This is a genomic window from Gardnerella swidsinskii (genome assembly GCF_003397705.1).
GTDB classification, from domain to species: Bacteria; Actinomycetota; Actinomycetes; order Actinomycetales; family Bifidobacteriaceae; genus Bifidobacterium; species Bifidobacterium swidsinskii.
The window spans coordinates 57,672-149,792 of record NZ_QJVB01000004.1; the positions used below are offsets into that span (position 1 = coordinate 57,672).

General features: G+C 44.4%; 41 protein-coding genes, 2 tRNA genes and 1 riboswitch (1 of these 44 cut by a window edge). Of the genes, 35 read left to right on the forward strand and 8 right to left on the reverse strand.

The window, feature by feature from the left end; translation table 11 throughout:
- Positions 1-8,301, forward strand: partial view of a type I polyketide synthase gene (locus D0T18_RS05775; RefSeq protein WP_116440666.1) — the 3' portion only. 1,278 nt of this gene lie to the left of the window's left edge; only the last 8,301 of its 9,579 coding nucleotides appear in the window; its start codon lies off the left edge, out of view; its stop codon occupies positions 8,299-8,301.
- Between the two features lie 520 nt (positions 8,302-8,821).
- On the opposite strand, the gene D0T18_RS05780 is transcribed toward D0T18_RS05775, so the two are convergent.
- Positions 8,822-17,983 carry a Rib/alpha-like domain-containing protein gene (locus D0T18_RS05780; protein ID WP_116440667.1) on the reverse strand — a complete coding sequence of 3,054 codons (9,162 nt, stop codon included), beginning with the start codon at positions 17,981-17,983 and terminating at the stop codon, positions 8,822-8,824.
- Positions 17,984-18,555: 572 nt separating this feature from the next.
- Between D0T18_RS05780 and D0T18_RS05785 the strand changes: the two genes are divergently transcribed.
- From D0T18_RS05785 to D0T18_RS05795, 3 genes are all read left to right on the forward strand, one after another.
- A complete protein-coding gene (locus D0T18_RS05785; RefSeq protein ID WP_004109204.1) occupies positions 18,556-19,038 on the forward strand; it encodes a holo-ACP synthase in 483 nt (160 codons plus the stop codon).
- A gap of 120 nt (positions 19,039-19,158) precedes the next feature.
- Positions 19,159-19,232, forward strand: a tRNA-Gly gene (locus D0T18_RS05790).
- Between the two features lie 167 nt (positions 19,233-19,399).
- Complete coding sequence (locus D0T18_RS05795) at positions 19,400-21,076, forward strand: glycoside hydrolase family 25 protein (RefSeq protein WP_116440668.1); 1,677 nt, start codon at positions 19,400-19,402, stop codon at positions 21,074-21,076.
- Here D0T18_RS05795 and D0T18_RS05800 read toward each other — a convergent pair.
- Together D0T18_RS05800 and D0T18_RS05805 are read right to left on the reverse strand one after the other, a co-directional pair.
- Positions 21,062-23,158, reverse strand: coding sequence for a hypothetical protein (locus tag D0T18_RS05800; RefSeq protein WP_219705477.1), 2,097 nt, complete (start codon positions 23,156-23,158; stop codon positions 21,062-21,064). The genes D0T18_RS05795 and D0T18_RS05800 overlap by 15 nt on opposite strands.
- 93 nt (positions 23,159-23,251) lie before the next feature.
- Positions 23,252-24,184 (reverse strand): glycosyltransferase family 2 protein, encoded by a 933-nt coding sequence (locus D0T18_RS05805; RefSeq protein WP_012914461.1) that lies wholly within the window; start codon positions 24,182-24,184, stop codon positions 23,252-23,254.
- A gap of 405 nt (positions 24,185-24,589) precedes the next feature.
- Here D0T18_RS05805 and D0T18_RS05810 point away from each other — a divergent pair, with 405 nt between their 5' ends.
- The 11 genes from D0T18_RS05810 to D0T18_RS05860 all read left to right on the forward strand — a co-directional run bounded on the left by D0T18_RS05810 (position 24,590) and on the right by D0T18_RS05860 (position 38,961).
- Positions 24,590-26,449, forward strand: a complete 1,860-nt coding sequence (locus tag D0T18_RS05810) for a phosphotransferase (RefSeq protein WP_102155628.1) — start codon at positions 24,590-24,592, stop codon at positions 26,447-26,449.
- A 4-nt stretch (positions 26,450-26,453) separates the two neighbouring features.
- Complete coding sequence (locus tag D0T18_RS05815) at positions 26,454-27,392, forward strand: DMT family transporter (protein WP_102155630.1); 939 nt, start codon at positions 26,454-26,456, stop codon at positions 27,390-27,392.
- 100 nt (positions 27,393-27,492) lie between these two features.
- A complete protein-coding gene (locus D0T18_RS05820) occupies positions 27,493-28,647 on the forward strand; it encodes a LicD family protein (RefSeq protein ID WP_116440669.1) in 1,155 nt (384 codons plus the stop codon).
- Positions 28,648-28,731: 84 nt separating this feature from the next.
- Positions 28,732-31,035 (forward strand): hypothetical protein, encoded by a 2,304-nt coding sequence (locus D0T18_RS05825; protein WP_102155633.1) that lies wholly within the window; start codon positions 28,732-28,734, stop codon positions 31,033-31,035.
- Between the two features lie 82 nt (positions 31,036-31,117).
- Positions 31,118-32,368: an acyltransferase family protein gene (locus tag D0T18_RS05830; protein WP_116440670.1), complete on the forward strand. Its 1,251-nt coding sequence runs from the start codon at positions 31,118-31,120 to the stop codon at positions 32,366-32,368.
- 23 nt (positions 32,369-32,391) lie between these two features.
- A complete protein-coding gene (locus D0T18_RS05835) occupies positions 32,392-33,237 on the forward strand; it encodes an ABC transporter permease (protein WP_004109231.1) in 846 nt (281 codons plus the stop codon).
- Positions 33,237-34,493, forward strand: a complete 1,257-nt coding sequence (locus D0T18_RS05840; protein ID WP_102155635.1) for an ABC transporter ATP-binding protein — start codon at positions 33,237-33,239, stop codon at positions 34,491-34,493. Before D0T18_RS05835 ends, D0T18_RS05840 begins: the two co-directional genes overlap by 1 nt.
- A 57-nt stretch (positions 34,494-34,550) precedes the next feature.
- The gene (locus D0T18_RS05845; protein WP_102155637.1) at positions 34,551-36,290 is read left to right on the forward strand and encodes a glycosyltransferase; all 1,740 of its coding nucleotides are present in this window, start codon (positions 34,551-34,553) and stop codon (positions 36,288-36,290) included.
- Positions 36,290-37,258: a glycosyltransferase family 2 protein gene (locus D0T18_RS05850; RefSeq protein ID WP_064621478.1), complete on the forward strand. Its 969-nt coding sequence runs from the start codon at positions 36,290-36,292 to the stop codon at positions 37,256-37,258. Before D0T18_RS05845 ends, D0T18_RS05850 begins: the two co-directional genes overlap by 1 nt.
- Positions 37,259-37,356: 98 nt before the next feature.
- Positions 37,357-38,598: a UDP-galactopyranose/dTDP-fucopyranose mutase family protein gene (locus D0T18_RS05855; protein ID WP_004109242.1), complete on the forward strand. Its 1,242-nt coding sequence runs from the start codon at positions 37,357-37,359 to the stop codon at positions 38,596-38,598.
- Positions 38,599-38,876: 278 nt separating this feature from the next.
- Positions 38,877-38,961, forward strand: a tRNA-Ser gene (locus D0T18_RS05860).
- A 133-nt stretch (positions 38,962-39,094) separates the two neighbouring features.
- Here the strand turns inward: D0T18_RS05860 and rfbB are convergent.
- On the reverse strand, positions 39,095-40,186 hold the full coding sequence (gene rfbB, locus D0T18_RS05865) for a dTDP-glucose 4,6-dehydratase (RefSeq protein ID WP_004109244.1): 1,092 nt from the start codon (positions 40,184-40,186) through the stop codon (positions 39,095-39,097).
- A gap of 248 nt (positions 40,187-40,434) precedes the next feature.
- Here rfbB and D0T18_RS05870 point away from each other — a divergent pair, with 248 nt between their 5' ends.
- From D0T18_RS05870 to D0T18_RS05885, 4 genes are all read left to right on the forward strand, one after another.
- The gene (locus tag D0T18_RS05870) at positions 40,435-41,511 is read left to right on the forward strand and encodes a DMT family transporter (RefSeq protein WP_012914451.1); all 1,077 of its coding nucleotides are present in this window, start codon (positions 40,435-40,437) and stop codon (positions 41,509-41,511) included.
- 117 nt (positions 41,512-41,628) lie between these two features.
- Positions 41,629-42,642, forward strand: coding sequence for a ribose-phosphate diphosphokinase (locus D0T18_RS05875; RefSeq protein WP_012914450.1), 1,014 nt, complete (start codon positions 41,629-41,631; stop codon positions 42,640-42,642).
- Between the two features lie 131 nt (positions 42,643-42,773).
- The gene (locus D0T18_RS05880) at positions 42,774-43,112 is read left to right on the forward strand and encodes an ACT domain-containing protein (RefSeq protein WP_102155642.1); all 339 of its coding nucleotides are present in this window, start codon (positions 42,774-42,776) and stop codon (positions 43,110-43,112) included.
- 38 nt (positions 43,113-43,150) lie between these two features.
- A complete protein-coding gene (locus D0T18_RS05885) occupies positions 43,151-44,515 on the forward strand; it encodes a PFL family protein (RefSeq protein ID WP_103013910.1) in 1,365 nt (454 codons plus the stop codon).
- Positions 44,516-44,774: 259 nt separating this feature from the next.
- Here the strand turns inward: D0T18_RS05885 and D0T18_RS05890 are convergent, their stop codons facing one another.
- The 3 genes from D0T18_RS05890 to D0T18_RS05900 all read right to left on the reverse strand — a co-directional run bounded on the left by D0T18_RS05890 (position 44,775) and on the right by D0T18_RS05900 (position 47,417).
- A complete protein-coding gene (locus D0T18_RS05890; protein WP_219705480.1) occupies positions 44,775-45,584 on the reverse strand; it encodes a hypothetical protein in 810 nt (269 codons plus the stop codon).
- Between the two features lie 114 nt (positions 45,585-45,698).
- The gene (locus D0T18_RS05895) at positions 45,699-46,694 is read right to left on the reverse strand and encodes an HhH-GPD family protein (protein WP_103013911.1); all 996 of its coding nucleotides are present in this window, start codon (positions 46,692-46,694) and stop codon (positions 45,699-45,701) included.
- Positions 46,695-46,727: 33 nt separating this feature from the next.
- On the reverse strand, positions 46,728-47,417 hold the full coding sequence (locus tag D0T18_RS05900) for a tRNA (cytidine(34)-2'-O)-methyltransferase (protein ID WP_012914445.1): 690 nt from the start codon (positions 47,415-47,417) through the stop codon (positions 46,728-46,730).
- Between the two features lie 868 nt (positions 47,418-48,285).
- On the opposite strand from D0T18_RS05900, the gene rpoB reads away from it, so the two are divergent.
- The 9 genes from rpoB (at position 48,286) to thiD (ending at position 74,425) form a co-directional block, all read left to right on the forward strand.
- The gene (gene rpoB, locus D0T18_RS05915) at positions 48,286-51,834 is read left to right on the forward strand and encodes a DNA-directed RNA polymerase subunit beta (RefSeq protein ID WP_033888523.1); all 3,549 of its coding nucleotides are present in this window, start codon (positions 48,286-48,288) and stop codon (positions 51,832-51,834) included.
- Positions 51,835-51,904: 70 nt separating this feature from the next.
- Entirely contained in the window at positions 51,905-55,924 is a 4,020-nt protein-coding gene (locus D0T18_RS05920; protein WP_103013812.1) for a DNA-directed RNA polymerase subunit beta', read from the forward strand.
- A 668-nt stretch (positions 55,925-56,592) separates the two neighbouring features.
- Positions 56,593-57,675 (forward strand): ORF6N domain-containing protein, encoded by a 1,083-nt coding sequence (locus tag D0T18_RS05925; protein ID WP_116440671.1) that lies wholly within the window; start codon positions 56,593-56,595, stop codon positions 57,673-57,675.
- Between the two features lie 232 nt (positions 57,676-57,907).
- Positions 57,908-58,264, forward strand: a complete 357-nt coding sequence (locus D0T18_RS05930) for a type II toxin-antitoxin system RelE/ParE family toxin (protein WP_004109288.1) — start codon at positions 57,908-57,910, stop codon at positions 58,262-58,264.
- Positions 58,265-58,422: 158 nt separating this feature from the next.
- Complete coding sequence (locus tag D0T18_RS05935) at positions 58,423-58,776, forward strand: helix-turn-helix domain-containing protein (protein WP_240318297.1); 354 nt, start codon at positions 58,423-58,425, stop codon at positions 58,774-58,776.
- 832 nt (positions 58,777-59,608) lie between these two features.
- The gene (locus D0T18_RS05940) at positions 59,609-61,402 is read left to right on the forward strand and encodes a SpaH/EbpB family LPXTG-anchored major pilin (protein ID WP_116440672.1); all 1,794 of its coding nucleotides are present in this window, start codon (positions 59,609-59,611) and stop codon (positions 61,400-61,402) included.
- Positions 61,403-62,098: 696 nt separating this feature from the next.
- Positions 62,099-63,259: a class C sortase gene (locus D0T18_RS05945; RefSeq protein WP_205411955.1), complete on the forward strand. Its 1,161-nt coding sequence runs from the start codon at positions 62,099-62,101 to the stop codon at positions 63,257-63,259.
- A gap of 111 nt (positions 63,260-63,370) precedes the next feature.
- Entirely contained in the window at positions 63,371-72,985 is a 9,615-nt protein-coding gene (locus D0T18_RS05950; RefSeq protein ID WP_116440674.1) for a hypothetical protein, read from the forward strand.
- Positions 72,986-73,471: 486 nt separating this feature from the next.
- Positions 73,472-74,425, forward strand: coding sequence for a bifunctional hydroxymethylpyrimidine kinase/phosphomethylpyrimidine kinase (gene thiD / locus D0T18_RS05955; RefSeq protein ID WP_103013816.1), 954 nt, complete (start codon positions 73,472-73,474; stop codon positions 74,423-74,425).
- A 94-nt stretch (positions 74,426-74,519) separates the two neighbouring features.
- Here thiD and thiM read toward each other — a convergent pair whose 3' ends face one another.
- Positions 74,520-76,097 (reverse strand): hydroxyethylthiazole kinase, encoded by a 1,578-nt coding sequence (thiM, locus tag D0T18_RS05960; RefSeq protein WP_033888471.1) that lies wholly within the window; start codon positions 76,095-76,097, stop codon positions 74,520-74,522.
- A riboswitch (TPP riboswitch) is annotated at positions 76,087-76,196 on the reverse strand. (Overlaps the previous gene by 11 nt.)
- A 296-nt stretch (positions 76,197-76,492) precedes the next feature.
- On the opposite strand from thiM, the gene D0T18_RS05965 reads away from it, so the two are divergent.
- The 7 genes from D0T18_RS05965 to pepN all read left to right on the forward strand — a co-directional run.
- Positions 76,493-77,290, forward strand: coding sequence for a hypothetical protein (locus tag D0T18_RS05965; protein WP_102703235.1), 798 nt, complete (start codon positions 76,493-76,495; stop codon positions 77,288-77,290).
- A 43-nt stretch (positions 77,291-77,333) separates the two neighbouring features.
- Entirely contained in the window at positions 77,334-81,941 is a 4,608-nt protein-coding gene (locus D0T18_RS05970) for a PD-(D/E)XK nuclease family protein (protein WP_116440675.1), read from the forward strand.
- 2 nt (positions 81,942-81,943) lie between these two features.
- Positions 81,944-86,149, forward strand: coding sequence for an ATP-dependent DNA helicase (locus tag D0T18_RS05975; protein ID WP_116440676.1), 4,206 nt, complete (start codon positions 81,944-81,946; stop codon positions 86,147-86,149).
- A 181-nt stretch (positions 86,150-86,330) separates the two neighbouring features.
- Positions 86,331-87,017, forward strand: coding sequence for a GNAT family N-acetyltransferase (locus tag D0T18_RS05985; RefSeq protein WP_004109321.1), 687 nt, complete (start codon positions 86,331-86,333; stop codon positions 87,015-87,017).
- A gap of 61 nt (positions 87,018-87,078) precedes the next feature.
- Positions 87,079-88,473 carry an MFS transporter gene (locus tag D0T18_RS05990; protein ID WP_116440677.1) on the forward strand — a complete coding sequence of 465 codons (1,395 nt, stop codon included), beginning with the start codon at positions 87,079-87,081 and terminating at the stop codon, positions 88,471-88,473.
- 154 nt (positions 88,474-88,627) lie between these two features.
- Positions 88,628-90,655: a ribonuclease J gene (locus tag D0T18_RS05995; protein WP_116440678.1), complete on the forward strand. Its 2,028-nt coding sequence runs from the start codon at positions 88,628-88,630 to the stop codon at positions 90,653-90,655.
- A gap of 96 nt (positions 90,656-90,751) precedes the next feature.
- Positions 90,752-92,121, forward strand: a 1,370-nt coding sequence (pepN, locus tag D0T18_RS06000; RefSeq protein WP_116440679.1) for an aminopeptidase N, incomplete at its 3' end; no start/stop codon positions are given.

A 92,121-nucleotide genomic window follows, 5' to 3' on the forward strand; every position in this document is an offset into this window, starting at 1 on the left:
GCTGAGCTTGCTGGCGGTGGTCAAGTAACTGCAGAAGTTTTCGATCGTCATATGAAGTCGCTTGAAAATCAGCTTCGCGAAGGCGCAACTATTGAATTTAACGCCATGTTTATGGATCGCTACCTGTGGAATTTGCAATTTGGTTCGAAGCGAATCGTGCCAAAAAAGAGGCAGTCGGGAGCTCCTATTGATGGTGTAGTTATTTCTGCAGGCATTCCAGAACTTGACGAAGCCAAGGAATTAGTAGCATCTTTGCAAGCTGATGGATTCCCTTACGTAACGTTTAAGCCTGGAACAGTTGACCAAATTCGTCAAGTTGTGCGAATTGCTAAGGCTGTTGCTCCAGCCACGATTATTGTACAGGTTGAGGGCGGTGCTGCAGGTGGTCACCATTCGTGGGAATCTCTTGACGATTTGCTTATGACAACTTACGCGCAAGTGCGCGAGTGCGAAAATTTGGTGCTTGTTGCAGGCGGTGGTATTGGCACTCCTGAGCGTGCTGCAGACTACATTTCTGGCGAATGGGCGAATGAATACGGTTTGCCAAATATGCCAGTTGATGCTGTAATGATTGGCACAGCTGCAATGACAGCTAAGGAAGCACATACAAGTCCTGAAGTAAAGCGTATGCTTGTGGAAACTCCGGGTATTGCGATGCCGAAATCTTCTAGCATTGAAGGTTTTGATGAGGATCCGTTCGCACCTTTGGGTGAGCGTTGGGTGCCTTCTGGCAAAGTGATTGGCGGTGTGACGAGTGGTTTAAGCCATTTGCACGCAGATATTTACGAGTTAGAAAACGCTTCTGCTCGCTGCGGTCGATTGCTCGTTCATATGATGAAACATCCTGAAGAGCTTGAAGTGCGTCGCGATGAAGTAATCGAAGCACTTAACTCTACTGCAAAACCATATTTTGGTGACGTAGAAAGCATGACTTACGCACAATTTGCTCAACGTTTCCTAGATTTGGCATACCCTTGGGTGGATCCGACTTACGTAGATCGCTACATGCATTTGTTGCAGCGTATTGAAGCGCGTTTAATTAATCAAGATTCAGGCGAATTTACTTCTATTCTGCCTTCTATCGAAGAAGTTTCTAAGCACCCTCAAGCTGCTTTATATACGCTGATTGACGTGTTGCCTCAAGCTCGCGAGATGAACGTTGTGCCAATGGATGCCGCTTGGTTCCCAACTTTGGTGCGCGAATATCCTAAGCCAATGCCATTCGTGCCAGTTATTGACAACGATTTGTTGCGTTGGTGGGGTCAAGATCAGCTTTGGCAGTCGGAAGATTCGCGTTACTCAGCAGACGCTGTGCGCGTAATTCCAGGACCGATTTCCGTGGCTGGAATTACGACTATGGATGAGCCGATTGCCGATATTCTGGGACGTTTTGAAGCAGCTATGCTCAATCGTGCAGAATTTGGCTCGGAAACTGGAGTAGAAGCAGAAAATAAGGAAAATGCTGCAAGCAAGTCTTCAAAATCTGCTTTTAGTCAGATTGCTGATGCTAAAAACGTTGAAGCTTACGTGCGCGCATGCCCGAATATTTCTTGGGTTGGTCATGTAACTGCAAACCCTGCTTACGGAACGTCTTTAGGAGACGAAAATTACGTAATTACAGTAACTTCTAGTAATAATGACGTAATTTCGCTTGATTTAGATATTAAGCTAGATACATTCTGGGATAATCAAGAAAATCAGGAAGCACAGAATGCTGCTAAACACTCTACAAAAAACGCTGCAAACTCGCTAAAACGCAAGCACGCGGTACGAGATATTGTAATTCCGCTAACTGTTGATGCAAGTCAAGCTGGAATCATACCAGTAGTTGACCGCGAACGTTTGCCAAAGCACGTGTACGAAATGCTTGCAGCAACCGCAGGTATTGGAAATACTGCGATTACTGGCGATGTGCTTGATGCTATGCCTAAGGTTGAAACAGTAAAAGAAGATGGCAGTTTGGCAAAATTGCCGGAAGATTTGCTTGCAGAAGGTTATAGAGATTTCCCGTTTGGATTGGTTCATTCTTCCTATACTTTCTCAAGAAATCTTGGAATTGACCACGAGTCTGCTACTGCTGGAAGACTTCCAGATGGATTGCTTGCTTCTCGCATTGTGCCAGACGCGTTAGTAGGTCCTGCTTGGCCAACTATTTACTCAGCTTTGGGTTCCGTAATGGTTGATGGCTACCCGATTATTGAGGGTCTGCTTAACGCTGTTCACCTAGATCATTTAGTAGAGCTTGACGTCGATGCTGAAGATTTTAAAAAGTACGTCGACAAGCGAATTAATTTGCTCGGCTGGGCTGAGCCGTATGCAGAATCTGCTTCCGGACGCGTGGTAACTATTCACGTTGTGCACACTGCAGCTGACGGCACGCGACTTGCGCACGAAACTGAGCGTTTCGCTATTCGTGGACGAAGCTTCAGCAACGCGCTTCCTGCTCCAGCTGCGCAATATGGCGAAGCTGCAGGATTGCATGGATATGAAATTGAAGACACGCCTCGCAGAGCTTTGCGCAGAGTAGTAGTTCGCGCTCCTCACGATATGACCGCTTTTGCGCGTACTTCTGGAGATTTCAACCCAATCCACACTTCTAAGCGAGGTGCTGCAATTTCCGGTCTTTCTGCTCCTTTGGTACACGGTATGTGGCTTTCTGCAACAGCTCAACATGTGGCTCAAGCAGTTGATGAAAAAGGTGCTCGCTACGAGCTCATTGGCTGGTCCTACAACATGTACGGCATGGTTCAGCTTGATGACGAAGTAGAAATCACAGTTGAGCGCGTTGGAAAAGTTCGTCGCGGCGGACTTGCTTTGGAAGTTACGTGCAGAGTTGATGGGCAAATCGTGTCTAAAGCAAGCGCGCTTACACGCGCTCCACGTGCAGCATTCGTATACCCAGGTCAGGGTATCCAAAAGCAAGGAATGTCGCTGGATGAGCGCGCAAAGTCGCCTGCTGTGCGCGATACTTGGGAGCGAGCAGACAAGCTTACTCGCGAAAAGCTTGGATTCTCAATCCTCGCAGTCGTGCGCGATAATCCAAAGGAGCTTACTGCTCACGGCGTAACTTATCACCATCCTGAAGGATTGCTTAACTTAACACAATTTACGCAAGTTGCGCTCGCAACAGTTGCCTTTGCGCAAACCGCGCGTTTGCGTGAAGCAGGATGCGATATTTGGCCTGCTTACTTTGCAGGACACTCGCTTGGCGAATACAATGCTTTGAGCTCCTTCGCGCAAATTATTCCACTCGAAACTGTGCTTGAATTGGTGTTCCACCGCGGATCTACAATGCATCACTTGATTGAGCGCGATGCACAAGGTCGCTCGAACTACCGCATGGGTGCGCTTCGACCAAACCAGTTTGGAGTGTCAGACGAAGGCGTGAATGCTTACGTTGAGGGCATTTCCAAGGCTACTGGCGAATTCTTGCAAATTGTAAACTACAACTTGGCAGGTCAGCAGTACGCAATTGCTGGAACTATTAAAGGTTTGAAGGCATTGGCTGCAGACGCTTCTAAGCGCGCTAAGGAGTATGGCGGCAAGCCTCCATTCATGTTTGTTCCAGGAATTGACGTGCCGTTCCACTCTCGAATTCTTCGAAAGGGAGTGCCGGAATTCCGCGACAAGCTCGATTCGCTGCTGCCGAAGCATATTGATTACTCTGTGCTTATAGACCGTTACATTCCAAACCTCGTGGCTTGCCCGTTTGAGCTTACGCGAGAATTTGCGCAAAAGATTTTGGATGTTGTGCCATCTGAGCGCATTGAAGCAGCTTTGGAAGATGAAACTACATGGAAATCTTATGCAGAGGATGAGCAGAAGCTCGGTAGATTGCTTCTTACGGAGCTTCTTTCATGGCAATTTGCTTCTCCAGTTCGCTGGATTGAAACGCAGGCTCTTATGTTTGCCGATCGCGCTCGCGGCGGTCTTGGCGTTGAAGAGTACGTTGAAGTTGGTTTAGGAAACGCGCCAACTTTGGCAAATCTTGGCGCTAAAACTCTTGCTTTGCCGGAGTTTAGTGGCGAAAAAGTGACTGTTTACAACGTTGGTCGTGACGAAGGTCGCGTTTATATGACTGACACGGATTCGCTTGTGCCTGAAGTGTTTACTGAGGAAGATAGTCAAGAAGCAAGTAGCACTGCTGATGCGACTGCTGATCCTGCAGCTCCTGCAGCAAATGTTGTTTCTGCTGCTCCTGCGGCTGCTCCTTCTGCTCAAGTTGCTAACGCAGCAGCAAGCGGACCTGTAGCAGACTTGCCGTTCAAAGCATCCGACGCAATCTCAATGCTGATTGCGTATAGTGCAAAAATCCGTCTTGACCAAATCGGCGACACTGACACAACTGATACGCTTACAAACGGCGTATCTTCGCGCAGAAATCAGCTTCTTATGGATATTAGTTCCGAGCTTGGCGTGGCTAGCGTGGACGGTGCTGCAGAAGCTCCAATGAGTGCGCTTAAAAAGTTAGTTGATTCGGTTGCTCCACGCTACAAGGCTTTTGGTGCAGTGCTTTCCGATATTGTGCGCGAACGTTTGCGTGCACTTTTCGGTGCAGCCGGTGTGAAACCAGCGCAAATTGACAAGCGTATTTCGGAAGTCTGGCAGCTTGGCGAAGGCTGGCGTGCGCACGTGCTTGCGGCTTTGGTTTTGCAAACGCGTGAAGGTGCTAGCGTGCGCGGTGAAAATCTTGCGCAACTTTCAACTGATCCTGCAAAGAATACTGCTGCAGCTGACGCTTTAATCGACGCAGCAATTCAGCAAGTTGCACAAGCTCACGGCGTTAGCGTTTCTCAGCCTGGTGCTGCTGGCGCAGCCGGTGGTGCTGTTGTTGATTCTGCAGCTCTTGACGCTTTTGCGCAGCAAGTTGTTGGCGCAGACGGCGTACTTGCTGCAACTGCTAAGTTTGTGCTAGCAAAGCTTGGTGTTGAAGCTCCTAAAGCAGAAACTGAAAGTGACGAAAATGCTGCTGTTGTAGCTGCTGTTGAAGCAGAATTAGGTGCGGATTGGCCAAAGCAAGTGGCTCCTCGATTTGATGAGCGAAAAGCGATTCTTTTCGACGACCGCTGGGCTTCGGCTCGCGAAGACGTTGCTCGCTTGTACTACAAGTATGCCGGAAAGAATGTTGATATTCAGGTAAATGAAGTTTCTGAAATCTTAAATGATTTTGGTAGTTTCCTCGGTGCCGGGGAAGCAGTAGCTTCGGAAGCTGAGTGGTTTGCAAGTCTTTCTAAATCTCGCGAATTAAACAATCTTGCAACAATATTTAATGGTATTGCTCGCGATTCTCGCACTAAACTTGCACAAAACAACGCCGATACTGCTCAAGCAACTCGTTTTGCAGGAGAAGTTGCAGTAGTTACAGGCGTTGCTCCTAACTCGATTGCTGCTCGCGTAGTAACGGGTTTGCTTAAGGGTGGAGCTACGGTTATTGCAACTTCGCACAGTTTCAAGCCGAGCGTTAAGTCTTGGGCGAAGAAAGCGTATCGCGAAAACGCTCAAATGGGCGCAAAGTTGTGGCTTGTGCCAGCAAACTTGTCTAGTTATCGCGATGTCGATGCGCTTGTAAAGTGGGTTGGCACGGTTTCAAAGAAAGTAAGTGGCGCAACTACTACTATTTTGAAGCCTGCTTATGAGCCGAGCATGTTCTTCCCGTTTGCAGCTCCTCCAGTTCACGGTACTTTGTCTGATTCTGGTTCGCTTTTTGAATCGCAATCGCGCTTAATGCTGTGGGGAGTGGAGCGTGCAATCGCTGGATTTGCGCAGATTGGAGCAGATACAGATGTACAACATCGTATGCACGTTGTGTTACCTGGCTCTCCAAACCGCGGTATGTTCGGCGGCGACGGTGCTTACGGCGAAGTCAAGAGTGCTTTCGACGCGATTGTGAACCGTGCGCATGCGGAAAGCGTGTGGTCGGATCGCGTGACTTTCGCGCATCCTAAGATTGGATGGGTGCGTGGAACCGGCTTAATGGGCGGAAATGATCCGCTTGTGGCTGTAGTTGAGCGTCACGGATTAACTACCTACTCTACGCAAGAAATGGCAGATCGTTTGCTCGATTTGTGCACGAAGGAAGCGCGAGAGCAGGCAGCAATTGCGCCTTTGGATGTTGATTTTACGGGCGGATTAGGCAAGGAGCCTCTTGATTTGAACGCGCTTCGTGCAGAAGCGTTGGAAGATCAGAAGCGTGCTGAAGTTGCGGAAGAAGCGGTGGAAGCTGTAGAAGAAGCTGCAGAATCTTCTGCTAAATCAACCAACAAAGCACTTCCAACTCCTTACGTGCCAACTCAGCCGCGAGTCAACTTGGCTGATTGGAAGAACGTAACAGCGCGTCCAGAAGACGAAATTGTGATCGTCTCCGTTGGCGAGCTTGGACCATGGGGTTCCGGACGTACTCGTTTCGAAGCAGAACTTGGAATTCGCGAAGACGGTTCCGTGGAGCTTTCTGCAGGAGCAGTACTGGAATTGGCTTGGAATATGGGCTTGCTTACTTGGCAGGATTCGCCAAAGCCAGGCTGGTATGATGCGGACGGCACGCTTGTTCCAGAAGAAGATATTGCAGAGAAATATCGCGATGAAGTAGTAGCACGTTCCGGTATTCGACCATTCGAAACCGGTATGGGCGGCGATTACAAGGATGGAGCAAACGAAGAAGAAGCAGAAATCTTCCTCGATCACGACGTGAGTTTCAGCGTTCCAACAGAAACAATTGCGCGCGAATACGTGGCACTTGACGAATCGCACACTGAGATTGCTCGCGATGCAGAATCTGGCGAATGGACTGTTACGCGCAAGGCAGGTTCTATGATTCGCGTGCCGCGTAGGGCTGCAATGACCAGAACCGTCGGTGGACAATTCCCTAAGGGCTTCGATCCGCTGAAGTGGGGTATTCCAGCTTCAATGGTTGGAAGTGTTGACACGATTGCGCTGTGGAATATTGTCACAACTGTAGACGCTTATATTTCTGCTGGTTTCACGCCTTCGGAGATTTTGCAATCTGTGCATCCGTCGATGGTTGCTTCCACGCAAGGAACCGGTTTCGGCGGCATGAGTTCAATGCGAAAACTGTATTTGGATCGCTTCCTTAACCACGAAATTCCTACGGACGTATTGCAAGAGGCGCTTCCAAACGTTGTTGCAGCTCACGTAATGCAAACCTATATCGGCGGCTACGGAAATATGGTTCAGCCGGTGTCGGCATGCGCAACTGCGGCGGTTTCGCTCGAAGAAGGCGTCGACAAGATTGCTCTCGGCAAAGCTGATTTCGTAGTAACTGGCGCAATTGACGATATCGGCGTGGAATCTGTAGTTGGCTTCGGCAATATGAACGCAACTGCCAATAGCGAAGAAATGTATGCGAAGGGCATCAATCCACGATTCTTCTCTCGCGCAAACGATCGCAGACGTGGAGGCTTCCTTGAAGCACAAGGCGGCGGTACGATTTTGGTTACGCGCGGCGATATTGCTTTGAAGCTTGGCTTGCCTGTTGCTGGTGTGGTTGGTTTCATTCACTCCTACGCTGATGGCATTCACACTTCTATTCCTGCTCCGGGCTTGGGTGCTTTGGCTGCGGGCATGGGTGGAGCTAAGTCTAAGCTCGTGCGTGATTTGGCAGCTCTCGGCGTTACTCCGGACGATATTGCTGTGGTTTCTAAGCATGATACGTCTACGAATGCAAACGATCCGAACGAATCTGAGCTGCACAATACTCTTGCGCACGCAATCGGACGCACGGACGGAAATCCGCTGTTCGTAATCAGCCAAAAGACGCTGACTGGACATGCAAAGGGCGGCGCGTGCATCTTCCAAATCAACGGTTTGACTCAACTGTTTAGAAGTGGCGTAATCCCTGGAAACGCATCACTTGACTGCGTGGATCCTAAGCTTGCGCGCGACGACCACATGGTTTGGTTGCGTGAGCCGATGCGCATTGGCGATGGTGCAGGTTCTTGTGCAGTGAAGGCTGCTCTCGCAACTTCGCTCGGCTTCGGTCATGTTAGCGGATTTGTGGCATTGGTTCATCCTGGTGCTTTTGAAGCTGCTGTAGCTGCTAGCGCAGGTGTTAATGTGCTTAAGAATTGGCGTACCAAGGCGAATGCGCGTTTGGCTGCGGGCCAGAGGCGATTTGAGGAAGGCATGATGGGTCGATCTGTACTGTTCGAGCCTGTTGAGAATCGTCACTTGCTGAAGGATGGCACGCGCCTTCCGGATGGCACTCGCTACGATGGTCACGAAGCAGAAAAGGCGATGTTACTTAATCCTGAAGCTCGCCTTAATGCGAACGGATACTACTGCTGAGTCGCTGCTTTAGCTGCTAATGTATCGATGCTTAATTGCGGATGTATTGACGCATTGAAATAAGTGCGAAACCAGAGCGGAAACATTTGCTGTGAATATTCCCGGCATTTGTTTTCGCTCTGGCTTTATTTGACCACATTTGCAGGAAAAATGTAAGGCGATTGGAGTTGCGTTAACAATCACGTAAGTAGCTCTGTAGTTCAGTATGCCATATTTAGTACGTGTAGCATTGCGTATGTCGCCTGATATTACTTAATGTCAAGTACGCTGTCATTATCGCAGTGGTGTGCTATCTCGCTACCAGTACCCAGATCATTTAATGGCATCTATGTATCGCACCTATACCTCTGTAGTCTATGTCTCTATAGTCTATGCCTCTATGGCCTATAGCTCTACAGATTTACTACAGATATAACAATGCTCCGTGGTTGAAGGGTTGTCGTAAATTTCGCGAACCCTTTTATCACGGAGCATATGTATATTATTTATTCAATTTTAATATTTGTTGCAACACCAACGTTTAGTCGCGCTTCTTCCTGCGAATAATGACTGCGAGTGCAGCACCTATTGCGGCTGCGAGTGCAGCAACAGCACCTGCTGCAGCAATTGCAGAGCCTGTGTTGGTTAACTTTGATTGCGCAACCTGGCCGGAGGAGTGACGTGCAGGAGACTTAGGAGCTTGTAACTGAGTGTTATTGCTCTTATTCCTGTTGTTTTCACTGTTGCCAGTGTGTTCATCAGAATCATGAGAACCAGATTCATGTTCTGGGGTTGGAGCAGGGGTCGGTGCAGGTGTTGGTTCTGGTTTCTTGGTTGGGTTGTTTCCGACTTTACCGTTTGCCGTGTTGGATGGTTGACCATTCTTCTTGGCTTGCGCGGTAATCGTACTACCATCCTTGATTTGGGTTGCAGGGATGGTGACTTTACCAGTCTTAGGATCAACAGTCACGCCGGTTGGAGTGTTACCGTTAATAGTCCAGTTACCATTCTTATCTTTCTTCACGGTAATTGTTACAGGAGTCGTTGTATCGCCTTCTGGAGTATACGTGATTTCGAGAGTATCAGCGTCTGCTGGTGGGGTAACAGTTGCGGAACCTTGCTCAACACCATCTTGTGGCGTGAGTATAGTCGGCTCACCCGCAGGCGTTGGTGTTGGTTCTGGTGCAGGCTTCTCCTCTTCGCCAACTTTAGCAGTTACCACTTCTGACTTGCTCTTGCCAGTCTTATCGCTACTGTCTTCTGATTGCGCAGTAATAGTGCTACCGTGCTTAATCTTGTCTGCTGGAATCGTAACAACGCCAGTTTGCGGATCAACGGTTACGCCTTCTGGAGCGTCTCCGTCAATCTTCCACTCATGCTTGTCGCCTTCAGCAACAACAGTAATCGTTGCGGTTGTTTCACTGCCTTCTGGAGTGTAAGTAACTACAACCTTGTTCACGCGCGTATCCGTGAGATCAGGCGTCACGCTAGCGCCACCCTCGGCTGGAGTGTCAATCTTTGGCTTAGTTATATTTCCGCTGACAGTAATATTTACGCTATCGCCTGTCTTTGCACCATCACCCTTACCGTTGGTTGGTGTGAGGGTGACGATGGCACCAGGCTTTTGCTTGTCGATAGTAATAGTGAAGTCGCCATGAGCATCTGCAGTACCAGTTCCGATTTGCTTTCCATCTTTGTCGGTAACAGTTACTGTTGCGCCCGGAAGAGTCTTTCCAGTGATGATTTGTTTAGTAGAATCATCTGGATTGTCTTTTAGCGTTTGCTCACTAATCTGTGGAGTCTTAAAGCCAGTTACAGCAGTAGCAGGATCAGATGGTTTGTCCGTCTTGTTCTTAGATACTGCAGTAATAGTGCTGCCGTCTTCCAAATTCTTTGTTGGAATAGTAACAACGCCAGTATCTGGATTAACGATTACGCCTTCTGGAGCGTCTCCGTCAATCTTCCACTTACCATCGTTATCCTTCTTAGCAATAATTGTGCGAACTGGCTGTTCTGGACCATTGATTGAATTTGGCTTAGCATTGATTTCAATTTTCACAACCGTTGTGTCATCAGTTGGCGGAGTTACAGTTACGTTTCCGTCGTTCTTCTGGTTGTCGGTTGGTACCGTAATCGTTGGCTTTTGTGGCTTAGCTGTGACGGTTACAGTAGTTGCGTCACCATCAACTCCACCCTTGTTTGGAACAAGTTTGAGTGTTGTTCCAGGGGTCTGATGAGGAACATCAACGGTAAAGCTGCCATCTTTATCTACAGTGACAGTTATTTCTTTATCGCCATCCGTCAATGCGGTGCCATTACTGTTTTGAACCTTGATAGTGGCTTCAGGAGTTCCCTTACCAGTAATAGTTGTCTTGCCATTATCTGCAGAACCTTTATCGCCAGGCTTGTTTTCGGCTTTACCATCGTTGATAACTGGCTTGTTCTGTGCCACAACGTTTACTGTTACTGGTACGTTCACAGGATTTGTGATACCCGGAATAGTTACCACGACAGTGCCGCTCTTATTGTTTCCAGCTGTCTTGGTATCTGGAGTACCGTTAGTTGCCCAAGCAAACTTGGTTCCGTTAGGTAACTCATCCTTATTGGCAATGCTGTTTTCTGCGCTTGGAGAATCACCAACATGTACGCTCACCGTTTTACCGGCTGGATTTGGCACAACGAGCACGTTGACTGGAATGTCAACATCTGGCTCGCCTGGCACCTTAACGGTCACAACGCCTGGTTGGTTGCCAGTCTTTGAGGTATCAGGCTTCTTCTTCCAAGAAATACTAGCATCCTTAGGTAGATCCTTATGATTCTTAATAACATCCTCTGGCTTAGGAGTAGTGTCAGTTGTGTCACCATTCTTCTTTTGCAACACAGTTACGTCGTTTGCAACAGGTGCTGGTGTCACAGTAATTGTTACTGGCACTTCTTGAGGTGCTTGCCCTGGAATCTTGACAATCACTGTGCCACTAGCAGTGCCTGGCTTGTCGGTCTTTGGAGCAGCATCCTTCTTCCACTCGAATGTGGTTCCCTTAGGGAGCTTGTTGTTGTTATCAATGCTGTTCTTAGGATCAGGATTGCTGTTCTGTGCAACGGTGGTTTCCTTCGCGATAGGCGCAGGATTTACGTTCACAGTAACTATGACTTCCGCTGGATCTTTCACACCTGGAATATGAACGAGCACAGTGCCGTTAGTGGTGCCTGGCTTGTCGGTCTTTGGAGCAGCATCTTTCTTCCACTCAAAGGTGGTTCCCTCAGGGAACTTATCTTTATTAGCGATACCCTTCGATGCGTCTGGAAGGTTGTCGCCAACCTTCACGTTAACAACATTCGCTTCTGGCTTTGGCAAGACGTTCACTGTTACAGGCACCTCTACAGGGGATTGACCTGGGAGGGTAACAATAATCTTGCCATTCTTTGCGCCAGGATTGTTAGTATCTGGTTTATCTTCAGGTTTCCACTCGAACTTAGTGCCATTAGGGAACTTACTCTTATCGCTAGAATCCTTAATAACATCCTTAGCTTCTGGCAAATCCTTGCCCTGTGGCACGTTGACTTCAGATGCACTTGGGTCAACAACGTTAACCGTTACTTCAACTTCTTGAGGAGTATCAGATCCAGGAATAGTAATCTTTACTTTGCCTTTTACGCTGTTACCTTCCTTAGATGTGTCTGGTTTTCCGTTGTTATCCCACTCGAACTTAGTGCCATCAGGGAACTTATCCTTATTGACAATGCTGTCCTCTGGCTTAGGCTCCACGCCCTTTGGCACAGTCACAACTTTAGCTGTAGCAGTTGGAGCCTTGATAGTTACAGGTACGTTAATAACAGTTGTTGATCCATCCGGATACGTAACTGTTACAGGCACTTCAAACTTGCCAGCCTTATCTCCATTAGGGATTTTAGACTTATCTCCCTCAGCAATAGAGTAAGTTGGCTTATTTGTTTCGTTCGTTGGCCAGGTAGGAACACTTACTTTGCCGATAATTTCGTCGTCCGAAGGCTTTTGACCATTATCTTTTTCAAGATTATCTGCCTTAGGTGGGTAAAGTTCAGACTGCTTATCGCTAATAGTTACTGGCACGTCAACAATGTCAGTCGTGCCATCTGGGTAGGTGACTTTAACCTTAACAGTAGAGTTTCCAGGAGTCTTACCATCTGGAAGCTTTGTGTTAGGCTCGTTCAACTCAATCTTTGGTTGTTCCTTTGAATCTTTTGACCAATTAGGAACAGTTACATTGCCTGTTACATCATCAGATGTAACCTGCTTGCCAAACGGCTTAACAACAGGTGTTACCTTTGGCTCGAAAGTATCCGACTGCTTGTTCTTAATAGTCACATCAACAGTAACTTCATCAGTTGTGTTATCTGGGTACGTGACCTTAACCTTAACGTGATAAGTGCCAGGCTTTGTGCCGTCTGGAATATCCTTATCGTCGCTTGTAATGGCGACTGTTGGCTTATCGCCGTCCTTCTTTGGCTTAAAATCAGGAACAGTTACAGCCTTCTTAACAGCTTCCTTGGTCTTTTCTTTACCAGTGCCATACGGCTCTTCCACAGGGTCAACTGCAGGAGTGTTCGCAGTGGCATCAGTGTCTGTAACTACTACAGGCACTTGCACAACAGTGCTGGAACCATCTGGGTATGTTACCTTAACAGGTACGTTAGTTGTGCCAGTCTTATCTGTAGTTGGTAGAGGAGTTTTTGGATCTACAAGTTCTACTTTTGTTTCCTTTGGAGCAGTCTTGTCCTTAACTGTAGAAGTCTTTACAGCCTTCTTGATTTCATCAGCATCAGGAGCTTTCTCGTTACGCTTCTTGTTGATAGCTTCTGCGCCTGGTTTGTAGGTTTCGTTATCTGGATTGCCAACTGTTACAGGAACTTCCACGTGATCCTCAGAACCGTCAGGATACTTAACAGTAACCTTAACGTTTACGGTTCCAGGAGTCTTAGTGTCGATAGGTGTTTGACCTTTATCAACCGTAATTCTTGTACCGTCTGGTTGGTTTGGAACAGTGACTTTAGTAATGATGTCACTGTCAGAAGGACCACTTTCTCCATACTTCTTAGTGATTCCGCCGTCAACCTTTGGCGTATGAGTTTCACTCTGAGGCTTTCCTACAGTAACCTTTACTGTTGCGTGATCTTTAGAACCATCCTTATATGTAATGGTTACAGGAATATCGAAAGTACCAGGCTGAGTGCCATCTGGAACAGTCTTAGCTTTGTCGTCAATAGCAATACTTGCGCCTTCTGGAAGAGAAGTAAGTTCTTTATCTCCCTGCTTTAGCTTAATGCCATTGCCGTTTCCAATTCCAGTAATCTTGTTTTCAATGGTAGTATTCGGCGTCTTATTGTAGTCAATGTTAATTGTTTGACCTTCTGGCGTATAAGTTTCGCTTTGTGGCTTCAGCACTTTAACAGTTACTGTTGCAACGTCACTAGAGCCATCCTTATACGTAACTTTAACTTGTACTTGTCTCTCGCCAGGCTTATCGGTGCTTGGAACGTCTTTCGTGTTGACGATTTCTACTGTTGGATCTTGCTTTGGAGAGTTGCCGTTCCACTTCAAGCCATTGCCACTGCCAAACGACTTAATTTTCTTAGTCAATTCTTCTGGCTTAGTGTTCCATGGAACTTCAACTGTTTGACCCTTTGGATCATAATCCTTAGCATCCTTATGAATCAACACAGGAACATTAACTATTGTAGTTGAATGATCCGGGTATGTAATTGTTACAGGAACAGTGTGAACACCATCATCTTGAGGAATATTTCCAACTGTGAAAGTCAAATCTTTCTTATCAATTGGGGTCTTCTTCGGGTCATCCTTCTTGGTAATAGTAATTGCGTTGGTAATTGCGTTTTGGTCAGGATTCTTTGGTGTAGCATTAGGAGCAGCAGTATGCTCTTCAGCATCCGTGTATACGGAAATCTGAACCTTAAGCTTAGACTCGTTGCCAGCTTCGTCTGTAACAACAAGCTCACGAGACCACTTATTGTCTGACGAATTGGTTATATTCGCATCTCGCTGAGCAGTGCCTTTAATATGAATAGTCGCAGGCTTTTCTGCAGAATTCCCGTTTTGATTGTCAATAGTGATTTTTCCGTCATGACCTGGGAATGTTGCTATTGTTGCACTCTTAATCTTTCCGCTGTTGTCATAAGCGTTGATATCAATGCTGAACGGTTTGCCATTATGTACCTTGAACTGGTAGTACTCAGGTGTTTTATCGGTATCTGCTCTCTTTGCCTTATTGGTACTAGGTGTGTTAATAACAGGCGCGATATCGTCCTTAACGGTAACGGTTGTAGTAACGTCTTTAGTTGAACCGTCCTTAAATGTTATGCGAACTTTAGCATCTTTCTGCTCGCCAGGCTTATTCCAATCTGGTTCCTTAGCCCAAGAGTAGGTAGCGTCGCTAGGTAGTTTCTTTAGATCATCTGCATTAATACCGCTCTTAGGATCTGGATGCTTTGTGCCGCTGCCCATGTTGTACGTAACAGGCCTGCCTTTAACATCACCATATTTGTCGGATTGCGGCTTAACAATAAACTTAACAGTTACTTCATTAAGATTGCCCGAAGGATCCACCGCTTTTAAGGTACGCGTATACTCGCCAGGCTTAGTGTTGAGCGGAGTAGTGCCATCAAGCGTCAAAGTCTTAGGATCTGTAGTTGTGCCAGTTCCGGTAGGAGCTTTTTCTGTTTCTCCTGGAGTTTTAGGCGTTAAAGTAAGAGTTGTAACGTTGCCACTGTTGTCTGTTGCAGTAATCTTAATATCGTTCTTATCACCGCGGTATGTAGTAATAGTTGCTGTTTTAGTAACGACTTTTTGTGAACTATCAACAGTAATCGGAACATTGTTATAGTTGCCATCATTGCCTTTTTGCTTAATCGTAACTTCAGGCTCTTTATGATCCTTAACAGTTACCTTAACGTCAACAGTTTCAACGCGCGGATTCTTTGGATCGTTAGTAGGAATAGTTACAATAACTTTTCCAGTCTTTTCCTTGCCAACAGTGGAAGTGTCTGGAGTTCCGCCAGTTTCAGTGCTCCACTTGAAGGTTGCGCCTGCTTTTTTAAGCTTTCTTCCGTTGGCAATAGCTTTTTCGGCGTCTTTTTCGGTGAGCTTGTGACCTAAGTCAACAGCAATATTCTTTGACTTAATGTCTTCTTTTTTCTCCACTTTTACAGTCACAGTTTTTTCTGTTTTGTGACCAGCAGCATCAGTTGCGGAGAACGTAAGAGTATAAGTGCCAACTTCTTCAGGCTTAAAGCCGGAGAAGCTATAAGTGAAAACCTTTTCCTTATCACTATTCTTCGTGTAATCAGTTTTTGCACGCGCTGCGACAGCCATCATCTTACTGAAATCATTTCGAGCAAAAGCCATCGTTGCTGTTGCTGTGTCAATAGACTCAATCTTTACATCATCTTTTGCAGTAAGCTGAATCTTCAGATCTTCGCCAACTTTTACGGTAATGCTATCTTTATCGGCAGTAAGCGTTGGAGCTTTGTCATCCTTAGTAGCCTTCTTAGCGTCGCTTGCGTCAGAGCTTACGGAATCTGCAGTAGTAGTTACTGCAGTAATGCTTCCTTCAGGAATGCCATTAGCAACTGTAATCGTAACTTTGCCATCGTTGCCAACTTTTCCAGTTCCAATTTGATTGCCCTTGCTATCTTTAAGCGTTACAGTGCTTCCTTCGGTGCCGGGGCCTGCATTAACTACAACTTCCTTGCCCTTTACGCCTGCAACACCAGTCAAATCAGTTTCAATTGTAGGTTTCTTAGGGCGAACTGTGAAAGTAACCTTTTCTTCTGCAGTACTGCCGTCGCTAAATGTGACTTTAGCAGTGTAAGTCTTTTTTCCCGCAACGTTTGTGGAAGGTTCGCCGTTCACCCACTCTGCGCTCTTAATTTTATCTTTAACATTCTTATCGGTTATGCCAAGATATTCCTTAGCGTCAACCTTGTTTCCTGTTTTAGTAAGAGTGTCGCCAACATTTACTTTAACTTCGTGATCTTTCAGCTCGCTTTTGTGTTGCAATGCGAGCGGCTTTCTGACAATTACAGGAATCGTAACAATATGGTACGAATTGTCTGAATATATTACTTTTGCTGATGTGGATATTGTAGCAGTGTCTTTCCCATTAAAAGCTATATCTGGTAGTTTAGTCTCTGGGAAAGTATTGAAATCTAGTTGTCCACCGCCTTCAATATTAGAAACATGTTTCTTTAATTCTTCATTAGTTGCCTTATGTCCCCAATCAACAGTAATCGGTGTAGTGGTTGGAGCCTTGTACTTCTGGTTCAGATTTTTAAGATGTACTGTAACTTTCTTTTCTACTTTGTTTCCAGAAGCGTCGGTTGCAGAGACAGTAACCGTGTAGTCAGTATTTGCTGGCGTGTTGCCGTTCTTATATTCAAACTTAACTCTATTAACAACATGGTTGTGATGCTTAGCTTCAGTTGCTTCCATGTCGTTACTGTTTTCAGTGACATCTCCATTACCGTTAGGAAGACCCTTAACTGAGAAGCTATTAACCTTTCCGCTGTCATCTGATGTGCCGAAAGTGATTGTAGGAATATCTCCCTGATATACGGTTATGCTGTTGTTGGAGTCGTCAATCTCCTTGCCGTTTAAATACAGCTTTGGAGGGATTTTATCGCTTTTTGTAGGTGGCACATTTTCGTCTTTTGTGCGACCAGAAATAAACGTGTATGCAGAATGAGTAGTTCTTCCATAAGAGCTGCTATTTGCCCAAGTAAAGGCATTTTTGATTTCTTCATCGGTTACACCTGGTCGAAGCTTTAACTCGCAATGCATTCGTACAGCGTAATCAACGTGAGTTGTTGTTATACCAATACCATAGTTGTAGCTGTTATAAGGTCTTTGGTTTGGTGGGAGAGCCTTTTTGATAGCGGAATCCAAAGCATCTGGGTTAACATGGAAGTTGTCTTTTATATCTTGAGCACCAGATCCGCCAGGGCGTACGCCTATAGAGTAATGATATGTTGAGTTATTGTGATCCTGACTATCTTTCAAGAAGTCTTGATTGAAAGATTTGCTTGCATCGTGTTCAAACAAGCCAATATCGTGTGAAAGATTTGCAGGTGTTTGAGGTGATTTGTTATTGCGCTTGTAGAAGTCAAAACTAAGATTGCGCATAGTGTCACCCTTGTAGCCGCCGTTGCTTAAATCGGCAATTGCATAAGGAATTTGCCACACGTATTGATGCTTTGTTGATGCGGAAACCATGGATTTGCCGTCATTGTTAAAGAACACGTCGAAAACCAAGTACTTGTTATTGCCTTCGCCTTGAACGTGTGCATACATGTCGGTTTTGTTGATGATTCTATCCCAGTCGCCAACTTTGTCGTCTCCAACGTAGCCAAATTCGCCTCTACTGTTTAAGTAACGGTAGCGCTGATACTCAAGAATGTTTGGTGTATGCAGCCAAGGATTAGGGTCGTTCTTACGCACTTCTTCCGCAAATGCCGCAGTAGTTGGAGGAAGAAGAATATTAGAGGATGCGAGGATCGGCTGACCGCCCAAGCAAGTGGCTGCAGTAAGAACTGTGGCAAGTGTGCTCAATGACACCTTTCGCATGGTTGCATACGCAGAAGATGAATCAACGTTTTTAAACGAGCTCTCAACTTGCTCGTGTGCGTGCTTTTTGCGAGTGTTATTTGCCATAATAATCTGTAATCCTTTATTCTTGTGCTTTTTAATTTAGCGTTCCCTAATGTGCGTCGTATATAAACGTGTGTCTAGTTCTTCTTCAAATACTAATTCTGTGTTTACATAAAGCAACGGTAGACAATAAGTACGCTTATACACATGCTGCATAATATTATATCGTATTTTTGCTATTTTGTCGTAATTTTTTTATTGTTAAGTATTCCATAACTGTAAAATTTCCTGCCGGGGGGGGGGGTGCTCTATGTATAAAATATTGTCATAACGACGAATTATTTAAAATTATCTAAAAGTTTATCGTTTTATAGTAATTTATTCGTATATGAATTAATCACGCTTGTAGCGTTTCTTGTGCACATGCTTAAGCAGGTCGTAGCGTGCGTAATTTTCTGGCGTTTGCTGTCGTTTTTGTAGTTTTGGAAAACATTTGCCGGTGATTTTTCGGCGTTTGCTACTGCAGTAAAAGCGCGTAAGTGATTGTTGATTTAAATATATTTTATATAAGATTTTATATAGTATTTTTGCGTAGAACATAAAAAAGTATGTATATGTACTAAAAGTAGGTGTGTATGATTGCAGGAATAGGGCACGACTTGGTAAACGTTGCGCAGTTTGCTGAGCAGATGCAGGATGGCAATGGTTGGCGTGCGCTGTTTTCTGTGCGAGAGCTTCGACAATGTGATCTTCGTGCGCAAGTGAAGAATGATGAGAGAGCTTTACATATTGCAGCACGCTGGGCTGGCAAAGAAGCTGTGATTAAAGCGTGGTCCGAGGCATTATGCACAATAAATAACCCTTATCCATATACTCTGGATAACATGCCATGGGCGAGTATTGAGATTCTTAACGATTCCCATGGTTGCCCACGCATTATTCTCAGCTCAGATGTGCATTCGCAACTTGTAAAATCGCTTTTCAGTGCGTCCAGCGAGTGTGTAGATAGTAGTGAGCACATAGATAATATTCGTTGGCATATTTCGCTTAGTCATGACGGATTATTAGACGATAATTCAGCTTTTGCATCAGCTGTTGTAATGCTTGAAGTCTTATAAGAAAAGCTACATTATAAGAAAAATATGTTTTGTGCACTTGTGTCGATGTCACAAGCATCTGTATACTTGAACGAGTCGATATTTGTGCGTGAATATTTCGTGCAAATATGGTGCGTAATTGCGGACGTAGCTCAATGGTAGAGTCTCAGTCTTCCAAACTGATTACGCGGGTCCGATTCCCGTCGTCCGCTCCATTTTTTATTTTTGCTTTACGTTTTGCAATTTTCTTTTTAATGGTTTATTTATTTCAGTTTTTTGTGAAAATCACATGTTTTGCATATTATTTTCACATTTTCATTGAATTTATGCTTGCTATTAGGGTGCTATTGCTATGGTAATAGCGGAGAGACACGTAAAAAACATGTCTGGAGGACTCGTGGGACAGATTATCGTACGTGTATTAGCTGGATTAGTGTCGGCTGCTACTGCTTTCACTATGAATGTCGTTGCGCCGCAAAAATCTTCATCGATTGAACATGTGCATGCAAATGTGCGTGCTAATGTGCATACCAATGTGCATACCAAAAGTGTTGTTAAGCCTATTATTCAATCACATTCTGGCACTGTGTATCAAAGCTCGTTTATTGATAATGAGTATGGTGCGCATTGGAGTGATGCTGATGGCACTACGGCTTTTATTGATGGAAATGATGATGTGTTCGTTAATAACGCTAAGGCGGTTATTGATGTTTCTGAGCATCAAAAAGAAATTGATTGGGAAGCTGTAAAATCTTCTGGCGTAGATGGTGCGATTATTCGTATTAGCTACGGTTGGGATAACGGTTACGATAAGCAAGCTCTTCGTAATATTAGCGAATGTAAGCGTCTTGGTATTCCGTTTGGTATTTACATGTACTCTTATGCTGAAAAAGCTGAAGATGGTGCCGCTGAGGGTGCCGATATTGTGAAGCTTTTGAAGGGTGCTGGAGTAAGCCCTGACGATTTAACGTATCCTGTTTATTACGATTTGGAAAAGTGGAGCTGGAGTGGTCATAAACCACCAACATCACCATACGTTTACCAGGATATTGTTGCTTCCTGGTGGAATCAGTTAGTTTCTGCAGGCTACCATAAGCTCGGCGTTTACTCTTATGCAAATTATTTGAGAGGACCATTAAATTCTCAGTATATTCACGAGCGTACAAGCTGGGTTGCTAGCTACGGTTCTCGCGTAGGCTTCCCTATTTCTACAGCATTGCGCGGATGGCAGTACACTTCCGACGGCAGCGTTGACGGAATTGATGGTCGCGTCGATTTGAACGCATTCGGCATGGCTGGTGGCGGCGAAATCAATGGTGTTTCTGAGTTTGGTAGCACTATTACTAAGCCTAATTCGTCTAAGCCTTCTGGAGAAACCCGCAACTATGGTGGCTGGACTGTAAAGAGTTCTGGTCGTCGTGAAGTATGGACTAGTGGAGACAAGAAGTTTGCGCTCCAGTATGAGCTTCGCGATTCATACTATGCTCATGGCGGTCCTGGTCGTCTTGGCGCTCCTGTTGCCGATGAGGAGAATATGGGTGCTGGCTGGTGGCGTCAGCGTTGCCAGAATGGTGATGTTTGGACGCATGGTAAGGATAAGAAGTTTGTTATCATGTTTGCTCTTCGTGATTCTTACTATAGGCATCGCGGTGCTGCTTGGCTTGGCGCTCCTGTTGCCGATGAGGAGAATATGGGTGCTGGCTGGTGGCGTCAGCGTTGCCAGAATGGTGATGTTTGGACGCATGGTAAGGATAAGAAGTTCGTTATCATGTTTGCTCTTCGTGATTCTTACTATAGGCATCGCGGTGCTGCTTGGCTTGGCGCTCCTGTTGCCGATGAGGAGAATATGGGTGCTGGCTGGTGGCGTCAGCGTTGCCAGAATGGTGATGTTTGGACGCATGGTAAGGATAAGAAGTTCGTTATCATGTTCAATCTTCGCAAGGATTATTATGCGCGCGGTGACTTTAAGAAGCTCGGCGCGCCTATTGAAGATGAACACAATGATGGCAATGGCTTATGGCATCAAAAGTGCCAGAATGTTGTGTTAGAAGCCCACTGATAGCATTTGGCTCCATGCAATAAAAGCATCTGGATTTGTGTATTGTATTTCATTCGCAGCTTCTGTGTGATTTGCAAATACAAGCAAGAATCCTAATACTATCGTTAATGTAGTGCATGCAACGATTAGAGTTTGAGTAGACATTTGGTTCCTATTCAATTCGATATTGTTGCATGCATTTTCTTTATCTAATTGCAACTGCGCATCTTGATTAGCTGAGCAATTTCTTCTAGCAAAACCAATAGATGCAATAATCATAAGAATTATTATTGAATCGCAATAATAACGGTAAAGGCTGCCGCCTAAGCAGTAGTTTACGTAGATTAACATAATCGAGAATGTTATTCCGCTTAAGCACATTATGTATTCGATTTTTTGCATGTACTTGCGTCTTATTAAGAAAATGCCCCAAATAAGTGGTATTGATAGCAGACCAAATGTCATGTGATTAAAGAAACTATTTCCATAATCCGAAATGTTTGAGCTGGTTATTGTAATATACGGGAATTCCGTATCTATGCTTGGTGGCTTTATAAAGAAGTTTATTAACAAGTCTTTGATTTTTAGAGGGTCAAATGCTATACGATTAAATCGCAAGTCAAAATTTGTTAATTGTTCTTCGTTACCAAAGTTAAAGAATGAACCAAAACGCAAGTAGTTATATACTAAGATTCCGGCAAACCCAGCTATTGCAGGAGTTAGGAAGCTTAAAGCTGCAGATACTTTATTTACTACGCTTCTGGAGTTGTTAAGCAGTAAAGCAATAAACAGTGGAGCTATAAACGCAACTGTGGAAATGCAAGAATTTGGTCTACAACCGCATTGCAAAGCTAAGCTTAATCCAGCTAAAGCAAATAATGCATACTGAGTAAATTTAGTCTTAAGCCTTACGGCTTTCAGTGATGCGTAAACAAATAATGTTCCGAAAAATATAGCGCTTACCATAGGAATGTAGTAAATCGATGCAGATGCTTGCAGATAAAAAACAAGGCATCCAAATGGTAAGGCTGCTCCTATAAGCAGCATTGAGCAGTAGTTTATTCGTATTTCAAAGAATGTTATTATTTCTTTCCACAATGCAAATAATGCTGGTATTGTAATTGCTGCAAATAATGTTGTGACCATTATTGCGCTCGGCATCCAAGCTGGGAACAAAGCGTTAAACGGCAAATAAGTTAAAATAAACGGTACTATTCCAAAGTAGCAATAATATTTGCCATTATGCAGCACAACATCCCATATTGCAGGAGTTCCCTCGCGCACTAATTGCATTCTTTTGCCAATGCTAAATGGGTTTGTTGAATGCAATAAGCCATTTGGTGGGTCTTGTAGCAAAGATAGCGATCCTTGTTTCCAGGCTTTTAACTGCTCTGTATATGGGTTTCCGTCTATAAAATCGTATTTATCGTAGGAGAGTGGAACGCGTATTCGATTATAAGTGTTTAATCGGAGCCAAATATACAGTGAGAATCCGGTTACTATTGCGCACAAAGCCCAAAAAATTATAGTTTGAACTCGATCTCCTTGAATATAGGCTATTTTGTGCCATTTTTTCTTACGTATAGTTATAATCGCGGATCCAAAAACGAATAATATAGCCCATTTCGCATAGTTTATGTGCAACTTGTATTTTGGATTAATTGTTATATTTTTAACAACGATTCCGTTTGGCGTTTCATTAAAGTGTAATTTTATTTTGTTTAGTTTTCCGTGACTTTCTAAACGTACTTTAGTTGTATTGAATTTTCCTGTTGTTATTTTAAATTGGCTAGCTAAAGCGTATCCAGGAGCTACACCAAAGTCTTCTAATTCTACGCTTCCAGTTACGTAATAAACTGGTTTTGTTTGTTGTAGCGAAATCTCTAATGTTTTGCTGTACGTGTTTAAGTTTGTGAATTCTACATCTGCGCCATTTTTAGATATATGTACGCCGTCATTTTTGTATTTTGCATATATTTCATCACGGCTTGCGTTTGTAGAGTCTTCTGCTTGTTCAGCTTTTACTTCTTTTACTGTGCTTAAATTTATGCTTTGTGTTTTAAATCCTAATTCGGATGCTTGAAATAAGTTACTAAAAAACATTAGTGTTATTAGTCCGCTTATAACAAAGCACACTATATATGGCAAATAAGTTTTTAGTTTAAGATTGTTTTTTATGACGGCTCGCACAGGTTGCTACTTTCTATTTCTTTTTATGTAATCAAAAAGGTTTACTTGTTCTATAAAACGTTTGCGCTCATTTTTGGCTAAAATCTCAAGAATAATTCCGGAAATAAAGAATAGTAATCCTGTAATAATTAGCATTACAGCACCAATTAGAGTAGGGAAGCGTGTTACTAGGTGTGTGCGCCAAAATTCTATGAATGGAAGCATGCATGCTCCTACTCCGCACAGTGTTATTATTACGCCAAGTGTTCCAAAGAAAGGCATTGGTTTGTATTCGCGAATCATGTGAAAAATGGTTGAAAGCACTCGAATACCGTCTCCAACTGTGTCTAGCTTGCTAACTGATCCTTCTGGGCGGTCACGATACTGAATTGGCATTTCGTACAGTTTTATATTGTTGTTGAGTGAATGAATAGTCATTTCTGTTTCAACTTCAAATCCGCGCGAAAGTACAGGATAAGTCTTTACGAATGAAAAAGAAAAAGCGCGATAGCCTGTCATAATATCAGTTACTTTTGCGTGGAAAAGCGTGTTGATTGCGCCTCTAACTAAACGATTTCCAAAATTGTGGAATGGTCGCTTATTCTCTTGGAAATACGTAGAACTTAGACGGTCGCCAATAACCATGTCGTAGCCTTCAATAACTTTGGCGACCATGTTTGGTGCCGCTTCAGCGGGATATGTGTCGTCGCCGTCTGCCATTACGTAAACATCTGCGTCTATGTCTTGGAACATTGCACGAATCACATTGCCTTTGCCTTGTCTAGGTTCTTTGCGAACTACAGCACCTGCTTCTTTGGCTATTTTTGCAGTATTGTCCGTTGAGTTGTTGTCGTACACGTATATTGTTGCTTCTGGAAGTGCCGCCTTAAAGTCTTTAACAACTTTTTCAATAGTGATTGCCTCGTTATAGCACGGCAGCAGCACTGCGACAGAAGTCATAATATGTCCCTTCATAATGGCGAATGGTGCGCATGGAATGAGCAGTAATGTTCTTATACTATGTGCATATCACTGTTATCTTACCTATTGTTGTGGATTGTAGTGCAACAATCTATTTGCGTTTATGTGGCAGTGTGCAGTACTGTGCGTAGTACTTGCGCATATAGTCTGCTATACTGCGTGGCAAGTGTTATGTAATTTTTTCAAGTTATGTAATGAATGTGAGTATTAAGAATAGTTATGGTGCCATGCAATACGTATAAAAGTGTATGCTGCAAACAGTGTCAAATGTTCAAAATAAACTAATAATAATTATTTTTGAACACCTTTGTGCATACTATACTAATGCAACAAAATGTATAGAGTCATCATTATGCACCTCGGCTAGTGCATGGAGACACTGTTATGGAAGCATATTCAGCATTAACTCATAACGAATTTGCTGTAATATCAGCATTGCAACGTTTGCCAGGAAGTAATCAACGTACTATAGCTGAGCATACGAAGCTTTCATTAGGCACAGTAAATAGTGCGTTACGCGATGCTATTCAGCATGGGTTTGTTGTTAATGGTGAAGTTACATCAAAAGGTCTTACCGCACTCGAACCGCATCGCGTCCACAATGCGGTGATTATGGCAGCTGGCCTTTCCTCCCGCTTTTCCCCGATTTCTTACGAATTGCCAAAAGGTTTACTCACTGTGCGCGGCGAAGTGCTTATTGAACGACAAATTCGTCAATTACAAGCGGCAGGAATTAACGATATTAGCGTAGTAGTTGGATACAAGCAGGAACGTTTCTTCTATTTGGAAGACAAGTTTACTAAAGGCGATTTTTGCGTAAAAATCGTGCCAAATAAGGAATATCGTGAGCGCAACAACAACAGTTCAATCATGGCTGTTGCTCACCTTTTAAGTAACACGTATATTTGTTCTTCTGACAATTATTTCGACGAAAATCCTTTTGAACCATACGTGTGGAAGGCTTACTATTCTGCGCAATATCAGCAGGGCCGCACTAAAGAGTGGTGTATGAGTGTAGGTGCGCACAATCGCATTACTTCGGTAACTATTGGTGGCAGTGATGCGTGGTACATGATTGGTCACGTATATTTTGACAGCGAATTTTCGGCTAAGTTTGTGCGAATTTTGCATGCTGAATATGATTGGCCGCAGACTGCTGGCAAGCTGTGGGAAGATATTTTGATTGAGCATTTAGATGAGCTTGATATGCGCATGCGCCGCTACGATCCGCCGATTATTCACGAGTTTGATTCGTTAGATGAGCTTCGCGAGTTTGATCCGCTGTTTTTGGAAAATGTTGACAGTGAAGTTTTTGACCGCATCGTTAAGGTGCTTGGTTGCAAAAAGTCGGATATTTGCGACGTTTACCCGTTGAAAAATGGTTTGACGAATCTTTCTTGCCATTTTATGGTTGGTTCTAACGAGTATGTGTACCGTCATCCGGGAGTTGGCACGGATGTGTTGGTGAATCGCCAGGCTGAGGATGAGGCTTTGCGTGCGGCGCAGCACCTTGGCTTGGACGGTACGTTGGTTGCGGATGATCCGAAGTATGGCTGGAAAATTTCGCATTTTTTGAAAGGTTGTCGTACCGCTGATTTTCACGATTCTTGCGATTTGCGCGAAGGTATGCGTCTGATTCGTAAGCTTCACAACAGTGGTGCTACGGTGAGTAGGTGCTTCGATTTTTATGAGGAATCTCAGCGTTATTTGCGCGATTTGCGCGCCCGCCGTGTTGCGTTGCCTGAGGGCGCTGACGCTTTGCTTCATAAGGTTGATTGTTTGCATGAGTGCGTGAGTAAAGATGCTTGTCAAAAAATTTGCTTGGCGCACAACGATATATTGGGTGCGAATGTGCTTGTGGATGTTGCTGGACGCTACCATCTGATTGATTGGGAGTATGCGGGGATGTCGGATTATGCGCAGGATTTGGGTACGTTGTGCGTGTCTGACGCGCTTAATGAGCAGGAATTTGACGCGGTTCTAGCGGAGTATTTTGAGCGCAATCCTACTTGTGCTGAGCGTCGTCATTGCATGGCGTACGTTGGTTTTGCGGGGTGGTGTTGGTATTTGTGGTCGTTGGTAAAAGAGGCTGAGGGGGAGCCTGTAGGTGACTGTCGTTATTTGTATTACCGTTATGCGAAACGTTATGTCGACCGCGCTTCGAGCGAATATGGTGCCGTATCCGCTGAATCCTCTGAATCTGCTGGTTGTGACGGGTCTGCAGGCTCTGTAGCAAAGGTGTGATTTTATGAAATATTCCTTAATAAGCGGCCTTTTTTGGGGAGTCGACACTGCTTTGCTTGCGGTATTGGTTGCGTTATCTGTTCATGGTTTAACACCTTCTGCAGTATGGTATGTGGGCGTTGTGGGCGCTTGCGTTCACGACGTTGTGTGCGCTGTAATATTGTGGATTTATATGGCTTGTCGTTCAAAGTTGCGCGAAACTGTTGCTCTTTGCAAACGTACGAAATTGATTGTGCCTATTGTGTTGAGTTCGCTTCTTGGAGGCCCAATTGGTATGACCGGTTACGCTATTGCGGCAAGCAATATTGGTGCCGGTTACGCTGCTGCGATTTCCGCACTGTACCCGGCCTTTGGCATAGTACTTTCTTCTATTGTGTTGCGCGAACGCTTAAGTGCGTTGAAATATTGTGCTTTTGCTGTAACGCTTATTGCGGTAGGAGTGCTTGGCTACTGTTCTTGCGTGGAATCTTCAACCGCAACTGTCTTCTCTCCGGGCAGCATAGTCTTAGGTTTGATTGCGGCTATTTTCAGTGTTATTGGTTGGGGAAGTGAAGCCGTTGCTTGCGCGTGGGCTACCAGAAAGCAAAGCGTGGACGACGAAGTAATGCTGCACGTGCGCGAAACTGTTTCCGCACTGTCGTACGCCTTACTCATTGTGCCGTTGTGTACGATACTGCCGGTTTTTAGTGTAAAGATTATGCAATCAGCCGGCTTTATTGCGTTAGCTATATTTATAGCGTTACTTGGTACTGCTTCCTACTTGTGCTACTACCGCGGTATTGCTCAGGTTGGTGCGACGCGCGCTATGGCTGGAAATATTACGTACGCGGTGTGGAGCATGATTGCAGCAGCGTTACTTTCTCAAACGATTCCGCCGCTTATTGCGTGGGTTTGTTGCGTGGTGATAATTGCGGGGACGGTAGTGGTGGCTTCCGAAAAATAATCGCAACGGAGTATGATAAACCTGTATTGCATTGTGGCAACAGTTTATAGCAGTACGCTATAGCAAGTATGTTTTTAAATAATGAGGGAGTAATGAACTTATGGTTTCGCAGTTACGTCGCATAGTGAGTTGGATAATAGGCAGACTCCCTTCGTCAAAACGCTCTATTGTGGAAGTGCGCGAGCAGCTGAGCACTATTCAAACGCAAATTTCTCGATTGCAAGAATGTGTCGACGCTCGCTGCGCTCATCTTGAGGTTGGACAGTATAACGTTGAGAAGTCGTTGCGTGCGGAGATTTTGACGAATCGTGAGCAGTCTTCGATTATGGCTTGGTCAAACTATAGGAAAGATGGCGAAAGTAGCGTGGATGCACATAAGCGTTTCTTCCTTAGTTTGCCGAAAGCTACAGGTTCTATGCGCGTTATACAACGTGGTTGCGCGTCGCTGCTGAGCGAGTTTACGCAGATTGCGCAGCAGCATAATCTTCAGTATTGGGCTGATTTTGGTACGCTGCTCGGTTGCGTGCGTCATCGTGGGTTTATTCCTTGGGATGACGATGTTGACTTGGGTATGATGCGAGAGGATATCGATAAGCTGTTAACGATGTTGCGTGAGGATGCCGCGTTGTGCGCGCGCTACCGTGCGGTGCTCGTGTACGATCCGTACGTGTGCTGCCGTCAGTTGCGGTTCCGTTACGCGAATAATAGTAATCCTTGTTTTTTGGATATTTTCTTCTACGATTACGCGCCTGATTTGACGTCTGAACAGCAGCAGAGTTTTGTGTCTTTGCGTAAGGATTTGCAGCAAGAGTTGCGTTCGCAGACTTTTTTCAACACATGGCTTGACCGCGGTTATGTTGAGCAGGGCGGCGAATACACTGCTGATATTGAACAGATTTTTCAGAGTTTCCAAAAGAAGGCTGTAAACCAGGGGCTTGTGGTGAGTAAGTCTTGCGCGCGCAACGTGGTGTACGGTTTGGATAATGTTGATGCTGAGAATTTGTATATTGCACGATGTGCCGAAATGTTTCCAGTAAAAATGGCAACTTTTGAAGATTTTTCTGTTGCTATACCGCAGTTATCGGAAGATATTTTGGAACGCGTGTATGGTGATATTTATCAGCTGCCGTCGGATATTATTACGCACTTCCGTCATGTTGACTGTGAATCCTTGCATAGCAGTCATACTGACGATGTAATCGAGCAGGATATTCGTTCAAATCCGTATGCGATCGATTGTGGCAGACTTGAGTGAGTTATGTAATGCTACAAAACGGTAACTCTACAAAACAGTAACGTTAAGAATGGCAATAGTACGAAGGAATTAACAGGTGTGCATATGGGCGATACGAGCAATAGTAACGGTAATGCGACTGCTGTAAATGATGTGGCGGCAGAAAGAAACGTAACGATGGTTGGTAGTGCAGTAAGTAGCACAATAAGTGGTGCAATAAGCAGTGCGATACAGTGCAGTCGCGATTGTGCTCGCGCTATGCGTTCTGTTTTACGACGCATATCGCTAATTATGCCGCTTATTATTGTGCTTCTGCTGGAACTTGTATGGTTCAACTTTCCGGCAATCGAATCGTCAGGATTCAATCCAACTCCTGTTCAGAGAGTTTCAACCGGTGCAGGTTTGACGCGTCACGGCGACGTGTATACAGTTACCGGCAAAAACGATCAATACATACAATTGCATTACGCTCAGCCTTCTCAAATAAATAACATTTACATCGATACGCGTTCGCCTCATACTCGCACACTCGATATTGCTGTGTATGTGTTGGATGGCGGCAATAGTACTTCCTATATTCAAGTTGCGTCTCAGCCAGTTACGTCGAATGTGAACGATACGAAGTATGTGCGCGTGCATGCGGTTGATAAAGTTGCGGGCTTGCGTTTGAGTACGAAGCTTCAGAAAGGCGATTCTTTTACAATTGCTAATTTTGCGTTGAACCAGCGTAGACCGTTACATATTTCACTTATTCGTGTCGTGATGTTGTTGCTGATTGCTTACGCGATATACGCGTTGGCTCCGCGTTCGCGCATTTATAAAGAAGCACTTGATTTGCGTGTGCGCAAGCAGCAGTTGTGGCTTGTTGCGTTAATGCTAGTGCAGTGCGCAATACTTATTGGAGTAACGAAAGTTACTGGTACTCAACACATGTTTACAGCTGGTGTGTGTAATAACGGCGGCTTTATATGTGACGCCAACCAGTACAATCACCTCGCCAACAGTCTGCTCAAAGGTCACCTGTACTTGGATCTGCCGGTTCCTGACTGGCTGCCGAATATGAGCAACCCTTACGATGCAGGCGCGCGCTACGCCATGTCGATAAAAACTGGTCAACCAACTTACTGGGATTATGCGTTCCACGGAAGCCACTACTTTACTTACTTCGGCGCACTTCCTGCACTGTTACTTTTTGTGCCGTTCAAAGTACTTACCGGCCACGATTTGCGTACAGATTACGCCGTCGCCTTCTTTGCTGTCGCTTTCGCAATTGCTTCTATCTATCTTATGGTGCAATTACTTCGACGCTTCTTCCCAAAGCGATCCTTCGGCTTCCTTGTGCTGTCGCATCTCGTTATGCTCATGTCCAGCGGAGTGCTAATTCAGGTGTATCTGCCGCAAATCTACTCGCTTCCTATGCTGTCATCATTGTGTTTCACCTGCTTAGGACTGGGATTGTGGCTACAAGCGCGAACTACTCAAGATGCTCTTTCTGAAACCCCGTACTTACGGAAGTCGCTACTCATTCTGGGAGCAGTATGTATTGCACTAAACCTATGGTGTAGACCGCAATTTATTCTGGCGTCACTGTTTGCTTTCGTAATTTTTAAGGAAGAAATCGTAAAGTACCGTCTATTTTTTGCCTTCAAACGAAGCAGCATAATCAATACTATATGCGTAATCGCACCAATGATTCTTATAGGCTTAGCTGCCTGCTGGTACAACTACGCGCGTTTCGGTTCTCCACTCGATTTTGGTGCAACCTACAATCTCACCGGTTTTGACATGGTTCACCGCTCCTACTCTTGGGCGCGAATCCCATGGGGAGTATGGATGTACTTGTTCCAGCCTATTACTATTACGCCAGTTTTTCCGTTTATGGAACAATCCGTGCTGCCGTCAATGTTCCACGGGCAAATCATTATGGAGCCATTCTTTGGCGGCCTACTCGCTTACTCTCCTGTATGCGCAGCCGTAGTACTGTACCCGGTAGTAAAGCAACAATTACGCAAAAAGCAGCTTGCTGGATTCTTTACGCTCGGCTTAACATTGTCGATACTGCTTATGGTATTAGACGCGGAAGTAGTAGGAATTTCCAGCAGGTACTTTAGTGATTTCGGCTGGCTGCTAGCGTTGTGTGCAATTATGGTGATTGCAAGTCTTGTAGACAAAGTCTCGTCTTGCGTGCACACGGTTGACGTTCCTTCTGGTTGCGTCAACGAAACAGGCGAGGAGCCGCCTTCTAAAGCCAACTTTAAGTTAATGCACAAAGTTTTGATTATTCTGGTGATTTCCAGCGTTGGCTTGTGTTCCTTAAACCTCCTTGCCAACGGACGATACTCAGACCTTCAAGGCACTAGGCCGAGTATATACAGAAGTATCGAATCCTGGTTCTCGCCACTTACGTAACAGACGAATCAGTTGCAATTTGGTTACTATTAGTAAATTACAATTCAGATAATTTGAATAAAAAAATTTTGAAGAAGAAAATATGGTAGTAGAACAGAAACAATCAGCGCAAAAAGTAGCGTCTTCTGCACAAGCTCAAGCGGTATTACAATCGACCAAAGACCTGCAAAATGGCACACAAAAAGACCTGCAAGTTGAAGTCTTGCGAATTATTGCAATGCTTATGATTGTGGCCTGCCACATGATCATACATTTGAACATTCGCGAGCACAGTTTCAATATGGAACTTTTGCCGGCTCCAGGCTTGCGTTCAGCACTTAAATTCTTAGTCGTACAATACGGTCAAGTTGGTGTCTCAACCTTCTTTATTATTTCCGGCTACTTTTTATGTCGCAAAACCTTCCGCCACCGACGCGTTTTTGCAGCGTGGGCGCAAATGTTCTTCTACTGCATTATCGTGCTGGCAGTAACCTTCGTAGCAGACTGCTTTGGCTTACTTCCGGAAAATTTGAGCAACTTACTTCACGGAAAAGAACTTGTCTACACGCTGTTGTGGAATGTGACGCCATTTACTTACCGAAGCTATTGGTTCATGAGCGCGTACTTAATCATGCTCATGTTCATGCCTTTTATCAACATTCTTATAAGTCACATGACTCAGCGCAATCATGCTATGCTGCTGGTACTTCTTGCGTCAATCTCACTTATTCCGCTATATTTTGGCAAAAATTATACTTGGAACGATATTATTTACGCAATTTTTGGATATTTAGCCGGAGCTTTTATTGCGCAGTACGGTAGCGGAATAAAAAAACTTACTACGAAGCGACTTTGTGCGTGCGTAGCAATATCTACTGTTCTTATGCTCGCTTTCGACTATGTTGCTTCGTCCGGGAATAAGTTTGTGCGAGTTCTTACGTGGGATCAGCAGGTCCACAGCGGCATTGGAATACTGCCAATGATTATTGCAATGTGTATTTTCATTCTCGTACACCGAATAAATATGCTGCGAATTAAAGGACTAGCAAGAACCGTAATTTTGCGCGTTTCCAAAGCAACTTTCGGAGTGTACCTTCTTCACGAGCACATGTTTATTTTCATAGCGTTGTGGACGTTCGTGGCGTGGATGCTTCCTACAACTTCCTCAAGCGCACTCATAGTGCTACTTTACGCAATTACTTTAATTTGTACGTACGCAGCACTTTCAGTTGTTGCAGTTGTAATAGATCTCGTTATCAAACCAATTTCCAACCGAATTGCGCTAACTTTGGAGCATGTCGCCAATTGCGTATGTTCTGTGCACAAAACGGATTCGCAATCCAAAATGGAGTAAGTAACTGGTAAACTATATATCTTGTGAAAAACATTGTAGATAAGTTGCGCGCAAGATACCACTATTCGTGGGTGGTTCTTAAAGAGCTGGTGAAAACTGATTTCAAATTGCGCTACCAAGGGTCTTTCTTGGGAGTTGCGTGGTCGGTTTTACGACCGCTTATGCTGTTTTGCGTAATGTATGCAGTGTTTGCAAAGTTTTTGCGAATGTCGGATGGCACGCCCACCTATCCAGTTGTGCTTTTGCTTGGCATTAGCGCATGGCAGTTCTTTGGCGAGGCTACTTCGATTGGTTTACGTGCGGTGGTAGACCGTGGAGATTTGCTGCGTAAAATCCATTTTCCTAACTATATTGTGGTGGTTTCGGCAACTGTTGGCGCGTTAATCAGTTTTGCAATAAATCTTGTGGTAGTAATCATTTTTGCCATCTGCTCAGGCGTGCAATTTACGTGGTGGGTGCTATTAGTTCCTTTGAATTGTATACAGTTGTACGCATTAGCATTAGGCGTAACGCTGCTGCTAGCAACTATGTACGTGTATTTTCGCGACATTGCGCACTTGTGGGACGTGGCGCAACAAGTACTGTTTTACGCAATGCCAATCATTTACCCTCTAAGCATGGTGATTGGTAATAATTCTTTAGGAAGATGGGGAACGGTTATTGCAAAAGTGCAGTTACTTAACCCTATTGCACAATGTATTCAAGATTTGCGCCACAATCTTGTAGCACCTCTTACTCAGCCTACTGTGTGGAATTTAGTAGGGTCTCCTTTGCTGATGATGGTTCCGGTAGTATTAACCGTAATCTTGTGTGTGCTCGGCGTCGCAGTGTTCCGCAAGTGCAATCGTAAGTTTGCTGAGGTGATGTAATGAGCGAGATTGAGTTGACAAATACTGAAAAAGAAGAGTTGCAACCAGTCGTACTTTCAGTAGAACACGTAGGCAAATACTTTAAGCTACCAACTGAGCAAGCAAGCGGTTTGAAACAGGCGTTTATTAATTGGACGCGTGGTATCAAAGGCTACAAAGAACAGCACGTTCTGCGTGATATCAACTTTGAAGTACGCAAAGGCGACTTCTTCGGCATCGTAGGACGCAACGGAAGCGGCAAATCAACCCTACTCAAACTCATCTCTGGAATCTACGTACCAGACTCCGGACGCATACACGTCAACGGAAAACTCGTGCCATTCATTGAGCTTGGCGTAGGCTTCAACCCAGAACTAACCGGTCGCGAAAACGTGTTTTTAAATGGAGCACTATTAGGTTTTACGCGCTCGCAAATTGAAAACATGTATGACGATATAGTGCATTTTGCAGAACTTGAAGAGTTTATGGATCAAAAACTTAAAAACTACTCTTCTGGTATGCAAGTGCGTCTTGCATTTTCAGTTGCAATTCAAGCTCAGGGAGATATTCTAGTACTTGATGAAGTTCTTGCAGTTGGAGATGAAGCTTTTCAAAGAAAATGCGATGAATATTTTGCAAAGGTTAAAAAAGACGTAAGTAAAACAGTTATTCTCGTTACGCACGATATGAACGCAGTAAAGCGTTATTGCAATAAAGCTATTCTTATTAAGAATGGCGAAGTGATTGTTAACGGAGATAAAGACGATGTTGCAAATCGTTATACTCTAGAAAATCTTTCTAGCCAAAATGGCGGAGAAAGTGAAGATAGTTATGCTGTTGGCTTGAATGAGCGAGTGCCATTTATGCGCATTGTTCCTTTGAGTAAGCAGTTGCTTAATTGTAAAGAAAAATTCCGTTTTGCTATTGAATATGAATTCAATGAGCCTGGGAAATATTTTATAGCTGTAGCAATGCACGACATAAAACGTGGAGGAATCACGTATGATTCTGGAGCAGATAAAATTGAGCTCGAAGGAACAGGAAGACAAAAAGTTGAATTTGAGGTGCCTCTTAAAATCTTAAATAATGGCGAATTTAAGCTTGTTGCCTCTCTTCGTACTAGAAGCAAAACTGATCCTGAATTAACAGATATGGTTGCGTTTACTAACGACAGTAATTCGTGCATGTTTGCTGTAAGAGATAGTCAAAACCGTGAGTATGCGCTCTTAAATGACAATGCAATGACTTTTACTTGCTTAAAGCATTATAAATGCTAGCTTTATTTATTGCTGGTTTTATATGTGCTAAAGGCTAAAAATAAGGGTGTTTTAGTAATGAATTTCTTTAATCTAGATGTTAATGCAAAAACTTATATAGACTCTTTAAGCGAGCGTCAACGCAGGCTTATTGTGGGCGCTATAAACTATCATTCATTAACTGCACCGTCTAGAACTTTGCAATATCAAGTTTACATGGGTCAAAAATGGCAGTATCCTCGTTTAGCTGATTTCTCAGTTTTTGACGGTGCTTGTACAAAAAACGAAGGATTGAAACCAATCGCAACTTTTAGTGCACAATCAACTGTTAAAACTAATAGCGAATACACAAAAGAATTTTGGAATGAAGGCAAACTGTTTAAAGATAATGGCGTTAGGTATTTGTTGCTGACACCAGATGATGCAACCGACGATGATGTGATGTCTCACTGGGCTTCTGATACGTTAAAGCAGCACATTTACAAAGAGTGTGAATTACACGCACCTTCTATGTTTGATGTTGTTAGGGAAGTAATGCGCAAAAAACGCGAGTGTGATTCGAAGAAACTTGTTGAAGCGTATTGTCCTTGGAATAAAAAGAAGTTTGATTATGTTGCAAATGCTCACCAAAGAGAAATTGCAAAACAAGAAAATTGGGATTTATCAAATATAAAAGATGCTAGATTGGACTGTGTTTCTCCTGCTAAAAGAGTTGAAGGAGCTAAAAAAGCTATTATTATAGGTTTGCATTGGCTGCAAGCTGGTGGTGCAGAAAGATGGGCTGTAGAAACAATAAAACTTGCCAAAAAAGCTGGTTTTGTGCCAATTGTTATCACAGATAGAGACGGTCACCAGCCGTGGATTACGAAAGATTTCTGTGATGATGCTCTTGTATTACCACTTACTCCACCAATTAGAGAATATTGGGCGGATGTTCCACTTTTAAGATCTTTGTTTGAGCAATTTGACATTAAAGCAATAGCAATACACCATTGCCAATGGCTTTACGACCATATTTGGTGGGCTAAACAATTCTCCCCAGAAACACATATTATTGATTCGCTGCATATTGTTGAATACATAAATTGTGGAGGATATCCGCATGAAGCTGTAACACACGATAAGTGGATTGATTTGCACCATGTTATTTCTCCACAACTTGAAAATTGGTTGCATGATGTGCATGGTATTGAATCTTCCAAGATTGTTGACGCTCCACTTATTGGTCTTACTGCTGGAATTGGAAACGATTGCGTATCGCCGAGAAAAAATAAAAATGTTCTGAATGTTGCTTTTGTTGGAAGGATTGCAAGACAAAAACGTCCAGAAGCGTTTGTTCTTGTTGCAAAAGCTTTAAACAAAAAATATCCAGGAAAATTCCACTTCATTTTGCATGGAGATGGCGAATTAGACACATATGTTTCAGAACTTATATCTAGGTATGGTCTTGAAAACGTTATTGAGCGCAGATCTATGAAAATTCCAGCTCAAAAAACGTATGATGATGCGGACGTGCTACTTATTAGCTCTGTAAACGAGGGTATTACGCTTACAACTATTGAAGCGCTTTCTAATGGAGTTCCAGTAATTTCATCGGATGTTGGATCGCAAAAAACTGTTATAGCAAAAAGTGCGTTATTGCCAAGAATGACTTCTAGTTTTGTTAAAGCGTCTGTAAAGGAATTGTTTAAGATTATGGAGAATGATTCATATCGTTCATTATTGTTAAAAGAAGAAGTTGAAAAATTGCGCAATTTTGCAAAACTCGAATCTGCAGAAACGTTATTTACTAAGTTATTTGAAGAATGGAGCAAGTAATGTCAAATGCTCAAGTAGTGGATGCTAATAAATCAAAAGATAGCGTTAATGTTGCGGCTGTTGTAGTAACTTTTAACAGGTTAGAGAAACTAAAAACCGTATTGGCTTCGTTAGAATCTCAAACGCGACTTCCAAATCAACTAATCATTGTCAACAATGCTTCAACTGATGGCACGGATAAATATTTGGAAGAGTACACTCGCGATTTTGCGAATGGTCATTTGGAGAATCGAGTAAATCTTACTGTTGTAAATTTGCCAGAAAACGTTGGCGGTGCAGGCGGTTTTAGTGCTGGTATGCGTAAAGGGTACGAGCTTGGCGCAGATTTCGTGTGGATTTTTGACGACGATGGCTATCCTCAGCCACAAGCTTTGGAAAAGCTTCTAGATGGATTTAATGCTGCCGTAGGTGAGCTTGGTGCGGATGTTCCGTATGCTTGCTCAATGGTGAAGTTCGTGGACGGATCGATTTGCGAAATGAACAATCCAGTACCAACGTGGGATTGGGGAAGGCTTATTGCTAAAGGATTTAACAATCTCGTTATGGTTACAAGCTGTTCGTTTGTGTCGGTGCTTATTCCTCGTTGGGTTATAGAAAAGTACGGATTGCCATTTAAAGAATACTTTATTTGGTTCGATGATGCCGAATATACACTTCGTATTACGCGTGTATGCCCGGGCGTGCAGGTTCTCGATAGTGTAATTATGCATGACATGGGAGCAAACAAGGGTGTGAACTTTACAATGATTGACAAAAAGAATGCTTGGAAATTCGCATACGGCGTGCGTAATCAAGCATCTTACCGTTTGCATCACGAAGGTAAAGCAAAATACTTGCTTTTCTGCGCAAATGTAGTTCGTCAAATGCGAAGAGGGCATGTTGAGAGAAAGTTGCGCCGCAAAATGATTGGTCAAATGCTAAAAGCGATTAGATTTAATCCAAAAGTTGATTTTCCTAAAAATAAGTAGCGCAACAAGCGAAATGCTAGGTTAATAACTGGAATAGCTTAATAACGGGAATATATAAAGCATAATTTCAAAATAGACGTATCTTATAAAGGAATAAAATGTACGAAAAAGCAAAATCAGCAACTTACCCAGATTTAGTAGTTGTTGGAGCAGGATTGTTCGGCTTAACTGTAGCTCAGCAAGCAGTGGAGCATACGGGCGCTCGCGTTGAAATTATTGACGTTCGAAATCACATCGGTGGAAACGCTTACTCGTATTTTGACGAGCGCACAGGAATCGAAATTCACAAGTACGGAGCGCATCTTTTCCACACAAGCAACAAGCGCGTGTGGGATTATGTGAATCGTTTTACGTCGTTTACTAACTACGTACATCGCGTGTACGCAACGCACGACGGCGAAGTGTATCCGCTGCCAATCAACTTGGGTACAATTAACCAGTTCTTCCACGCGCACTACACGCCAGAGGAAGCAAAGGCTTTGATTGCAAGCCAAGCGGGGGAGTTGGCTGGCAAAGATCCGCAAAATTTGAACGATAAGGGCATTAGCTTAATTGGTCGTCCGCTTTATGAAGCGTTTATTAAAAACTACACGGCAAAGCAGTGGCAGACGGATCCTTCCGAGCTTCCTGCTGGAATTATTAAGCGCTTGCCTGTGAGATTTAACTATAATAATCGCTACTTTAAGGACACTTGGGAAGGCTTGCCTACGGACGGCTACACGGCTTGGATGCAGCGCATGATTGACGATCCGCGTATTCACGTTTCGCTTGGTGTAGACTTCTTCGACGAATCTCAGCCGTTTAATAAGCGCGCGCTGGCGGAAGCTGGAGTGCCGGTTGTTTATACCGGTCCGGTTGATAGGTATTTTGACTACGCTCTTGGCGAGTTGAAGTGGAGGACTGTGGACTTTAAGGAAGTGCGTTACGAGGAGAGTGACCACTTTGGCTGCCCAGTTATGAACTATTCGGATGCTGACGTGCCGTTTACGCGCGCGATTGAGTTTAAGAACTTTAATCCAGAGCGCGAGGAAGTTGGCGGAGAGGCTAGTGGCGATGCTGACGATTGCGCAACTTTCGTGCCGAGCAAAAGCGTGAAAGCTGGGGAAACTGTGGTTTGGCAGGAGTATTCGCGAGCTGCTAGTCGAGAAGATGAGCCGTACTATCCTGTGAATACTGAGGCAGACAAAGCCTTGTACGCGCGCTATGCGGAGCTTGCTGCGGCTGAGCCTCGCACAGTTTTCGGCGGTCGCTTGGGAACTTACAGCTATTACGACATGCACAACGTAATCGACATGGCTTTGCGCGCTTACGAATCTCAAGTAGCGCCGTTGCTGGCTTAGGTGGTTTGGTGGGCGTTCTTGCGATTAGCCGCCGCGCGCGTAACCTGAAAGCACGTAACCTGAGCGCGCGCTAAAACGGCAATCAGGGACACGGATGCAGTTTGCTGACTGCGCGAGTGTCCCAAAACAAGCAAAATCCGGCCCTAATGCAGAACGCGATCTGCGCGAGTGTCCCCAAAAAGGTTGTCGGCGCGCGCGAGTTTGCAATATCCGCGATTCGTGGTATTCTATTTAAGTTGTTTGCTTGGCAAGCAGTTTGATTGCTAAGTTAGCAGTTTGGAGAATTCGCCTAGTGGTCTATGGCGCACGCTTGGAAAGCGTGTTGGTGTAACAGCCTCACGAGTTCGAATCTCGTATTCTCCGCGCCTAGGGTTTCTAGCCAATCGCTAGAAGCCCTTTTTTCATGCCGAAAACCCGATTGCCGCTTACCCGACGTCGCGCATGTTACGCTCTAATCACTCATGCAGGTCGTCGAGCGCAATTTCGTCACGCAAATTCAGTGCCCTAATTCAGCGTAATGCTGCTCGACTTGCGCTTTAATAGGCTTCCATAAATCAGTGTGAGAGTCGTACCACGATATTGTTTCTTGCAATTCTTGCTTCAAATTATCGTGCTTAGGCTCCCATTTTAATTGTGTTCGAATTTTCGTAGTATCTAGTGCGTAACGCCTATCCTCGCCTATTCTGGGATTTACATACGTTATATTTGATTCTGGCACGCCCATGAGTTGCATCAAAATCCGCAAAATATTTATGTTGTTAACTTCACAGTTAGCGCCAATATTATATGTTTCACCGATTGTTCCACGCGTTAGAACATGCCATATTGCGTCGCAATTATCTTCAACGTGAATCCAATCGCGTATCGAATCTCCTACGCCGTACAATTTTGCTGGCATATTGCACATAATATTTGTAATTTGGCGAGGAATAAACTTTTCAATATGCTGTCGTGGCCCGTAATTATTGCTGCTATTCGAAATAGTTGCGCGCAAACCGTAAGTTCTACACCATGCTTTTACCAAGAGATCGCCTGCAGCTTTGCTTGCAGAATATGGACTAGATGGACAATATGGGCTTGACTCGTCGAATTTAAGCACGCTGTCAATAGGAAAATCTCCGTAAATTTCATCGGTGCTTACTTGATGGAAGCGAATATTATATTTGTGTGCGAATTTAATGAGTGTATGCGTTCCTAAAATATTTGTGCTTATAAACGGGTCAGAAAACTCGATTGCATTATCGTTGTGTGATTCTGCAGCAAAATTTACGATTGCGTCTATAGCAGGAAGTGTTGTTCCTTCTGCAGTTTTAATTGGATTATGCGGATCTAATAGCTGATCAACTATATTTTCGTCTCGAATATCTCCGCGAATAAAAGCGTATCGGTTGTTTGCAAAATCTTGAGGTAAGTCGTAAAGATTTGCCATATTCCCAGCGTAAGTAAGCAAATCAAGTACCGTAACAGCAACCGTTACATGATATTTAGCTATGTAATGCACAAAATTAGATCCAATAAAGCCTGCGCCGCCAGTAACTAAAATGTGGTGTGGTTGAAAAATATTACTGTTTGATGCGTAGTTGTGCATGTTTCCGCCTTCATATGACTAGTGCGTTGGTTTATGGCTTAAGTCACGTTGTTATTTTGGTTTATTTCGTTGATTTTATTGTTTAATGCGCGCGTTTTGAATTGTAATTTTTTAATACTATACATTTCTTTCGTGTGTGCAAGTAGAGTATGTTTTTCTAAAGTGTTGTTTACCAGCAAATTAGTTGAGTAGATGTGCAATAATTACTGCATGTTTGCTTGTTTTGGGGATGCGAGGTGAATCTAATAATGGTTAAGTTTTCTTGGCGTAGCAGTGCGCATGATTTGGATTCATCAAATATTGATTCCTCTTCAACAAAAAAGCAACAATCTTCAAAATTGCAATCAACAGGTTCAAAGACTTTTGACACATCAAAATCTGCAACAAAAGCAATCGAAGGTACTCCAAATAAACCTAATCCAGCGTTAAATCATTCTACAAACGCTATTCTTGTAGGAATATTTTTAACTCTTTTAGGTGGCGCATTTTGGGGTGCAAACGCAACAGTTTCGAAAATCCTCATGTCGACGTATCGCGTATCTCCTTTGCAAATCGCTTGCGTTCGTCAAATTGCTGCTGGCATGTTATTTGTCATTACTGCTGCAGCTTGCACTCCTAAGCAGTTAAGTGGTGCTGTGAAAACTGGTCGCACGTGGATTTCGATGGCGGTTACAGGCGTAGTTTGCGTGCTTCTTACGCAAGTTTCGTACTTGTGCACAATCGACTGGACTAATTCCGGCACTGCAACTGTGCTTCAGAGCCTTAATCTTCTGTTCGTGCTGGTTTACGCATGCTTGCACACGCGCCGCGTGCCAACTATGCGCGAAACTATTGGAGTTGTGCTAGCTTTTGCAGGAACTGCTTTAATGGCTACAGGTGGTAATCTTTCTTCACTGTCTTTGCCTGTTATGGGTTTGCTTTGGGGTCTTGCAGATGCTGCGTCTACAGCGGCGCTTGCTATTATGCCTGTGAAATTGATTGCAAAATGGGGAAATCTGACTGTTAATGGCATTACGTTTATTATTTCTGGTTGTATTATGCTCCCGTTTGTGCGACCGTGGGAAACGATGCCTGCATTAGATTTGCGCGCTATGCTGCTTTTTACTTTTACTGTTATTGCTGGAACTTTTGGAGCATATTGGCTGTTCTTAGAGGGCATTATGCGAGTAGGCTCTGTTCGTGGCACTTTGCTTGGAGCTAGCGAGCCTGTTACTGCTGCAATTACTGCTGTTATGTTTACTGGAGCTGTTTTTTCATGGGCAGATTTTGTGGGATTCGGGCTTATTTTCGTAATGATGATTTTGCTTTGCAAGCGTAGTTCTTAATGATTTTAAAGTAACGCGCTAAAATAAAACGCTTGTTGTGTCGTACGAGGCGCACAAGCTGCTAAAATAGAAAGCGACTATGTCGCGCAACACCAGTTTGCAAACGGGAAGGCAATTATGTCAACAATTCTTGAAGGCAATCCAAAAAAGCAGATGATGTTAGTTACGGGTCGCGCATACCCAGAACTTGCTAATGAGACTGCACAGTATCTTGGTATTGATGTGCTTGAGACTACTGCCTACGATTTTGCGAATGGCGAAATGTATGTGCGCTTTACTCAGCCTGTTCGTGGTTCGGATGTGTTTGTGCTTCAGGCACACACGAATCCTATTAACAATTGGATTATGGAACAGCTGCTTATGGTCGATTCTTTGCGACGCGCATCTGCTCGCAGTATTAACGTGGTTGCACCGTTCTTTGGATATTCTCGCCAAGATAAGAAGCATCAGGGACGTGAGCCTATTACTGCTCGACTCATGTTTGACTTATTCCGCGCTGCTGGTGCCACGCGCATTTTGACTGTTGACATGCACGCAACTCAGGAGCAGGGTTTCTTTGACGGGCCTGTTGACCATTTGACTGCGATGCCTGTGCTTATTGATTATGTGCGAAACTCTATGAAGCTCGATAATGCAACTATTGTGTCTCCTGATGCTGGTCGCATCAAAGTCTCTGAGCAATGGGCTGCAAAACTCGGAGATTTACCTCTTGCTTTTATTCATAAAACGCGCGATATTACGCGCCCTAACCATGCTGAAGCTCACGGCATCATTGGTGAGATTAAAGGACGCGATTGCATTGTTGTAGACGATATGATCGATACTGCTGGCACTATTTGCGAAGCTGTACGTACTTTGCGTGAGGCTGGAGCAAAATCTGTTACTTTGGTTGCAACGCATGCTTTGCTTTCTGGACCTGCTGTTGAGCGTTTGAAAGCTGCTGGAGTTCGCGAGATTATTGTGACGGATACAGTTCCTGTGCCTGAAGAGAAGCGTCTTGATAATATGACGGTTCTTTCGATTGCGCCGCTTCTTGCTGCTGGCATTCGTTCCGTGTTCCGCTCTGGATCGCTTGTGTCGCTTCGCAATGCACTTCCGGAAGATATGAAGCAGCATAATATTTACGCATAAAAAATGTATAAAAGCGCATAAAGCGCATAAAAACGTATGATGTGTAAAATTGAAACAAATAACCGCATAATTTGCGTTAATGCATAAACTTTATGCATTAACATGCGGGTTCAAAACGGCAGGAGGCAAATATGGTCGCCAATAACACAACAGCAGTTGCAGAGAATAATGAATCGCAAGAAGCGTTGCAATCTGATGCTTTCAGGGCGATTATTACCGTTGTCGGCTGCGATACCGTTGGTATTATTGCAAAAGTTACTTCACATGCTGCCGAGCATAATGTAAATATTTTGAATATTTCTCAAACAATTGTCGACGGATTCTTCAACATGATGATGATTGTTGACGTGTCTACTGTTGATTGCGAATTTGGCAATTTTGCTGCAGGATTAGAAACGCTAGGAGACGAAATTGGCGTGCGTATTCGCTGCCAGCGTAGCAATATTTTCACTGCAATGCACAGAATCTAAAATCCGCAGCAATCTAAGTAAACGTAAGGAAGTACATAATGCTCAACCTGATGGAAGTAAGCGAAACTAATTCGATGATTGAGCAAGAACAGCTCGACGTTCGCACAATCACCATGGGAATCAACCTACTAGATTGCGCTTGCGAAAACGTGCAGGACGTTTGTTGTAAAGTTGAAGCAAAAATCACACGTCTTGCGAAAGATTTAGTAAAAACCGGTAACGATATTTCGCGCGACTACGGAATTCCAATTGTAAACAAGCGAATTACTGTAACTCCGATTTCGCTTGTTGGAGCGTCATCTTGTAAAAAGTCTGAAGATTTTGTGCAAATTGCGCACGCATTAGACAGAGCAGCACACACTGTTGGAGTTGATTTAATTGGTGGGTATTCTGCGCTTCCTGCAAAGTCGATGACTGCAGCAGACCGCATGCTTATTGAGTCGCTTCCGCAAGCCTTAAGCGAGACGGAAATTGTGTGCTCGTCTGTGAATGTTGGCTCAACACGAACCGGTATAGACATGGATTGCGTAGAGCTGCTCGGACGTACGATTAAAAAGATTGCTGAAGCTACAGCTGGAAACGATTCTTACGGTTGCGTTAAATTCGTGGCTTTTTGCAATGCTCCGGACGACAATCCGTTCATGGCAGGCGGCTTCCATGGTGTAACTGAAGGCGATGCTGTGATCAATGTTGGCGTGTCTGGTCCTGGCGTTGTTTCGAGTGCACTCGATGCTGCTAGAGGAAAAGACTTTGCTTTTCTGTGCGAAACTATTAAACGCACTGCGTTTAAAATTACTCGCGTAGGTCAGTTGGTTGCGCAAGAGGCTTCTCGCAGGCTTGGTGTGCCGTTTGGAATTATAGACTTGTCGCTTGCTCCAACTCCTGCAGTTGGCGATTCTGTTGGCGAAGTGCTTGAGAAAATCGGTTTGGATCAGGTTGGTGCTCCCGGCACAACTGCAGCGCTCGCTATGCTGAACGATCAAGTTAAGAAGGGCGGCATTATGGCAAGTAGCTATGTTGGCGGTCTTTCTGGAGCGTTTATACCCGTTTCGGAAGATGCAAATATGATTGCTGCTGCGAAGTCTGGCTGCTTGACTATTGAAAAGCTTGAAGCAATGACTTGCGTTTGCTCAGTCGGTCTTGACATGATTGCAATTCCTGGAAACACTTCCGCTGCAACGATTTCTGGCATGATTGCGGATGAATCTGCAATCGGCATGATTAATCAAAAAACTACCGCTGTGCGAATTATTCCAGTAATTGGAAAAGGTGTAGGCGAAATGGCGAACTTCGGCGGATTAATGGGATATGCGCCGATTATGCCAGTAAACCAAACAAGCTGCGAAGCTTTCGTAACTCGCGGTGGACGTATTCCTGCTCCAGTACACAGCTTCAAGAATTAGCGTGCGCTTTGACCGAGCTTGAAATCACAGGATTTCAAGCTCCTTCAAAGCGGAAACTCGCTTAAGTTGGAAGTCCGGGGGACTTCCAACGCGAGTTTCGTAGCGAGCGCGTTACCCGCGCGAGCGTCACCGTTTTTTCGTTACTGGTGCAGTCGTCAGCGCAAATGCCGGAGAACATGCGCGCAATTGGGGACTTACACCCCACATAAGTCCACAAAAACGAGCGCAGCGCTTCGGCAGGTCGTCGCACGCATAAATCCTACTGCACATTAATGATCACTGGCTCGCTGTGAAGCCCTGGCACGCGCTTATGCTCAAGCCGCGCAACGTATGTGCCGCGATCCACCTTCGGTAAATCGTCATCTGCAACACAGCCTTTTCCGACGGTAGTATTGGTATTCCAAGTGATTTTCTTTTCGAAATGATCACCCTTCGCCATAAGCAGCGGCTTTAATGCAGTGTCACAACTATCAGAACGCCATACTGCATGTGATAAGTAGTCAACGCTCTTACTTGCGTCTTTAAAGTCTTTGTTGTCTTTATTATCTTTCTTTTTATTATCTTTAGTTTCTTGCTTACCTTGCGTAACTTCTTCACTACTATTAATAGTTAGAACAGCATTCATATCCGATGCGTCAATAAGGCAAGAAGAGTTTCCTTCGTGCACAAATCGTTCTGTCAACTCAACACTACCGCCCATAGGAACAGTTTGTGACTTAGTAGAAAGCTCAAGACGAATATCTTTATCAGTGCAATGAGGTGTTAATCCAACAGGACGGGGGTCTGGCACTGAATGACGAACAATGGTAACTTCATGACCAGCAATCGCTTTACTAATAGCGGCAATACCCTTGCTCAAGCTAATAACACAAAATATTGCCAACATAATCAAAAGCAACAAAGCAATACCGACAACAATTCTGCGACGACGATACATTCTTCGTTTTGCTGCGCTCATGTTACGTACGGTCTTACGCACGGGTTTGCGCATCGGGTTGCGAACCGATGTTGCACTCGCATTGCGATGCGGCTCACGTGGTGACGTAGTTGGCATTGACATATTTACCATTGTAATACATAAGTCGATGAGATGAACTGTACTCACTACACAAGGTAGACTCTCATACAAAGTAATTAAGCTGTTAATTAAAGAGTTACAAAAGCAGCGTAATGAGTTAGTTACTTAAGGTAATGTTAAAGTGCCATCTGGCAATATAGTGATAAGACTGTCATGATCGAGCGAAGCAATGCATTCGCCAAGTTGTGTTTGATTCGACCATAAATTGTTGATCTCGCAACGTTGCAATACCTGCTGTTTTTTATGTGCTTCACGCAATGCCTGCAAAATAATGCCGCGCACTTGCCGATTAGTGCCGGCAAAATGCTGCTGGGGGCGGGTATGGCGGCCAAGACCTGGAAATCCAGCAGCTTTGAAACGGCACCATGTTTGCAAAGGACATGCAGTGCATTGCGGAGATCGTGCTGTGCAAATGGTAGCACCAATTTCCATAATTGCCTGATTCCAAACGGATGAAGTGCAGGTAGTGTTGGTGGTGTTAGTAGCGTTAGCAGTGGCAGTAGTAACATGATTATCTTCTGGCAATACTGCGGCAGCAAGCTCGCGGTCAGATTGCGTTGTGCTGCCACCATGCGATTCAGTTCCAGTAAAAGCGCGCATAAGTACGCGGCGAATATTTGTATCAATCACCGCAATGTGCTTGCCATAAGCAAAGCTGAGTATTGCACTTGCTGTGTAATCGCCTACACCTGGCAAGGCAATAAGTTCTTCATAGGTGCATGGCAGCTTATTGCGATATCTTGTTGCTACAACTTGAGCACAAGATTGTAAACGTAACGCGCGTCGAGGGTAGCCGAGGCGACCCCAAGCTGTAATAATTTCAGCACTCGTAGCGTGAGCTAGTGATTGTGCATCTGGCCAAGTTTGCATCCAAGTGAGCCAATAGGGTACAACACGGCTCATTTGCGTTTGCTGGCTCATTACTTCACACACAAGCACACCCCAAGGGGTAGTGTGCCCAAATCTCCAAGGCAAATCGCGTGCACAACTATGCCAAAAAAGTGCAACATTATCGCGCGTAAGTGTTGCCAATTCGCGCAATGGCTGAGAAGTTTCTTCGGTGAGATGTTCTTCGGGGAGAGATTGTGAATCTTGTTGCATGCTTAATTATGTAAACGTCGTATACTTTTGTGATTACTTTCCGCCTGTAAAACCGAGTTGTCTCCACGCTTCATACACTGCAATAGAAGCGCAATTTGTAAGATTCAAACTACGAAGTGACGGGCGCATAGGAAGACGCACCTGCTCTGCCACGTGCGGGCCTGCCATAACATCCATTGGATCAGGAATATCTCCTGGTTCTGGTCCAAAAAGCAGAATATCGTTCGGCTTATATTCAATTTCAGTGTAAAGTTTCGTAGCATTCGCAGTAAACGCAATAATTCGCGAATTTGGCATTGACTCAACTAAATTCTCAAAATTTGGGTGCAAAACAACGTGAGCCATATCGTGATAATCCAAGCCTGCGCGACGTAATTTAGTATCGTGCAAATTAAAACCAAGCGGCTCAACCAAGTGCAAAATAGTGCCAGTTACAGCGCAAAGTCGAATTGCGGAACCTGTATTTCCTGGAATACGAGGGGAGTAGAAGCAAAGGTGAGGAGTGTGCGTTTCTGCGCGCGCTGCGTCGTCGGCGCTGAGCATTGCGTCCATAACGCTAATTGGATTTCCGTGAGCGTCGGTTACAAGCTCGTCTGGGCCATAATTTGATTTGCGGTAGCCGTACTCGTACATTTGCTCTACGCGGCTTGCTGCTGCTTTGTGTGCTTCTGTTTGCTTTTCGGTTTTGGCTGCGGCTTCTTGCGTATTCTCGCTGTTATTCATGCTATTCCTTAGCTTTTTAAGTATCTTTACGTAACTTCGTAATCGTAACGTATTTAGTTTACTCGCAACTTGTATCGTTTGCCGTGGCGCGAGTTTTGGGGGATTTCTCTCTTCGCATGTGCTACGACCTGCTTGAGCGCAGCATTGTGCGCGCGAAAGCAACTCGGAGCGTGAGCTTGCTCAAGTTGAAAGCACGGTGTGCTTTCAACGCAAGCTCAGTAGCGAGCGCGCTTTGCGCGTGAGCGTTCCTTCGTCGCTCTATTCTTAAACTTTTTTAACGATAAGCTCGCGTTTTATTACGCTCGCTTGCGAAACTCGCGTTGGAAGTCCACTGGACTTCCAACTTAAGCGAGTTTCCGCATTGAAGTGCCTCCGCGCACTACGCTTTAAGCGCTCCGGCAAGTCAATGCGCAGTCCTCTTTTAGTGCTCGTAAAGAAATCCCCCAAACTCTGCATGCTAATTCGTTAATAACCGTGCCTTATCGCAGAGATTTTTCGATTTTTCTTCTTCACTCGGCGAATCAGCAGCCTACGGCTCTGACGTTCGCCTCGCTCAGTGCGAAAAATCTCAAATCTCACCACACGAATATTCGTTCCACTGAAGTAGAGAATATTAAGCATCCCAGAAATTGCAAGCGCTAGAGCGGACTTTTTTTATTAATAAGGAAGTCTTTAGTTTTTGGTAAAGTAGAGGTTCTGTGTAAGGTGTGTCATATAGCGGGCATGCTCATGGAACCGAAGAAGGCGCCCGCGCATCGCAACTTGCTTATTTGGCAGTTTCGTTTGCCGCGATTTTCTTTAGTTTTTCAAAGATTAAATAGTTAACTAGCGAGTGATAAAGGAACGTCCATTGGCTGCTGAACAAGCTATGACGAGCACCACGAAAGTCATCGCACGTGCTGACGAACATGATATTAAGTTGCATAAAGCGTCAGATCGTGTGAATTTTGGCTCCATTTGTGAGCCTATTGATGTGCCATACCTCCTCGGCGTGCAAACCGACAGCTTTGATTGGTTGATCGGCTCTGAACGCTGGAAGAAGCGCGTTGCAGAAGATGAAGCAAACGGAACTCACACCGTGCCTCATGTTTCTGGTCTCGATGAAGTCTTCCAGGAGATTTCCCCAATTGAGAACTTTGCTGAGACAATGAGTCTCACATTCTCTGATCCATACTTTGAAGAGCCACGCCACACTGTGCTCGAGTGCAAGGAAAAGGATTACACCTATTCTGCTCCACTTTATGTGAATGCTGAGTTTGAAAACGGCGAAACCGGTGAAATTAAGAGCCAAACTGTTTTCATGGGTGATTTCCCACTTCAAACTCCACACGGTACTTTTATTATTGGCGGCACCGAGCGAGTAATTGTTTCGCAGCTTGTGCGCTCTCCAGGCGTGTATTTTGATCGCACGCAGGATCGCACTTCCGACAAGGATGTTTTCGGTGCGAAGATTATTCCAAGCCGCGGTGCATGGCTGGAATTTGAGATCGACAAGCGTGACGTTTTAGGCGTTCGCGTTGACCGCAAGCGTAAGCAGTCTGCAATCGTATTCCTTATGGCTATTGGCATGACGAAAGACGAAATTGCCGATGCTTTCCAAGGATACCCACTTGTTTTGGATGCGCTCGCAAAAGAGCCTATCGAAACGCAAGACGATGCACTTACCGATTTGTACCGTAAGATTCGCCCTGCAGATACTGCAACTCCAGAAGCTGGTCGCAACCTTCTCGATTCCTTCTACTTCAACACAAAGCGTTACGATTTGGCTCGCGTTGGTCGCTATAAGATCAACCGCAAGCTCGGCATTGAAGCAGATTACAGCGATCGTAGCTTGAACCGCGAAGATATTATCGCAACTATTAAGTACTTGGTAACGTTGCATTCCGGCGAAAAAACCTTCCCAGGTAAGCGCGACGGTCAAGACGTGCAGTTGCGCGTTGACGTTGACGATATCGATCATTTCGGCAACCGTCGTATTCGTCAGGTTGGCGAGCTTGTGCAGAATCAGCTTCGTACCGGCTTAAGCCGCATGGAGCGCGTTGTGCGCGAACGTATGACAACTCAGGATGCAGAGGCAATTACTCCTCAGTCCTTGATTAACATTCGTCCAGTAAACGCAACTATTAAGGAATTCTTCGGAACTTCCCAGCTCAGCCAGTTTATGGATCAAAACAATCCTTTGGCAGGAGTTACGAACAAGCGTCGTCTTTCCGCACTTGGTCCTGGTGGTCTTTCTCGCGATCGCGCTTCTATGGAAGTTCGAGACGTGCACCCATCCCACTTCGGACGTATGTGCCCAATCGAATCCCCAGAAGGTCCAAACATCGGTCTTATCGGTTCTTTGGCAACCTTCGGACGCATCAACCCATTCGGCTTCATCGAAACCCCATACCGCAAGGTTGTGAATGGTCACGTAACTAACGAAGTTGAATACATGACTGCAGACCGCGAAGCCGAGCACGTTATTGCTCAAGCAAACCAGGAACTCGACGAAAACGGCAACTTCGTTGGCACTCAAGCACTTGCTCGCGTGGACGAAGAAGAAGCAGTCGATGTGCCTGTAAGCACTGTAGATTACATGGATGTTTCCCCACGTCAGATGGTTTCCCTTGGTGCTTCCTTGATTCCATTCTTGGAGCACGATGAAGGTCACCGTGCATTGATGGGTACGAACATGCAGCGTCAGGCTGTGCCGCTTATTAAGTCGGAGCGACCACTTGTTGGTACCGGTTCTGAATGGCGTGCAGCAGTTGATTCTGGCGACGTAATCTTGGCTGAAAAGCCGGGCGTAGTAACTTACGTTTCTGCAGATATTATTCGCGTTATGAACGACGATGGAACTCAGTCCAGCTACAAGCTTTCAAAGTTCCAGCGTTCTAACCAGACTACTTGCTACAACCAAGTGCCGCTTATTAAAGATGGTGAGCGTGTTGAAGCTGGTACTGTTTTGGCAGACGGTCCTGCAACCGAAAAGGGCGAACTTGCATTGGGTAAGAACTTGCTCGTTGCATTCATGCCTTGGAACGGTTACAACTACGAGGATGCTGTGATTATTTCCCAGCGTCTTGTGCAAGATGATACGCTTTCTTCTATTCACATTGAAGAATACGAAATCGACGCTCGTGAAACCAAGCTTGGTTCCGAAGAGATTACTCGTGACTTGCCAAACGTTGGTGAAGATGCGATTGCAAATCTTGACGAGCGCGGCATTATTCGCATCGGCGCTGAAGTCGAAGCCGGCGATATTTTGGTTGGTAAGGTAACTCCTAAGGGCGAAACCGAGCTTACTCCAGAAGAGCGTTTGCTTCGTGCAATCTTCGGTGAAAAGAGCCGCGAAGTGCGCGATACTTCTTTGCGCGTGCCACACGGTGAGACTGGTACTGTGATTGCAGTTAAGGAAATCACTCGTGAAGACGCTGAAGACGACGGTGACGAGCTTCCAAACGGCGTGAACCAAATGATTCGCGTTTACATTGCTCAGCATCGTAAGATTACGCAAGGCGATAAGCTTTCCGGTCGTCACGGCAACAAGGGTGTTATTTCCCGCATTTTGCCAGAAGAAGATATGCCATTCTTGGCTGATGGTACTCCAGTTGACATCATGCTTAACCCGTTGGGTGTGCCTTCTCGAATGAACTTGGGTCAGGTGCTCGAGCTTCACTTGGGTTGGATTGCTCACGCTGGCTGGGATATTAACTTGGATCCAGACTTGGAAGCAGCTTGGAAGAAGTACGTGCCGCAAGGTGCTGAGCATGGCGATCCATGCACTCCAGTTGCAACACCAGTATTCGACGGCGTGCGCCCAGAAACTTTGAAGGGCTTGCTTTCTACAACACTCGCAAATCGCGATGGTGACAAGCTTGTTGGCTCCGACGGTAAGGCAACCTTATTCGACGGTCGTACTGGTGAGCCATTCCCGAAGCCAATTTCTGTGGGCTACATGTACATTTTGAAGCTGCATCACTTGGTTGATGATAAGATTCACGCACGTTCCACTGGTCCTTACTCCATGATTACCCAGCAGCCGTTGGGTGGTAAGGCTCAGTTCGGCGGTCAGCGCTTCGGCGAAATGGAAGTGTGGGCGCTCGAGGCTTATGGTGCTGCTTACACATTGCACGAAATGATGACTACGAAGTCTGATGACGTCGACGGTCGCGTGCGCGTGTATGGTGCTATCGTCAAGGGCGATAACCTGCCACCAGCTGGCATTCCTGAATCCTTCAAGGTGTTGCTTAAGGAAATGCAGTCGCTTTCCCTTAATGTTGAAGTGTTGAACGCTGAAGGCGTTGCAATCGACATGAAGGATGAAGAGGACGACCCAGTTTCATCTTCCGACGATCTTGGCTTCAATATTGGCGCTCGACCAGATTCGTCCGCCAAGGAAGATCAGATTGCTGTTGAACCTGAATACCAGTGATTCGGTAACGAACACACTTTAAGAAATTAAGAAACATTAGAAAACAATTTCATGAGACAGGACGATAAGAGTGCTGGACGTCAACGCATTTGACAAACTGAGGATTGGACTGGCCACCGCCGAAGATATCCGTAGCTGGAGCCACGGCGAAGTAAAGAAGCCAGAAACCATTAATTACCGTACCCTAAAGCCAGAGAAGGACGGTCTGTTCGGTGAGCAGATCTTCGGTCCAACTCGCGATTGGGAGTGCGCGTGTGGTAAGTATAAGCGCGTGCGCTTTAAGGGAATCGTGTGCGAGCGATGCGGCGTGGAAGTTACCCGCAGCCGCGTTCGCCGCGAACGCATGGGTCATATTGAGCTTGCAGCTCCGGTAACGCACATTTGGTTCTTCAAGGGTGTGCCAAGCCGTTTGGGCTACTTGCTCGACATTGCACCTAAGGATCTTGAAAAAGTAATCTACTTCGCAGCCTACATGGTTACGAAAGTCGACGAAGAACAGCGTCATCAAGATCTTCCAGATTTGCAAGACGAATTCGATACCGAAATCGGCAACCTTCGCAAGCGCCGCGATAACGAAATTGAAGCGCGCGCAAAGAAAGTTGAAGAAGACTTGCACGAGCTGGAAGAATCTGGCGAAAGCAAAGGTGCTGCAAAATCTAAGCTGCGCGCTAGTGCAGAACGCGAAATGTCTGCTATTCGCACCCGTTACGACGAGCAGATTCAGCGTTTGAATGCCGTGTTCGACCGCTTCAAGGGCTTGCGTGCCGGAGACATGGAAGGCGACGTTGACTTGTGGCGCGAGATGGAAGATCGCTACGGTGACTACTTCGAAGGCTGCATGGGTGCTGAAGCTATTAAGAAGCGTTTGCAGGACTTCGATTTGAAGTCTGCCGCAGAGGAGCTTCGCGCAGAAATCGACAACGGAACCGGTCAGCGCAAGGCTCGCGCTTTGAAGCGACTGAAGGTTGTAAACGCATTCTTGACTACTGGAAACAAGCCAGAAGCTATGGTTTTGGACGTAATTCCAGTAATCCCACCAGATTTGCGACCAATGGTTCAGCTCGATGGTGGTCGTTTTGCAACTTCCGATTTGAACGATTTGTACCGTCGCGTAATCAACCGTAACAACCGTTTGAAGCGACTTATTGAGCTCGGCGCTCCTGAAATCATGCTTAATAACGAAAAGCGCATGCTTCAGGAAGCAGTCGATTCGCTCTTCGACAACGGTCGCCGCGGACGCCCAGTAACCGGCGCATCCAACCGACCATTAAAGTCGCTTTCCGACATGCTTAAGGGTAAGCAAGGTCGATTCCGTCAGAACTTGCTCGGTAAGCGTGTTGATTACTCCGGCCGTTCCGTAATCGTCGTTGGTCCAAGTCTTCGCATGCATCAGTGCGGTTTGCCAAAGCCAATGGCATTGGAGCTGTTTAAGCCGTTCGTTATTAAGCGTTTGGTAGATCAGGGCTTTGCTCAGAATATGAAGAGCGCAAAGCGTTTGGTTGACCGCGGCGACTCCGAAGTTTGGGGCGTCTTGGAGGAAGTTATTTCCGAGCATCCTGTGCTTCTTAACCGCGCACCTACACTTCACCGCTTGGGTATTCAAGCATTTGAGCCAATTTTGGTTGAAGGTAAAGCAATCCACCTGCCACCACTTGCCTGCGCAGCATTCAACGCAGACTTCGATGGTGACCAGATGGCAGTGCATCTTCCGCTTTCTGCAGAAGCTCAAGCCGAAGCACGCACTTTGATGATGGCTTCCGACAATATCTTGAAGCCAGCAGACGGTCACACCGTTACAATGCCTTCTCAGGATATGATTCTGGGTCTTTACTACTTGTCTACCGTAATTGACGGAGCAAAGGGTCAGGGTCGTATTTTCTCCTCGCTTGCTGAAGCTGAAATGGCTCTCGACAAGCATGAGATTGACATGCAAGCTAAGGTGCTGATTCGAGTTCCTGCAGACTTCGTATTGCCAAAGAATTGGGAGCCTGCTGAGCTTAAGGTTGTCGACCCTGAGCCAGGCAGCCCGGACGTTGTGCGCGAAGAGCGTTTTAAGGACGGAACTGTACTGTTTGCAACTTCTTGCGGACGCATTTTGTTCAACGGAACTTTGCCAGTCGACTATCCGTTCGTAAACGAGCAGGTGCCAAAGGGCGTACTTTCTAAGATCGTCGACGAAATTGCAACCCGCTATTCTACAGCTCAAGTTGCAGCAACACTCGACGCTTTGAAGGATCTCGGCTTTACTCGCGCTCCTTGGTCTGGCGTAACGATGGCATTCTCCGACATTGTGCTTCCTCCAAATCGCGAACAAATCGCGCAAGATTACGAGGATCAGGCTGCAAAAATCAACTCCCAGTACGATATGGGTCTTCTTACCGACGAAGAACGTCGTCAAGAGTTGATTAACTTGTGGACTGAATGCACCGACAAGGTTGCAGACGCAATGCGCGAAAACTTCCACGACGACAACAACGTGAACATCATGGTTCAGTCAGGCGCACGTGGTAACTGGATGCAGATTCGCCAGATTGCTGGTATGCGAGGCCTCGTGGCAAACCCTAAGGGCGAGATTATTCCTCGACCTGTTAAGTCAAACTACCGCGACGGCTTGTCTGTGTTGGAGTACTTCATCTCCCAGCACGGCGCTCGTAAGGGCCTGGCAGATACCGCACTTCGTACGGCAGAATCTGGCTACTTGACTCGTCGTCTTGTGGACGTTTCGCAGGAAGTAATCGTTCGCGAAGAAGATTGTGGCACTAAGCGCGGTCTTATGATGAAGATTGCTGATCGCGACGAAAACGGCAATTTGACGCTTGTTAAGGCTGCTGATGGCGGTCCATACTCGCGCTTGCTTGCTGCAGACGTGCTCGATCCTGCTGACGGCACTACAGTTTTGGCAAAGTGCGGAGATGCGCTTTCTATGGACGTTTTGCGCGATTTGGTTGCGCACGGCGTTGAGGAAGTTAAGGCGCGTTCTGTGCTTACTTGCGAATCTAAGCGCGGCGTTTGCGCAAAGTGCTACGGATGGTCCTTGGCTACGAGCCGACTCGTGGATGTTGGCGAGGCTGTTGGTATTGTTGCAGCACAGTCCATTGGTGAGCCTGGTACGCAGCTTACGCTTCGTTCCTTCCACTCTGGTGGCGTCGCTTCGGCTTCTGATATTACTCAGGGTCTTCCTCGTGTTACGGAGCTTTTCGAGGCTCGTACTCCTAAGGGTGAGGCTCCAATCGCTGAGTTCCCAGGCGTTGTGAAGGTTGAGGATACTGACCATGGTCGTCAGGTGACTTTGACTCCAGACGACACTACGGTTGAGCCAATCGTTTACCCTGTGACGCGTCGTGCGCCAATGCTGGTAAAGGATGGCGAGCATGTTGACGTTGGTACGCAGCTGATTGAGGGTTCTGTGGATCCTAAGAAGATTTTGCGAATCCTTGGTCCGCGCGCAGCTCAGGTGAATATTGTGGAAGAAGTTCACAACGTTTACCGTTCTCAGGGCGTTGATATTCACGACAAGCACATTGAAGTTATTGTGCACCAGATGCTTCGCCGTATTACGGTGATCGATTCTGGCGATACGGATCTTCTTCCAGGTGAGCTTGTGGATCAGGCAAAGTTCCGTGAGGCAAACTTGGCTGCCGTTAAGAACGGTGGCAAGCCTGCTGCTGGTCGACCAGAGCTTATGGGTATTACCAAGGCTTCTTTGGCTACGGATTCTTGGCTTTCTGCAGCATCGTTCCAGGAGACTACGCGCGTGCTTACTGAGGCCGCCTTAAGCCAGAAGGAAGATGACCTCAAGGGCTTGAAGGAGAACGTGATTATCGGTAAGCTCATCCCAGCTGGTACCGGTTTGGCGCGTTACCGCAACGCTAACGTGGAGCCGGATCCTCAGGTGCGTGACTCTATTTATCCGAACTTTGGTTTGGGTGGTGCAGATAGCACGCCTTCGAACTTCGGTGAGAGCGATATGGGCGATGTTGACTTCTCCAACATTGATTTTGGCGACATGAAGCTCGGCGACGACTTTAATCCAGATGATTACCTTGATGATCAGGGTGGTCAGGGTGATTACGGCGACGAAGCTGAGTGACGCTAGTCTGATATAAAAATGGGGCTTCAAGCTTTCGGGCTTGAAGCCCCATTTTGTTACTGGCACAGTATGCTTTCTGCGTTAATAACGTATAATGCCGTTTTTTCGTTACTGGGCAGCGTGACGACCTGCTTTCGCGCATAGAGCGTAGCGCGCGAAAGCAATTCGGAGCGGAAACTCGCTTAAGTTGAAAGCACAGTGTGCTTTCAACGCGAGTTTCGCAAGCGAGCGCGCAATCTGCGCGAGCATTAACTGCGTGCGTGTCTGATTTTGCTTGTTTTGGGACACTAGTGCAGTACTGTTTCTGCGTGCGTGTCTGATTTTGCCTACTTTCGGACACTGGCGCAGTCGGCTTACTGCATGAGTAACACATGAATCGTACTACAACACCTTTTAACCACAATGTTATAAATTTATTGTCTATTCATCGTATTCTCAAATAACTTCAGTAGTATGCCTAAAACTAACAACGAAATGATACGTATGATAAGAGACGCTGAAATAGAGCATAGATGCATCCTACCTATTAATTCAGCTCAAAAACTAATAAATCTACGCACGATGTTGTTTATTTGTTGCTGGCGCAGTTGATTTAAAAAAGTTACGCAGTAAAAGTTACGCAGTACGTGGCGTATTGGGAAAGATATTTAGATAATGTTGGGGGCATTATGGCAGAAGAGAAGAAAGAGATTGTGATAATAGATGAAACTACGATTAAAAGTAAGATTCACTATATAAGAAATCAAAAAGTTATGCTTGATTCGGATTTAGCTGAAATTTATGGATACTCTACAAAAAGATTTAACGAACAGGTTAAAAGGAATATTGAAAAATTTGATGACGATTTTATGTTTCAATTAACCGGTGAAGAAGTATATGAACTTTCAAGGTACCGTTTTGGCACCTTGAACGATGGGCAAGTATATGAACGTTCAAGGTCGCATTTTGCGACCTTGAACAAAGCGCAAGGCAGAGGCAGTAACATTAAATACAAGCCATATGTTTTCACAGAACAGGGCATCTATATGCTTATGACTGTATTAAGGGGAGAACTGGCAGTTAAACAGAGCAAGGCTTTAATACGAATGTTCAAGCAGATGAAAGACTTCATTGTTGAAAATAGAGACTTTCTTAGTTCAAAAGAAATGACGCAACTGTTATTGCAAACAAGCCAAAATACAAATGATATAATGCAGCATTCAAAAGAAATAGCAAATATAAACGATAAAATTAGCACTTTGGCAACAAAAGAAGATTTGAAAAAGGTAATGGATAATTTTATAGATAGTAACACCTACAAGCATTTTCTTTTGCTGAATGGAGATAAGATAGAAGCAGATGTTGCCTATACAAAAATATATAAGTCAGCAAAGAAAAGCATTTATGTTATAGATAACTATATAGGGCTTAAAACTTTGGAACTTTTAAGGGCTGCAAGAGATAACATACAAATCATAGTTTTTAGCGATAATGTAAGAAATAAAGATATGCTTACAAAAAATATTTTAGATGATTTTAGAAAAGATTATCCTAATATAGACCTGAATCTGAAGGTATCCGATAAAAAATACCACGATAAATATATTGCACTAGATTTTGGGACAGAAAATGAAGTCTTTTATCTTTGTGGAGCATCATCAAAGGATGCGGGAAATAAAATATCAAGTATTACTCAAATAGAAGAATCATCTAAGGATATGTATCATACAATGTTTGCTGGAATGTTAAACAATAAGAATTTGAAAATTTAATACACAAAGAGCAAAGTAGGAAGTTGTATGAACTTTAAAAGGCGGTAGAAGCGAAAATCTATCGTCTTTTTAATTACTGCAAATTAGAGAGCGCGTGTTTTCTGCGTTAGTGTCTGATTTTGCTTGTTTTGGGACACTGGCGCAGTACTGTTTCTGCGTTAGGGTTGCTGGTTGCTTGTTTTGACAAGATGTATACAAGCGATTATGCTATATATAACATAAGCAGGGGGTTGTGGAATTGTTTGATGTGATTTTTTACAGTGATAAGGATGGTGATAAGCCAGTACGCGAGTTTATTAAAAGTTTAGATGTCAAGTTGCGCGCGAAGGTGGTTTCTGATTTGCATCGCTTGGAGATGTTGGGAAACGATGCGAGGGAGCCGCTTAGTAAGCATGTTGGCAACCATATTTTTGAGCTTCGCACTATTTTAGGTAGCAACATAGTGCGTATTTTATACTTTTTTGATGCGGATAAGATCATTGTTGCCACCAACGGATTCGTTAAAAAGCAGCAGAAAACTCCGCGTAGTGAAATATTGGTCGCTATGCAGAGAAGGGCTGAATATTTTAATAGAAAGATGGGCTTGTGATGGAAAAGCAAGAGTTGCAGGGAACGTGCGTAGTGCAGGAAAAGCAAGAGTTGCAGGGAACGTGCGTAGTGCGAGGAACGCGAGTAATGCAGAGAAAGCAAGAGTTGCTGCGAACGTGCGCAGTGCAGGAAATGCACGTAGTGCGGGGAACACGAGTAATGCAGAGAAAGCAAGAGTTGCGGCGAATGCGCGCAGTGCAGGGAGCGCGTGCAGTGCAGGAAACGCGAATGAATGATTTGCATGAACTCACGGACGAGCTTATGAAGGATCCCGAGTTCAAGAAAGAGTATGATGCGCTTCAGCCGGAAAGAGACTTGACTATGTCGCTTGTGATGGCGAGAAAAAGGGCTGGTTTGACTCAGGCTGAGCTGTCGGAGAAGACGGGTATAAGTCAGTCGGATATTAGCAGGTTGGAAAATGGTTCGAGGAATCCGACTATTGCGCTTTTGAATCGTATTGCAAATGCTTTGAACGCGACTTGTAGGATTGAGTTTGTGCCGAATGCGCGTTGACGTGTTTTAGCGCTGCGATTTAGCGCTCAACTTGCCTTGTACTTTCCAAACGAACTTGTTGGAAATTCCGACAGGTTGACTTTTCGTTAGGAATATAAAGAAAGCACAATCGTGTGCGCGCTTGCGTGGAAAGCCCAGCATAATTTCTAAAGCACAGCCACACTAGCCTGCCCTGCCTTCGTCTTTGTTGACGAAGGCAGACCTCGCTTGCGTTGAAAGCACACTGTGCTTTCAACTCTGAGCAAGCTCGGCGTTCCGAGTTGCTTTCGCGCGCTAAATCGCTGCGCTCAAGCAGGTCGTCGCGCGTGGAAAGCCCAGTGGGCTTTCCGCATTATGCAAGCGCTACCGCATTGAGCTTGCTTGAAGCGCGCAATGCAGCTTCAAGCAAGGGCAATGCGACACGCCGATGGTTTGAGTTTTGAGAAAAAATAAAAAACGCAAAAAACAAAAAGAGCTGGTTATTTGACACCCCTCAAACCCGTTGTTTTTCAACGATTTTTGTACCGGGGGGGGGGTAGATGCTCAGAAACATAAACATTTGACTGTGTTATACTACATCTCATTTTTCGTTTAAATATCGATTAATATTATATGTACTCACGGTTGAGCGTTATCGCGCAATTTGCGAAAAATAGCTAAATGATGAAAGTTTGCAGTTGTATTTCTGCGTTCGCATCTGTGTGTTTGCACTGATGCTGTCGTCAATGCAATTGTCAGTATGTCATAACGACACAATTGTTAATATGTCATAACCTTTTGTTTAGCTTGTAACCTGCTGTTGAGCCTAAATAAAGATGTAAGACGATTAGTTTACTTATTGAAGAGAGGAAATATGCGTCTACAGACTTCAAAGTTAAAACGCGCCGTGGCACTCGTAGCTGCCTCCTGCACGCTCGGTACCTGCTGCATCGCTGGATCCATCGCATGGGCGAATAGTGAACAGGGTAAAGATGGTGCAAATGTTGGAAACATCGATGATACTAAAAAAGACAATGGTACTTCTATAACCATTCACAAGTACCAAAGTCCTGCAACTGATACTAGATCTGATGGATCTGATCAGAGTAATCTTGTTAAGGATAAGAAGCCAGTTAAGGGTGTTGAGTTCAAAGTTTGCAAGGTCACTCTTAAGGAAGGCAAAGATGCTGATGCCAAGAAGATTGATTTGTCTACAGCTGAAGGCTGGAAGAAAATCAAAGACATCCAGGAGCTTGACCCTTCTTCTGCTACGAAGAATGCAGCTTCATTCCTCAAAGGTGATAATGCTAAATTCGTAACGGTCGATACTGATTGCAAAAAACAAACAACTGGTGAAGATGGTTCCACAAAGTTTGATAAGCTTGCCGAATCGCTTTACTACGTTGAAGAATCTGACACAAAGGGTGCTCAAATTAAGGATGCTCAGGGAGTGTGGAAGCCTGTAACTGTTACCGGTAAGGTTGATCCATTCTTCATCACAACGCCTTTGCCTCACAAGACTGCAAATACATGGGAATGGTTGTACGACGTCAATGTGTATCCAAAGAACGACACCAGTGACGACGTTGCTCGTAAGACGCCAAAGACTCCAACCAAGCTTTATACTGATGATGGAGACGCTATTATTCCATGGGATATTTCTATGCCTTTGACTCCTCCTTCTGACAATAAAGCTTATAAGAAGATTGGATTCGTCGATTCTCTTCCTGAAGGTTTGACGTATGATAGCTTAGCTGAAGTTAAGCTTGTTAAGAAAGGGAAAGCGACTGGTTCTACAGCAAGTGATGTATCTCTTACCGAAAATACTGACTACAAGGTTGAGACTGGTACCGATAAGAAAAAAGTAACGTTTAGTCTTTCTGACTCTAGGCTGAATACGCTCTCTGAAGATTTCAGTAGAAGTACTTATGTTCTGAAAGTTACTTTAAAGACGAAGGTCGCTAAGGATACCAAGAACGTTACCAACTCGATTAACGGCTGGATTGATGACAGCAAGATTGGTGATGACGGTGATCCGGAGCATCCATGTGTTCCAACTAAGGAAGATCCGAAGAAGTGCGATAAGAACCCTCACGGTACTTCGCATTTTGCTACCTTGAAGATCACCAAGGTTAATGATGCTGCTGATAAAGCTAAGGGCAAGAAGCCATTAAAGGGTGCAGAGTTCACTGTTTACCCAGTTAAAGAAGGTACAAAGTTTACCGATGTTTCAGGTAAAAATGTAACTAAGGAAACTATTGATGGAAAGCTTGATAAAGGTACAAACGATGCCAACGCTATCAAGCTTAAAGCAACTGATGATAATGGTGTAACCACTGCAAACTTGTTCATTGGTACTAATGATGTTGCTTCCAAGATTTACTGCGTTGTTGAGACCAAGGCTCCTGCTGGCTTCAAACTGAATGAAACCCCAACTTGCTACGAGGTTAAAGTAGAAGCCAAAGAACAGGCAGCAGCAGGTCTTAATAATAACAACGCTCACGAGATTGTCAACTCCCAGGCAACCGAACTCGACAAAATCCTTAGCAACTTGCCAATGACCGGTGCTCGCGGCTTGGTGATTTTGACAGTTTGCGGCATTGTTGGCATCGCTGGCACGCTCTTCTACGTTGTGATGAAGCGTCGCAAGGAGCAGGAGCAAGAGTAAAACTCGCTCGTTGGCTGAGTGTTTTGAACGATTGTTCCAGCTGATTTGCTCTGCCGGTTGCGCAGTTTGGTTTCGAAACAAGCTGTGCAGCCGGTTTGAGCTGATTAGCTGCGCGGTCAGGTGTAGCGCAAACGCAAGAAATTCTCCGGCAAATGTTCCCAAACAACGCAAAAACGACAACAAACGCCGGAAATTCCTCAGCAAATGTTTCCGAAGCTTTGCATCAGTGCTCTGCTGAAGTTGCTTCTGTAGCTTTGCGCCAATGCTTTGCAAACGTCGATTATTTATTGATTAGCGAACTTTAGCATTAATGCTCTGCGGACGTTGAGTATTTATTGCTTAAAGAACACTAGCGTCATTGCTACTGCGCACATCACATCAAACACACTCACCATCAACCCATCCGCAGCTTAATTGCGCGACTCTAGTTGCACTTAGTAAACCACGCAGTTGCGTAACTTTTGCACGAGTCTATGAGTTTTGTGTTGGCATTTAGTATGTTGAGAGGCTGGAAAAATTGTGTTCAGCAATAAAAGAGGACTGAGGAAGCTACGTTCTTTTAAGAACAAAGCAGACAGTAAAGCCTTTAACAGCCAAAGCGACGAAGGACGGGAGCTTGCGCAAACACAAATTTTCCAGCCTCATCAAGCCCAAAGAACAAGAACATCAGCCAAAACTCATAGACGATACCCAAGAATATCGAAAATAAACTCGTGCAACAACGACAAAAACTGGCACTTCTCTAAATCCTGCATAGTCCCTGCTTTGCTGTTGCTTGCATCGTTTGCGTCGCTTATTTATCCGCACGCCGCCATGTGGCTAAGCCAATACCACATGTCGGAAGTTGCTGCTGAGTACGCGAAGCTTATAACTCATGCTGTTCCTGCTCCGCATGAGCAGCTCCGCCGCGCTCGTGAGTATAACAGTCAGCTTTCGTCGGGTGCTATTTACGAAGCAAATACTAACATACCGACTTCTCACGGAGTTACTTCCGATGCGAGTCAGGATTATTGGGATCAGTTGAAAGTGAACGACGACGGGTTGATGGCTCGTTTGCGAATCAAAAAAATTGATCTTGATTTGCCTGTGTATCACGGCACAGAAGATGCCACTCTTCTGAAAGGTCTTGGTCATTTGCGTGGAACTTCGCTTCCGGTTGGCGGCAAGGGCGCGCGCTCTGTGATTACGGGGCATCGCGGTTTGGCAAGTGCGGAAATGTTCACAAGGCTGGACGAAGTTGGAAAAGGTGACACTTTTACAATTGAGGTTTTCGACGAGATTCTCACCTACAAGGTAGTTGACAAAATCGTTGTGAACCCTGATGAGACGAAGAAGATTGCAGCTGTTCCTGGCAAGGATTTGGTGACACTTATTACTTGCACGCCGCTCGGCATTAACACGCAGCGCATTTTGGTGACTGGTGAGCGAGTTGTGCCAACGCCTGCGGCGGATAAGGCACTTCGTGGCAAGAAGCCGGATGTTCCGCGATTTCCGTGGTGGGTTTTGGGCTGCTTTGGTAGTTTGTGCGTTGTGGGCGGCTACGTTTGGTGGGCTGGTCTGCCGGTTAAGAAGAAAAAGAAGGAAGACGAAGAAGATAGTGCGAAAGATAGCGCGAAAGATAGTGCGAAGGATAGCGAGTCAAGTAGTGCTGCAAGTAGCGAAGAAGATAGAGAGTTAAGTAGCGCGAAAGATAGTACTGTACGCAGAGAAGATCTTGCGCGTGAGGAAGCTAAGGCGATTAAAAATCGTCCGAAAAAACGACCGAAAGTCAAAAAGTCTAGTTCACGCAAGAAATGCAAGCGGAGTGGTCACGGCGAAAAGACTTTCGACTGGCTTATAAGCATCCTTGGTTTATGAGCGATTGCTTATAGGCAATAACAAAACTTAATAGAAAAACTTAATAACAAACTTGTGGTGCCGTGGGGGCGACGCAAAGCAGTTTAAAACAATGCAAAACAGGTGGAAACAATGAAGAGTATTTGGACGATTATGCTAAACGTTCTTGTTCGTATAGGTCAATTGACTCAATGCGCAACTCGTGTAGCTAAACGTACGACTCAGAATATGTACCGTGTGGCTAAGAGCGCGGCTGAGCGTTTAGCTAGTCGTGTGTCTAATCGTTTGGATGATCGTATAGCTAATTGCGTGAATAAACGCTCATCTAAACGCGAGTCTGTTTTTGCATATCGTGCGTTCAGTAGCTCTTTTGCCACTGCTCTTAAAACTGTTCTTGTTTGTTCTCTTTCGGTAGCAATGTTGCTACCTATTTGCATTACTGCTGAAACCGCAGTTGCTTTGGATAGTGCTAATAATTCCGCAAATAATTCCACAAAGTCTGATCCAAAGTCTGATTCTAACTCTAATTCTAATAATCCAGACTCTAATCCAGACTTATCTGCATCATCTCAGTCTTCTGCGTTACAGAGTTTCGACAATTCACAAGGATCTGTAGATTCAGGGAATCTACTCTCTCGATCTTTTAATCCTTCTGCAGGCTCTGGCGCAGGCGTGCCGTTTGCTTCTCCGTTTGCTTCTCAATTTGATTCTCCATTTGGTTCTCCGTTCGGATCTCAACCAAAGTCACTTTTTGAGCGCGCTGCAGAAGAAGAAAGAGCAAAAGCGCAAAACCGCGACGCTAAGAATTACTCAGCTCGTGAATCTTACGAAGTGTATCGCCCTGGATGTAACAAGGATTACGCTTTAGGCGCATGCATTACTACTGACGGCGATGGTGCTGGTTTGCGCGCTACGAACGGTCACGATTTGGATGTTAATAGCCTTGGATACAACTTGGAATCTAGCGACCAATTTGCTAGTGCAGCAACGAGACCTCGCGGCCACTACGAAAACGGTTCTGTACCTGAAGATCCTTCTGGCACGGATCATTACGGCGCAACTTACTTCACTCCGTATCCTAAGGGCACTTTTATTATGGGTCGTTTACGCAACATGGCCTTTAACTATAAGGGTTCCGGCGTCGACAGAATTAACTTGCCTATAGATGACACTGCAGATTTCGTGTTTGTAAAGCGCACCCCTAAGCTTTCCGGTGGCGGCTTCGTGTGGGATATTATTTTTAACGCTGGCGGACGCACTCAAGGCGCTGGTGCTGCTCTTGATTACTTTACGATTCCAAAAGGTCAGATTCTAGACAAGGGTAGCGAAGGCGGAAGGCAGTATATTCAGCGTGTTCTTTACAGTGGCAGGGAAGCTACTGCTTTGTATAAGAAGAATCAAGGCAATAATAATCCTCCTCGCGAAACCTGCTCATTCTCGTGGGATAATCCTAACGGTTTATGCAGCATTAAAACTGACGGTAACGATTTTGATTCTGGAGATGACTTAGTCGCAGCTTGGAATAAGATGCGCGGCACTGACGACAGTAAGAATGGCAATTATTCTAGGATCCTTCCGGATGCTGTAACAACTGAGGATTTGGGTAGTTCTGACGCTATTGGTTGGTGCCGTGATGGTCAAGGTTTGGACTGCATTAGATCCAGTAGCTATGGTGCTTTGGATGAAGGCGATCTTAAAGTTGTTCCTAAAGTTGAAGGAAGCTATAACAGAGGCTATAGTCCTGCTTATGTTGCTCTCGTGCAAAATCTTTATAGATCTATAAAAGATGACACGCAGCGCGTATTTAGTTTTGTGAACAATATTAAGTCTGGCGAGATTGCTTATACGTATAAGATTCACTTCACTACTACAACTTCTACGACTAAAAACAACTCATATTGCTCTTCTAATAACGTGGGTGATGGCACGGGTTGCGAAAACTTTTCATTCTTCTACGCTGCAGGATCTTACTATGGTAAGAGACAGAGCAAAGGTTTTTATGGTGCTACTGACCCGTTTGGTGTTACTAAAGCCAGTAAATATTCCATGACTAATTTTGGTCGTGACGCTAACTTCTACATGTACACTGTAATGCATCAGCAGTGGTATGGTGCGCCGCGAATTATGGATATTCAGGCTCCTAGATACCACTTCCTTAAGGGTACTGGTTTAGGACCGTATAACAGTGACAGTGGTAATTATCTTGAGCACAGGCATATTTCATTCTCTAGTGTGTTGCTTGGAATAGTAAATCAGCCTTTGGGAACTTCATATCTTATGAACGAGAACCAAGATATACGCTTATTGCCTGATTATTATTCCCCGAATAACGGCTATGCTCGAGGTAATCAGTGGTTCCGTAATCCTGGTATGAACGACCATAATACGAAGGATTCAGAGCCTGGTAGGCATAAGCTTGAGCTTAGATATAACGATAGAACGTATCATATGAGTGAAACTCAGGATTTGTGGTATAGGGTTATTACGCAAGCAGACGTGTTTAAGCCTTTGCAAACTGAGGAATATGACGAAAATAACAAGACTCCTAAGTATTATTCTTACGATCAGCCGCTTCCTAATCCTCTTATTATTGATAATCGTGATAATAATGCTGGGTTTGTGAATTTTGTTGGCAAACGTTCTGATTTGTATAGGCAGGTAATGGCTTTCGATCCTAACTTGTTCCCGCCTGTTAATAAAGATGAGTATGGTTCAAGGCATAGGTATGGTTCCATAAAGCAGAAGAAGGGCTCTAAGACAAACGATTATCCGCTTGATGCTAACTATTTGACTAATAATCCGGATGGAGATTCTAATACTCCGCTTAAGAATCTTGCTGTTTATAAAGCTGAGTGGACGAATAAGTGGGGTGATGAGTCTCGCTCGAACACTCTTCAGGATGCTGATTTAAGCGTTGCTGCTAAAGTGCCTATTGTTAGCGTTGTAAATCCTTGCGGTCATTCTAAGATTCTTGACGAATACAAGGATAAAATTAACGGTCAGTCTAGGTCTTCTATTTCATTTAGATCCATAGATAGTGACGATAATTCCGCTGCAAACAACGATCGTGCAGCTATGGGTGAGGATCGTGAAGACAGCATGCCTGAATGCTGGCCTAAAGCGCAAAATGCTACTAAGCGTAATGTTTGGTTTGTAAAAGATGCTCCTAAGACGGGCGATGACGGTAAGGAGTTGAAGCCTGGAGATCCTGTAAAGAAAGACTTGCAAGACAAAGTCTTGGCTAAAATCAAGCGTATTTACAGAACTTGGATGCGCAACAAGTATAGTGCTCAGCTGCAAGATGGCAAGAATCCTAAAGTTTTGCCAAATTACGTGTTTGTAAAGTACGTAAAGATTACGTTCTGGGATAACTCGACTACTGTTATACCTGTTGTATTCCCGTATGTTGATTACGAGAAGCCAACGTTGGATGTAAAAGTGAGCGTGAATAATGGAAATCCTGTTGATGCTCCAGCTGATGGTTTGAAGATTCCTGTTAATAGCAAAATTAAGTTCTGGGTTAAAGGTCATGACGATAAGAGGATTTTGCTTGGCGTAAAGCCGCAGGAAGCTACCGACTACTTTACTAACGATAAAAATAAGAGATTCTTTGATAGTAAAAAAGTTGTTGTGCGCAATGATTTCGATATGATTACCACTCCGCGTGACAAAAAGAATGATTGCGATACTCGCGGTTGCGGCGATTTTACTACAATAAGCTACGATCAATTCATTCATAAAAATGGTGAATCTGATAGTAAGACGGATCAAGTTGGCTGGGTTACTAACAGCAAAAATTCTAAAGATGATGGTTCTCCTACAGTATTAGTGGGCGATCAGAATAGAAATCACGGTGTGCATGATTTGATATTCCATGGTTGGGATGCTGCAGGTAATTCCGTAATAAAGAAAATTAAGCTGATTATTGTATCTCCTGGCTATGGTTTGCCAAACGTTTGGTGGGATAAGAAGCCGAATGGACATTATGTTGGGCGAGTGAATCCTTGGGATGAAGATAAGCGCGTGCGCTCGATTATGGTTAGGATTTGGGCGCGCGGTAAGGAAAAGCCTAGGAAGGATCATAACTACGATAAGCTGTGTCCAAATGATGGCAGTTGCTACGGCATTGTTATTCAGCGAGACGGTAATAAGAAGACTGATCTTTGGCATCAGGTTAATACTTTTAATCACAATAATGATGCTGCAAGCCCGGATGGGTCTAGAGCTGCTGAGGATAGAGCTGCTTTAGAGGACAGAGATGCAGTTGATGACAAGGCAGCTGACGGCAAGTCGGCTGACGGTAAGGCGGCTGACGGTAAGGCGAAAGTTGACAATAAAGCTAAAGCTGATAGCGAAAAAACTGATAATGCCAAACCAAGGGAGAACTCTACCCAAAATCAGCAGGATGAGCAAGCTAATAAGCCTCAAACTAGCAACAAGCCTGCTTCCTTGAAGATTTCAAAAGCAACCAAGAAGGATACTAAGAAGAATTCTAAGAATAAGACAGCTAAGAATAGTTCTAAGAAGAATTCTAAAAAGCGCAATGCTCCTGGAAAGCGCAGTAAAGTAAGATTTGCTGTGCTAAACGAAGGTGATTCTTCTAAGAATGCGAATACTCAGAAATCTGAAGTACAAAAATCTGAAGTAAGTAATGGTAAAAAACAGAGTGATGCTGCTAATACTGCAGAAAACGGTAGCGCAAGCAAAGATAATAAAGGCAGTAACGATAGCAAGGACTCTAAGAACGTCAAGGATTCTGAAGATGCTAAGTCAGAAGAATCTAAGGGTCAGGATCGAGATGCTGAAGGAGAAGATCGTTCTGCTAAAAAAACTGCGAAAAGTAACGATGATTGGCGTAAAGAATTTAGTAAGCGCATTCTTACAGCAAAGCTTGGAGATCATATCAAGGGTTGCACTGCTAACGGCGGCGATAAATGCGAAATTACTTTTGATCCTGTAACTGGAAATATTACGATTCCGGAATACTTTGCAGAAATTGGTTCCAGAATTTACGTAGACACTTACTCTGTGCCGGAAAATAATCCAGATTGGCGTCAAGATAAACTTTGGAAGCTTATGGAGCCAGGCAATCTTCAGGATTACGAAGAATCTGACCCGCTTCCGCTCGATATTGCGTGGCCAAACGGCTTAGTGCAAGTGAACCCGTTTGAGCTTAATAATAACGAAATCGTGGCAATGCTTTCTTGGATGAGACACGATAAGCGTAACGAGCGAATTTTCGGTTACCGCAAGGAAGAAATTGGCGTTAAAGGGCAAAAGAAGTACGATACTTACGACCAGTACGACAGTGGCTTTAAGCCGAAAACTACTCAAGCAAAGTATGCTTATGGTGACGATAAGCCTCAATATTCATGCGAGTCGAAGACGGATCAGCAGTGGAAGCTGTGCTTAGATGGCGTTACTGGTATTGGCAAGCTAGATGAGAAACATAAACTTAACGAAATGCTGTACGCTATAAAGACTCTTTCTTTCCAAAAGTTGGAAGCTGATGACGAGACTACGCTTAACCCGATTGAGCATAAGGTGACGCGCTTCGTTGATATGCGCAAGGACTATACGTGGGGATTAGTAGACAACAACAAGAAAAGTGTTGACGGGCGAAACGATCCTGGATTTGACGGGCTGCAAAACGGCTTGCATGGAAATCAGAAGTTTGGCACGCAATACTTTGTGTACAAGTGGAACATAAACTCATACCGTAAGGGCGGCAATGGTAAGGCGTTAAACCTTCAGGATGTGCTAAAGCTTGTAAAAGGTACGCCGAACATAAATACGCAAGAGGAAAGTAAGCCGCAGCCTTCGCTAACTCCTATGAGTGCGGCGGATAATAAGCAATTTGACGCATGGAATGGTTCGTACCCTATGGCTGTTGCTGGTGGATTAGGTTACGCTGTGCGTGACAATACATGCGCTGCGTCTATTGCTGCTCATAACGGTGTTGCGCAAGAAGGTAAGTGTCAGTGGCGAAATAAGCTTAATTTAGTGAAGTACACGCCTAAAGAATTTATTATGGATTCTTCTTCATTCTCTTACAATGCTTCTGTAAATATGAAAAACGGAAGTGAAGTACATATTACAGATAAGCTTATTGAAAATAAGGGTAGTCAGCATGCTGGCGAAGATAAGTATGTTAGTGAATATGCTATTCACAAGGACTTCCTTATGCCTGGCGGTGAAGATCTGAACGGTCAAGCAGACGGCGAAAATATTGGCGACATTATAACTAAGAATATTGATGTTGACACTATGAACGACTATGACGCGTACGGTGAAGGTACTTCGAAGCCTGAGGGATACGCAAATAACAGGCCATTCATGCATGCGCAACTTTATGTGAATAATGGTCAGGTTACGAACGATCTTCTGCTTCGTGAGCCTAGTAAGACGCCAGATAACACAACGAACGTGATAAACGTGTGGTTTATGCCGGTTGATAATGAGAAGCCGACGATTAGTGCGAAGAGTTATCAGGAGTGGGACGGTAAGCCATGGGATATTCACGGAAAATGCATGATTAACGGCGATGTGAATAACTGCAATACAGTTGATGATGATGTTATTACTCTTGATAAGAAAATTTATGCAGGTAATAAAGCTTGGTATGAGGCTGATAATGCAACGATTAATTTACCTGCAGCACTAAAACTAGACGATGATTTCAATGCTTACGAATCTGGCAAATGCACAAGAGAGTGGAAACATGGCGGTATATTTAATAAGCAATACGTCACTTTGTGCCCGAATAGTATAAACAGTAAAGTGCTGGTTAATAATCTGAATGTGTATATTCAAGCGAATAATATTCAGGATTCTAGTGGTAAAACTTCTAGTCCGATGGTGAAGTTTGTTAGTAACGGCGTTACAAATAAACATTTGCTTAGAAGGTTTGTTGAAAAATACAGAAGCACAGATTTAGAAAATCCAAGTGTAAATAAGCAAACTGTATTTACAATGTATGCTGAAACTACGGATAGTGCTGGAAAGCAAAGTGCAAAAACTGTTGTTGGATGCTTTAAGGCTACGTGGACAGACATGGTGAAACCATCTGTTGTTGCGTACGATGGTAAAAGCAATGAATTTGCAAAGTATGATGACTGGCTCAGCAAAGATGGTTCTTCACAAAACCGCGATTATAAAGTTGTCGTTAAATCAGGCTATGGAGCTAAAAGAATGGTAGTTTACTATCACCCTGCTTCAGAGCTTGAGAAACCTGTTACTAGTAATGGTCTTTTTGGCTCTGCTGCAAACTCAAATGAGACTAACTTGGAAACCAGCATTGGTAAAACAATTTCCGTATGCTGGAATGGATCGTGGAGTGTATGCGCTGGTACTTTCAAGCCGAATGAAGTAACGCTTAATCACGATAATGATGGTAATGCTGTTATAACATTCCCTAGTGGTTTCTTAGCTCCAGGAAGCGTGGTTCGAGCACGCAGTCGTCTTGAAGTTGGTCCATGGACGTATATGCCTGGTGTTAGAAGCCCTGAAGATCTTTCCGATGATTCGCTTAATAGAGACGGAAATAAGACTGCAAGAAGCGGTGGAAGTAATCGAAGCGGCGGAAATAGCAGAAACAGCGGAAATACGCGTGCTGCAAAAGGTCGCACTGCAAAAGGTAAAAACTCTTACAAAGACGACGCTAGTTCAGAAGATACTCTTGACGTGCTGCCAATGGCTTACGCAAAAGAAAAGCCTAGCGAAGTATGCCGTCCGGATTACTGGAGCGCAGACAACTGGTCTGGTTTGAAGAAGCCGTCCGACTGTGTGTACTTCGGTGTTACTATGAAGCGTCAAATAGTGCAAATACACCCAATGCTGCTAAGCGGTCACGAGGAGCGCGCAATACGAATGGATTTGCACAGTGAAAACAACTTTGCGGGCGAACCAAAGAAGGGAATTTGGCTTCAAAACGATAGCGAAATCGTTACGAATGAGGATCCAAGGCTTGAGCCTGGTAAAACTATGGTGACTTTTAGGAAGTATGACTATAGTGCTATGGACGATGAGCATAAGCCTTTGAATCCGCCTACCTATAGTGGCCGCCAAGTAGGGAATATACAAGACGTAGCTGTTATGACTCGAGGCTGGAGAAGTCGCGTGCTTGTGCCAAATCCGCGAGAAAATAAGATTACGCGATTTGTGCGATTGCGCGCGCCTGAAAACGTAGATAGTGAGCATGGTGGCGATAGTAAGGGTGCTGCAGACTACTTAGCTGATGCGCCTACCAGCTTCGAAGAAACTAAAGATAATAGTAAGGCTCTGCGCGTAGCTGGGCGTTCGTATGATCCAGGATTCGTTCTTTCGAAAGATAAGAAGTCTCTTCTGTATCTGTATAATGCTTCAACTAAGCGCAACTTTACGCTTAATGATTTGCAATATGCGTTGAAGCTTAAGCGTAACAGTACTTTGCACCCAGCAAACGAGTGTGGAAACTATGTTGATGGAAGTCAATGGGCGTTTGCTGATTGTCAGCCATCCTTGCTGCCAGAAGTAAGAGGTAGCGATAAGGTTGATGGTGAGAAAGGTCGAAACGGCTTCAGCTTTGATTGGAATACGCACTTCTATACGTATAATCCGTCTGAAGACCATAGGTCTGGTGCTGCTTCTGCTGCTAACGGCGCTGATAACGACAATGGTGGTACTACTGAAGAAACTTGGTATGTAAACGTCATAGATATGATTTCAAAGGGTGGTACCGGCGGTGGATATTCTATTCCTAATAGCTCTGGCGTAACGTCTGAAAGTAGTAATACTGGTCTTTCGCTTACCGACTTCGCTAATATTGGCGCATGGGGTAGGTCTGGCAGTATTGGATCTGACTTAATTGGTCATAAGGTTCTTAAGAATCCAGATAATGGTTTGTCGGTTATTATGACATATGGCGATAGCTGGGTTGGAGATACTCATAAAACGCGAGGCAAAGAAGGCGGCTGGAATAACGATGCCAACTACGAATTCGTAATGCCTGTGTACCTGGTGCCTGTTGATAACGTTAAGCCAACTTTTGCTGCAACTGCAGGATCGCTTCTCAGTGGTCACGCGGATGCTAATAATCCTTACGTTGTAACGATGGAGGAGAAGGACTACGCTAAGCTCACGGTTAAGGGTAATCCTGTAGAATACAAGGACGGAAAAGTTTCGAAGTCTCAAAGCAAGGAGAGTGGAAAGACTCTGTTTGCGGATGTCCACGACGATTACGACAGTTTCGGTGATCTCAGCAACTTTAGCCTGGTTGCATGCAAAGTCAAGAAGGCTGGCGGCGCAACTGATTTTGACAGCTGTAAGTCAATAATGGGCAAAGATGGCTCCGTGGATACTGCGGCGTTCAAGAAGTTAAAGACTGACGGTGACGGAGTTGAGTACGCTTTGTACGGACGTGCAAAAGATAAGTCCAGCAATGAAAGCGACGGCTTTGGTGATAACGGTAACAGAGGCCACTTAGTCGGATACTTCAGCTTTGGTTACTTGGTTCGTCCGGTTGCTCTGCCTCACAGCGGCGGTCAAGCTGCAATATGGTTCAGCTTCATATTTGGCGTGCTGTTGGCGTTGTTCTTGGCATCCGGCGCGTTCGGTAGGCGCGGATGGCTTGGGTCGGTTCTTAGTGGTCACGGATTCGGCGCACTCACTGACAGCAAGCATTGCGACGCTTCTGCAGAAGTGCTTCGAAGCGGCAAGCCGTTCTTCAAACTCAAGTCAAAGTTCAAGTTCAAGTGGCTTCGACGCTGACGCGTAAAATGCGTATGAGTTTGGACTTATAGCGTTTGCGTAAGTCCAAACTCACCCGCGAAACATATTTGCCTGCGACGCAATAGGTTATATACATCTTAATTGCGCGTTATTCAGTCGCGTGGATATTAGTGTGGTAGAGATTTGAGATTTTTCGCACTGAACGAGGTGAACGTCAGAGCCGCAGGCTGCTGATTCACCGAGTGAAGAAGAAAAATCGAAAAATCTCTGCGATAAGGCACGGTTATTAAACATTAAGCACGCAGAGTTTGGGGGATTTCTCTACGAGCACTAAAAGAGGACTGAGAAGCTACATTCTTTAAAGATAGGCGAACACACTAAACTCTTTTAGCAGCCAGAGCGCACGAAGGACGGGACGTGCGAGGAGAGAGATCCCCCGAAACTCGCGCCACGTTAAACAAAATGTAATATAAACTATACTTTCTCATGAAACTATATTCGCCTGCGACGCAATATAATAAAAGTATGACGCTAGTATCAAGCAAACAGCATGACTTGCAGCATGCGCAATCGTCCGCGCAATCGCCTATACAGCTTTCGCAATCGCCTATGCAGCAATCAGACCCAATCATTCCGCGCGTGCTAAGCATAGCTGGCACAGACCCAACAGGTGGAGCCGGAATACAGGCAGATCTCAAGTCAATTATGGCGGCAGGCGGTTATGGCATGTGCATACCAACTAATTTGGTTGCGCAAAACACGTGCGAAGTGCGCGAAGTATTCACGCCGCCAGTAAGCTTTTTCCGCACTCAACTTTCATGCGTGTACGACGACGTTACAGTTGACGCACTAAAAATCGGCATGCTTGGATGCACAGAATATATTGAAGCAATGCGAGACTGGATGTGTGATAACCCGGTTCCTGTAAGTGTTCTAGACCCGGTGATGATATCAACTTCCGGGAAGCGCTTGCTTGAGGCGAGTGCTGAAAATGCGATGCGAAACTTTATAAGCTGCGTTGATGTAGTGACGCCAAACGTGCCGGAATTGGCGGCTTTGTGCGAATCGCGCGTTGCGGAAAACTTTGAGGAAGCTTGCAACCAGGCGCGCAAGTTGGCTGCAAAAAACAGTGTTGTTGTAATCGTAAAAGGTGGGCACTTAACTAGCGAAGACGTTGGAAATACTGCGGTTTTCCCGGATGGTGACGCGCGGCACGTACCAAGCGAACGAGTTGAAACAAGCACAACTCACGGAACTGGTTGCTCGCTTTCTTCTGCGCTTGCTACGAAAATTGGGCTTGCTTTGCGCGAGGAAAAGAATTTGAGCGATCACGATACTGTACTTTGCGCACTTGAATGGTCAACGGCGTGGCTTCGAGAGGCGATTGCGGCTGGAAGTGAATTACATGTTGGGCGCGGCGGCGAGCGCGGTCATGGACCTGTAAACCACTCCGTACGAATCTTGCGGCAAACTGCGTGAGCGCGCGCTTATAGTGCGAGCGTTGTCTCGCGTTGGCGCGACGACATGCTTGAGCGCAGCACAGTGCGCGCGAAAGCAACTCGGAGCGTCCGATTTACTCAGTAATCACGCTTTTAAGCTCGCGCGCAACTTTCCCAGCATCCTCAGCGCACATAAGCGCCGACACTGTGCAAACTCCGTCAAGCTCAAGACCTCGAATAGGGAACACTGTGTTCTCGTGAATTCCGCCAATTGCCAACGTTTTTACGCCCATAGAGTGCGCAACTTTCGCCACTTCGTTCACTCCGTCAACTCCCAGCGGCGGCACGTCGTGCGCTTTCGTATGCGTTTCAAAAGCTGCACCAATGCCAATCACATCCGGCAGCGGAACGTCATTTTCTTTGCACTCGCGGTAAGCTTTCTCCATCAAATCCGGTCGAGCGCAAGAAAGCCCAACCATCCACTCTGCCGGCATCGCTTTTCGCGCCTCAACAAACGGCGTATCCTTTTGCCCAACGTGCAAGTTGAAACCAAGCTGAGCTGCGCAATCAACATGATCGTCTATGAATACAGGCACATCGCCGTGCTCAGAATCAATAAGCGCATGACGCAACTTCTTCGCCTTTGCTGAAATTTCAGCGTCGTCGGAATACTTATCGCGCAATTGCACAACTGTAACTCCGCCTTCAACTGACTCTACTGCAACTTCTTCTTCCGGGCGATTTCCCATGCGCGGATCCGTTACCAAATACAGTGTCCAATCAACAGGCTCCACCGTAAACTCAATATTTGTCAAACTAAACATGTCGTTTACGCTAAGAGTTGAAAGCGCATCCATCCACAGTGTGCGGAAAGTGCCGGGAGCTGTGGTTTGACGAGCTGCCCAAGTTCCAGCCGCTGCTGCGTGCACGTGTGCTGCAACAGTTGCTGCGAGCGGACGTTCTGGGTTTGCGCCAACGTATGCTGCAACCAACGCTCCCAAAGCGCAACCGGTTCCAACTACTTTAGTCATAGTTTTATGTCCGCCGGTTACGCGAGCTAAGCAACCGTGAGCGTAAATCGCGTCTTTTTCGCCAGAAATTGCCACTACTGAGCCGTACTTTTTTGCTAATTCGCGCGCGGCTTGAAGAGCATCGTTCACGTTATCGTGAGAATCCACACCTTTGCCGTTGCTTTCTTTGCCTGCAAGTGCCATTATTTCGGAAGCGTTTGCGCGAATTACGGTAGGGTGGTGCTTAATAATTTCGTGTATAAAGCGCGCGCGTGGAGCAAGTGCTGGAACGCCGATTCCAACCGGGTCAAGCACCCACGGAGTATCGGCTTTTTCGCATCCTTCAACAGCTGCGCGCATGTATTCGGAAGTTTCTGGCTGATGGAATGTGCCAACGTTTATGAGCACGCCTGTGGCAATTTGCGCAAGTGCATGCGCTTCTTCTGGGTCGGTTACCATGATCGGCGACGCTCCTGCAGCGAGTAGTGCGTTGGCTGTAATGTCTTGCACGATTACGTTCGTGATGCAATGGGTGAGTGGCTGCTGTGTGCGCACGCGTTCGATGCATTGACGCACGTCGTTAAGAAACATGCGGCGGCGTGCGCGTACAGAGAAGCATGTGTCGACTTGCGTTGTTGAGCTTGTGCAGTATTCGTTTGCTTCGTTGCAGTTAGTTGTTTTTTCAGTGTTGCATGTTGTCATAATGTTTCCCTTCGCTAGCACTATCTAGATCAGGTTTTACGGATGTAATCTCAGCGCCGCCCGCGATTTTGCGGCAAATGCGCACTCCGAACCATCCTTCGACTATATCTTTTGTTCGTGACTTACTTTCTTCTGCGTGAGTGTCTGATTTTGCTTGTTTTGGGACACTGGTGCAGTTTGTGTTCTGCGTTCGTGTCTCTGGTTGGTAGTTTCGTGGAGCATTTGCTGGAAAATTCTCGACGTTTCGCAGCACTTGCAGGAATCTACAAAAATCGCGCCGCATTTTTGCAACTTCTTCTACATATTTTCGCTTGCAACTGTGTAACCATAAGTATGGTAAACATAAATATAAGTAAACAATAAGTAGATTATAGAAGTTACGAAAGCGAGATAACATGGCAAACGATTCCATGCTAGAACAAAAGACTCCGCTCACAGCGCGCGAATACGCGACGCGCACAGCAATACGCACGATTGCAATCATCGCATCTGTTTATGGTATGGCTGCTTCGTGGGAAGGCTTGATGACCTTTACTTATTTTACGAATCTTTCTAACCTGATGATTTGCGTAGCTCTTGCTGGATCGCTTTTGCTTGATACAGCTGCGTTTATGCGTGCTCGTAATTCTGTAGATTCAGCAGCGCAGCAAGATTCCGCAGCATCTTGCGCATGGTTCGACTCAAAATCCAACGCTTGGTACATTTTCAAATTCATGATGACTATCTCAATTGCTGTCACATTCACTTTGTACCTGTGTTTCTTAGCACCTACCAATAAGCTTGGTTTCGTTGGCGCTTACATGAATAACGGATGCAGCAGCCTTTGCGTTCACGCAGTTGCGCCGCTTCTTGCAATCGCTGATTTTGTGCTTTTTGATTATCGTTTCCGCTCTACTCGCGCACATTTGTATGTTTCTACTGTTCCGCCTCTTGCTTATGTTGCTTATGCTGCTATGCTTAGCGAGTTTGCTGGTGTTCGTTGGGGTGTTCATGCAATGCGCGCGCCTTATAATTTCCTCAATTATGGTGCTCCTGCTGGCTGGTTCGGCTTCGCACCGCAAACTTTTAATGCCACTACTTTGGGCGTTGGAGTTGCGTATTTGTTAATTGTGTTTACTCTTATTTTTATTGGTGTCGGCAGTGTATTTCTTGCGCTTAAGGATGCTCGCGCTCGTGCAATATTAAAAGAATAGTATTGTTGCGCGCCACTATTGCCTAATTGCTAGAATTAAACGTATGAGTGAGGATACTGCATTACAAGCATTATTTGACGGTACGTTACGCAATTCTTCTGGCAATGTGACTAATGCGTTGCTTGTGTATGGTGCGCCGAATACTGGTAAAACGCAGTTTGCTGTGCGCGCAGCAATTTCCGGCTATAAGCGTTGGTCGCATAATGTTACTGCGATGGCTGTGCAAAATCGTGTTCTTGCTTCAAAAATTGACAATATTATTATTCGCCAAATTGGTGTAAGTAAGCAGTCTCGTCCAGTTGGCACTTTGGCTTCTTTGGCTTTTACTATCATTTCTGCTTGCTGTAAGTTAAAGAATAATCCTTCGCCTAAGCTGCTAAATGGTGCTGAGCAGGATTCTTTGCTTCGTAAAGTTTTGCGCGCACACATTGAGCATGTTATGCGTGGAGATAATGGTGATTGCAATATATGTGCGCTTTTTAAGGATTATTTTGAAACGTCTCAATGGGTTGTTCCATTAACTTGCGCAGTTTCCGCCGCTTCAGTGCCTTCTGCGCCTTCCGCAACTCCGGTTGCTCAAGCAGCTTCTTCGTCTCCAGAATTTTTGGCAGATAGATTCGATATTAACAACGCTTTTATGCATCAATTGCGCGATATGCTCGCTCGTTTAGATGAGCTTGGTATTAGCGATTTTGAAAGCGAAAATTCAGTTCTTCGCGCTCTTAGTGACGAGCAATCTTACGCCAATAATAGTGATATTTTACAAACGTCTGTGCTTATTAAACGTAGATTAACTCAATGGCGTTTGGCGTTTGCTTTGCGTGCTGAATATCGAAAAATAATTGCCGACACTTATAAGTCTTCTTTCCGACTTGACGCTTCGCAACTGTTGGTTGAGGGTGCAAAATCTGCGCGCGAATTAGGAGAGCATGGTTTAGTAAATTCTTCTGAAATTCCAGCTCTTCTTGTAGTCGATGATTATCAAGATATTACTTTGGCTGGTTTGAGTTTTATTGAGACTTTGTCGAAGATTGGCACGCGTTTAGTTTTGCTTGCGAATCCGGATGAATCTGTGCAATCGTTTAGAGGAGCGTACCCGGATTATGCAATTTCTGCAGCTTTGGATGAGTTGAATGCTGCTGAGCAAACTTTAGAATATACGGGTCTTGCTGATTCTTGCGAAAATTCTTCCGACGATTCTGCCGATTCTTCTAAAAATTATTCTGCAGATCTAACTTTTGCAAATCATACTCAAGCACCTTCGATGCGTGAATTGCTCGCTTCACGCGTTTCTCTTTCGCTTACTTCGCAATATAAAACAGATGTTGCGCTCCCAAATCGCCCTTGGAAAATGCCAAAATTTGTAGGCTCCTTACCGATTGAGCCTATAGAAACCCTCCAAAATTCTAATCTCAATTCAGACGACACTGTTTTTACAGCGTTATATCGTTCACAGCGCGAGGAATTAGATGCTGTTATTTGGCAAATGAAGCAATCTCACGTAAATAATAAGCGCAAGTGGAGCGATATGGCGTTAATTGCGCACGACAATTCTACTGTTCGTCTTTTTGGCGAGCAGCTTCGCGCTTCTGGGGTTCCTGTGCGATACTCGTCAGTGACTCGCCCATTAAAAGATGAGCCGTTTGTGCAAGGTTTATTTGCGCTTATTGAACTTGCTCAATTTGCGCAGCACGGTTTTTCTGGAATTGTTGAGCAAGTAAAACATGGTAGAAGTTTGCAAAATTTGGCTTCGTGGGTGCGTTTGCGAGTTCAGAATATTATGGATAGTCCGCTTTCCGCGATTACTAAAAGTGATTCTGGATTTTACGGTGATTTAGACGTTGAAATACCTGCGAAGTTATATTCTGTAGATTCGCTTATGCGTTCTCTTTCTTCTCTTTCGGCTGTTTTAATTGAGCAAAATGGTGAAAAGAACAAGAACTTTGAGTCTAATGCTCCTTTGCAAAATCTTGTTCATAACTGGGATTTGTTGCAAAATTCGCTTCATGATGCGCAAAGCAAAGCGTACGTTGAATCTCAAATTTTGGTTGATAATAGTTGTATTGATGGCAGTTCAAATGATCTTATGCCATTATCTCTCGATGCGTGCTATTTGCTTTGTGTAGCAGATGTTGCACGTTCTATAGATGATGATTCTACTGTATTGCAAATATTGCAGAATATGGCTCCTCGAAATCCGCACGTTGCAGCTTTTGTAAAACTGTGGAAAAACGTGCAAATTCTCGCTTCTCGTATGCACAATAATCCTGATTTGAGTAATGCTCAATACGCTCTTGGTGAGGCTTGGAATATTTGTCATGTTGCTGAGCGTTGGCAGCGTATGTCTTTACAGCATAATTCGGAAGGTTATCGAGCTAATGATCGCTTGGATGCTGCAATGCGTCTTTTTGATTATGTTTCTTCATATGTTTCTTCTGATATTTCTTCAATGAATACGTTTGACGATACTTTTAGACAAGAAAATGTTGTAAGTATTGCAGATTTTATAGCTCAAGTTCGTGGCATGGAAATTGAAGCTGATTCTCTTGCTAAAGTAGCACCTGTTCCAGATGCTGTAACGCTTACTACTCCTGCTGGTTCTGTTGGAAAACATTGGAATCTTGTGTGGATGCCTACTTTGCAACAACGTGTGTGGCCAAATCTTGCTTCTCGTAGCACTATGTTTGGCGCAGAAAGTTTAGCGAATATTATTTTACATTCTAAGATTTCTGCTTCTAAATTGACTGTGAATGCGTCACTTCTTTCGAATAATGATAAATCTGCAGTTTTTGCTTCGGAACAGCGCAGTTTTTTGTTAGCTATTACGCGCGCAACAGAGCGTTTATATATAAGCGCGCAATATAGCGATAGTGCTGTGCCAAGCGACTTTCTTTATTATTATTTGCCTGAAAGATACTACAATAATGAAAATTCGCGCACGCCTTTTACGGAATTTACTACACCTTTTGCTGGTTTAGATATGGATGCTCGTGGACTAGTGTGTGCTGCTCGTTCGCAAATTTTGCGTGCTTCTTCTATGAAAGAAGAGTTTGGCAATAGTGCATGTAGTGCAGATAATGCAGGTAATGCAAGTAGTCCCGATATTGCAAATAGTTCCAATAGTGAGAATAGTAAGTCTAGAAATGCGATTATTGACGCTGCTCAAACGTTGCAATTACTTAAAGAAAATGGAGTATTTTGCGCTGATCCTTTTGAGTGGGATTTTATGAGCGATATCGATGACTATGTTGATAAAAAATCTTCTGTTGAAAAAGACAATGAAAAAAACAATGAAAAAGCTGGCTCTGCTAAAAAAGCTAGTTCTGTTGTAAGCTTGTCTCCTTCAGCTGTAGATAGTTTGTGGGCATGCCCTGTGTGCGGATTGCTAAATCGTCAGCTTTTAGGTCCTCAACCCGGCAGTGCAGCAACGTATTTTGGCACGCTCATTCACGAAACTGCAAGATGGGCAAGCGAAAATCAGCATTACGATATGCCTGAAACTGAAGTTGATGAAACTGAAACAGCGAATAATTCAGCCGAAGTTGCGAATAATTCAGCCGACTATTCTCCCTACTCTCCGCTTGTGCGCCGCAGTAACGCAATCGCAAATCTTATGGAAAAGTATTACCTAAGTATTGCGCCTGAACTTGCAGATATTCGAGATAGTAAGGAGCATTATTCGGCTCTTGCGCGTGAGAAGAATATTAAACGTGCGTTACATGCAATTGCGCAATATTTTGTCACTTCTTACGATCAATCAACATATGCGCTTAACTCAAAAAAGTCAGAAAACGGCATATTAGAATCTCTTACAAAAAGCGAAAAATCTTTAGAAAGTAGCATAGGTAGATTGCAACAAGCGTATTGCGAATTGCAAACAAGCGCGCATTTTGGATTTAATGATATTGCTCGCGTATTGAACAATACTTTTAAGAATGCAAATTTGCAAACCGTTACTACGCATGATTGCTACGAATTGATGGGTGCTTTAGTTGGAGGATGGCCGGATGGCGCAAGTGAAGATATGCAAGTACATATTCACGGTCGAATTGATCGCATGGAAAAGCGCATCAATTCAGATGGTTCCGAGCATATTCGCTTACTGGACTACAAAACAGGAAAGCCTTTAACAGCAAGCGGAGTTTTTAACGATTTGCAGCTAGTTTGTTACCAGCTTGCTTTACTTTTTTCTGATGAGAATCCGCTTATTGATGCGTCGAATGCGCCGATTATTTCGCGAAGTATTCTATTTCACGTTGCTAAGAACGATTATCCTGCTCAAGATCATAACGTTGCTGAAAACGTGTATCAGCCGCCGCTTTGCGTAAAAAATGCTTTCAATAATAATCCGCTTGAGTTACGAGTTGGATTCAAAAATATGGCAAGATTGTTAGATTGTCCGCATCTTGACGATATTGCGAAGAATTGTCCAGAAAATGTAAGCGAAAGCGCTTGGCAGTCGTTTACATCATTAAACCAAAGTGCAAAATGGTCTCTTACTATGATTTCGCGCGTTTGCTATGCTGCTGCGGCAGTTCGTTCGCATAAGATTATTGCGCACCCAACTTCTGAACACTTGAAGTATTGCAACGGAAAACAAGTATGCCCAGCATGCGCAGGTTGTATAGACACTGTATATGAGGTGTTGTAGTTATGATTGATAAAACAAATAAGCAATTTACTCGCAAGAACACCGATAGTGCGGAGCAAGCTGCAGCAATTCAAGCGCCAACAAATAAGAACATGATTATTGTTGCAGGAGCTGGAAGCGGCAAAACGTATACGATGACTCGTCGAGTTATCGACCTTATTGAGCGCGGAGTTGCTCCTGAAAGTATTTTGGGTTTGACTTTTACTAATAAAGCAGCTTCTGAGCTGCTTGCAAGAGTTGCTCAAGCTGTAAGTCAGCATAGTAGCGAAATAAATAAGCTTATCAATAATGCAAATTCCGCATCTTCAAGTGGCTTTTTGAAGCCAGAAGTAATGACATACGATGCTTTTTTCCAGTCAATTGTGCGCCAATATGGTTTGCTTGTTGGATTTGATCAAAATACGCAACCTTTAAGCGATGCAGGTGCGCGCGAATTAATAAAACCGCTAGTAAACGATTATGTTACTAATCATGCGGAAGTGCTGTCTTGGTATAGTTTTGATGCGCTTATTGACGACGTGCTTGCGCTCGCAGCAGATATTTCATGCTCGATGATTGGCATAAATAGCAGGGGAGAGTCTATAGATAGCACGTCTAAAGCTGTTTTAGAAATTCAAAAGTGGAATAACGCTTGGATTGAGCATTTGCAAAAAGCAATTAATTGTGCTGAAACTACTGAAATAATTGCAAAAAAGCCTAGCTCTATTAAATTGCGTCGCGGAAAAAACGATTCAGATGAAAAATATTTCGAAAAGTGCGAAAATTACGGAAAAGAATACGTAGAATACCTGAATATTACATTAAAAAATAAGTGTTATGAATCTTGTAATAACTTGCTTGAAGCTGCTGAGAAGCGCAATGTATTACTTGAATTAGTTTTGGCTTTTGACGCAGCAAAGCAGCGCGCAAATATGGCGCAATTTAGCGATTTTACTATTGCTGCATACCGTTTGGTGACGCATTTTCCTTCTATTGCAGAGCAGTATCGCCGCCAATACAGCCAAGTTTTGCTTGATGAATATCAAGATACTTCTACAACTCAAGCAATGCTGATTGCAACGCTGTTTCATAAAAAAACTAGCGGTGTGGAAGAAGCTAGTGTTGCTGCGAAAACTAGCGAAAATCAAGACTTTTTAACTACTCAACAAACGAATATTGCTGCAGTAGGTGATCCGTTCCAAGCTATTTACTCGTTTAGAGGAGCTAGTTCCGGAGCTTTCAGAAAGCTTGAGCAAGCACTAAATATCGACCAGTCAAGTGAGTTTTCTCTTACTAGAACGCGACGCAATTCGCAGCTTATTTTAAAAGCTGCAAATTCTATTACGAAACCTTTGCGAGTGCCTGCGCTTCGCCATAGTAGTTCACTTGCTACAGAAGTAGAAGTGAAAAACTTGCAATACTTAGATAATGCACCAAAAGGTACTTTTAGTGTGTTAAATATGCCTACGCAATATCAAGAAGTAGAAGCCGTTGTGCGTTTTGTAAAATATGTAAAACATAATGCGCTATCTGAAAACGACGATACTAATTCTGCATCTGCTCGAGTTGCAGTTCTTTTCCGTAGCAAAAATAATATTCCGTTATATGAAGAAGCATTACAAAAAGCAGGTTTACGCACTCTTACTGTTGGGTATTCTGCATTGCTTGAAAAACCAGAAATTCGAGATGTTTTAGCTCTTCTTTCTGTTGTTGCAGATCACACAAATACTCAAGCTTTGATGAGATTGCTTGCAACTCCTCGTTTTGCGCTTAATACTGACGATTTGGCTGCTATAGCTAATATTGCAACATCAAAGAATATCGAATATGTTTTTCGTGCTTTAGTGCAAGCAGGTTTAGTAAACGCTGAAACTCCTCGCTCTAAGTGGTCGCAAGTTGTTCGAGAACAGCAATCTCAAGCTTCGCAAACCAATAGTATTCATGGTGGAGTTTTTGTGGCGGATGTTTTGCTTGAAGCATACGAAACGCAACTAAGCGAAGAAGCAAAAAATAACGACAACAATAACAATAATTTGCTTTTTGAGCTAAAAAATAATTTAAGCTCTAAAGCTTATGTAGCAGTGTTAAGAATAGGGCAAATGATTCATGCAATACAACGTGCTCAATCTGGCTCTTTGCAAGATATTATGCGCGTTGCTGTAGAAACGCTTAACGTTGATATTGACGTTGCGCTATCTCGTGCGCTTATGAATGATACTTCCTCTAATGCAACGCTTCTTGACGATATGCACTCTACTGTCGATTCTATTTGTTTACTAGCAGACGCGTATTTGCAAGAAATGAGCGATTTTACAACTCCTACTTTGCATGGGTTTATGTCTTGGATTTTCAATATAGACAAAATTAACGATCAACCTTCTTCAGTGGATGAGGCTGCGGATGTCGTATTAATGACTATTCACCAATCGAAAGGTTTGGAATGGCCTGCCGTAGCGATAGTTGGGCTTAATGAAGGCGCGTTCCCAAGTAATCAAGGCGATAATTTGCGCGTAATAGCAACGCAACAAAGTGGCGTGTACAGGGAAAGGGCATACGCAACGCTCGAAGTTGCTGCAAAAGTGCCTGTTTCTATGAGAGTGGATGCAAACATATTGCCAAGATTCCCTCACGATGTTGATCTTGAAACTAGCATGGAACCTCAAAAATCTTTGAAAAATATGTTAACTGTAGACGATATCGACGCAGAAGTTTATGGATCAAGAGCTAGAGAAATGTTTGATTTGGCAGAAAAATTCCATGAGCATGAGCAGGCTCCAGTAGAAGCGATTCCTTCAGAAGCTAGCAAAGTGTATGACGCTGTGATGAAAACTGGCACATTGCCTCTTTCACAAGTCGAAGAGCGTGGGCGCGCTTTGCATATTGACGAGCGTCACCTTATGTATGTTGCTTTGACGCGTGCTAAATTCGCAGCATTGCTCACTTGCAGCCAGTCTAATGCTATGAGCGTTGTTGAGAATAAAGAAAATTTTGCCAATAGTGCAGCTTCTTCTGTAGATGAATCTTCAAATATTTCAACTTCTAGAGTTAAAAAACCTTCTGTTTTTTGGCAGGAAATGTATGATTCAATGCGCGAATCTGAAGAATCTCCGGTTCAGGCCACAGCTAAGGTTTCAGATTCTTCAAATCAAGTAGGTTATGTTGTAGGGGAGTCAGCTTCGCAACTTGCGCAATTATTTAGCGAGGAAAGCACTATTCCAACTGAAGATAATGAGAAACAATTATCTTGGCCGAGTGCATCTAGTGAAGCTATACGTAGTGTATTGCAAAAATCTGCGCAAGACGTTGTAAATTCAAAAATGAGTAATCAAATTTCTGGTATTTCAAAAGATAATTCTTTGCTTTACAAAGCTCAAGCTTTGCTACAAGATGCAGATTTAATGCCGAAAATTGATTGGTATCACAACATTCAAGAGTTAAAAAACAGAGCAGAGCAGCTTTCTAATGTTGAAAATGTCAATGTGACTGCTGTGCAAAGGCGCGCTATGTTTCGTAATGATTATTCGCGCGCGAATGAAGATTTTAATGATGCGGATGCTAAGCGTTTGCGGAAGGAATGGATGGCAATTATTCGCCCTATTCCTAGCGTTTCTTCGCCTGCTTCTGATTTGGGAACGCGTTTTCATGCTTGGGCTGAACAGTTTGTAAAAGCTGGTTGCGTGAATAAAAATTCTATTCAGTATGACGTTGATGAAAACGTTGATGAGAATGCTGTTGAGAACGTTGCTGAAACTTGCGAGAATATTTCGCAAAATGCAAAATCTTCGGAGCGCAAATTGTTGATATGGAAGCAGCGTTTAATAACATCAAAATGGGCGCATCGCCGTCCTATAGCAGCAGAGCAGCCGATTGTAGCTCATGTTCCAGAATTAGGCGATCAAATTATTAATGGCAAAATCGACGCAATATTTGCAGGTGGTTTAAATCCAGAAGATCCAAGCAAATTGTACACGATAGTCGATTGGAAAACCGGAAGAAAACCAACCAAACCACAAGATATTGCGCTTAAACTTGGCCAGCTTGACTGGTATCGTCTGCTTTTGTCTCTTATGACTAAGGTTCCGCTTGATGCTATCGATGCCACCCTTTATTATGTGAACATATCGGATGAATGTGAACGGGAAATTCATGCCGAGCAAAAAACGAAAGATGAGATCCTTGCCGAGTTACACTCTGACACGTTAATCTCCCTCGATGATGATGACGCATAAATGTTGCTATTGCAATCATTTTGTCGCAATTTATTTGCTGCAATTTTTGTTTGCTGTAACGTATTTTGCGCCGCGATTGAAACGCATCGTGCATCACTTCGAAAACGTGCAGATTCCTCGTGCAGTGTGTGTGGGCGGGCATACGCACAACATCGATTTGAGTATGAAGTAAGGAAGAATCATGACTGTTGAATTTCGTTCTGTAAAACTCAGTGATATTGATGCAATGGTTAAAGAATATGAACGTACTTGGGGTATTGCGCAAAAAGTTGGGAAAGATGCTTCGTTAAGTCTTTCTCGAAGATGTGTGTTGCATTACTTAGAACCTTCAACGCATGGTACTATTGCTGAAATAGACGGTAAGTTTATGGGTCTGCTTTTGGCGCGAGTTTTTGACGCACCTGTTTTATTTCCAGAAGTAGGGAGAATGCTTCGCGAGCAAGAAGCCGCAATGAAAGAAAATTGTGACAAAAACTATGCTCTCGCTTTAGAAGAAGCGTACGGCATGCGCGCGTTGGAAACTAAACTTGAAGCGAAATCTCATATCAATAATTTAACTCAAGCGGAATTGGAGCTTTTCCTTGTTTCTCCAGATGCTCGTGGGCATGGTGTCGGTGGAGGCTTGTGGAAGCGAACAATGCATATGCTAAGAAATAACGGAGTAAATCGTTACTATTTGCATACTGATTCAGCGTGTGACGTAAGCTTTTACGATTATCACGGGCTTAGAAGAGATGCTTCTTTTATGCGCTCGGATCATCCTTATGAAGCTAAGAACGTGAAATCTTTGGTGGATGACTTGTATATTTACTCAGGTGAGCCGAGAGTTCGTTCAAAGCAAGCAAATGCTCGTTCTAAAACGCGTTAATAAAAATATGCAAATGTATAACGTTGCGTGACTTGCTTGACAAAAAGGAGCAAAGAAATATATGTCGTCCCAAAAGGCAACTAAGAAAGCATCGGTATTTTCTCAATATTCTAGATTATTTTCATTTAATGGAGCTAAAGCGTTTTGTGTAGCAGGCGCGACTGCGCGTTTGCCAATGTCTATGATTGCGTTGGGAATTGTTCTTGCATTAAACCATTTGTATAACAACTGGACTATTGCTGGAGCAATGTCTGCGTCGTATGTGCTTGCACAAGCTGCGGTAACTCCTGTGTATGCTAAGCTTTTTGACCGTTTTGGTCAGCGTAAAGTTGGAGTTATTGCGCTAAGTGCACAAGTAATCGCTATGATTTCTTTTGCATTTGCAGCTTTATTTAAGGTTCCTCTTGTTTTGCTTTTTGTGTTAGCAATTGTGATGGGCGTAACTCAGTTTGCTTTTGGCGCGTTGGTGCGTACTCGTTGGGCTTATACATTGCGTGCAGAAGATGACGATTCTTTATTAAACGTTGCTTATGCGTTGGAATCTGGTATCGATGAAATTGTGTTTATATTAGGACCTATTTTGGCTGCGTGGTTAGCAACTTCTGTGCACCCTGTTTCGCAATTATTCGTGCCAGTATTTGCAAGTGGATTGGGCGGAGCTTGGTTCTTTTCTCTAAAAAATACTCAACCTGCTGTGCTCAAAGTAGTGGAAGTTCCAACTGCTGCAGCTGAAGATGTTGATGTATTAATCGCTTCTCAAAAAGAAGATGAAATTTCCAAAGATTATGTGGCATCTCAAAAGCAAGAAGCGAAACGCTCATTTGTAGACAAATTTAGTCTTAAGCAATTGCATAATCATCGCTCAAAAAAGCGCGGTAAAAACGTGCTGCTTTACCGCGGCATTATCCCGCTTGTGCTCATGTTTGTTGTATTTAATATGAGTTTTAGTGCATTTGACGTGTCTGTAACAGCTGCAATGAAAGCTCAGGGGCTTGATCATTTCATTGGTATGCAGTTGGCATTGTTTGCATGTGGTTCGCTTGTGGGAGCGATTATTTTTGGATCGCATAAATTCCGCGGTTCTAATTGGTCGCATCTGATTGTATTTTTGACTGTTTTAACTGTCGGATTTATGCTTATGAGTCTTAATATAGACAGACTTGTGCTTATGAGCGTTTTTGAAGTGCTTTCCGGCTTATGTGTTTCGCCAATTTTTGCTACTGGAAATCTTATTGTGAAAGCAACTGTTCCTGAAGAATCGCTTACGGAAGGTCTTTCATGGCTACCAACTGCGTCTGCTGTCGGCTGTTCTTTAGGTTCGATGGCTGCTGGAGCTGCAATCGACTCGTGGAATTCGCATGCCGGAATGATGGTTCCATGGATCTCAACAATGGCAGCTATACCTATCGCCACGCTTGGCTGGTTTATTGTAATGGTGCTTAAAAAGCGACATTAACTGCGCACGTGTGTAAAGTTTCTGCCGTTTTCTCGCTTTAATCCGATCGAAATTTTACAGCTGCGTAAAGTTTCTGCCGCTTCAGTGACAAAAGCTGAGTTGAGTCCTAACGGTACACTAGAAAGAAGTGCGCAATATCGCAAGATGTAGTGAGATGAATATGAAAATAGAATATGATGAACGTACTGAGGAAATTCTTGCTGAAGTAGTACGCGATGCGTTGCAATCTGACGCTGATAATATGCGTTCTCTTAATAACCAAGAATCTTCTGCGTCGTCTAAGCAAATTCGACAGTCGGTGAAAAAAGTGAATAAAAAAATGTCTGCTGATACTTCAACTAAATCAGTATCTACTAAAGATGTAAAAACTGCTAAAACTAAATCAACTAAAAAAGCTAAATTCAACAAAGAAACTAAAACAGAAAATGCAAAGTCATCAACTCGTAGAACAGGAAATGTTCTTCCTCCTGTAGTTAACGATCAAAGAGAAGGTGCTCTTATTGCGCCGCCAAAGTATCGTAAAGGATCAATGCGAATCGTTCCACTCGGCGGTTTGGGTGAAATCGGCCGCAATATGAACGTAATTGAATATAACGGTCATATTTTGCTTATCGATTGCGGTGTGCTGTTTCCGGAAGAAGAGCAGCCAGGCGTTGATTTGATTTTGCCTGATTTCCACTATATTCAGGATCGACTTGATAAGGTTGAAGCTTTAGTTTTGACGCACGGTCACGAAGATCATATTGGTGGTGTGCCGTATCTTCTTAAGATGCGTCCGGATATTCCGCTGATTGGTTCTAAGCTTACTTTGGCTTTTGTTGAAGCAAAGTGCCAGGAGCATCATATTGAGCCGAAACTTACTCGCGTTGAAGGCCGCGATAAGATGAAAGTAGGTCCGTTTAATCTTGAGTTTATTACGGTGACGCACTCGATTCCGGACGCGCTTGCTGTTTGTGTTAAAACGCCTGCTGGAACTTTGATTGATACTGGCGATATTAAGCTCGATCAGCTTCCTCTTGACCATCGTATTACTGATTTAGTTGAGTTTGGTCGCTTAGGTGAGCAGGGCATAGATTTGCTTATGGCTGATTCCACTAATGCTGAAGTTCCAGGATTTGTAAAGCCTGAAACTTCGATTGGTCCGGCTTTGGATCGCGCTTTTGCTGAAGCTACGCGCAAGATTATTGTTGCTAGTTTCTCAAGCCACGTGCATCGCGTGCAGCAAGTGGTTGACGCAGCTCACAAGTTTGGCAGAAAAGTGGTGTTTGTTGGGCGATCAATGGTTAGAAATATGTCAATTGCTGCGGATTTAGGCTACTTGCATATTCCTGAAAACACGGTTGTGGACTTAAAGCAGGCCAAGGATGTTCAAGACGACAAGCTCGTATACATGTGCACTGGTTCACAAGGCGAGCCTATGGCTGCACTCGGGCGTATTGCAGATGGCAATCACCGAGATATTACTGTTAATGAGTTCGACACTGTTATTCTTGCAAGTTCGCTTATTCCAGGAAATGAGCACGAAGTTTATAAGGTTATTAACAAGCTTGTGCAGTTGGGTGCGCGTGTAATCAACAAAGATAACGCTGCAATTCACGTGTCTGGTCATTGCAATGAAGGCGAGCTTTTGTACTTGTACAACATTGTGAAGCCAAAGTGCGCCATGCCAATTCATGGTGAGCATCGTCACTTGGTTGCAAACGGATTGATTGCAGTAAAAACTGGCGTTGATCCAAATAACGTTGTGCTTGCTGAAGACGGCGATGTTGTGGATTTGTATCATGGCAATGCTGCAGTTGTTGGTTCTGTACCATGCGGTTACGTGTATGTTGATGGTGATTCTGTTGGTGAGCTTACAGATGAAGAGCTTGAAAAGCGCAGAATTTTGGGCACGGAAGGTTTCGTATCGAGCTTTGTTGTAGTTGATACAGAGCACGCTGACGTTGTTTCTGGTCCAAAGATTTTCTTGAATGCTGTTGCTGAAGACGAGGCTGATTTTGAGAAGGTTCGTCATCAAATTGTTGAACAGTTGCAGGATGCGATGATGCGCGGTGAGCACGATACTCATAAGTTGCAGCAGATTATGCGACGAACTTTGGGTAGTTGGGTTGCTCGCGCTTTGCGCAGGAAGCCTATGCTCGTGCCGGTAGTTGCGGATATTGCAAAAAATAATCAAGAATAATCAAAAATAAAGAAAATATTCGCAATTATTTGTAAATAGCTAAAAATAATCGTAAATATAATCAAAAATAAGAAAAATATAAGGAAGGTACAAAATATGCCAGGAGCAAATCTGACTCGCGTAGAAGCTCAAGAGCGTTTCGACGCTATCCAAATGCCAATTCACTACGATGTTGCGCTCGATTTAGGAAAAGGCGGACGCGATTTTACTTCGCGCACGAAGATTGAGTTCGATGCTAAAGCTGGTAGCGCAAGCTTCCTCGATTTAATTGCAAACAGCGTAGAATCTGTGGTGTTAAACGGTACCGCTCTTGACGTTTCTAAAGTTTTTGCAGACAGTCGAATTGAGCTTGCAAATTTGCTTGAGCATAATACCGTAGAAGTTGTAGCAAACTGCCAGTATTCCAACACGGGCGAAGGTTTGCACAGAAGCGTGGATCCTTCCGACGGAAACGTTTATTTGTATACTCAGTTCGAAGTGCCGGATGCTCGCCGCGTTTATGCTGTGTTTGATCAGCCGGATTTAAAGGCTGTTTTTGACTTTACGGTGGACGCTCCAGAAAGTTGGATTGTGACTTCCAATATGCCAGTTAAAAGCGAAACCGCGTTGGAAGGCCGCGAAACTGAAGCAGGCACTTTGGAAAATGGCGCTGTAGAAGGCATGAAGCGTTGGGTATTCGAGTCAACTCCAAAGATGAGCTCCTACTTAACTGCTATCTGCGCAGGCCCTTACGCGCAGTGGCACACAACTTACAACAATGAAGACGGTCGCGTAGTTCCAATGGCAATGTACTGCCGTCAGGCACTTAAAGACGCTTTTGCAAAAGACGTTGACTACTTGTTCGATATTACGAAGAAAGGTTTTGCTTTCTACGCTAAGACTTGGGGAGTGCCGTATCCGTACGCAAAGTACGATCAGATTTACGTTCCAGAATATAACGCTGGAGCTATGGAAAACATTGGTATGGTCACGATTCGCGACCAGTACGTGTTTGAATCCAAAGTCACGGACGCTTATGCTGAGCGCCGCGTTGTAACAGTTTTGCATGAGCTTGCACACATGTGGTTCGGCGACTACGTGACCATGAAGTGGTGGAATGATTTGTGGCTTAACGAATCCTTCGCAGAATTCACTTCTACTCTTGCAACTGCTGAAGCAACCGAATGGCATGACGCTTGGAGCACTTTCAATTCCGGCGAAAAAAGCTGGGCACTTAATCAAGATCAGCTTCCAACAACGCACCCAATCGTGGCTCCAATCAACGATTTGAATGACACTTCCGTCAACTTCGACGGCATCACTTATGCAAAGGGTGCTTCTGTATTGAAGCAACTCGTAGCGTATGTTGGTCGCGAAAAGTTCTTTGAAGGAATCCACAACTATTTGAGCAAGCATGCATACAGCAACGCAACTTTGGCTGATTTGTTGCACGAGTTAGAGCTTACAAGCGGACGCGATTTGAAGGC

What these genes read in the sequence shown, in the direction of transcription:
- thiM (WP_033888471.1), bottom strand. Translation starts at nt 76,097, where the DNA reads ATGACAACATGCAACACTGAAAAAACAACTAACTGCAACGAAGCAAAC.
- D0T18_RS05900 (WP_012914445.1), bottom strand. Translation starts at nt 47,417, where the DNA reads ATGAATAACAGCGAGAATACGCAAGAAGCCGCAGCCAAAACCGAAAAG.
- D0T18_RS05820 (WP_116440669.1), top strand. Translation starts at nt 27,493, where the DNA reads ATGGTTTCGCAGTTACGTCGCATAGTGAGTTGGATAATAGGCAGACTC.
- D0T18_RS05800 (WP_219705477.1), bottom strand. Translation starts at nt 23,158, where the DNA reads ATGTTTTTTAGTAACTTATTTCAAGCATCCGAATTAGGATTTAAAACA.
- D0T18_RS05925 (WP_116440671.1), top strand. Translation starts at nt 56,593, where the DNA reads ATGGCAGAAGAGAAGAAAGAGATTGTGATAATAGATGAAACTACGATT.
- D0T18_RS05975 (WP_116440676.1), top strand. Translation starts at nt 81,944, where the DNA reads ATGATTGATAAAACAAATAAGCAATTTACTCGCAAGAACACCGATAGT.
- D0T18_RS05830 (WP_116440670.1), top strand. Translation starts at nt 31,118, where the DNA reads ATGGTAGTAGAACAGAAACAATCAGCGCAAAAAGTAGCGTCTTCTGCA.
- D0T18_RS05805 (WP_012914461.1), bottom strand. Translation starts at nt 24,184, where the DNA reads ATGACTTCTGTCGCAGTGCTGCTGCCGTGCTATAACGAGGCAATCACT.
- D0T18_RS05815 (WP_102155630.1), top strand. Translation starts at nt 26,454, where the DNA reads ATGAAATATTCCTTAATAAGCGGCCTTTTTTGGGGAGTCGACACTGCT.
- D0T18_RS05890 (WP_219705480.1), bottom strand. Translation starts at nt 45,584, where the DNA reads ATGGTAAATATGTCAATGCCAACTACGTCACCACGTGAGCCGCATCGC.
- D0T18_RS05810 (WP_102155628.1), top strand. Translation starts at nt 24,590, where the DNA reads ATGGAAGCATATTCAGCATTAACTCATAACGAATTTGCTGTAATATCA.
- D0T18_RS05940 (WP_116440672.1), top strand. Translation starts at nt 59,609, where the DNA reads ATGCGTCTACAGACTTCAAAGTTAAAACGCGCCGTGGCACTCGTAGCT.
- D0T18_RS05985 (WP_004109321.1), top strand. Translation starts at nt 86,331, where the DNA reads ATGACTGTTGAATTTCGTTCTGTAAAACTCAGTGATATTGATGCAATG.
- D0T18_RS05795 (WP_116440668.1), top strand. Translation starts at nt 19,400, where the DNA reads ATGTCTGGAGGACTCGTGGGACAGATTATCGTACGTGTATTAGCTGGA.
- rpoB (WP_033888523.1), top strand. Translation starts at nt 48,286, where the DNA reads ATGACGAGCACCACGAAAGTCATCGCACGTGCTGACGAACATGATATT.
- D0T18_RS05845 (WP_102155637.1), top strand. Translation starts at nt 34,551, where the DNA reads ATGAATTTCTTTAATCTAGATGTTAATGCAAAAACTTATATAGACTCT.
- thiD (WP_103013816.1), top strand. Translation starts at nt 73,472, where the DNA reads ATGACGCTAGTATCAAGCAAACAGCATGACTTGCAGCATGCGCAATCG.
- D0T18_RS05840 (WP_102155635.1), top strand. Translation starts at nt 33,237, where the DNA reads ATGAGCGAGATTGAGTTGACAAATACTGAAAAAGAAGAGTTGCAACCA.
- rfbB (WP_004109244.1), bottom strand. Translation starts at nt 40,186, where the DNA reads ATGCACAACTACGCATCAAACAGTAATATTTTTCAACCACACCACATT.
- D0T18_RS05780 (WP_116440667.1), bottom strand. Translation starts at nt 17,983, where the DNA reads ATGGCAAATAACACTCGCAAAAAGCACGCACACGAGCAAGTTGAGAGC.
- D0T18_RS05995 (WP_116440678.1), top strand. Translation starts at nt 88,628, where the DNA reads ATGAATATGAAAATAGAATATGATGAACGTACTGAGGAAATTCTTGCT.
- D0T18_RS05895 (WP_103013911.1), bottom strand. Translation starts at nt 46,694, where the DNA reads ATGCAACAAGATTCACAATCTCTCCCCGAAGAACATCTCACCGAAGAA.
- D0T18_RS05935 (WP_240318297.1), top strand. Translation starts at nt 58,423, where the DNA reads ATGCAGAGAAAGCAAGAGTTGCGGCGAATGCGCGCAGTGCAGGGAGCG.
- D0T18_RS05965 (WP_102703235.1), top strand. Translation starts at nt 76,493, where the DNA reads ATGGCAAACGATTCCATGCTAGAACAAAAGACTCCGCTCACAGCGCGC.
- D0T18_RS05970 (WP_116440675.1), top strand. Translation starts at nt 77,334, where the DNA reads ATGAGTGAGGATACTGCATTACAAGCATTATTTGACGGTACGTTACGC.
- D0T18_RS05870 (WP_012914451.1), top strand. Translation starts at nt 40,435, where the DNA reads ATGGTTAAGTTTTCTTGGCGTAGCAGTGCGCATGATTTGGATTCATCA.
- D0T18_RS05950 (WP_116440674.1), top strand. Translation starts at nt 63,371, where the DNA reads ATGAAGAGTATTTGGACGATTATGCTAAACGTTCTTGTTCGTATAGGT.
- D0T18_RS05880 (WP_102155642.1), top strand. Translation starts at nt 42,774, where the DNA reads ATGGTCGCCAATAACACAACAGCAGTTGCAGAGAATAATGAATCGCAA.
- D0T18_RS05825 (WP_102155633.1), top strand. Translation starts at nt 28,732, where the DNA reads ATGGGCGATACGAGCAATAGTAACGGTAATGCGACTGCTGTAAATGAT.
- D0T18_RS05850 (WP_064621478.1), top strand. Translation starts at nt 36,290, where the DNA reads ATGTCAAATGCTCAAGTAGTGGATGCTAATAAATCAAAAGATAGCGTT.
- D0T18_RS05885 (WP_103013910.1), top strand. Translation starts at nt 43,151, where the DNA reads ATGCTCAACCTGATGGAAGTAAGCGAAACTAATTCGATGATTGAGCAA.
- D0T18_RS05785 (WP_004109204.1), top strand. Translation starts at nt 18,556, where the DNA reads ATGATTGCAGGAATAGGGCACGACTTGGTAAACGTTGCGCAGTTTGCT.
- D0T18_RS05990 (WP_116440677.1), top strand. Translation starts at nt 87,079, where the DNA reads ATGTCGTCCCAAAAGGCAACTAAGAAAGCATCGGTATTTTCTCAATAT.
- D0T18_RS05875 (WP_012914450.1), top strand. Translation starts at nt 41,629, where the DNA reads ATGTCAACAATTCTTGAAGGCAATCCAAAAAAGCAGATGATGTTAGTT.
- D0T18_RS05855 (WP_004109242.1), top strand. Translation starts at nt 37,357, where the DNA reads ATGTACGAAAAAGCAAAATCAGCAACTTACCCAGATTTAGTAGTTGTT.